The sequence below is a fragment of the Mycobacterium sp. 141 genome (assembly GCF_000382405.1).
Taxonomy (GTDB): domain Bacteria; phylum Actinomycetota; class Actinomycetes; order Mycobacteriales; family Mycobacteriaceae; genus Mycobacterium.
The window spans coordinates 173,015-288,357 of sequence record NZ_KB908258.1; the positions used below are offsets into that span (position 1 = coordinate 173,015).

General features: G+C 66.6%; 104 protein-coding genes, 1 tRNA gene and 3 pseudogenes (2 of these 108 running past the window's edge). 43 read left to right on the top strand and 65 right to left on the bottom strand.

Annotation, left to right across the window (positions count from 1 at the left end; translation table 11 throughout):
* The 13 genes from atpB to argS all read right to left on the bottom strand — a co-directional run.
* Window positions 1-538 carry the 5' portion of a F0F1 ATP synthase subunit A gene (atpB, locus tag H276_RS0108055; RefSeq protein ID WP_019970787.1) on the bottom strand. It extends 218 nt beyond the left edge of the window, so the window shows 538 of its 756 coding nt (coding positions 1-538); its start codon is at window positions 536-538; its stop codon lies beyond the left edge, outside the window.
* A gap of 11 nt (window positions 539-549) precedes the next feature.
* The gene (locus H276_RS0108060; protein ID WP_026356712.1) at window positions 550-1,005 is read right to left on the bottom strand and encodes an ATP synthase subunit I; all 456 of its coding nucleotides are present in this window, start codon (window positions 1,003-1,005) and stop codon (window positions 550-552) included.
* Between the two features lie 255 nt (window positions 1,006-1,260).
* On the bottom strand, window positions 1,261-2,469 hold the full coding sequence (gene rfe, locus H276_RS0108065; RefSeq protein ID WP_196807873.1) for a UDP-N-acetylglucosamine--decaprenyl-phosphate N-acetylglucosaminephosphotransferase: 1,209 nt from the start codon (window positions 2,467-2,469) through the stop codon (window positions 1,261-1,263).
* Window positions 2,470-2,503: 34 nt separating this feature from the next.
* Entirely contained in the window at window positions 2,504-3,166 is a 663-nt protein-coding gene (locus H276_RS0108070) for an L-threonylcarbamoyladenylate synthase (protein WP_026356713.1), read from the bottom strand.
* Between the two features lie 49 nt (window positions 3,167-3,215).
* Window positions 3,216-4,073 (bottom strand): peptide chain release factor N(5)-glutamine methyltransferase, encoded by an 858-nt coding sequence (gene prmC, locus H276_RS0108075; protein ID WP_026356714.1) that lies wholly within the window; start codon window positions 4,071-4,073, stop codon window positions 3,216-3,218.
* A gap of 20 nt (window positions 4,074-4,093) precedes the next feature.
* Window positions 4,094-5,194: a peptide chain release factor 1 gene (gene prfA / locus H276_RS0108080; RefSeq protein WP_019970792.1), complete on the bottom strand. Its 1,101-nt coding sequence runs from the start codon at window positions 5,192-5,194 to the stop codon at window positions 4,094-4,096.
* Between the two features lie 84 nt (window positions 5,195-5,278).
* Complete coding sequence (gene rpmE, locus H276_RS0108085) at window positions 5,279-5,518, bottom strand: 50S ribosomal protein L31 (protein ID WP_019970793.1); 240 nt, start codon at window positions 5,516-5,518, stop codon at window positions 5,279-5,281.
* 191 nt (window positions 5,519-5,709) lie between these two features.
* Window positions 5,710-7,626 (bottom strand): transcription termination factor Rho, encoded by a 1,917-nt coding sequence (rho, locus tag H276_RS0108090; RefSeq protein ID WP_026356716.1) that lies wholly within the window; start codon window positions 7,624-7,626, stop codon window positions 5,710-5,712.
* A 283-nt stretch (window positions 7,627-7,909) separates the two neighbouring features.
* Window positions 7,910-8,863 (bottom strand): homoserine kinase, encoded by a 954-nt coding sequence (thrB, locus tag H276_RS0108095; RefSeq protein WP_019970795.1) that lies wholly within the window; start codon window positions 8,861-8,863, stop codon window positions 7,910-7,912.
* A 6-nt stretch (window positions 8,864-8,869) separates the two neighbouring features.
* A complete protein-coding gene (gene thrC / locus H276_RS0108100; protein WP_026356717.1) occupies window positions 8,870-9,949 on the bottom strand; it encodes a threonine synthase in 1,080 nt (359 codons plus the stop codon).
* The gene (locus H276_RS0108105) at window positions 9,946-11,268 is read right to left on the bottom strand and encodes a homoserine dehydrogenase (protein WP_019970797.1); all 1,323 of its coding nucleotides are present in this window, start codon (window positions 11,266-11,268) and stop codon (window positions 9,946-9,948) included. The genes thrC and H276_RS0108105 overlap by 4 nt, the downstream gene beginning before the upstream one ends.
* Complete coding sequence (lysA, locus tag H276_RS0108110; protein ID WP_196807874.1) at window positions 11,265-12,650, bottom strand: diaminopimelate decarboxylase; 1,386 nt, start codon at window positions 12,648-12,650, stop codon at window positions 11,265-11,267. Before lysA ends, H276_RS0108105 begins: the two co-directional genes overlap by 4 nt.
* A 35-nt stretch (window positions 12,651-12,685) precedes the next feature.
* Window positions 12,686-14,335 carry an arginine--tRNA ligase gene (gene argS, locus H276_RS0108115; protein WP_019970799.1) on the bottom strand — a complete coding sequence of 550 codons (1,650 nt, stop codon included), beginning with the start codon at window positions 14,333-14,335 and terminating at the stop codon, window positions 12,686-12,688.
* A gap of 103 nt (window positions 14,336-14,438) precedes the next feature.
* On the opposite strand from argS, the gene H276_RS0108120 reads away from it, so the two are divergent.
* Window positions 14,439-14,514 (top strand) — tRNA-Arg (locus H276_RS0108120).
* A 36-nt stretch (window positions 14,515-14,550) separates the two neighbouring features.
* On the opposite strand, the gene H276_RS0108125 is transcribed toward H276_RS0108120, so the two are convergent.
* Complete coding sequence (locus H276_RS0108125) at window positions 14,551-14,802, bottom strand: hypothetical protein (RefSeq protein ID WP_155943000.1); 252 nt, start codon at window positions 14,800-14,802, stop codon at window positions 14,551-14,553.
* A 196-nt stretch (window positions 14,803-14,998) separates the two neighbouring features.
* Window positions 14,999-15,562 carry a PadR family transcriptional regulator gene (locus H276_RS0108130; protein WP_019970801.1) on the bottom strand — a complete coding sequence of 188 codons (564 nt, stop codon included), beginning with the start codon at window positions 15,560-15,562 and terminating at the stop codon, window positions 14,999-15,001.
* A 117-nt stretch (window positions 15,563-15,679) separates the two neighbouring features.
* Here H276_RS0108130 and H276_RS0108135 point away from each other — a divergent pair, with 117 nt between their 5' ends.
* The 6 genes and pseudogenes from H276_RS0108135 to H276_RS0108160 all read left to right on the top strand — a co-directional run bounded on the left by H276_RS0108135 (window position 15,680) and on the right by H276_RS0108160 (window position 20,588).
* Window positions 15,680-16,090, top strand: a complete 411-nt coding sequence (locus H276_RS0108135; protein ID WP_019970802.1) for a nuclear transport factor 2 family protein — start codon at window positions 15,680-15,682, stop codon at window positions 16,088-16,090.
* Window positions 16,091-16,115: 25 nt separating this feature from the next.
* Window positions 16,116-17,159 (top strand): LLM class F420-dependent oxidoreductase, encoded by a 1,044-nt coding sequence (locus H276_RS0108140; protein WP_019970803.1) that lies wholly within the window; start codon window positions 16,116-16,118, stop codon window positions 17,157-17,159.
* A 144-nt stretch (window positions 17,160-17,303) separates the two neighbouring features.
* Window positions 17,304-17,879: pseudogene (locus H276_RS22725) on the top strand (GlcNAc-transferase family protein); the annotation flags it as partial.
* A complete protein-coding gene (locus H276_RS23615) occupies window positions 17,876-18,496 on the top strand; it encodes a 2OG-Fe(II) oxygenase (RefSeq protein ID WP_019970805.1) in 621 nt (206 codons plus the stop codon). The pseudogene H276_RS22725 and the gene H276_RS23615, both read left to right, overlap by 4 nt.
* A gap of 85 nt (window positions 18,497-18,581) precedes the next feature.
* Window positions 18,582-20,009: an MFS transporter gene (locus tag H276_RS0108155; protein ID WP_019970806.1), complete on the top strand. Its 1,428-nt coding sequence runs from the start codon at window positions 18,582-18,584 to the stop codon at window positions 20,007-20,009.
* Between the two features lie 195 nt (window positions 20,010-20,204).
* Window positions 20,205-20,588 carry a VOC family protein gene (locus H276_RS0108160; protein ID WP_019970807.1) on the top strand — a complete coding sequence of 128 codons (384 nt, stop codon included), beginning with the start codon at window positions 20,205-20,207 and terminating at the stop codon, window positions 20,586-20,588.
* A gap of 76 nt (window positions 20,589-20,664) precedes the next feature.
* On the opposite strand, the gene H276_RS22735 is transcribed toward H276_RS0108160, so the two are convergent.
* Both H276_RS22735 and H276_RS0108170 read right to left on the bottom strand, forming a co-directional pair.
* Window positions 20,665-22,014: a glycosyltransferase family 2 protein gene (locus H276_RS22735; RefSeq protein ID WP_196807864.1), complete on the bottom strand. Its 1,350-nt coding sequence runs from the start codon at window positions 22,012-22,014 to the stop codon at window positions 20,665-20,667.
* Between the two features lie 846 nt (window positions 22,015-22,860).
* Window positions 22,861-23,331 (bottom strand): RrF2 family transcriptional regulator, encoded by a 471-nt coding sequence (locus H276_RS0108170; protein ID WP_019970809.1) that lies wholly within the window; start codon window positions 23,329-23,331, stop codon window positions 22,861-22,863.
* A 466-nt stretch (window positions 23,332-23,797) separates the two neighbouring features.
* On the opposite strand from H276_RS0108170, the gene H276_RS22740 reads away from it, so the two are divergent.
* Complete coding sequence (locus H276_RS22740) at window positions 23,798-24,496, top strand: type 1 glutamine amidotransferase (RefSeq protein WP_019970810.1); 699 nt, start codon at window positions 23,798-23,800, stop codon at window positions 24,494-24,496.
* Between the two features lie 133 nt (window positions 24,497-24,629).
* Here the strand turns inward: H276_RS22740 and H276_RS0108180 are convergent, their stop codons facing one another.
* From H276_RS0108180 to H276_RS0108215, 8 genes are all read right to left on the bottom strand, one after another.
* Entirely contained in the window at window positions 24,630-25,361 is a 732-nt protein-coding gene (locus H276_RS0108180) for a 3'(2'),5'-bisphosphate nucleotidase CysQ (RefSeq protein ID WP_019970811.1), read from the bottom strand.
* Window positions 25,358-27,202 (bottom strand): adenylyl-sulfate kinase, encoded by a 1,845-nt coding sequence (gene cysC / locus H276_RS0108185; RefSeq protein WP_019970812.1) that lies wholly within the window; start codon window positions 27,200-27,202, stop codon window positions 25,358-25,360. The genes H276_RS0108180 and cysC overlap by 4 nt, the downstream gene beginning before the upstream one ends.
* A 63-nt stretch (window positions 27,203-27,265) precedes the next feature.
* Window positions 27,266-28,195, bottom strand: coding sequence for a sulfate adenylyltransferase subunit CysD (cysD, locus tag H276_RS0108190; protein WP_019970813.1), 930 nt, complete (start codon window positions 28,193-28,195; stop codon window positions 27,266-27,268).
* A 227-nt stretch (window positions 28,196-28,422) separates the two neighbouring features.
* The gene (locus H276_RS0108195; RefSeq protein WP_026356718.1) at window positions 28,423-30,345 is read right to left on the bottom strand and encodes a glycosyltransferase family 39 protein; all 1,923 of its coding nucleotides are present in this window, start codon (window positions 30,343-30,345) and stop codon (window positions 28,423-28,425) included.
* A gap of 27 nt (window positions 30,346-30,372) precedes the next feature.
* A complete protein-coding gene (locus tag H276_RS0108200; RefSeq protein ID WP_019970815.1) occupies window positions 30,373-31,680 on the bottom strand; it encodes a bifunctional glycosyltransferase family 2/GtrA family protein in 1,308 nt (435 codons plus the stop codon).
* Window positions 31,681-31,735: 55 nt separating this feature from the next.
* Window positions 31,736-33,592, bottom strand: a complete 1,857-nt coding sequence (locus tag H276_RS0108205) for a glycosyltransferase family 39 protein (RefSeq protein WP_019970816.1) — start codon at window positions 33,590-33,592, stop codon at window positions 31,736-31,738.
* Window positions 33,593-33,596: 4 nt separating this feature from the next.
* A complete protein-coding gene (locus H276_RS0108210; RefSeq protein WP_019970817.1) occupies window positions 33,597-35,222 on the bottom strand; it encodes a cell wall metabolism sensor histidine kinase WalK in 1,626 nt (541 codons plus the stop codon).
* Window positions 35,200-35,904, bottom strand: a complete 705-nt coding sequence (locus tag H276_RS0108215; RefSeq protein WP_026356719.1) for a response regulator transcription factor — start codon at window positions 35,902-35,904, stop codon at window positions 35,200-35,202. The genes H276_RS0108210 and H276_RS0108215 overlap by 23 nt, the downstream gene beginning before the upstream one ends.
* 172 nt (window positions 35,905-36,076) lie before the next feature.
* Between H276_RS0108215 and H276_RS0108220 the strand changes: the two genes are divergently transcribed.
* Complete coding sequence (locus H276_RS0108220) at window positions 36,077-36,514, top strand: hypothetical protein (protein ID WP_019970819.1); 438 nt, start codon at window positions 36,077-36,079, stop codon at window positions 36,512-36,514.
* Here H276_RS0108220 and H276_RS0108225 read toward each other — a convergent pair.
* The gene (locus H276_RS0108225; RefSeq protein ID WP_019970820.1) at window positions 36,508-36,750 is read right to left on the bottom strand and encodes a hypothetical protein; all 243 of its coding nucleotides are present in this window, start codon (window positions 36,748-36,750) and stop codon (window positions 36,508-36,510) included. The genes H276_RS0108220 and H276_RS0108225 overlap by 7 nt on opposite strands.
* Window positions 36,751-36,951: 201 nt before the next feature.
* Here H276_RS0108225 and H276_RS0108230 point away from each other — a divergent pair, with 201 nt between their 5' ends.
* The 4 genes from H276_RS0108230 (at window position 36,952) to H276_RS0108245 (ending at window position 42,451) form a co-directional block, all read left to right on the top strand.
* On the top strand, window positions 36,952-37,929 hold the full coding sequence (locus H276_RS0108230; RefSeq protein ID WP_019970821.1) for an ABC transporter permease: 978 nt from the start codon (window positions 36,952-36,954) through the stop codon (window positions 37,927-37,929).
* Window positions 37,926-38,858: an ABC transporter permease gene (locus H276_RS0108235; RefSeq protein ID WP_019970822.1), complete on the top strand. Its 933-nt coding sequence runs from the start codon at window positions 37,926-37,928 to the stop codon at window positions 38,856-38,858. The genes H276_RS0108230 and H276_RS0108235 overlap by 4 nt, the downstream gene beginning before the upstream one ends.
* Window positions 38,855-40,711: an ABC transporter ATP-binding protein gene (locus H276_RS0108240; protein WP_019970823.1), complete on the top strand. Its 1,857-nt coding sequence runs from the start codon at window positions 38,855-38,857 to the stop codon at window positions 40,709-40,711. Before H276_RS0108235 ends, H276_RS0108240 begins: the two co-directional genes overlap by 4 nt.
* A 72-nt stretch (window positions 40,712-40,783) precedes the next feature.
* Window positions 40,784-42,451 (top strand): ABC transporter family substrate-binding protein, encoded by a 1,668-nt coding sequence (locus H276_RS0108245; RefSeq protein ID WP_019970824.1) that lies wholly within the window; start codon window positions 40,784-40,786, stop codon window positions 42,449-42,451.
* Here the strand turns inward: H276_RS0108245 and H276_RS0108250 are convergent.
* Genes H276_RS0108250 through H276_RS0108260 form a run of 3 tightly spaced genes read right to left on the bottom strand, consistent with a single transcriptional unit; the run spans window position 42,441 to window position 47,507 of the window.
* The gene (locus H276_RS0108250; protein WP_019970825.1) at window positions 42,441-43,679 is read right to left on the bottom strand and encodes an alpha/beta hydrolase; all 1,239 of its coding nucleotides are present in this window, start codon (window positions 43,677-43,679) and stop codon (window positions 42,441-42,443) included. The genes H276_RS0108245 and H276_RS0108250 overlap by 11 nt on opposite strands.
* A 52-nt stretch (window positions 43,680-43,731) precedes the next feature.
* Window positions 43,732-46,359 carry an AAA family ATPase gene (locus tag H276_RS0108255; protein ID WP_019970826.1) on the bottom strand — a complete coding sequence of 876 codons (2,628 nt, stop codon included), beginning with the start codon at window positions 46,357-46,359 and terminating at the stop codon, window positions 43,732-43,734.
* Complete coding sequence (locus H276_RS0108260; RefSeq protein WP_019970827.1) at window positions 46,356-47,507, bottom strand: exonuclease SbcCD subunit D; 1,152 nt, start codon at window positions 47,505-47,507, stop codon at window positions 46,356-46,358. Before H276_RS0108260 ends, H276_RS0108255 begins: the two co-directional genes overlap by 4 nt.
* 120 nt (window positions 47,508-47,627) lie before the next feature.
* Between H276_RS0108260 and H276_RS0108265 the strand changes: the two genes are divergently transcribed.
* Window positions 47,628-48,140 carry a histidine phosphatase family protein gene (locus H276_RS0108265; protein WP_019970828.1) on the top strand — a complete coding sequence of 171 codons (513 nt, stop codon included), beginning with the start codon at window positions 47,628-47,630 and terminating at the stop codon, window positions 48,138-48,140.
* Between the two features lie 12 nt (window positions 48,141-48,152).
* On the opposite strand, the gene H276_RS0108270 is transcribed toward H276_RS0108265, so the two are convergent.
* Window positions 48,153-48,710, bottom strand: coding sequence for a DUF3558 domain-containing protein (locus H276_RS0108270; protein WP_019970829.1), 558 nt, complete (start codon window positions 48,708-48,710; stop codon window positions 48,153-48,155).
* Window positions 48,707-49,240, bottom strand: a complete 534-nt coding sequence (locus tag H276_RS0108275) for a DUF3558 domain-containing protein (protein ID WP_019970830.1) — start codon at window positions 49,238-49,240, stop codon at window positions 48,707-48,709. Before H276_RS0108275 ends, H276_RS0108270 begins: the two co-directional genes overlap by 4 nt.
* 174 nt (window positions 49,241-49,414) lie before the next feature.
* On the opposite strand from H276_RS0108275, the gene H276_RS0108280 reads away from it, so the two are divergent.
* Entirely contained in the window at window positions 49,415-51,160 is a 1,746-nt protein-coding gene (locus H276_RS0108280; protein WP_026356721.1) for an ABC transporter ATP-binding protein, read from the top strand.
* A complete protein-coding gene (locus H276_RS0108285; RefSeq protein WP_019970832.1) occupies window positions 51,157-53,046 on the top strand; it encodes an ABC transporter ATP-binding protein in 1,890 nt (629 codons plus the stop codon). Before H276_RS0108280 ends, H276_RS0108285 begins: the two co-directional genes overlap by 4 nt.
* A gap of 74 nt (window positions 53,047-53,120) precedes the next feature.
* Here the strand turns inward: H276_RS0108285 and H276_RS0108290 are convergent, their stop codons facing one another.
* From H276_RS0108290 to H276_RS0108320, 7 genes are all read right to left on the bottom strand, one after another.
* Complete coding sequence (locus H276_RS0108290) at window positions 53,121-53,675, bottom strand: hypothetical protein (RefSeq protein ID WP_019970833.1); 555 nt, start codon at window positions 53,673-53,675, stop codon at window positions 53,121-53,123.
* Between the two features lie 66 nt (window positions 53,676-53,741).
* A complete protein-coding gene (locus H276_RS0108295) occupies window positions 53,742-53,945 on the bottom strand; it encodes a hypothetical protein (RefSeq protein WP_026356722.1) in 204 nt (67 codons plus the stop codon).
* Between the two features lie 32 nt (window positions 53,946-53,977).
* A complete protein-coding gene (locus H276_RS0108300; RefSeq protein WP_019970835.1) occupies window positions 53,978-54,559 on the bottom strand; it encodes a methylated-DNA--[protein]-cysteine S-methyltransferase in 582 nt (193 codons plus the stop codon).
* A complete protein-coding gene (locus H276_RS0108305) occupies window positions 54,556-55,032 on the bottom strand; it encodes an RNA polymerase sigma factor (protein WP_019970836.1) in 477 nt (158 codons plus the stop codon). Before H276_RS0108305 ends, H276_RS0108300 begins: the two co-directional genes overlap by 4 nt.
* 36 nt (window positions 55,033-55,068) lie before the next feature.
* Window positions 55,069-57,264 carry a cation-translocating P-type ATPase gene (locus H276_RS0108310; protein WP_019970837.1) on the bottom strand — a complete coding sequence of 732 codons (2,196 nt, stop codon included), beginning with the start codon at window positions 57,262-57,264 and terminating at the stop codon, window positions 55,069-55,071.
* A gap of 14 nt (window positions 57,265-57,278) precedes the next feature.
* Window positions 57,279-57,431 (bottom strand): hypothetical protein, encoded by a 153-nt coding sequence (locus tag H276_RS24555; RefSeq protein ID WP_019970838.1) that lies wholly within the window; start codon window positions 57,429-57,431, stop codon window positions 57,279-57,281.
* A gap of 4 nt (window positions 57,432-57,435) precedes the next feature.
* Window positions 57,436-57,642, bottom strand: coding sequence for a heavy-metal-associated domain-containing protein (locus H276_RS0108320; protein ID WP_026356723.1), 207 nt, complete (start codon window positions 57,640-57,642; stop codon window positions 57,436-57,438).
* Window positions 57,643-57,700: 58 nt separating this feature from the next.
* On the opposite strand from H276_RS0108320, the gene H276_RS0108325 reads away from it, so the two are divergent.
* Both H276_RS0108325 and H276_RS0108330 read left to right on the top strand, forming a co-directional pair.
* Window positions 57,701-58,405 (top strand): response regulator transcription factor, encoded by a 705-nt coding sequence (locus tag H276_RS0108325; RefSeq protein WP_019970840.1) that lies wholly within the window; start codon window positions 57,701-57,703, stop codon window positions 58,403-58,405.
* The gene (locus H276_RS0108330) at window positions 58,402-59,505 is read left to right on the top strand and encodes an ATP-binding protein (protein WP_019970841.1); all 1,104 of its coding nucleotides are present in this window, start codon (window positions 58,402-58,404) and stop codon (window positions 59,503-59,505) included. Before H276_RS0108325 ends, H276_RS0108330 begins: the two co-directional genes overlap by 4 nt.
* A 3-nt stretch (window positions 59,506-59,508) precedes the next feature.
* Here H276_RS0108330 and H276_RS0108335 read toward each other — a convergent pair whose 3' ends face one another.
* Both H276_RS0108335 and H276_RS0108340 read right to left on the bottom strand, forming a co-directional pair.
* Window positions 59,509-60,105, bottom strand: coding sequence for a DUF305 domain-containing protein (locus H276_RS0108335; RefSeq protein WP_019970842.1), 597 nt, complete (start codon window positions 60,103-60,105; stop codon window positions 59,509-59,511).
* 80 nt (window positions 60,106-60,185) lie between these two features.
* Complete coding sequence (locus H276_RS0108340) at window positions 60,186-61,283, bottom strand: adenylate/guanylate cyclase domain-containing protein (protein WP_019970843.1); 1,098 nt, start codon at window positions 61,281-61,283, stop codon at window positions 60,186-60,188.
* A gap of 84 nt (window positions 61,284-61,367) precedes the next feature.
* On the opposite strand from H276_RS0108340, the gene H276_RS0108345 reads away from it, so the two are divergent.
* Together H276_RS0108345 and H276_RS0108350 are read left to right on the top strand one after the other, a co-directional pair.
* Window positions 61,368-61,856, top strand: coding sequence for a DNA-deoxyinosine glycosylase (locus H276_RS0108345; protein WP_019970844.1), 489 nt, complete (start codon window positions 61,368-61,370; stop codon window positions 61,854-61,856).
* 66 nt (window positions 61,857-61,922) lie between these two features.
* Window positions 61,923-63,332 carry an HNH endonuclease signature motif containing protein gene (locus tag H276_RS0108350; protein ID WP_019970845.1) on the top strand — a complete coding sequence of 470 codons (1,410 nt, stop codon included), beginning with the start codon at window positions 61,923-61,925 and terminating at the stop codon, window positions 63,330-63,332.
* Window positions 63,333-63,351: 19 nt separating this feature from the next.
* Here the strand turns inward: H276_RS0108350 and H276_RS0108355 are convergent, their stop codons facing one another.
* Window positions 63,352-64,188, bottom strand: coding sequence for a helix-turn-helix domain-containing protein (locus H276_RS0108355; protein ID WP_026356724.1), 837 nt, complete (start codon window positions 64,186-64,188; stop codon window positions 63,352-63,354).
* Between the two features lie 27 nt (window positions 64,189-64,215).
* Here H276_RS0108355 and H276_RS0108360 point away from each other — a divergent pair, with 27 nt between their 5' ends.
* The gene (locus H276_RS0108360) at window positions 64,216-64,683 is read left to right on the top strand and encodes a glyoxalase/bleomycin resistance/extradiol dioxygenase family protein (protein WP_019970847.1); all 468 of its coding nucleotides are present in this window, start codon (window positions 64,216-64,218) and stop codon (window positions 64,681-64,683) included.
* A 6-nt stretch (window positions 64,684-64,689) separates the two neighbouring features.
* Here H276_RS0108360 and mbtM read toward each other — a convergent pair whose 3' ends face one another.
* The gene (gene mbtM, locus H276_RS0108365; RefSeq protein ID WP_019970848.1) at window positions 64,690-66,267 is read right to left on the bottom strand and encodes a long-chain-fatty acid--ACP ligase MbtM; all 1,578 of its coding nucleotides are present in this window, start codon (window positions 66,265-66,267) and stop codon (window positions 64,690-64,692) included.
* A 255-nt stretch (window positions 66,268-66,522) separates the two neighbouring features.
* Between mbtM and H276_RS0108370 the strand changes: the two genes are divergently transcribed.
* The gene (locus tag H276_RS0108370) at window positions 66,523-66,960 is read left to right on the top strand and encodes an HIT family protein (RefSeq protein WP_019970849.1); all 438 of its coding nucleotides are present in this window, start codon (window positions 66,523-66,525) and stop codon (window positions 66,958-66,960) included.
* Between the two features lie 2 nt (window positions 66,961-66,962).
* Here H276_RS0108370 and H276_RS0108375 read toward each other — a convergent pair whose 3' ends face one another.
* On the bottom strand, window positions 66,963-68,033 hold the full coding sequence (locus tag H276_RS0108375) for an LLM class flavin-dependent oxidoreductase (RefSeq protein ID WP_019970850.1): 1,071 nt from the start codon (window positions 68,031-68,033) through the stop codon (window positions 66,963-66,965).
* Window positions 68,034-68,046: 13 nt separating this feature from the next.
* On the bottom strand, window positions 68,047-68,952 hold the full coding sequence (locus H276_RS0108380; RefSeq protein ID WP_019970851.1) for a uracil-DNA glycosylase: 906 nt from the start codon (window positions 68,950-68,952) through the stop codon (window positions 68,047-68,049).
* Here H276_RS0108380 and H276_RS0108385 point away from each other — a divergent pair.
* Together H276_RS0108385 and H276_RS0108390 are read left to right on the top strand one after the other, a co-directional pair.
* Window positions 68,951-70,171 carry an MFS transporter gene (locus H276_RS0108385; protein WP_019970852.1) on the top strand — a complete coding sequence of 407 codons (1,221 nt, stop codon included), beginning with the start codon at window positions 68,951-68,953 and terminating at the stop codon, window positions 70,169-70,171. The genes H276_RS0108380 and H276_RS0108385 overlap by 2 nt on opposite strands.
* A gap of 9 nt (window positions 70,172-70,180) precedes the next feature.
* Window positions 70,181-71,536, top strand: coding sequence for an FAD-binding oxidoreductase (locus H276_RS0108390; RefSeq protein WP_019970853.1), 1,356 nt, complete (start codon window positions 70,181-70,183; stop codon window positions 71,534-71,536).
* Between the two features lie 7 nt (window positions 71,537-71,543).
* Here H276_RS0108390 and H276_RS0108395 read toward each other — a convergent pair whose 3' ends face one another.
* The 4 genes from H276_RS0108395 to H276_RS0108410 are packed head-to-tail and all read right to left on the bottom strand — an operon-like array spanning window position 71,544 to window position 76,121.
* The gene (locus tag H276_RS0108395; RefSeq protein WP_081625430.1) at window positions 71,544-72,416 is read right to left on the bottom strand and encodes a rhomboid family intramembrane serine protease; all 873 of its coding nucleotides are present in this window, start codon (window positions 72,414-72,416) and stop codon (window positions 71,544-71,546) included.
* 48 nt (window positions 72,417-72,464) lie between these two features.
* Window positions 72,465-73,175 (bottom strand): siderophore-interacting protein, encoded by a 711-nt coding sequence (locus H276_RS0108400; protein WP_019970855.1) that lies wholly within the window; start codon window positions 73,173-73,175, stop codon window positions 72,465-72,467.
* Window positions 73,176-73,221: 46 nt separating this feature from the next.
* Window positions 73,222-74,409 carry an acyltransferase gene (locus tag H276_RS0108405; RefSeq protein WP_019970856.1) on the bottom strand — a complete coding sequence of 396 codons (1,188 nt, stop codon included), beginning with the start codon at window positions 74,407-74,409 and terminating at the stop codon, window positions 73,222-73,224.
* Complete coding sequence (locus tag H276_RS0108410) at window positions 74,406-76,121, bottom strand: DEAD/DEAH box helicase (protein ID WP_019970857.1); 1,716 nt, start codon at window positions 76,119-76,121, stop codon at window positions 74,406-74,408. The genes H276_RS0108405 and H276_RS0108410 overlap by 4 nt, the downstream gene beginning before the upstream one ends.
* A 98-nt stretch (window positions 76,122-76,219) precedes the next feature.
* Here H276_RS0108410 and H276_RS0108415 point away from each other — a divergent pair, with 98 nt between their 5' ends.
* The 3 genes and pseudogenes from H276_RS0108415 to H276_RS0108425 all read left to right on the top strand — a co-directional run bounded on the left by H276_RS0108415 (window position 76,220) and on the right by H276_RS0108425 (window position 81,174).
* Window positions 76,220-76,744: an LppP/LprE family lipoprotein gene (locus tag H276_RS0108415; RefSeq protein WP_369758444.1), complete on the top strand. Its 525-nt coding sequence runs from the start codon at window positions 76,220-76,222 to the stop codon at window positions 76,742-76,744.
* 116 nt (window positions 76,745-76,860) lie between these two features.
* Window positions 76,861-77,730 (top strand): annotated as a pseudogene (locus H276_RS0108420) (hypothetical protein).
* A 60-nt stretch (window positions 77,731-77,790) separates the two neighbouring features.
* Window positions 77,791-81,174 (top strand): TM0106 family RecB-like putative nuclease, encoded by a 3,384-nt coding sequence (locus H276_RS0108425; protein WP_019970860.1) that lies wholly within the window; start codon window positions 77,791-77,793, stop codon window positions 81,172-81,174.
* On the opposite strand, the gene H276_RS0108430 is transcribed toward H276_RS0108425, so the two are convergent.
* A complete protein-coding gene (locus H276_RS0108430) occupies window positions 81,171-83,150 on the bottom strand; it encodes an MFS transporter (RefSeq protein ID WP_019970861.1) in 1,980 nt (659 codons plus the stop codon). The genes H276_RS0108425 and H276_RS0108430 overlap by 4 nt on opposite strands.
* A gap of 103 nt (window positions 83,151-83,253) precedes the next feature.
* Window positions 83,254-84,534 (bottom strand): multidrug effflux MFS transporter, encoded by a 1,281-nt coding sequence (locus H276_RS0108435; protein WP_036460736.1) that lies wholly within the window; start codon window positions 84,532-84,534, stop codon window positions 83,254-83,256.
* 172 nt (window positions 84,535-84,706) lie between these two features.
* Here H276_RS0108435 and H276_RS0108440 point away from each other — a divergent pair, with 172 nt between their 5' ends.
* Both H276_RS0108440 and H276_RS0108445 read left to right on the top strand, forming a co-directional pair.
* Entirely contained in the window at window positions 84,707-85,456 is a 750-nt protein-coding gene (locus H276_RS0108440; protein ID WP_019970863.1) for a hypothetical protein, read from the top strand.
* A gap of 156 nt (window positions 85,457-85,612) precedes the next feature.
* Window positions 85,613-89,314, top strand: a complete 3,702-nt coding sequence (locus H276_RS0108445; protein ID WP_019970864.1) for a multifunctional oxoglutarate decarboxylase/oxoglutarate dehydrogenase thiamine pyrophosphate-binding subunit/dihydrolipoyllysine-residue succinyltransferase subunit — start codon at window positions 85,613-85,615, stop codon at window positions 89,312-89,314.
* Between the two features lie 43 nt (window positions 89,315-89,357).
* Here H276_RS0108445 and map read toward each other — a convergent pair whose 3' ends face one another.
* Window positions 89,358-90,119, bottom strand: coding sequence for a type I methionyl aminopeptidase (gene map, locus H276_RS0108450; protein ID WP_019970865.1), 762 nt, complete (start codon window positions 90,117-90,119; stop codon window positions 89,358-89,360).
* A gap of 71 nt (window positions 90,120-90,190) precedes the next feature.
* Here map and H276_RS0108455 point away from each other — a divergent pair, with 71 nt between their 5' ends.
* From H276_RS0108455 to H276_RS0108465, 3 genes are read left to right on the top strand one after another with little or no spacing between them, the layout of a single operon-like run.
* Window positions 90,191-90,451 carry a helix-turn-helix domain-containing protein gene (locus tag H276_RS0108455; RefSeq protein ID WP_019970866.1) on the top strand — a complete coding sequence of 87 codons (261 nt, stop codon included), beginning with the start codon at window positions 90,191-90,193 and terminating at the stop codon, window positions 90,449-90,451.
* Between the two features lie 14 nt (window positions 90,452-90,465).
* Window positions 90,466-91,236, top strand: a complete 771-nt coding sequence (locus H276_RS0108460) for a class I SAM-dependent methyltransferase (protein WP_019970867.1) — start codon at window positions 90,466-90,468, stop codon at window positions 91,234-91,236.
* Between the two features lie 35 nt (window positions 91,237-91,271).
* Window positions 91,272-92,096, top strand: coding sequence for an SDR family oxidoreductase (locus tag H276_RS0108465; RefSeq protein ID WP_019970868.1), 825 nt, complete (start codon window positions 91,272-91,274; stop codon window positions 92,094-92,096).
* Here the strand turns inward: H276_RS0108465 and H276_RS0108470 are convergent.
* Together H276_RS0108470 and H276_RS0108475 are read right to left on the bottom strand one after the other, a co-directional pair.
* Entirely contained in the window at window positions 92,093-92,929 is an 837-nt protein-coding gene (locus H276_RS0108470; RefSeq protein WP_026356727.1) for a glycine betaine ABC transporter substrate-binding protein, read from the bottom strand. The genes H276_RS0108465 and H276_RS0108470 overlap by 4 nt on opposite strands.
* A 17-nt stretch (window positions 92,930-92,946) precedes the next feature.
* Window positions 92,947-94,149 (bottom strand): NADP-dependent malic enzyme, encoded by a 1,203-nt coding sequence (locus H276_RS0108475; protein ID WP_019970870.1) that lies wholly within the window; start codon window positions 94,147-94,149, stop codon window positions 92,947-92,949.
* Between the two features lie 135 nt (window positions 94,150-94,284).
* Between H276_RS0108475 and corA the strand changes: the two genes are divergently transcribed.
* Window positions 94,285-95,391 (top strand): magnesium/cobalt transporter CorA, encoded by a 1,107-nt coding sequence (gene corA / locus H276_RS0108480; RefSeq protein ID WP_019970871.1) that lies wholly within the window; start codon window positions 94,285-94,287, stop codon window positions 95,389-95,391.
* Between the two features lies 1 nt (window position 95,392).
* On the opposite strand, the gene H276_RS0108485 is transcribed toward corA, so the two are convergent.
* From H276_RS0108485 to H276_RS0108510, 6 genes are all read right to left on the bottom strand, one after another.
* Entirely contained in the window at window positions 95,393-95,992 is a 600-nt protein-coding gene (locus H276_RS0108485) for a suppressor of fused domain protein (protein WP_019970872.1), read from the bottom strand.
* Complete coding sequence (locus H276_RS0108490) at window positions 95,989-97,320, bottom strand: ABC transporter ATP-binding protein (protein WP_019970873.1); 1,332 nt, start codon at window positions 97,318-97,320, stop codon at window positions 95,989-95,991. Before H276_RS0108490 ends, H276_RS0108485 begins: the two co-directional genes overlap by 4 nt.
* A gap of 4 nt (window positions 97,321-97,324) precedes the next feature.
* On the bottom strand, window positions 97,325-98,161 hold the full coding sequence (locus H276_RS0108495) for a carbohydrate ABC transporter permease (protein WP_019970874.1): 837 nt from the start codon (window positions 98,159-98,161) through the stop codon (window positions 97,325-97,327).
* Between the two features lie 51 nt (window positions 98,162-98,212).
* Window positions 98,213-99,127 carry a carbohydrate ABC transporter permease gene (locus tag H276_RS0108500; RefSeq protein ID WP_019970875.1) on the bottom strand — a complete coding sequence of 305 codons (915 nt, stop codon included), beginning with the start codon at window positions 99,125-99,127 and terminating at the stop codon, window positions 98,213-98,215.
* Window positions 99,124-100,521, bottom strand: coding sequence for an ABC transporter substrate-binding protein (locus tag H276_RS0108505; protein ID WP_026356729.1), 1,398 nt, complete (start codon window positions 100,519-100,521; stop codon window positions 99,124-99,126). The genes H276_RS0108500 and H276_RS0108505 overlap by 4 nt, the downstream gene beginning before the upstream one ends.
* A gap of 175 nt (window positions 100,522-100,696) precedes the next feature.
* Entirely contained in the window at window positions 100,697-101,209 is a 513-nt protein-coding gene (locus tag H276_RS0108510; protein WP_019970877.1) for a general stress protein, read from the bottom strand.
* Window positions 101,210-101,341: 132 nt separating this feature from the next.
* Here H276_RS0108510 and H276_RS0108515 point away from each other — a divergent pair, with 132 nt between their 5' ends.
* Window positions 101,342-101,989: a DUF4190 domain-containing protein gene (locus tag H276_RS0108515; protein WP_019970878.1), complete on the top strand. Its 648-nt coding sequence runs from the start codon at window positions 101,342-101,344 to the stop codon at window positions 101,987-101,989.
* A gap of 1 nt (window position 101,990) precedes the next feature.
* On the opposite strand, the gene H276_RS0108520 is transcribed toward H276_RS0108515, so the two are convergent.
* Complete coding sequence (locus H276_RS0108520) at window positions 101,991-102,956, bottom strand: CoA ester lyase (RefSeq protein ID WP_155943001.1); 966 nt, start codon at window positions 102,954-102,956, stop codon at window positions 101,991-101,993.
* A gap of 25 nt (window positions 102,957-102,981) precedes the next feature.
* Here H276_RS0108520 and H276_RS0108525 point away from each other — a divergent pair, with 25 nt between their 5' ends.
* From H276_RS0108525 to H276_RS0108540, 4 genes are all read left to right on the top strand, one after another.
* Entirely contained in the window at window positions 102,982-104,268 is a 1,287-nt protein-coding gene (locus H276_RS0108525) for a magnesium transporter MgtE N-terminal domain-containing protein (protein ID WP_019970880.1), read from the top strand.
* The gene (locus H276_RS0108530) at window positions 104,265-104,849 is read left to right on the top strand and encodes a DUF1003 domain-containing protein (protein ID WP_019970881.1); all 585 of its coding nucleotides are present in this window, start codon (window positions 104,265-104,267) and stop codon (window positions 104,847-104,849) included. The genes H276_RS0108525 and H276_RS0108530 overlap by 4 nt, the downstream gene beginning before the upstream one ends.
* Window positions 104,850-104,996: 147 nt before the next feature.
* On the top strand, window positions 104,997-106,205 hold the full coding sequence (locus tag H276_RS0108535; RefSeq protein ID WP_019970882.1) for a lytic transglycosylase domain-containing protein: 1,209 nt from the start codon (window positions 104,997-104,999) through the stop codon (window positions 106,203-106,205).
* Window positions 106,206-106,249: 44 nt separating this feature from the next.
* Window positions 106,250-107,392 (top strand): Mrp/NBP35 family ATP-binding protein, encoded by a 1,143-nt coding sequence (locus H276_RS0108540; protein WP_019970883.1) that lies wholly within the window; start codon window positions 106,250-106,252, stop codon window positions 107,390-107,392.
* Window positions 107,393-107,420: 28 nt separating this feature from the next.
* Here H276_RS0108540 and tatB read toward each other — a convergent pair whose 3' ends face one another.
* From tatB to sigE, 4 genes are all read right to left on the bottom strand, one after another.
* Window positions 107,421-107,819, bottom strand: a complete 399-nt coding sequence (gene tatB / locus H276_RS0108545) for a Sec-independent protein translocase protein TatB (RefSeq protein WP_019970884.1) — start codon at window positions 107,817-107,819, stop codon at window positions 107,421-107,423.
* A 3-nt stretch (window positions 107,820-107,822) separates the two neighbouring features.
* A complete protein-coding gene (locus H276_RS0108550; RefSeq protein ID WP_026356730.1) occupies window positions 107,823-109,316 on the bottom strand; it encodes a S1C family serine protease in 1,494 nt (497 codons plus the stop codon).
* Between the two features lie 77 nt (window positions 109,317-109,393).
* Window positions 109,394-109,792, bottom strand: a complete 399-nt coding sequence (gene rseA, locus H276_RS0108555; RefSeq protein ID WP_026356731.1) for an anti-sigma E factor RseA — start codon at window positions 109,790-109,792, stop codon at window positions 109,394-109,396.
* Between the two features lie 78 nt (window positions 109,793-109,870).
* Window positions 109,871-110,635 carry an RNA polymerase sigma factor SigE gene (gene sigE / locus H276_RS0108560; protein ID WP_026356732.1) on the bottom strand — a complete coding sequence of 255 codons (765 nt, stop codon included), beginning with the start codon at window positions 110,633-110,635 and terminating at the stop codon, window positions 109,871-109,873.
* A gap of 175 nt (window positions 110,636-110,810) precedes the next feature.
* Between sigE and H276_RS0108565 the strand changes: the two genes are divergently transcribed.
* The 5 genes and pseudogenes from H276_RS0108565 to H276_RS23955 all read left to right on the top strand — a co-directional run.
* On the top strand, window positions 110,811-111,476 hold the full coding sequence (locus tag H276_RS0108565; protein WP_051111403.1) for an O-methyltransferase: 666 nt from the start codon (window positions 110,811-110,813) through the stop codon (window positions 111,474-111,476).
* Between the two features lie 158 nt (window positions 111,477-111,634).
* Window positions 111,635-112,315: a TetR/AcrR family transcriptional regulator gene (locus tag H276_RS0108570; protein ID WP_019970889.1), complete on the top strand. Its 681-nt coding sequence runs from the start codon at window positions 111,635-111,637 to the stop codon at window positions 112,313-112,315.
* Between the two features lies 1 nt (window position 112,316).
* Window positions 112,317-113,213, top strand: a complete 897-nt coding sequence (locus H276_RS0108575; protein ID WP_019970890.1) for an ABC transporter ATP-binding protein — start codon at window positions 112,317-112,319, stop codon at window positions 113,211-113,213.
* A complete protein-coding gene (locus H276_RS0108580; RefSeq protein ID WP_019970891.1) occupies window positions 113,210-114,802 on the top strand; it encodes an ABC transporter permease in 1,593 nt (530 codons plus the stop codon). The genes H276_RS0108575 and H276_RS0108580 overlap by 4 nt, the downstream gene beginning before the upstream one ends.
* 35 nt (window positions 114,803-114,837) lie before the next feature.
* Window positions 114,838-115,008: pseudogene (locus H276_RS23955) on the top strand (isoprenylcysteine carboxylmethyltransferase family protein); the annotation flags it as partial.
* Window positions 115,009-115,057: 49 nt separating this feature from the next.
* Here the strand turns inward: H276_RS23955 and glgC are convergent.
* Window positions 115,058-115,343, bottom strand: the final stretch of a protein-coding gene (gene glgC / locus H276_RS0108590; RefSeq protein ID WP_019970893.1) for a glucose-1-phosphate adenylyltransferase. Its footprint extends 929 nt past the window's final position; only the last 286 of its 1,215 coding nucleotides appear in the window; its start codon lies beyond the right edge, outside the window — the gene reads right to left on this strand; it ends in the stop codon at window positions 115,058-115,060.

The following is a 115,343-nucleotide window of genomic DNA, read 5'->3' on the forward strand; positions in this document are numbered from 1 at the left end:
GCTTGGCGATCTCCTCGACGATGTTGATCGGCGCCAGCACAGCGACATGGCCCTTGACCAACTTCTTCACGTGCCCAATCGGGCCTCGACGCCAGATGCCTGCCGCGTGATAGCAGAGGAAGACGAACAGGGCCAGCGCCAAGACGTAGTTGATGTCCGATGCCGGTGGAGCCAGAAGTTCAGATGCGGCACCATCCGGTCCGCCGAACTGCACGGGTAGCACGGACAGCCAGTTCGATACCAGGATGAAGACGAATATGGTGACCGCCAGCGGCAGTACGAACGGGGCGATCTTCATGCCGATCGCGCTCTCGATCTGCTGGCGCATCTGGATGGTGATGGCCTCGAAGAACAGCTGCACACCGCCCGGGACACCGGTCGAGGTGACCTTCGCCCGCAGGAAAAACGCCAGCCCGATGACGATGACAGCGGCAACCGCGGTGGCGATGATCGTGTCGATATTGAAGGTCCAGCCCAACCACTTCACTTCTTCGTGGTGGCCGACGTGGATCGCTGCGGCAAGAACAGTCTCGGTCATCTGGTGTCAGCTCAGCCCTTCGATTCCGTGCCAGAGGTGTCGACAGCATCGAGGCCGTCGGTGCGGATCTTCTTGAGCACCGGGAAGCTGGTGGACATCACCAGCAGTGCCTGGAAGATCGCCAACCCGAACAGCACCGCGACGCCGCCCGAGTTCTTGAAGAAGTATGCGATCGCGAGACCGATCGCGGTGATGATCAACAGCCGGGTGGCGGAATTCACCGCCATCTTCTTCTTGAGGGGGTGTTCCTCGGCGGTTATCGACTCCACCGCGTGGCGCACCAGTAATGCGTTGATCAGGCCAAGGCCAAGACCGACGCCGAAGAACACACCGAACAAGACGTGGCCGGTGAAGGCGGCGGCCGCGACGGCCACACCGGTCAGGGCCACGCAGATGACCAGCAGTCGCAGTGGCCGAAATGCCACCGATGGAAACACCAACGGCGCGTCTTGCGCTGGTGTCGTCACTGCTTCACCCCAATCCCACGGTCACGGAGCACATCTGCGTATACACGTACTACCTGGCAATGTCCTGATCGTGCCCGACGAGCGTAACGGAGGGCGGCGGGCGCGCTGGAATCACCCAAGGGGTAGCTCCCTTTGTCGGTCGTTATTCGGCGCCGATCGGCTTTTCGGAACCAATGGGCCGGGCCGGCAACCCGTGAGGTTTTTCGGGTTCTGCCAGCACCGTACCACATGGTAGGTGGCCCTAATTGAGGACTACTACTTTTCGTCGTACTGATCATCGAGCTGCGATTCCTGCCCATCGGGACCGCGACGCAACAGGGGTATCAGAGTGACCACGATCGCGACCAGAATGGCCGCCGCCATCACCGCGCCGGTGTAGCGCGGGTCGACGAAAATCGTGCTGGCCGCACCGAAGGCGACGATCCCCACCCATAGGTAGATAAGTAGCACCACGCGGCGGTGCGAATGGCCGATCTGCAATAACCGGTGATGCAAATGCATCTTGTCCGGACTGAACGGGCTGCGCCCCGCGCGGGTGCGCCGCACGATGGCCAACAACATGTCCAGCGCAGGCACAAACATCACGGCGACAACCAACAGGAACGGCGACAACAGCGCGAACACGTCGCGGGCGCCGTAAGCGTTCTGCGAGATCGGGCCCGCGGCAGTGGTCGCCGCGGCGCCGAGCATCAGACCGATCAGCATCGACCCCGAGTCGCCCATGAAGATTTTGGCGCGGTGGAAGTTGTGCGGCAGAAATCCGAGGCAGGCGCCGGCCAACACCACCGAGATCACCGCGGGCGGGTAGAACAGCACGTCGCCACCGTGGTCGCGCAGCAGCCCGACCGAGAAGACGCAGATGGCCAGCGCCGTGATCAACCCGAGGCCGGCCGCCAGTCCGTCGAGCCCGTCGACGAAGTTCATCGCATTGACGATCGAGACTGTCAACGCGAGCGTGAGCAGGATCGAGGAGACTTGATCGAGCACGATCGTGCCGACTCCCCCGATCGGGATATACAGCACGCTCCACGCCACACCCATGGTGACCAGCACACTCGCCGCGGTGATCTGCCCGGCGAATTTGGTCAGCGCGTCCAGACCCCACCGATCGTCGATCAGTCCGATAGCCATGATCAGGCCGCCGGCCACCACCACGGCCGGCATTCCGGTCGAATAGACGAATCCACGGGTCAATGCCGGAAGTTGGGACGCCAGCAGCACGGCCGCAGCGACACCGACATACATCGCCAGCCCACCCATCCTGGGAGTGGGCTGCACATGCACGTCGCGCTCACGCGGATAGGCGACTGCACCGAGCCGAATAGCCAGCACCCGCACCCAGCCGGTGGCGAAGTAGGTGATGATCGCGGCGGTCAGGCCGACAAGCATCAGCTCACGCAGAGGCACACCCGCCCCCTGGTCGGACAGCGCCAAGACCGCGGCATCGGTGTAGCTGCCGGCCATGATCACCGGTGCACCGTACTGCAGCAAGCTGAGATCACTCCGTGAGCGTTGTGGTCAGAGCTGCGGCTTCCATACCGAGAACCCGGGCGATGTCGTCGGCACTGATCGGCCCCTCGCGCAAGATGCGCGGGCGCTCACCAGTCAGATCGACAATGGTCGACGCCGCCTGCCGTTCAGCGGGACCGCCATCCAGATAAACCTCGACCAGATCGCCGAGCTGCTCGTGCGCCGCAGCGGCGGTCACCGCGGCTGGCCGGCCCGAGACGTTGGCGCTCGACACCGCCATCGGGCCGACCTCACGCAGCAGTTCGATGGCCACCGGGTGCAGCGGCATCCGCAGCATCACGCTGCCGTTGGCGTCGCCGAGGTCCCACTGCAGCGACGGCGCCTGGCGCACCACCAGGCTCAGCGCACCGGGCCAGAACGCCCGGATCAGTTCACGCGCGGTATCGGGAACCGAAAAGACCAGCCCGTCGATCGTGGTCCACGACCCTACGAGGACGCCGACCGGCATATTGCGGCCACGGCCCTTGGCCGCGAGCAGGCTGCCGACCGCGTCACCGTCGAAAGCGTCCGCGCCGATGCCGTAGACGGTGTCCGTCGGCATCACGACCAACCGCCCGCCCTTGATCGCGCTGATCGCCGAGGCGATGCCTTTCGCACGCTGATCGGGGTCGCTGCAGTCGAACATTGCCATGTCAGCTCCTCGCGCAAGCGCTCGTCGGTGTCATCTCGGCTCCATGAACTCAGCTTCTCCCAATGCGGGTCGCCGTGACAAAGCGGGGTCGCCCGGCCAAGTCACGGCGTGGCGTCACGGCGGCGAAACGTCCGTCGTCGATGAACATCCGGGCGGTGCGCCCAGAGGTGGTGTCGTCGTGCTCGACGGCGCAACCGGCGCCGTCACGCAGCCATCGTGCGGCAAGTCCCACGATCGGACCGATCACCTCCATGCCGTCGGCTCCCCCGAACAGTGCGTGCGCCGGATCGTGCTCGGCCACCTCGGGCTCCAGACGAGCCCCCGCCGGAATGTAGGGCGGGTTGGCAACCAGCAGGTCGACGCGGCCGTCGAGCTGAGGCAGCAATCCCGGCGTCGTGACGTCGGCGGCCAGCACCTCGACCGGCGTTCCGGCGGCATTGCGGCGCGTGTAACGCAGAGCCTCAGGCGAGTCGTCGATGGCCAGCACCCGGGCATCTGGCCGGTGCGCCGACAGCGCCAGGGCCAACGCCCCTGAACCCGTGCACAGATCCACGATCACCGGATTTGCCGGAAGCCGTTGCGCATCGATGAATTTCGTGGCCCACTCGAGCAGCGATTCGGTTTCCGGCCGGGGAATGAACACACCCGGGCCTACGGCCAGCGTCAGCGGACCGAACGCGGCGGTGCCTACCAGATGCTGCAGCGGTACCCGTCGTGAGCGTGCCGCGATCAGCTCGTCGAAAGCCCGCCGGAAGTCCGCGCCGGGGTCGTCGATCAGCATCAGGCGCCCGCGGTCCGTGCCCGCGACGTGCGCCGCCAGCAGTTCGGCGTCGGTGCGGGCCGATTCGATGCCGGCCGCGGCCAGCGCATGGGTGGCCGCCTGGAGGACGTACCGCAGGCCGGTCAAGCTTTTCCCGGCAGGCCGGGTCATGCCTGCTGCAGCCTCGACTGCTTGTCGGCGGCGGCCAGCGCGTCGAAGAGCGGATCCAGCTCCCCGTCGAGCACCTGGTCCAGGTTGTGCGCCTTGAAGTTGATCCGGTGATCGGCGATCCGGTTCTCCGGAAAGTTGTAGGTCCGGATGCGCTCGCTGCGGTCTACGGTGCGGATCTGGCTGGCCCGGTCCGCCGAGGCATCGGCGTCGGCCTGTTCCTCGGCCAGCGCTTGCAGCCGCGCGGCCAGCACCTGCATGGCGCGGGCCTTGTTCTGCAGCTGGGAGCGCTCGTTCTGGCAGGTCACCACGATGCCGGTGGGCAGATGCGTGATGCGGACCGCGGAGTCGGTGGTATTAACCCCTTGGCCGCCCTTGCCCGACGAACGATAGACGTCGATGCGCAGGTCCGACTCGTCGATCTGGACCTGCTCGACCTCTTCGGGCTCGGGGTAGACGAGCACGCCCGCAGCCGAGGTATGCACACGGCCCTGCGATTCGGTGACCGGGACACGTTGCACGCGGTGCACGCCGCCCTCGAACTTGAGCCGGGCCCACACGCCGTCAGCCGAATCGCCCTTGCTCCGGATGGACAGCGTGGCGTCCTTATATCCGCCCAGGTCTGAGCTGGTTTCGCCAAGCATCGTGACGGTCCAGCCGTGCCGCTCGGCGTAGCGGATGTACATGCGGGCCAGGTCGGCTGCAAACAGCGCCGATTCCTCGCCGCCCTCCCCTGATTTCACTTCGAGCACGATGTCGTCGGCGTCATGCGGGTCACGCGGCGCCAGCAGATCGGTGAGCTGGGTGTCGAGTTCGGCGACGCGTGCGGTCAGCTCGTCGACCTCAGCGGCGAAGCTGGCGTCGTCGGCCGCGAGTTCACGGGCCGCCTCGAGGTCGCCACGGGCGGCCTCCAGCTTGCGGTACGTGGCCACGACCGGAGAGATCTGCGCGAATCGGCGTCCGACCTTGCGAGCAGCCGACGCGTCCGCATGCAGGTTGGGATCGGCGAGTTGGAGTTCGAGGTCGGCGTGCTCGGCGAGGATCACCTCGATTGCGCCCCCCGGCTGAGCCGGGAATTCAGCAGAAGCTGTGTCCGTCACGTCAACCTCCTCCGATTCTGTCCTGAAACGAGAACGACGCCCGGATCTGACGCATATGCGACAGATCGGGCGTCGTTGACGCAGCTACTTGTCAGCCGCGGCCTTCTCGGCTGCAGCCTTGCGCTTGCCGTAGCGCGCCTCGAAGCGGGCGACGCGGCCGCCGCTGTCGAGGATCTTCTGCTTGCCGGTGTAGAAGGGGTGGCACTGCGAACAGACCTCGACGACGATCTGTCCACTGTTCTTGGTGCTCCGCGTGGTGAAGGTGTTGCCACAACCGCAGTGCACGGTGGTCTCGACATAATCAGGGTGAATGCCCGTTTTCATGGTTCCTCTTCAGTCGTTGGCCCGGGTCGCCCGCGTGTGGACGTGAACCGGGACCGAGGGTCGGCGGTCCATTATGCCAGTTCGGCCGCCAGCAGCCTAAACGTGTGTATACCTGACGGTATTCCTTGCCATCGGTCGAGAAACGCCACTGCCCCGACACGCTCGGCGTGCGGGGCAGTGTGCAGTTCCGGTCAGTCGACGTCCATCGAGCCCGGCGCGGTCTTGGAGACCTGGACCAGGAACTCGTAGTTCGTCTTCGTCTTGCGCAACTGGCTCATCAGCAGGTCAATGGCCTGGTGGCTGTCAAGCCCTGAGAGCACGCGACGCAGCTTGTGCACGATCGCGAACTCGTCCGGGGACAGCAGCAGCTCGTCCTTTCGGGTACCGGACGGGTTGACGTCGACAGCCGGGAACACCCGACGCTCGGCGATCTTGCGGTCCAGCTTGAGCTCGGCGTTACCGGTGCCCTTGAATTCCTCAAAGATCACCGTGTCACCGGTGGAGCCGGTCTCGACCATCGCCGTGGCGATGATGGTCAACGACCCACCGTGCTCGATGTTGCGAGCCGCGCCGAGGAACCGCTTGGGCGGGTACAGCGCGGTGGAATCCACACCACCGGACAGGATGCGGCCCGAGGCCGGCGACGCGTTGTTGTACGCGCGACCGAGCCGGGTGATCGAGTCCAGCAGCACGACGACATCCTTGCCCTGCTCGACCAGCCGCTTGGCCCGCTCGATGGCCAGCTCGGCGGCCTGCGTGTGATCTGACGGCGGTCGATCGAAGGTAGAGGCGATGACCTCGCCCTTCACCGAGCGCTGCATGTCGGTGACCTCCTCCGGGCGCTCGTCGACGAGCACGACCATGAGGTGACATTCCGGGTTGTTGCGGGTGATCGCGTTCGCGATGTCCTGCATGATCGTGGTCTTACCGGCCTTGGGCGGCGACACGATCAGGGCCCGCTGCCCCTTACCGATCGGCATGATCAGGTCGATGACGCGCGTGGTCAGACGCTCAGGCGTGGTCTCCAGGCGCAGCCGCTGGTTCGGGTACAGCGGGGTGAGCTTGCTGAACTCGGGGCGCTTCTTGGCGTCCTCCACCGAACCACCATTGACGGTGTCCAGGCGCACCAACGGATTGAACTTCTGCCGGGAATTCTGGCCGCTGTTCTCGCCCTCGCGGGGCACCCGAACCGCACCCGTCACGGCGTCACCGCGACGCAGCCCGTTCTTGCGGACCATGTTCATCGAGACGTAGACGTCGTTGGGACCGGCCAGGTAACCGGAGGTCCGGACGAACGCGTAGTTGTCGAGGACATCGAGGATGCCCGCGACGGGCTGTACGACGTCGTCCTCGCGCAGTTCGGCCTCGTTACCGCCGCCGCCTTCGCTGCCGCGCTCGCCACGCCGGCGACGGTCGCGGAACCGACGACCACGCCGGCCCTGACGACCGTCACCATCGTCCTCCCCGGCATTGCCGCCGCGGTTCTGCTGGTCACCCTGCTGGTCCGACTGATCGCCGGCCGACTTGGTGTCCGGCTTCTCCGGCGCATCCTGCTTATCGTTTCTGTCCTGCTTGGCCGGTTGGTCCTGCTTGGCAGGTTGCTCGGCAGCGGGCTTGGCGTCCGCCTCGGTGGCCTTCTGGTTCTCGCCGCGCTCGCGCTGGTTCTCACCGCGCTGCCTCGTGGGCTCGTCGGCCGCGGGCGCTCCCGCCTGGCGGGACGCGCCGCGACGCTCCCGGCGCGGCGACGCCTGCTCGACCGGTGCCTCGACGTCGGATTTGGTCTCGGCGGCGGACGTGGTCTCGGCGGGGGCGTTCGCGGCAGCGCCGCGGCCGTTGGCCTCGCCCCGGTGGGCACGGATCGCAGCGATCAACTCGCCCTTACGCAGGCCCGATGCGCCTTCGACTCCGATTTCCTTGGCCAGTGCGCGCAGCTCTGGCAGCACCATCGTCGACAACGAGGCAGGCCGCGGATTTGCGGCGCGCGTGTCGGAGGTGGGAGCGGAGGGCGCAGCAGCCGGTGTTTCGCCCGCATTTGCTGCCGTCACGACGTTCGACAGCTCTCCGGTGTCATTGCTGTTATCAGTCGTGAAGAGGTCCGTATCAGTCACGGATTTCCTTTCTTTCCCTCACTGTTGCGTTACGCGAGGGTTCCCCAAAGGTCGACGCGCATTCAGCTGTACCGCTGAACGCGTAGCTCGCACCGCCTATGTAACGGTGATCGCATGGGTTCGCTGTCGAACGGCGAACCGTTAGCCCAGGTGTAAAACACAAGAAGTTTGGGTGGTCGTCCTAGTGTCTGCGCAGGAAAAGCCGCTGCGATTGCTGGACGACAGCGAGAATAGCCCGCTTTCAGGCGGGAAGCAAGCAACCCTCATGTGGGGCGTGTTGTCATCAGTTGCGGACTGCAACGCCCGACATCCACCGGACTCCGTCGCCCACCGTCATCTCCTGCACCGCGAACCCGTTGGCAGTGCCGTAATGCAACGCCTCCGCGGGTAAACCGGCCCGAAAACTCAGACCGAGCACGGAAGGCCCGGCTCCTGACAGCACTGCTGCCACTTCCCAACGCCGCAGTATCTGCAGATATTCCGCCGAGGCCGGCATCGCCGCCGCACGCTGAGGCTGATGCAGCACATCCTCGGTAGCATCCATCAGCAAATCGGGCCGCTCGGTGAGCGCCACCACGAGCAACGCTGCCCTGCTGATGTTGAAGCGGGCATCGACGTGGCTGACCCGCTCCGGCAGTAAGACTCGAGTCTCGGCGGTCGACGACCGCTGCTGCGGCACCGCCGAGAACAACCGGATGTCGGGATGCAGCCCGATCTGCGCCGCCGCGTATCGCGGGGATTCGCCCACGCCGCCCGAAGTATCCGTCCAGGACACCACCGCGCCACCGAGCACCGCAGCCGCAGCGTTGTCCGGATGGCCCTCGAACTGGCTGGAGAGCTGAATCAGCTGACCCTCGCCCATAGGATTCGAACCCGCCTGTGTCACAAGGCCATTGACTGCGGCCAAACCGCCGACCACCGCGGCAGCAGAGGATCCCAATCCGCGGGAATGCGGAATATCGTTGCGGCAGCGCACAATCAGTCCGGAGGCGGTGTATCCGGTGGCACGCAGACCCGCTTCGATAGCGCGGACCACCAGATGCGTTGCATCCAGCGGCACTTGGCCTGCACCCTGCCCTTCAACCTCCACCTGAAGACCGGATTCTGCTGTCTCGACGACGATCTCGTCATAGAGACTAAGCGCCAGCCCCAGGCTGTCGAAGCCCGGGCCCAGGTTCGCACTCGATGCGGCGACTACGGCGGTGGCGGTGATCCCGACCGGCAGGACTTGACTCACGATGGATCAGACCAGTCCCAGTTCAGCTACGACGGCCATCGGGTCGACCGGCAACGGGGCGACCGGCGGCATGCCACGCAGCGCGGTGTCGGGGTCTTTGAGCCCGTTGCCGGTGACGGTGCACACCACGGTGGAACCACGCTTGATCCAGCCGTCCTCGATCGACTTCAGCAGGCCTGCGATGCTCGCCGCAGACGCCGGCTCCACGAACACGCCCTCGGAACGGGCGACCAGGTGGTAGGCGGCGAGGATCTCCTCGTCGGTGGCGGCCAGAAAACGGCCGTTGGACTGCTGCTGGGCCTCGACGGCCGAGTTCCACGAGGCCGGCGACCCGATCCGGATCGCGGTCGCGATGGTCTCGGGCTCCTTGACGGGCGCGCCCAGCACCAGCGGGGCCGCTCCCGCGGCCTGGGTCCCCAACATGCGGGGCAGCCGGTCCGACAATCCGTCGCGGTGGTACTCGGAGTAGCCCTTCCAGTACGCGGTGATGTTGCCCGCGTTACCGACCGGCAGCGAATGCACATCGGGGGCGGTGCCCAGTGCGTCGACGATCTCGAACGCGGCGGTCTTCTGTCCCTCGATGCGGTACGGGTTGACCGAGTTGACCAGCGCGATGGTCGGGAAGTCGGCGGTCATCTTGCGCGCCAGTTCCAGGCAGTCGTCGAAGTTGCCGTCGATCTGAATGATCTTGGCGCCGTGCATGACCGCCTGAGCGAGCTTGCCCATCGCGATCTTGCCCTGCGGGATGAGCACCGCGCAGGTGATGCCGGCCCGCGCGGCGTAGGCGGCCGCCGACGCCGACGTGTTGCCCGTCGAGGCACACAGCACGGCCTGCTGACCCCGCGCCACCGACTCGGTGACGGCAACGGTCATGCCACGGTCCTTGAACGACCCAGTCGGGTTGAGTCCCTCGACCTTGAGATGCACTGTGCAGCCGGTCTGCTCGGAGATCCGCTTCGCATGGATGAGCGGGGTACCACCCTCCAGCAGGGTGACCGGTGTCCAGTTGTCACCGATCGGCAGCCGGGCGCGGTACGCCTCGATCAGGCCCGGCCACGGCCGGTGCACTGGGGCTACTGCATTCATGCGTCTGTCCCTTCCATGCGGAGCACGCTGTTGATGGTCTGCACTACGTCGAGATCGGCGAGGGCTTCGACAGTCTCGGACAGTGCCGCGTCCGTCGCCTGGTGGGTCACCACGACGATTCGGGCGCCGCACGGCACGCCACCCTCGTCGACCATGCCCTCCTGCCGAACCTCGGCAATGCTGACCTCACGCTTGCTGAACTCGGCTGCGACCGCGGACAATACGCCCGGACGATCGGCGACGTTCATGTTCACGTAGTAGCGGGTCGGGATGAAACCGATGGGCGCGATCTTGAGCTTGGCGTACTTCGACTCGCGCGGCCCGCGACCACCCTGCACGCGGTTGCGCGCGGCCATCACCAGATCGCCCATCACTGCCGACGCGGTCGGAGCGCCGCCGGCTCCCTGGCCGTAGAACATCAGCCGGCCCGCAGCCTCGGCCTCGACCACCACGGCGTTGAACGCACCGTTGACCGCGGCCAGCGGATGCGTCAGCGGAACCAGGGCCGGATACACCCGAGCCGAAACCCGTTGCTTGCCTTCGTCGGTGGAAATCCGCTCGCAGATCGCCAGCAGCTTGATGGTGCAGCCGAGCGCCCGGGCGGATGCGAAGTCCTCGGCGCTGACCTTGGTGATGCCCTCGCGGTAGACGTCGTCGGCGGTCACCCGCGTGTGGAACGCGATGGAGGCGAGGATCGCGGCCTTAGCGGCGGCGTCATAGCCTTCGACGTCTGCGGTGGGATCAGCCTCGGCGTAGCCCAGTGCGCTGGCGTCAGCCAGTGCGCTCGCGTAATCCGCTCCGGTGCTGTCCATCTCGGACAGGATGTAGTTGGTGGTGCCGTTGACGATGCCCGCCACCCGCAGCACGCTGTCCCCGGCCAGCGACTGCGTCAGCGGACGGATCACCGGGATGGCGCCCGCCACCGCCGCCTCGAAATACAGGTCGACACGGGCGTTCTCGGCAGCCTGCGCCAACTCGCCGGTGGACTGTGCCATCAACGCCTTGTTCGCGGTGACCACCGACTTGCCCTGTTCGAGCGCCGACAGGATGGCCTTGCGGGCCGGCTCGACCGGGCCCATCACCTCGACGACGATGTCTACGTCATCGCGCGATACCAACGCGTCGATGTCGTCGGTGAGCAGATCGGCGGATATGCCACGGTCACCGGAGACCCGGCGCACACCGACGCCGCGCAACTCCAGGGGCGCACCGATCCGCGCCTCGAGGTCCGGAGCGCTCTCGTTGATAATGCGCACGACTTCGCTGCCGACGTTGCCCAAACCCAATACCGCTACGCCGATCGACTTCTTGCCGCTCATACGTCGCTGACCTCCAGACTCAACAGATCGGTGACGGTCTCCCGCCGCAACACCAGCCGCGCGCGGCCGTCCTTGACCGCCACCACCGCTGGACGACCGAGCAGGTTGTACCGGCTCGACATCGAATAGCAGTAGGCGCCGGTCGCAGCTACACCAAGCAGATCGCCCGGGGCGATATCGTCGGACACCCAGGTGTCGCGGACGACGATATCTCCTGTCTCGCAGTGCTTTCCGACGATTCGCGCCAGCGCCGCAGGCGCATCGCTGACCCGCGAGACCAGCCGGGCGTCGTACTCCGCGGCGTACAGAGAGGTTCGGATGTTGTCACTCATACCGCCGTCGACGCTGACGTAGCGTCGCTGTGCGGTCGGGCTGATGGCGACATCCTTGACGGTACCGACCTCGTAGAGCGTGACCGTCCCGGGACCGGCAATGGCCCGCCCGGGCTCCACCACCAGTTTGGGCGCAGGCAGGCCGACAGCGGCCGACTCGTTGCGCACGATGGCCTTGAGCTTGTCGGCCAACTCACCCATCGGCGGTGGATCGTCATCGGGCAGGTAGGAAATACCCAGTCCCCCACCGAGATCGACGATCGACATCTGCGCGGTCTTGTCGATTCCGAACTCTGCCACCACATCCCGCAGCAGCCCGATGACCCGGTGCGCGGCCAACTCGAAGCCGTCCACGTCGAAGATCTGCGAGCCGATGTGGCTGTGCAGGCCGACCAGCCGCAGGTTGTCGGTCGCGAACACGCGGCGCACAGCGTCCATCGCGGCGCCGCTGGCCAGCGACAGGCCGAACTTCTGGTCCTCGTGCGCCGTGGAGATGAACTCGTGGGTGTGCGCCTCGACCCCGACGGTCACCCGGACCAGGACATCCTGCACGATGCCCGCCGCTGCGGCGATGGCGTCCAGGCGCTCGATCTCGATCAGCGAATCCACCACCACATGGCCCACTCCGGCGCTCACCGCCGTGGTCAGCTCTTCGACAGATTTGTTGTTGCCGTGCATGGTGATTCGCGGTGCGGGAAAACCGGCGTGCAACGCGACAGCCAGTTCTCCGCCCGTCGCGACGTCCAACGAGAGACCTTCTTCATCGACCCACCGGGCGATCTCGCTGCACAGGAACGCCTTGGCCGCATAGTGCACGTATTCGCCGCCTCCGAATGCCGCGGCAATGTCACGACAGCGCGATCGGAAGTCGTCCTCGTCGATGACGAACAGCGGGGTGCCGAATTGGGCAGCCAGGTCACCGACGCTCACTCCGGCGATGGACACGACACCGTCGGCACGGCGAACGAGATTGCGGGGCCAGACATTCGGGGCGAGCAGCAGAATTTCGTCCGGGGTCTGTGGCCGCGCAGGCGCCCCGGGATGATGCATCTCCTCGGCATGGCGCGGCCCGGCGGGGTGGGCGTTCACATCCGCTCCGGTGCGGTCACGCCGAGGATCGCCAGACCGTTGGCGATCACCTGGCGGGTGGCCTGGCACAACGCCAGCCGCGCGGAGTGCAGCTCACCCGACTCCTCATCACCCTGCGGCAGCACCCGGCAAGCATCGTAGAACCGGTGGTAGTCCCCCGCCAGATCCTCCAGGTACCGGCACACGCGGTGCGGCTCGCGCAGCGCCGCGGCGGTTTTGAGCACGCGCGGGAACTCAGCCAGATTGCGGATCAGCGCGCCCTCCTTGTCGTGGGTCAGCAGATCCAGGTGCGCGGTGTCGGCCGTGACGCCGAGGTCGGCGGCGTTGCGGGCCAGCGCACACAGTCGCGCGTGCGCGTATTGCACGTAGTAGACCGGGTTTTCGTTGGATGCGCTCGACCACAGGGCCAGGTCGATGTCGATCGGGGTGTCGACCGAAGAGCGGATCAGCGAGTAGCGCGCGGCGTCCACGCCAATGGCCTCGACCAGGTCATCGAGCGTGATGACAGTGCCGGCCCGCTTGCTCATCCGCACGGGCTGCCCGTCGCGGACCAGGTTGACCATCTGGCCGATCAGCACCTCGACGGTGTCCGGGTCGTCGCCGAGCGCTGCGGCAGCGGCCTTGAGCCGGGCGATGTAGCCGTGATGGTCGGCGCCGAGCATGTAGATGCACAGATCGAAACCACGCTGGCGCTTGTCCAGGTAGTAGGCCAGATCGCCGGCGATGTAGGCCGGGTTGCCGTCGCTCTTGATGACGACGCGGTCCTTGTCGTCACCGAACTCAGTGGTGCGCAACCAGGTTGCGCCGTCCTTCTCATAGATGTTGCCGGTCTCACGCAGCTTGGCGATGGCCTGCTCGACACGGCCAGAGGTGTGCATCGAGTCTTCGTGCGTGTACACGTCGAAGTCGGTGCCGAACTCGTGCAGCGATTCCTTGATGTGGGTGAACATCAGGTCGACGCCGACCGCGCGGAATGCTTCCTGCTGCTGATCGGCGGGCAGGCTGAGCGCATCGGGGCGCTTGGCAAGCACGGCCGCCGCGATGTCGTTGATGTAGGTGCCCGCGTAGCCGTCCTCCGGCGTCGGCTCGCCCGTGGCCGCGGCGACCAGCGAACGCGCGAACCGGTCGATCTGTGCCCCGTGGTCGTTGAAGTAGTACTCGCGGGTGACGTCGGCGCCCTGCGTCGACAGCAGCCGACCCAGCGCGTCACCGACGGCGGCCCAGCGCGTGCCACCGATGTGAATCGGCCCCGTCGGGTTGGCCGAGACGAATTCGAGGTTGATCTTCTGTGCGAGCTCGCTGGAGTTGCCGTAACCACCGGCCGCGGTCAGCACGTCGGTGATGATGACGCCCTGCGCGGACGCCTCGATCCGCAGGTTGACGAATCCCGGGCCGGCAACCTCGGCTGCGGCGATACCGTCGGTGCTGCTCAGCGCAGTCGCCAGCCAACCGGCCAACTCCCGCGGATTGACACCGACCTTCTTACCCAACTGCAACGCGATGTTGGTGGCGTAGTCGCCGTGCTCAGGGTTGCGCGGGCGCTCGACCGTGACGGTGGCCGGCAGCGCGGCGGTGTCCAGGTCATGGTCGATCAACACTGCCGTGGCGGTGGCCTTGAGCAGCTCGGCAAGGTCGGCGGGGGTCACGGGGGTCCATCCTATGGGCTGGGCACTCGCGCCCCGAATCCGTGTTCGGCTTCTCATGCGCTACGCTAGCGGAGCCCAATGGCGCAGCTGTGCTCAGCACCGCGCCCCCGTAGCTCAGGGGATAGAGCGTCTGCCTCCGGAGCAGAAGGCCGCAGGTTCGAATCCTGCCGGGGGCACCACGTTTGACCTGCATTGCAACGCGGGTCGGCCGACAATCAGTGCGGTACCGCGAATCCTTCCGGCGTCGTGAAGGTAAATGGCGGCGTAGCCACCGACGTCTCCGGCGCTGCTCCGGCCGTCGTTTGCGTAACGGTCTCGCCGGTCGTCATCCCGGGCTCAGACCATATCTGTATACCGGCGGGCGCCTGGCTCGCCAGCACACCGACAGTGCCCATGGCGGCTGCGGCCGCCAGCCCGATACCGGCCGAAACCGTCCTGAGCCGTTTGCGATTCTTCTTCAATTCCACCTCGGACCACCCCACTCGGTCGCGGGTCAACCCGCCCCGGATTGAGCGGGCCCTACCGTTTGCAAGCAACGGTTCACAGCAGTTATTCCGGGATTCCCCAAATTTTTCGATCCGAAACCACAGCCTGCTGGCGCGAAATACTCAGCAAGAGGCCAATTTTCGCATGTCAGACGGTGTTTTGGCAGTCGGGGCCCCACTATCCGAGTGCGTCGATTCTCCGCTCGATGGCGGCCAGGGTGTGCTCAGCCCAACGAATGTTCTCCTGCTCGAAGGAGATTCCGCGCAGCAAGGTCAGATACGGGCCCACCCGCGGGACCTCATTCAAGAACTGCTCCTCGGTGCGCCCGTCGAGCACAACACTGCGGCTGCGTTCATAGCGGGCGAGTTTCGCCGTCGCGCGTTGCACGAGTTCGGCTACCCACGCCCGGACCGCGACCGCGTCCCCGGCGTCCATGGCCGCCACCTTGACCAACAGTTCATCGCGGATCATCGAGGGCTTGGGCGGTGTGGCGGTGAACTGGCGCAGCGCGGCACGGCCGGCCTCGGTCAGCGAGTACATCCGTTTGTTGGGCCGCCGGTCCTGGTGGATCACCCGGGCCTGGATCAATCCGTCCTCGGCCAATCGGTCTAGCTCGCGGTAGAGCTGCTGGGGCGTAGCCATCCAGAAATTGGCCACCGAGGCGTCGAACCCTTTGGCCAGGTCATACCCCGACGATTCGCCGTCGAGCAGGGCGGCGAGCACCGCGTCACGAAGTGCCACGCCCAAATCGTACAACTCAAGTACTCATAAAATTGATTAATCACATTATGGACAACCGGGGCTGACGCCGATACCGTTGCCATCAATACCCAACAAATTGACTATGCGAGGTGTGGGATGCATCCCTTCCGACAGGCCGTCGAAGCCCGCGACGAAGACGCCATGGCGGCGCTCCTGGCTGAAGACGTGGTGTTCACCAGCCCCGTGGCCTTCAAGCCGTACCCCGGCAAACCGATCACGGCCGCGATCCTGCGCGGGGTCATGCGGGTGTTCGAGGATTTTCACTACCTCCGCGAGATCGCCGATGCGGGTGGCCACGATCACGCCCTGGTGTTCGAGGCTGCCGTGGCCGGCAAGAAGATCACCGGGTGCGATTTCCTGCACCTGAACGCCGATGGCCTGATCGACGACTTCATGGTTATGGTGCGGCCGCTTTCGGGGGCTGCAGCGCTGTCCGAGGCGATGGCCGCACAATTCGGCCGTATCCAAGCCGAGGCGCTCGACGAAATCAACGCGCAGCAGGCGTAGGCGCGACGAGGCAAAGGACACGATCATGCGCATCGGTTTGGGCATCAACTATGCCGGCGGATTCAAGGAAGTCGCGGCCGAGGTTGCCGCCCTCGAACGGGCCGGCATCGACATCGTCTTTGTGCCCGAGGCATATTCGTTCGACGCAGTGAGCGCGCTGGGCTACCTGGCCGCCTGCACCGACCGCGTTCAGCTGGCTTCGGGCATTCTGCAGATCTACACCCGTACCCCGACCCTGACCGCGATGACCGCCGCTGGACTCGACTATGTATCCGACGGCCGGTTCATCCTGGGCCTCGGCGCGTCGGGACCACAGGTCATCGAAGGCTTCCACGGCGTGCCCTACGACGCCCCGATCGCGCGGACTCGCGAGATCGTCGAGATCTGCCGACGGGTGTGGCGTCGCGAAGTCCTCGAATTCTCCGGGGACCACTACACCATTCCGCTGCCGGCCGGTCAGGGTACCGGCCTCGGCAAAGCTCTCAAACTCATCAATCACCCGGTCCGCGAACGTATCCCGATCCTGCTCGCCGCACTCGGTCCCAAGAACGTCGAACTGGCCGCCGAAACCGCCGAGGGATGGCAGCCGATCTTCTATCTGCCCGAGAAGGCCGGTGACGTCTGGGGGGACGCGCTGGCGGCGGGTAAGGCCAAGCGTGATCCGAAGTTGGGGCCGCTCGACGTCTACGCCGGCCCCGCGCTCGCCATCGGCGATGACGTCGAGCCACTGCGCGAGTTCGTCAAACCCCATGTGGCGCTGTACATCGGTGGCATGGGCGCCAAGGAGAAGAACTTCTACCATCGCCTGGCGACTCGCTACGGCTACGGCGCACAAGCCGACCGGATCCAGGAGCTCTACCTGGCCGGCGACAAGGAAGCCGCGGCCAAAGCTGTTCCCGACGAACTCATTCGGGATATCTCGCTGATCGGCCCCGCCGGGTTCGTCAAGGAACGGGTCGAGGCCTTCCGCGAATCGGGAGTTACCGTCCTCAACGTCGTCCCGATCGCCGCGACGACGGCGGATCGGGTGCGGCTCATCGAACAACTGCGCAACCTCACAAACGAGTAGTCCACTACTCAAGGCACAGCGTCGATGGCGGCCTAGCGTTTCGCACATGCCTTCCGAACAGCACGTGATCGATCAGGTGATCGCGACCTACGGCCCCATCATCGATCTCACCGAGCGGCCCCGGGCACTCATCGAGGCTGGGACCTCGCGGCGACCGCGATGCCCCGGCAGCTGGCCGAGCAGGGTGTCCGTAAGCCGTTGCTGACGGCCTATCTACCGGCCTACGATCCTCGACGCGAACCGGGTGCCAGGCGCAAACGGCCGTATCGGATCATCCCCTACGGCAGGGACCACGGCATTCTCACCAAGCTGGCCAGCACCCCCATACCGTGGTGGACCAGCCTGACCGAGCCCGTGGCGGCTGACTTCGTGTCGCTGCACTTCATCTTCACCGCAGGCGAATTCAACCGCGATATCCGTTTCAGCCCACGCATCTACTTCTTCGGAGACGAAGTGGTCACCAGCGTCCGAGCCTTCACCCACGGATACGACCTGTATCACCCGCACCGGATCCTGGGGTGGCATTGCTTCGACCGCGCCGGGCGGGTCCCGCATTGGAATGACCACCCCGACTGGCACCACCAACACGAGCGGTCACTGTCGGTGATGCGGCGGTTCTTCGCCGGCGACTACATCGACGACGTGCTCGTCCTCGGCACCGAGCGCACCGTGGCAGAATTCGAAAACCACACTCTGACACCGCTGGTCGCGGCCGGGTGACGACGCTGGCGGAGCGTCTGGACCGCGACCGCATCGCGTGGGACGACCATTTCCTCACCCCGCAGCAGTGTGCGGCGTTCGTCGAAGGACTGGAATTTGCGTTGTGGCGTCGCAGTTCGGTGGTGTCACGGTCACCGACCGGGCACCTGAAATCCTTCGAATCCCCGCGCCGGACCAGCCAATCCACCACGCAATACTGGTTTCCCGACGACCTGCAGGCACGGCTGCTCGACCTCGAGTCGGCGGTCTGCACCGCGATCGGCGTCGACCCGACGCGCCTCGAATACTGGCAGGCGCTGCGTTACGGCTACCGCACAGGATTCAAACGCCACCATGACGCGGGGTTGTTCGCCGGGGAGCCGGGCGGTGAACGCTCGACAACTGTGCTGCTGTACCTGCACTCCCCTGACGAGGGTGGAAGCACCTGGTTTCCCAACCGTCATCTCAGCGTCGCCGCGCGCGCCGGGCGGCTGCTGGTCTGGAAGAACCTGACGCCGGACGGATCCCCCGATCCGGCAATGGACCACGTCGCGCGGCCGGTGCGTAAGGGCCGCAAGATCGCGCTGACAACCTGGGCCAGGGTGCACCACGGGGCACGATCCCAGCCTCGTCTCTGACCCGCGTCAATAACCCTGCACTCGCAAGTCATCACACCTACGATGCGATCACAGTTAATGAGGCGAACCGAGGAGTGCGATCGTCATGAACCAGCCGCCGGTCGCCACGTCGCCTGACACCGGCAGCACCGCGCTGTCCCAGCGCCAGATCGTGTTCATGGTTGCGGCGCTCGTCGCGTCCGTGATCTCGTTCCAACTCAACGCCACCATGGTGGCTCCGGCCTACCACGCCATCACCACCGAGCTGGGCCCCAATGCCTTCGTGGCGATGTCGACGTATTTCTATCTGGCCGGCGCCATCGCCAACGTGGTGCTGATCCGGTGGAGTGACTACGTCGGCCGCAAACGCGTTTTGTTGGCCATCATGATCGTGCTGTGCATCGGCACGGTGCTGTGCATCTTCTCCACGTCACTGCCGCTGTTCGTCCTCGGCCGCGCGCTGCAGGGCGGGTCCAATATCACCTTCGGCCTGGCGTTCCTCATCATGCGCGAACGGCTCAGCGGTCCGATGTTCGGCGTGTGCTGCGGTGTGATCTCGTCGATCAACGGTGGCGTGGCCGGTGGCGACGCACTGCTCGGCGGGCTGATGGTCGACCACCTCGGCTTCCGGTCGATCTTCGTGCTGATCCTGGTAGTTGGGCTGCTGGGACTCGGATTCGCCTGGAAGTCAGTGCCTTCCGACGAGCCCGTCAGTCGTTCATCGGGTCGAATGGACTGGATCGGTGCGGTGCTGATCTCGATGACGGTGGGCGGCATCAACCTGTTCTTCGGCGCCGGCGGGCACGAGGGCTGGACGTCGCGGCCCGCGCTCATCTGGATCACCGTCGCCGTGCTCGCGCTCGTCGCGCTCATCGTCGTGGACAGCCGAACGGCGCATCCACTGATGGCCATCAAGCACATGCGCTCACGCGAGGCGTGGCCGCTGATCATCGTGACGATCCTGGTGATGGGTTCGTTCATGGTGGTCACGGGTTTCCTGATACCTGCCCTGGCCGAGGACACCGACTCCGGTTTCGGCCACAACGCCACCATGACGGCGCTGTTGTTCCTCACCCCGGCCTCGATCGTGCAGGTGATCGCAGGTCCGTTCGTCGGCAGACTCGCGGTACGCATCGGCTTCGTCACCGTGCTGCGTGCGGGAATCGTTTCCTCCGTTGCGGTTACGGCATTGCTGGCGATGTTCGCCAAACAAGAACATCTGATCATCGGGCTGATGGTGCTCTACGGGCTGGCCTTCAACGCCGTGTTGTTGACGGCCATGAGCTCACTGGGCGTCCTGCAGGCCTCCGACGAGGAACCGGGTGCACTACCGGGTATCGCCAACGCCAGCTACGGTATCGGCGCATCACTCGGATTCGCCTGGGCCGGTCCCATTGTCGGGAGCGGCACCGATACGACGTTCCAGCACGCCTTCTGGACCTGCATGGCCATCGGGTTGGCTGCCCTGGTCTTCAGCATCATCCTCAAGCCCAAACCGGGCCCGTTGGTGGCCACGGCCGGGCTATCGCATTAGCGCTCAGGCCCGTTGGATTGCCCGTTGTGGCACCGAGATTCACACCAGGGACACCTTGAGCCGTATTTTTGTCCCTGGTGTGAATCTCGGTGAACAGCAGCCGATGCCTCAGGAGAGGGCGGGCGGGCGCCAGGCCAGATACCGCATACCCTGCACCATTGCCAACCCTGTCAGCCCAGGGGTTAACTCGATCTAATGGCCATCACTTTCAACCACACCATCGTCGCCTCGAGGGACCGGCAGCAGTCAGCGGACTTCTTCACCGATCTGTTCGGTCTCCCCAGCGCCGAAGAGTTCGGCCCCTTCCTCGCGGTGACGCTCAATCACGGTGTCAGCTTGGACTACGCCCAGGCGGGCCCCGATGAGACCATCCGGCCCCAGCACTACGCGTTCCTGGTGTCCGAGGACGAGTTCGACGCGATCTACGGTCGCATCCGCGACCGCGGACTGCAGTACTGGGCGGACCCGCGGGCTGCCCGGCCGGGCGAGATCAACCACAACGACGGCGGCCGCGGCGTGTACTTCGAGGATCCGTCCGGGCATCGCCTGGAGATCATCACCCGGCCGTACGGCGGCTGATACAGATCGACTGCGAAGACCCGTGACCGCAACCTCGCACACACAATGGGATCGGAAGCGTCGGCATGACAACCACTCACCGCGGCATTGCGCCCCGGCGAATTTTCCAGCGGCTCTTCGCGTAGAGGACAGGTCCGTATAGCAGTCCCAAATTCTCGCGACGCGCTAATCCTTTCGGAATACCGTCGTAGCGGTGCCGATTGCGTGCGGAAGTCGGGCTGAATCCATACTTCAGTCCACCAGGCAATCTGCGTAAGAGTTCTAACCACACCTTGGGCTCGTGCACCAGAACGCTCGCCACGAAAGCTCCGAAGCCGACGCCGTAGGAGACGGCTTGATTCGGTACCGCCGCCATGTCTCGATGGTGTCGATGCCACACGATCGCTGCGGGTTGATACGCCAGCTGATGCTTCAAGACAACGCGGAAAAACGCCAAGAGGTCATCGCCGCTACGGGTTACGGTTCCCGTGCCGAGGGCAGGGTCGAATCCGCCGATTCCGCGAAGGGTCTTCGTGTCGAACGCCATGTTCGCCCCCGACCCAAGTCGTCCCGTAGTGAATGGGAAAAGCGGATCATCCGGCCGATTCCGGCCCATGTCGAACAGCCGCAGCTCAAATCCCTTGTCGTAGCTGCCGTGCCGCTGAAGCAAGAGTTGAGCAGGTGTAGCCAGCTCTGCGGTCAGGATCAGTCCTGTGACACAGCGGACGTCGGTGCCCGCCGCGAACCCTTCGGCGATGCTGGTGAGCCAATACCGGTCGACAATGCAATCGTCGTCGACAAAAGCCACAATTTCTGTGTTGACCTCCGCCAAGCCCCGATTGTGCGCAGATGACAGACCCCGCCTCTTCTCACAGACGTATCGAACCTCGGGGAAACTGTTTGTGACGAGGGTCTCGGTATCGGTCGTCACCGGATCATTGTCCACGACCACGATCTCGTAATGTGGGTATTCGACCTGCCGCAATGCCTCAAGGCAGACCCGTAGATTGTCACATCGCTCCCGGGTTGCGATGACAACGGTAATTCTCGGCGGGTCGGCCAATACCACCGCGCGTCGCTGCATCCATTTCGGTGCATCTTGCGGGGTCCCGTTGATCGCATCAATGTCATCCACAGGCGGCAGACCATTGGTCTCCAGATGAGAATTGATGCGCTGCTGCATGGCCGCCCACACGACCGATGAATGCGTCTGCCAAGCAAGACCTTTGGTGCCATCCAGAACGACCACCCCAAGAGGTTGGGTGTATAAGCGCACCAACGTAATAATTTTCGTCGTCTGCTCTTCAGGACTGACAGGCTTGAGCATGCTCGGTGGAGCGCTCAACTCGATCTCTGCACGGGAGACGGGGAGGTCGTCCATTGTGATCAGGTCTTCTGCCCGAAGTTCCGACGGCAGTTGATCCAAGCTCTGACTGGCAGAATTCACGGACGGCACTCTCCTCATCGTGAATCGTCCCGAGTTTCATGGACCCTTGGGGTTCCGTGATTCGGCCGGTTGGCCGGTCATGCGAGGAGAATAGTAGCTGGCTTCGGCTTCGAGTGGTGGTCCTCAACCCGGGCGGTACGTCAAGGCGGTGATGCACTCGACGTCGCCCAGAGCGCTCGGCGTACGGCAACGAAACGGCAAGTCCGTCCGGGTGTACTCGTCTTGTACAAGCCGATCGTGGTCTTCGCCAACGCGGCGTCGTAGGCGTCTACGACACTGCTGACTGATGGCCGAAACATTGCCGGAATCAGCATTTCACTGAATATCACGCTCGTGTATTACGATCCGACGTAGCTATTATCGATGACTTCTTCGGCGGCCTTTCCGGGCCCGCAATTCGGCAGCCTTACGGAATCGACATAGATAAAGATTCCAGTCGCCAATTTCATACAAATATCCCACCCCAATGAGGTGTTAGGCCGCGGCGAGTTCTGACGATGTCGTGTACCGCGGGATAATGGCGCTCGCCCAGGCAGCGCGTCGGCCGGCTGTCAGTGCGGTACCGCAAAACCCTCCGGCGTGGTGAATGTGGCCTGGACAGAGGTGTGGCCACCAAGGTCTCCGGTGCGTTCTGTGCCGTCGTCCGGGACACCGTCTCACCGGTGGACATCACGGCCCCCACTCGCCGACACCCCGACAGCCGCCACAGCGGCTGCTCCAGCCCGCCCTTTGCAACCACTCGGTATTAAATGATTCTGGCTTTCAATCAAAAGTTCCCTGCGAATACTCCGCGGGCACCCAACATTTTCACAGCAAAGCTACAGTAAGGTCACATGAAACGGTCGGCTAACCGTGTCCCCGCTGCGCTTCCTGGCTGATATAAGCGCCGGCCAACTTCACGACGTGGGCGGGTAATCTGCCGCTGGCCACATCGGCCAAGGTGGTCTCCTCCAACACCGACCGCATGCTCGCACGCAGCGCGCGCCACACATCGGTGAGCGCAGCGGTCGGACCGGAGTAGGGCAAATCACCCAGGCCGATGTCGCGGACGCTGGCCAGCGGGCCGTCGATGCAGCGCAGCACGTCGGCGATGCTGATCGCGTCGGCCGGGCGGGCTAGCTCGTAGCCACCGTCGCGGCCGCGGTGGCTACGGACCAGGCGGTCGGTGCGTAGGTCGGAGAGGATGTCGACAAGGAACTGCGCCGGAATACCCTGCGCCTTTGCCAAATCGTCGGTTTTGAGCAGCTTCCCCTCGGCGAGGGTGGACAGTTCGACCATGGCACGGACGGCGTACTCTGCCTTCGCCGACATCCGCATGATGTGGATTCTGCCAGCGCTACCGCGGGGCCGTGTTACGCAGGTTGCGGATCACTCTATCTTCGGGTGCCACCGCACCTGCTCCCGTATGTGCTCGATGTCCGCGCAGCAATAGGGGCCACGGTCGGTGCGCGGTAGTCCTCGGTCAAGCCGTTGCCGTCGACCCCTGTCGAAAAGGCGAGTGTCAAGATTCGGTCAGGTGCACCCGTCGACGGTATCTGGACGGGACACGTACCAATGATCACCACTCTGCAAAGGACCTGTCCCCTAAGAATGCGTGACAGCACCCGAGGCGCCCTCATCAAGACCTACGATGACCTACGTCAACGACCTCGCCACGCGCCGCCCGCCCCCTGACACCAAAACGAAAGCGACAAGAGCGAACGTCCCCCGACGCGGGCATCTCGATGACTTTCGCGTCCTATGGACAACCGTGAAACCCACTACTGACAAATAAGGATTTTCCATGACCGTGGTAGTTCTCCGTCACATCGCCTGCGAACCTGCAGCTGGCTACGGCGAGGCGTTGGCTTCGCTGGCACCCGTGGTAACCGTCGACATGGGAGTCGACACGCTTCCCGACCTCGCTGAGGTGCAGGCGATTCTCAGTATGGGAGGGCCTATGGGGGTGGGTGATGTCGACCGGCTGCCGTGGATTCGCGAGGAGCTCGACTTCCTGAGACGCGCCGTCGAGTCGGATATCCCGGTGTGGGGTGTCTGCCTGGGAGCCCAAATGCTCGCTGCCGCCCTCGGAGCCAAGGTGTACACCGGTGAGGTTCCCGAGGTCGGTGTGAGTGAGGTAATCCTCAACGAGGAGGGGATGGGGGATCCGGTATGGGGCGGTTCAACCAGTACTCTCAATGTCCTGCAATGGCATTCGGATACGTTTGACGTTCCGGAAGGGGCTACACTTCTGGCCTCCTCTTCGCTCTATCCAAACCAGTTGTTCCGCTACGGAAAGTCTTACGCCGTGCAATTTCACGTGGAGGCCTCGCCCCAACTTGTCTCGGAGTGGGCTGAGGTGCCCGAGTACCGCGACTCGCTTTCTGCGGCACTCGGTTCCGAAGGTCAGCAGATTCTGGCGCGCGGAATGGAACGCGTCGGCCCTCAGCTGCACGATCACGCCACCAAGGCTATGGCCGCATGGTCGAAGCTTTGGCTCTAGCCAAAACGAGAGACTGGCAAGTTCGCGCAAAGTGGCGCGGGTCATTTTGGTGAGCGTAGTGGCTGGTCGCGGCGGTTAGGCAGCAGGCGATTAGGCAGCAATGGCGAGGCTGCCGAGCAGACTGTCGTGCGGATCAACCCGCGGTGACGGCCAGCACCCGCTCAGCGAGCTCGGGGCGGCACACCAGCAGGTCGGGCAGCTTCGGATCGGCCGAGTTGTACACCAGCGGAGATCCATCGATGCGCGACGTATGCAGCCCGGCGGCCCGTGCCACGGCGACGGGTGCTGCCGAATCCCATTCGTACTGCCCGCCGGCGTGCACGTACACGTCGGCGACCCCGCGAATGACGGATGCGACTTTGGCGCCCGCCGAACCCATTTCGATCAGGGTGCCGTTCAACGCGTCACGCACGGCCAGCGCCACTGCCGGCGGACGGGTCCGCGACACCACAACCCGCGGCGGACCGCCGAACGCGCGCGGCGCGGCCACCTCGGGGGTGCACAGCGTGGTGTTCTGTGCCGGCAGCGCCACCGCCCCCGCGACCAACTCCCCCGCCTGCCACAGCGCGACGTGCACGGCCCAGTCGTCGCGGCCGAGCTCGGCGAACTCGCGCGTGCCGTCGAGCGGGTCGACGATCCAGACGCGGTCGGCGCTCAGCCGGATCGGATCGTCCACCCCTTCTTCGGACAGGACCGCGTCACCGGGCCGTTGGGCCGCCAACTCCGCCATCAGGAAGTCGTGGGCCTGCTTGTCCCCGGCAGCCTTTCGCTCGTCGACCGTGGCGTCGGCGAAGTCGGCGCGGACGTCGAGCAGCAGGTCCCCGGCACGGGTGGCCAGCCGTTCGGCCAGTTCGTGATCGTTCATCGACCGTTCTCCAACAGGTCGACCACCATTTGCGCCAGGTCGTCCGGGCGACGGTCCGGCGTGAGCCGCAGGTCCGGGTTCTTCGGCCGCTGGTACGGGCTGTCGATTCCGGTGAAGTGCGTGATCTCACCAGCACGGGCTTTGGCGTAGAGCCCCTTGGGGTCTCGGCGTTCGCAGTCCTCCAGCGGGGTGTCACAGAACACCTCGAAGAACTCCAGACCCGCCTCCGTGACGAGCTTGCGCGCCAATGCGCGATGCTCCTCGAGCGGGCTGATCGCGGGCACCAGGACGACCTGACCGGAGTCGGCGAGGATGGCTGCGACGTGGGCGAGCCTGCGCTGGTTCTCGGCACGGTCGGCCATCGAGAAACCCAGGTCCGCGTTGAGCCCGTGGCGCAGGTTATCGCCGTCGAGAACGTAAGCGGGAACACCTCTTTCGAGGAGCTTCTGCTCCACCAGCATGGCCACTGACGACTTCCCCGACCCGGACAGGCCGGTGAACCACACGGTGCGGCCCATCGATAGCCGATCCTCCGCGGTGCACAGCGGCTGGTGCCGCACCGTGTTGTGGCTTGCGGTGTCGTTGCGGGTGTCACGCAGCACCATGCCTGCGGCGACGGTGCCGTTGGTGTTCGGGTCGATCAGGATGAACGATCCGGTGGCAGCGTTGCGGCTGTATTCATCGAGCAGCAGCGGCACCTGGGTGCGCAGCGAAATCCGGCCCAGCTCATTGAGTTTGAGCGCAGTGACGGTCTTGTCGCGGTGCAGGGTGTTGACGTCGAGTCGGTAGTCCAGGCCGACCACCTTAGCCCGCGTGGTGCGAGTGGTGTGCTTGACCAGGTACTCGCGGCCGGGCTCCAAGGACGCATCGTCTGCCATCCAGCACACCGTGGCGTCGAAATCCTGAACCACGCGCGGTTGGTTGTTCGGTCGGGCGATCATGTCGCCGCGGGATATGTCGATGTCGTCGGACAGGCTGATCGACACCGCCATCGGCGGGAAGGCCTCGTCAACGACCCCGGACGGCCCTTCGATCGCGGTGATCCGGGTCGACTTGCCCGCAGGCAGCACGACGACGTCATCGCCGGTGCGGAGCACGCCACTGGCGACCGTGCCCGCGTAGCTGCGGTGGTCAGCATGCTCGTGCGTCTGCGGCCGGATCACGTACTGCACCGGGAAACGTACGTCGACGAGGTTGCGGTCACCGGCGATGTAGACGTCTTCCAGATGGCTCAGCAGCGCGGGACCCTCGTACCAGGGCGTCACATCGGACTTGGTCACCACGTTGTCGCCGAGCAGCGCCGACAACGGGATCGTCGTCACGTCGTGGACGTCGAGCCGGGCGGCGAACGCGTGGAACTCGTCGCGGATTGCCTCGAAACGCTCTTGGTCCCAGTCGATCAGGTCCATCTTGTTGACCGCGAGCACGATGTGCTGGATGCCCAGCAGAGAAGCCAGAAACGCGTGCCGTCGGGACTGCTCGAGCAGGCCGTGGCGGGCATCGACCAGCACGATGGCCAACTGCGCGGTGGACGTTCCGGTCACCATGTTGCGCGTGTACTGCAAGTGCCCCGGGGTGTCGGCGATGATGAATTTTCGCTTGGCCGTGGCGAAGTAGCGGTATGCGACGTCGATGGTGATGCCCTGCTCCCGCTCGGCGCGCAGACCGTCGGTGACCAGTGCCAGGTCGGTGTAGTCGTGGCCGCGTTCCTTGGAGGTGCGCTCGACGGCGGCGAGCTGATCCTCCATGACAGCTTTCGAGTCATAGAGCAGCCGGCCGATCAGGGTCGACTTGCCGTCATCGACGGACCCCGCGGTGGCCAAGCGGAGAAGAGTCGCCATATTCAGATCCCCCGTCGCTTCGCTCGCCCCATATTCAGATCCCCCGTCGCTTCGCTCGCCCCATCAGAAGTACCCCTCGCGCTTACGGTCTTCCATACCCGCCTCCGAGATCCGGTCGTCGGCACGCGTCGCGCCGCGCTCGGTCAACCGCGACACCGCGGTCTCGGCGATGACCTCGGACACCGTGGCCGCCGTCGATTCGACGCAGCCGGTGCAGGTGACGTCGCCGACGGTGCGGAAGCGCACGGACTTCTCGATCACCGGCTCATCTTTGCGCGGCTGCAGGTGACGGTGTACGGCGAGCAGCATGCCGTCGCGCTCAAAAACCTTGCGCTGGTGCGCGTAATAGATCGTGGGCAGCTTGATCTTTTCCGCACCGATGTAGGACCAGATGTCGAACTCGGTCCAGTTGGAGATCGGAAAGGCACGGATGTGCTCGCCCTTGTGGTGGCGACCGTTGTACAGGTTCCACAGCTCGGGGCGCTGCGCCTTGGGGTCCCACTGGCCGAACTCATCGCGGAAGGAGAACACGCGCTCCTTGGCGCGCGCCTTCTCCTCGTCGCGACGGGCCCCGCCGAATGCGGCGTCAAACTTGTTCTCCCGGATGGCGCGCAGCAACGTGACCGTCTGCAGCGGGTTGCGGGACGGACCGTTGTCGACCGCGCGTCCCTCATCAACGTCGTCCTGCACCTTTGCCACCACGAGCCGCACGCCGTGTTCGGCGACCAGCTCGTCGCGCGTCTGCAGCACCTCGTCGAAGTTGTGCCCGGTGTCGACGTGCATCACCGGGAACGGCAGGCGGCCCGGCTTGAACGCCTTGATCGCCAGTTGCAGCATCACGATCGAGTCCTTGCCGCCCGAGAACAGCAGCACCGGCCGCTCGAACTCGGCCGCGACCTCGCGGATGATGTGGATGGCTTCGGCTTCCAGCGAGCGCAGATGGCTCAGCTCGTAGTGCCCCGCCTGTGTGTCGGACTTCAGCACGGTGGTCATAACTTCCCTATTAAGTTGGTAGAAATGACCGGGATTATGGGCATCGCTGGAATCTATCGAGCCGCCTGGGCATGTGTCAACGTCCGGCCGCTCCGTGGCAAGGGGCACAGCGGTGATCGCCATGCGGTAGAGCGACCCGCTCGCGAGTGTGAAATCGCCGAACAGACGCGGAGGCTCCTCAACACCGGCGTGTCGGGATACCTCCGCGTCTGCTCGCGGGAGAAAAGTTACGCGCGCGGGTGCTGCAGGTCGTAGACGGTGATCCCGCCGATGTCCTGCGGAGTGAAGTGCGCCTTGACCCAGTTGGTGATGTCACCGGCACTGCCGTGCGGGTCGTGCGGCGGACCACCACGGTCACCGGCGGGCCGGTCGAAGAAGTACCGCACCTCACCGTTGGCGACGTACTGCTGGAACTGGGCCAAGGTGGGCGAGTTGTCACCGCCGGTGAATCCACCGATCGCCATCAACGAAGCACCGGTCTTGAGCTCCAGGTCGCTGACCATCATCGAGCCGACACTTGCTGCGGCCCAACGGTTGTTGAGCCCCGTCATCAGCTCACCCAGCGCAGCGTCGTCGGTCTTGCCGAACCCGCCTGGCCCACCGGGCCCACCGGGCCCACCTGGCCCACCATGTCCGCCCGGACCGCCGAACCCCATGCCCTGCTTGGGCCCTGCCGTCGGCATCGGCCCACTGCTGTGACTGCTCACCACCGTCTCGATCGAGTAGGCCACAGTCGCACCGAGCCCGAACACCGTGGCCGCCAAGGCCACCACCGCAGTCGCGCGGCCCAGCCGGTGGCCGCCGACGGCCAGCACCACCGCGACCGCAACGGCACCGATGACGACGATCCATCGCAGCGCAGGCAGCCACTCCGGCGTGCGGTCGAGTAGGGCGAAGGCCCAGATTCCCGTGGCCGCCAACATCGTTGCGAGCACCAGCCGTGGCAGCAGCTGTGCACGCAGCGGCCAGAGTGCGGCCACCGACATACCCACCAGCGCGGCGATCGCCGGAGCCAACGCCACCGTGTAGTACGGGTGGATGATGCCGTCCATGAAGCTGAACACCGCACCGGTGACCAGCAGCCAACCACCCCACAGCAGTGCGCCGGCGCGGAGCTTGTCGGTGCGCGCGGCTCGCAGGGTCAGCCAGAGCAGGACCACCAGCCCGATCAGCGCCGCAGGCAGCAGCCAAGAGGCCTCGGTACCCATCGACTGCCCGAACATGCGGCTGATGCCGGCCTGACCGCCGAAGAACAGGTTCGGCCCACCACCGCCCGGACCGGGGCCGAACCCACCACCCGGCTGGTTCTGCCCGACAATGCGGTCAATCCCGTTGTAACCGAAGGCCAGCTGCAGCAGGCTGTTGTCGCTCGAGCCCGCGATGTACGGCCTGGAGTCGGCAGGCCACAGCGCCACCAGGGCGATGTACCAGCCGGCAGACACGATCATCGTCGCCACCCCGACGGCCAGCGCGCCGATGCGCTTCCACAGCGGGATGGGGGCGGCGACCAGAAACGCCAGCGCCAGGCCCGGCAGCGGCAGGAACGCCTGCAGCATCTTGGTCAGGAAGGCCAAGCCCACCACGACACCGGTCAGCGCGACCCAACGAGTGGCGCCGTTCTCGATCGCGCGCACCATGCAGTAGGCGGCCACGACCAGCAGCAGCACCAGCAGCGCATCGGGGTTGTTGTACCGGAACATCACGGTGGCCACCGGGGTCAGCGCGAGGACCGCACCCGCAATCAACGCCGCACCCGGACCGCTGCTGCGCCGCACGGTCGCGTAGAGCACGGCCACCGCGGCCACACCCATCAGCGCCTGCGGCAGCAGCATCGTGAACTCATTGAAGCCGAACAGCCTGCCGGACAAGCCCATTGCCCACATCGCCGCCGGAGGCTTGTCGACCGTGATGGCGTTACCGGGATCCAGCGATCCGAACAGCCAGGCCTTCCAGGACTGGGTGCCGGCCTGTGCGGAGGCGGCGTAGTAGCTGTTGGCCCAACCTGCCGAGCCGAGCCCCCACAAGTACAGCACCGCGGTGGCCGCGAGCAGTGCCCAGTAGGAGGGGCGCACCCAGCGGGGCTGCACCGGGGCCGCGGATTCATCGGGTACCGTCACGGCATCCAATTGTGAATCAGGGATAGTCAACATCTTCCGTCGTCTTTCTGCTCTGGCGGTTCAGCGTCGCGTCCGGGACGGGTGGAACACCCAGCCGCGTAACAGCACGAAGCGGACAACCGTCGCCACCAGGTTCGCTGCCACCAGCACGCCGAGTTCGACTGCGCGGTGCGGGACCGGAGTCAGCAAGTGCAGCAGACCCAGTGAGCCGCTGGTGATCGACAACGCTATGCCGAACACGATGAGGCCCTCGAGATGATGCCGCGTGACGTTTCCTGCACCGGCGATGCCGAAGGTGAACCTCCGGTTGGCGGCGGTGTTTCCGATCGCCGTCACCAACAGCGCGACCAAGTTTGCTGCCTGCGCACCCAGGCCCGCCCGCAGCGCCACGAACAGCAGCAGGTAGGCCAGCGTGGACACCACGCCGACGGCTCCGAAGCGCACCGTCTGACGCAGCAGGGATCTCGGCGGCGCCGATTTGCGCGACGAACCGATCTGGGCGGCAATGGCATTGACCGGAATCGAGCCGTTGGCGAACCCGCGCAACAGCCGGCCGATGCCCTTGAGGTCTGCGGTGGCGGTGGCGACGATATCGACCCGGCTGTCCGGATCGTCGACCCAATCCACGGGCACTTCGTGGATGCGCAGGCCGCTGCGCTCGGCCAGCACCAACAACTCGGTGTCGAAGAACCAGCCGGTGTCGGCAACGTACGGCAGCAGCTCGTGTGCGACGTCGGCGCGGATCGCCTTGAAACCGCACTGTGCGTCGGAGAACCGGGCCGACAACGTCGATTTCAGGATCAGGTTGTAGCAGCGCGAGATGAATTCGCGCTTGGCACCGCGGATCACCCGCGAGCCGCGGCTCAACCGAGTGCCGATCGCCAGATCCGAATGGCCGGAGATGAGCGGGGCCACCAGCGGTGCGAGTGCGGCCAGATCGGTGGACAGGTCGACGTCCATGTACGCCAGTACCGGAGCGTCCGACGTGGACCACACCGCGTGCAGGGCGCGCCCGCGGCCTTTTTGCTCCAGCCGTACCACGCGCACATCGCTGAGTTCGGCGGCCAGTTCGGCGGCGATCAGCGGGGTGTCGTCGACACTGGCATTGTCGGCAATGGTGATGCGGGTCGGCAGGGCGAAGTTTTCCCGCAGGTAGCGGTGCAGCCGGTGCACCGAATGCGCCAGCGCCGCTTGTTCGTTGTAGACCGGCACCACCACATCGAGTACCGGGACCCCCGCGGCGCGGGCGGCCACCGCGGCATTGGGCCGCGACGCGAAATGGAACCGGCCCGCGGGTACGTCGCCGTCATAAGCGGTGTCGTAATCAGCGTCGAAGTGGAAGTCCGACCGCGTGGCGATTTCTGTCATGTCTTCAGAATTCTCCGGTGGTGTGTGTTCCCCGTTGGGCGAAGCTATGCGCCGGCTATGTGTTCTGGCCACGTTGCGTCAGGTCGTAGATGGTCACGTCGTCGACGGTGACGGCGTTGAAGTGGTTCTCGACCCAGTCGGCGATGTCGGAGGCATCCTGGCTGCCACTGGTCGTACGTCCACCGAAGCCACCCATGATCCGGCTCTGGATGAAGTAGTGGATCCGGTGTTGATCGACATAGCCTATGAACTCGTCGAGAGTCGGCGCCGGATCCGTACCGTTGAAGCCGCCGACAGCCATAACCGGTGCGCCCGTGGCCAATTGGTATCCGGCCGCATTGCTCGAACCGACCACCGCCGCCGCCCAGGTGTAGTCCGCGGCGCCGGCCGAGAGCCTCGCTGTCAGAGCGGGACCGGGATCGGGCGCACCGAACATGCCACCGAATCCGCCGCCGCGCGACGGTCCTACTGAAGGAATGGCGCCGCTGTGCGGATTGGCCGCGGTCGCGACCGCATAGGCCGCGGGCCCGGCGAGACAGGACAGCAGCGCCAGGGTCGCCACGGCAGGCACCGCCCGGCGGTCCAGCCATCTATTCATCAGCAGCAGCGCGGCCGCTCCCACTCCGCCGACCGCGACCGCCCCGCGCAGCCACGGCATCGAGTCGCCGTTGCGGGCCAGCAGTATCGCGGCCAGTATCGCCGTGACCAGCACCGTGCCCGACATCGCGGTGGCCGCACGAATGTCGTTGCGCCGCTGCCACATCAAAGTCGCACCGATACCAATGAGCGCACCGACGGCAGGCGCCAGCGCCACCGTGTAGTACGGGTGCACGATTCCGCTCATGAAGCTGAACACCACCGCGGTGACCATCAGCCAGCCGCCCCACAGCAGCAGTGCAGCCCGGGTGCGATCGGTGCGGGGTGCACGCCGGGTGATGACAAGTCCAGCGACCAGGCAGATCAGTGCTGCCGGCAGCAGCCAGGCGATGTCGCCACCCATCTGCGAGCCGAACAGCCGCCCGGCGCCCGCGTCGAAGTTCATGTTGCCCAGCCCGCCGGTCTCGTCACCGGTGAGTCGGCCGAAACCGTTGTAGCCCAACACCAGTTCGACGATGCTGTCGTGTTGCGACCCGCCGATGTATGGCCGCGAGGACGCAGGCCACAGCTCGACCAGCAGCAGATACCACCCGCCGCTGACCACCATGACCGCACCGGCCACCAGGACATCACCCACCCGCCGGCGCATGGACCGATCACCCGCGATCAGCGTCGCAGCGGCCAATCCCGGCAACACCAGGAACGCCTGCAGCATCTTGGCCAGGAAGCCGAAGCCGACGGCCGCGCCCGCCCCGACGAACCACCACCGGGTCGCGTCTTTCTCGATGCCGCGCTGCACGCAGTAGGCCGCCACGACCAGCAGCAGCACCAGCAGCGCGTCGGGATTGTTGAACCGGAAGATCAACGCGGCCACCGGCGTCAGCGCCAGCACGGTGCCGGCCAGCAGTGCCGCGGCGGGCCCTGCGGCCCGGCGGACCGCCGCGTAGAGCACCGCGACGGCCGCGACACCCTCCAGTGCCTGGGGTACCAGGATGCTCCACGGGTTCAGCCCGAACAGCCGTACCGAGATGTCGACGATCCACAGGGCGGCCGGCGTCTTGTCGACGGTAATGGCGTTCGCGGCGTCGCTCGAGCCGAACAGCATCGCGGTCCAGTTGCTGCTGCCCGCCTGGGCGGCGGCGGAGTAGAACGCGTTGGCCCAACCGCTGATCGACAGGTTCCACAGGTACAACGCCGCGGTGGTCACCAACAGTGCCGCCAACGCCAGGCGTTCGCGGCCGGCCATGTGCAGTTTCAGGGGCTGTTCCTGTGCCCCAACCTCTTCCACGACAGGGTCGACAGCAACCAGGCTCACCCTTTCATCGTTGCGATGGCAACTTGGTGTCCGATTGGTCCGACCTGTGCGTCGACTGTGAGGGCTGAACACGGGGAAGGCGAACGGTGAACGCCGTCGCACCAGGGGCGCTGCGCACCTTGATGGTGCCGCCGTGCGCCTTGACGACGGCGGCGACGATCGCCAATCCGAGCCCGGTGCTGCCCTCCCGCCGTGACCGCGACGAGTCCCCGCGGGCGAACCGTTCGAACACCTCGGGCTGCAGCGATTGCGGTATGCCCGGCCCGTCGTCGGCGACGGTCAGTGCAACCGACCCGTCGTGATCGGGTTCGAGAGTCACGGTGACAGAGGTTCCCGGCGGGGTATGGGTCCGCGCGTTGGCCAGCAAATTGGCCAACACCTGATGCAACCGGGCCTCGTCACCGTCCACGACCACCGGGTCATCGGGCAACTCCAGCGACCACTGATGCTGCGGTCCGGCGACGTGTGCATCGCTGAGGGTGTCGACGACCAGCCGGGACAGGTCCACCGACTCGCGCTCCAACGGCCGCCCGGCATCGAGACGCGCCAGCAGCAGCATGTCCTCGACCAGCTGAGTCATGCGCACGGTCTCGGATTCGACGCGCTTCATCGCGTGAGCGACATCGACAGGCAGATCGTCGCGTTTACGCTGAGCAAGCTCGGTGTAACCCCTGATGGCAGCCAGCGGCGTCCGCAGTTCGTGGCTGGCGTCGGCGACGAACTGGCGCACGCGGGTTTCACTGGCATGCCGGGCGGAGAGGGCATTCGCGATCCGGTCGAGCATGCGGTTCAGCGACGTGCCCAGCTGTCCCACCTCGGTGTGCGCGCTGGCCGGGTCGACCTTGACGATCGGGGTGGGCAGCCGCACCTCGCCGCGGTCCAGTTCCAGATCGGCCACAGCCCGCGCTGCCGCGGAAACCCTTGACAGCGGGGCGAGTTGGCGCCTGATGATGAGGATCCCGCCGAGCGTCGCGGCGATCAGCGCGACGACGGCGAGCACCGCGAACATGCCGAGCACCCAAAGCAGGGTGTCGTCCACCACCGCGGTGGGCAACCCCGTGACGATGATCTGTCGGCCTCCGTGACGGGGATGCAGCCCGATCACCCGGTATCGCCCGAGCCCGTCCAGGTCGATGGTCCTCGGGGTGTGATCAGGCGCTACCTGGCCCAGTTGGTCGGCGGCCGCGGCGCTGACGAAGACACGATCCCCGTCGGAGGTGATCACCCCGGCGTCGATCGGCTGGTCGGGCGCGACGACCGCGCCGACCGTGCGGGCGGCCTGGCCCGGCGCGTTGAGAAATCCCGGCCCGGGGCCACGCTCGGGATCGAACAGGAGATGGTGCCGCTCCATCGTCGGAAACATCATCGGGGGCGGCGGCAGCTCGTAGATGGCGGCCGACCGGCGGCCGGCCTCCATCACCTGATCGTCCAGCTGGTTCATCAAGAACCGTTGCAGCGCAAACTCGGTCGCGACACCGATGCTGACGCACACCACAGCGAGCAGGGCCACCTGAGTCAGCACCAGGCGCCGGCGCAGCGACCAGGTCCGTGGTTGCCACCACTTGGTTCCCGACGGCCTTACGCCCGACGCCGACAACTCCGGGACCTCAGCGCGGGGGGCGGAGGACATAACCCGCGCCGCGCAGTGTGTGGATCATCGGTTCGCGGCCGCTGTCGATCTTCTTACGCAGATACGACACGTAGAGCTCGACGATGTTCGAGCGGCCACCGAAGTCGTAGCTCCACACCCGGTCGAGGATCTGGGCCTTACTCAGCACCCGCTTGGCATTGCGCATCATGAAGCGCAGCAGTTCGAATTCGGTCGCGGTCAGCGTGATGGGCTCACCGGCACGGGTCACCTCGTGACTGTCCTCGTCGAGAACCAGGTCGCCGACGACGATCTTTGCGCCGCCATCCTCACTGGTCACGCCGGTGCGCCGAAGCAAGGCACGCAATCGCAGCACGACCTCTTCGAGGCTGAAGGGTTTGGTGACGTAGTCGTCGCCGCCCGCGGTCAGACCGGCGATCCGGTCCTCCACCGAGTCCTTCGCGGTGAGCAGCAGCAGCGGCAGTCCTGGGATCTGCTCACGCAGCTTCTGCAACACCTCCAGCCCGCTCATATCGGGCAGCATCACGTCGAGTACCACCACGTCGGGCGGGCTTTCGCGGGCCGCGGCGATGGCGGTCGCACCGTCACCGGCGGTGGCGATATCCCAGCCCTCGTAGCGCAACGCCATCGACACCAGTTCGGCCAGCACCGGCTCGTCGTCGACGACGAGCACCTGGATCGGGTTGCCATCGGCGCGGCGCATCACGGCACGGGCAGGTTCGTTGTCGTTGACGGCTGCAGGCACACACCCATTATTCGGTGAAGTGATGAGCCATGACTGTGGGGCATCTATGCCCCAGCTGTGAGACTCGCGCTCATCTGCCGCTGACTTCATTCACAGCCGACGCACAGACGACACCTGCACGGTAGGTGCCATGAGCATGAGGCTAACGGTCGCCGCCGTCGGTATCGCCGCGGCGATAGCCGGACTCGGCGGCGCCGCGGTATACGCCGCGACCGATTCCCCGGGCATGGGTGAAGCCGGCCCACCCGGCCACCACGGCGACGGTCCCCCGCCCTGGGGTCGGCCCATGCGCGACAACGCCGACGCCGCAACGGTTCACAGCGAATCCGTCCGTCAGGACGGGCACGGTGGCTACACCACAGACCTCACCCAGGTCGGCGTGATCACGGCGTTGACGGCCGATTCGGTGACAGTTGCAAGCACCGACGGGTTCAGTCAGGCTTACACCCTGCCGTCGACGCTGAAACCGACGTGGGCGGTCAACGACCACGTGCTCGTCCGGGCGACACGCTCCGGCACGACAGCGACCGTGAGCAGCATCGGCGAGACCGAAGCCCCGGGTCAGTGAGTTGTCGCGAAGCCTTCTGGTGGCGTGTATCCCTTGATCCCGGGTACAGCCATCGAAGTGGCGGGCGCTGTGGGCGGGGTGGTCTCGGTAACGGTCGACCCGATGTTCATGGTGCTGGTCGCGACGGCGGATGGCTGCTGGTGGCTGATCAAGCCCAGCGCGCCGAGCGCGACGACTGCGGCGCCTCCGGCAATCGCAGCGACGAACTTCACGTTGTCAGGCTTTCCGTTGGTCATGACTCGCCCCTTGATTGATCTTTCAGTCAGCGTTGGCGAAATCGCCAGGTGGTATCCAGTCAACCCGCCACATCTTTGAAGACGCTGGGCGCGCGCTGAAAATTCCCAACCAGCCGGCTACGGGCGCGCCGGACCCGTACCTTGAGGGCAGTCGGGGCCAGCCTCTTCTACTGTGTGTCCCATGCAGCAGGGACCAACCGGATGACGCGCTTCCTGGCGCGCCGGCTGCTCAACTACATCGTGCTGCTGGCGCTGGCGTCGTTTCTGACGTTCACCTTGACCTCGTACGCCTTCGAACCCCTCGACAGCCTGCTGCAGCGCAATCCGCGCCCGCCGCAGTCCACCATCGATGCCAAGGCGGCTGAACTCGGCCTCGACAAGCCCATCCCGATCCGATACCTGGACTGGGCCGCGGGAGCGGTTCGCGGCGACTTCGGCACCACGGTGGCCGGACAACCGGTATCCGACGAACTGTGGCGCCGTATCGGTGTCAGCCTGCGGTTGCTGGTCATCGGTTCGGTACTGGGCACCGTGATCGGCGTCGTCGTCGGGGCCTGGGGCGCGATCCGCCAGTACCGGCTCTCCGACCGGGTCATCACCTTGCTGTCCCTGCTGGTGATCAGCACCCCGACCTTCGTCATCGCCAACCTGCTGATTCTGGCCGCGCTCGACGTCAATTCGATACTGGGCGTGCGACTGTTCGAATACACCGGGGAGACGTCCCCCGACGTCGTCGGCGGCAGCCTCGACCAGTTCGTCGACCGGTTGCAGCACCTCGCGCTGCCAACCTTCACGCTGGCCCTGTCGGCTATCGCGGGATACAGCCGCTACCAACGCAACGCCATGCTCGACGTGCTCGGCCAGGACTTCATCCGCACCGCGCGAGCCAAAGGGCTGACCCGGCGACAAGCGCTGTTCAAACACGGTCTGCGCACCGCGCTGATCCCGATGGCCACGCTGTTCGCCTACGGAATCGCGGGGCTGGTCACGGGCGCGGTGTTCGTCGAGAAGATCTTCGGCTGGCACGGTATGGGCGAGTGGGTGGTCCAGGGCATCGCGACGCAGGACACCAACATCATCGCCGCCATCACGGTTTTCACCGGGTCCGTCGTGCTGCTGGCCGGTCTGCTGTCCGACGTCATCTATGCGGCCCTTGATCCGAGAGTGCGGGTGACATGAGCGACGCTTCTGCCGCGAAGACCGCGACGTCGGCGCGCTCGGGCCTGCACACCGAGGAGTTCGCCACCCGGCGCACGCTCGTCTTCCGCCGGTTCATGCGGAACAAACCGGCGGTGGCGGCGCTGGTCGTGCTGGCGGTGATGTTCGTCGGCTGCTACGCCCTGCCCCCGCTGCTGCCGTACAACTACACCGACCTGGACTACTACGCGCTACAGACCCCGCCGTCGACCACGCACTGGTTCGGCACCAACGCACTGGGCCAGGACCTGTTGGCCCAAACCCTGCGCGGCATGCAGAAATCCATGCTGATCGGCGTCTGCGTGGCGCTCATCTCGACGGTCATCGCCGCCACGGTCGGTTCGATCGCAGGCTATTTCGGCGGCTGGCGCGACCGGGCACTGATGTGGGTGGTCGACGTGCTGCTGGTGGTGCCCAGCTTCATCCTGATCGCGATCGTCACTCCGCGACTGGGCCAGTCCGATCGCGTCTTCTGGCTGATCGTGCTGTTCTCACTGTTCAGCTGGATGATCAGCTCGCGCATCGTGCGCGGTATGACGATGACGTTGCGCGAGCGCGAATTCGTCGTCGCCGCACGGTATATGGGCGTGCGCAGCTGGCGGATCATCGTGCGCCACATCGTGCCGAATGTGGCGTCGCTGCTGATCATCGACGCCGCGCTCAATGTCGGCATCGCGATCCTGGCCGAAACCGGCTTGAGCTTCCTGGGTTTCGGCATCCAGCCGCCTGATGTGTCGCTGGGCACGCTGATCGCCGACGGCACCAAATCCGCTACCACTTTTCCGTGGGTGTTCCTCTTCCCCGCCGGTGTCCTGGTGCTGATCATCCTGTGCGCCAACCTCGCCGGTGACGGCCTGCGCGACGCGCTCGATCCGGGCAGCGGCCAGCTGCGGCGGAAGAAGCGCACATGAGCCTGCTCGAGGTCAGCGATCTGACGGTGACGTTTCCGACCGACGCTGATCCGGTGGCCGCCGTGCGCGGCGTGGACTTTCACGTCGCCGCCGGCGAGGTGGTGGCCCTCGTCGGCGAGTCCGGTGCCGGGAAATCGGCCATCGCCATGTCGGTGGTGGGCCTGCTGCCCGAGTTCGCCGAGGTGTCCGGATCGGTGCGGCTGCGCGGCGAAGAGCTACTGGGGAAATCGGACGCGGAGCTGTCACGCGTCAGGGGCAACGCCATCGGCACGGTGTTCCAGGATCCGATGTCGGCGTTGACCCCCGTCTATACGGTCGGCGATCAGATTGCCGAGGCACTTGAGGTGCACAACCGCGATCTCACGCGGCGGGCGGCTCGGGCCCGCGCGGTCGAACTGCTGGAGCTGGTCGGCATCGCACAACCGGAACGCCGGGCGCGGGCCTTCCCACACGAATTGTCCGGCGGCGAACGCCAGCGCGTGGTCATCGCCATCGCGATCGCCAACGATCCCGATCTGTTGATCTGCGACGAGCCTACGACGGCGCTGGACGTCACCGTGCAGGCCCAGATCCTCGACGTACTCAAGACTGCGCGAGATGTCACCGGTGCGGGCGTGCTGATCATCACCCACGATCTGGGGGTCGTCGCCGAGTTCGCCGACCGGGCCCTGGTGATGTATGCCGGGCGCGCCGTCGAGGACGCAACGGTCGGCGAGCTGTACCGCGACGCGCGAATGCCTTACACGATCGGCCTGCTCGGCTCGGTGCCGCGGCTGGACGCACCGCAGGGCACGCGGTTGGTGCCGATTCCCGGCGCTCCCCCGTCGCTCACCGCGACACCGCACGGCTGCCCGTTCGCACCGCGCTGCCCGCTGGCGATCGACGACTGCCGTGCGGCTGAGCCCGAATTGGTGACGGTGACCGGCGCCGCACGCGAGGAGGACCATCGGCTCATGGGCCACCGGGCGGCGTGCATCCGCACCGACAAGGTGCGCGGCCGCAGCGCCTCGGACATCTACCAGGTGCCGGCGGCCCGCACGCAGGTGCCGCCCACCGATGCGCCCGTGGTGCTGCGGGTGCGCGATCTGGAGAAGACCTACCGGCTCACCAAGGGCGTGGTGTTCCGCCGGCAGGTCGGCGAGGTCCGCGCGGTGGACAACGTCAGCTTCGAACTGCGGCAGGGCCGCACCTTGGGCATCGTCGGTGAATCCGGGTCCGGTAAATCCACCACGCTGCACCAGATTCTGAATCTGACTGCGCCGCAATCCGGTTCGATCGAGGTGCTGGGCACCGACGTGGCGGCCCTGGACCGTCACACCCGGCGTGAGATGCGCACCGACCTGCAGGTCGTCTTCCAGGACCCGGTGGCCTCGCTCGATCCCCGCCTGCCGGTTTTCGACGTGCTCGCCGAACCGTTGTCCGCCAACGGTTTCGACAAGCACCACACCGATGAGCGGGTGGCCGAGCTGCTCGAGGTGGTCGGGTTGCGGCGCGCCGACGCCAGCCGCTACCCGGCGGAGTTCTCCGGCGGGCAGAAACAACGCATCGGCATCGCCCGGGCGCTGGCGCTGCAGCCCAAGATCCTGGCGCTCGACGAACCCGTGTCGGCCCTCGACGTGTCGATCCAGGCCGGCATCATCAACCTGCTACTCGACCTGCAGGACGAGCTCGGCCTGTCCTATCTGTTCGTCTCCCACGACCTGTCGGTGGTCAAGCATCTCGCGCACGACGTGGCCGTCATGTATCAGGGCGCGATCGTCGAACAAGGCTCGGGTGACAAGATTTTCGCCGACCCTCAGCACGAATACACCCGGCGGCTGCTGTCGGCGGTGCCGCAGCCCCGGCCGAGCTGATTTCGGCGCCTGAGAATCGGGGTCACGCCGCGGCCCCGCGTTGCTACCTCTAGCATCGGCGGGGTGAACAGGATGAACCTGCGTCGCCTCGCCATCGCCGCCCTCGCCACCGCACTCACGCTGACCGCGTGCTCGGGTGGCGACCATGAGGTCCCTTCGGCCGGCGGTAATGCCGAGATCGGCACCACGAGCGACGTCAACCCTCAGGATGTGGCAAACCTCAGACAAGGTGGCAACCTGCGGCTGGCACTCACCGAGTTCCCGTCCAACTTCAACCCGCTGCAGCTCGACGGCAATACCGGTGATGTCGGCTCGCTGTCCAAGCCGACGCTGCCGCGGGCGTTCGTCGTCGCCGCCGACGGCACCACGAAGGTCTATACCGACTACTTCACCAACGTCGAACTGACCTCCACCAACCCGCAGGTGGTCACCTACACGATCAATCCGAAGGCCGTGTGGTCCGACGGCACCCCGATCACCTGGGAGGACATCAAGTCACAGGTCGACGCGACCAACGGGAAGAACCCGGCGTTCATCATCGCCGCACCCAACGGCAGCGAACGGGTCGCCTCGGTCACCCGCGGGGTCGACGACCGGCAGGCGATCATGACGTTCGCCGAGCCGTACGCGGATTGGCGGGGCATGTTCGCCGGCAACGGCCGGTTGCTGCCCAAGAGCATGACCGCCGACCCCGAGGTCTTCAACAAGGGCCAGCTCAACGGGCCCGGCCCGTCAGCAGGCCCGTTCATCGTGTCCAATATCGACCGAGGTGCACAACGAATCACCTTGACCCGCAACCCGAAGTGGTGGGGTACCCCGCCGCTGCTGGACAGTATGACGTTCTCGGTGCTCGACGACGCGGCGCGCATCCCGGCGCTGCAGAACAATGCGATCGATGCCACCGGGACGGCGTCACTGGACGAGCTGACCATCGCGCGCAACACCCCGGGGATCTCGATCCGCCGGGCCCCCAGCCCGAGCTGGTACCACTTCACGTTCAACGGCGCTCCCGGGTCCATCCTGGCCGATAAGGCGCTGCGCCAGGCCGTGGCCAAGGGCATCGACCGCCAAGCCATCGCCAACATCACCCAGCGCGGCCTCACGGACAATCCGGTGCCGTTGAACAACCACATCTACGTCGCCGGGCAGAAGGGCTATCAGGACAACAGCGCCGAGGTGGCGTTCGATCCCGAGAAGGCCAAGTCCGAACTGGACGCCCTGGGCTGGAAGCTCAACGGGCAGTTCCGGGAGAAGGACGGCAAGCCGCTGGTGGTCCGCGACGTGCTCTACGACGCGGGCACTACCCGCCAAGTCGCGCAGGTCGCGCAGAACACTCTTGCTCAGATCGGGGTGAAGCTCGTCATCGACACCAAACCCGGCAACGGGTTTTTCACCAACTACATCAACAAGGGCGACTTCGACATCGCGCAGTTCGGCTTCCTCGGTGACGCGTTCCCGCTGGGGTCGCTGACCCAGATCTATACCCAGAACGGCGCGAGCAACTTCGGCAAGATCGGCAGCCCGGAGATCGACGCGAAGATCGAACAGACGCTGCAAGAGCTCGATCCTGACAAGGCGCGGGCCCTGGCCAACGAACTGGACAAGATGCTCTTCGCCGAGGTGTTCAGCCTGCCGCTGTTCCAGTCACCCGGAAACGTCGCGGTACGCAGCAATCTGGCCAACTTCGGCGCCTTCGGGCTGGCCGACGCCGACTACACCAAGATCGGCTTCATGAAGTAGCCACGCGGTTCGGCAACACCGACTCGAGGGTGGCCCCCACCGCGATCACGGACGCGGCCAGCCGCAGGCCGGCCCGTACCGGCAGCGCGTCCAATTCCGGCGCGGCAGCCGAAAGTTGTTCGGCCGCACCATCGCGCACAGCGTCAATTACCGCGAGGGCGGCCCGTTCACGGGTGTCGAGGACGCTGTGCCCGGCGGTGGGCATCGGTACCAGCACGGCGTCGGGGACCAACTCGGCGATGCGCTGGGCGACTGCGGGCGGCGTGGTGAGATCGCGTCCGCCGGATACCACGACGGTGGGCCAGTGGAAGTTCGGCATCTCTGCCACCAGATCGTAGGGCTCGGCCTCGAATGGTTCGTAACGCTCGGCGTGCCCGCCGAGATGGAGGTCGAGCACCGGGTCCAGAGGCAGGCCGTCGGGGATGCCCGCAAAGTTCAACTCGTGGAATGCGATGCGACCGACCAGATCGGACTCGTTGCGGTACGGCACTTTTCGCGTGGACATACGGTCCAGTCGACGCAACACCGACCACACCATGGTGTGTCCGCCGAGCAGGAGGTCGAGCACCCGGTCGAGCAGGTCTGCACCGCCGTAGCCGTACAGCGCCCCGGCGAGTTGACCGCCGGCCGTTCTGAAGACCCCGGCATCGGCGAGCTCGCGGACCTTGGGCGCCAGCGCCGAGGTCTCAGGATCCGCACCGTGCCAGAGCAGATCGCGGATGGCCTTCCGCATGGCGTCGATGTCGCCGGTGGACAGCAGCGGCGAATCCAGGACCATCGCCTCGACTCGTTCCGGGTGGCGCACGCCGATGCCGGACGCGAGGTAGGTGCCGTACGACGTGCCGTAGAAAAATGCGGTGGACACCCCGGCGTCGTCGAGGACCGCGGCGATGTCGTCGACGGCCTGGTCGACGGTGATGGCCTCGGGCGGCAGATCCGCGCCCGCGTCGGTGTGGCGCGACATCCCCACACCCCGGTGCTCGACCATGATCACGTCGGCCCCGCGGGCCGCCGCGCGGTGCCGCAACCCGCGGTAGGACAGGATCGAGGCCACACCCGGACCACCCGGGATGATCACCACCGGATGACCGGATTCGCGGCCTGACCGGACGTAATAGAGGTTGAAGTGCTCGTCGCTGCCAGGTGTCAGCGGCCGCCGGACCGCGCGGACGCCGGGTTGCGCCGCAAGTTTGGCATGCCTGCGCCGACGCTTCGAGTTCATCGTCATCGCGCTCCATTGTGCCGCGTATGCCGGCCACCTGCGCGCCGGTTCCGGCCAGTTACAACTCGATGTGGTGGACGGCTCCAACTCCGGCGTAACGCTGCGGGCTGCAGGTCAGTACGATCACCTGGCCGTCACCACCGACCGCATCGAACACCGCGCCCATCTTCACCAGCCGCTCGGCATCGGTGTAACCGAGCGCATCGTCGATGATGACCGGCACGTTGTCTTCCTTGGCCACCAGCGCGGCCCCGGCCAGCCGGGACACGATGGCCAACTGCTCCTTGGCGCCTCCTGAAAGAGACTCGTACGGCACTGTGCGGCCCGATACCGTGCGGGTGCAGATCCGCAGATCACTGTCGACATCGACGTCGAAGTCCTCACCGAACACCAGCCGACCGAGTCGCTGCACCTCGAGCCGGAACGGGTCGGCGTAACGCTGCCGGGTGGCATCTCGGTGCCGGCTCATCACCGACCGCAACATCTCGGCCGCCCGGGCCCGGCGGTGCACCTGCCGGTACTGGGCCGTGGCATGCTCACGTTCGGTCTCGGCGGCGTCCAGATGTCCCTTGCGCCCCTCGGTGCCGTACACCTTCAGTTGGGCGGCGACCTCACGCAGTGCGTCGACCGCCGCGTCATGACGGACGCCGAGGCTCTCGGCGTTGCGCACCGCTGCTTCCAGTTCGGCCTTCACGAGATCCGGTGTGGTGCCTGCAAGTTCCCCTTGCAAGGCCGCGACGCTCGCCGCGGCCGCCGTGGCTCGATCGCCGTCGGCCTGCGCCGTCAGCGCCAACTCGTCGTCGGCGACGGCCGAGCGCTGCGCGGCGAGCCGCGCGGTGTCCACAGTCAGCTCGGCCTGTGCCGCGGTGAGCTTCTCGCGCAGCACTGTGACGGCGGTGGTCGACTCGGACAGCTTCCGGGTGGCCAAGGTCGCCACCTTGCGATGGGTGTCGGCGTCGACGACCGCCTGCCGATGGGCCGTGACGGCCGCCTCGAGTTCGGTTCTGGCCGTGGCGATGTCGGCCGGTCCCTCGAGGTCGAACAGCGCCGCTTCGGCCGGCTGGTCCGCGCCGAGGGCCTCCAGCCGAGCCCGCAACTCGGTCACCCGGTCATCACCGGTCAACGCGTCCACGGTGGCCCGCGCCCGGCCCCGGGCCCCGATGAGCTCGCGCCGACGCTCGTCGAGCGCCCGGGCGGAGGCAACATCCGTGACACCGGCCGCGGACAACGCGGTAGCCAGCACACCCTGCGCTGCGGCGAGTTTGGCCCTGGTCTTGGCCGCCGGCGTGCCCGGCACCACTGTCAGCTTCAGCGCGCCGGGCACCTCGACCTCGGTCTGCGCGGTGGTGCTCGTCGACCACCGGGCACCGGCGTCGAGCACCACGTCGGTGTCGCCCACGCGAACCGCGATGTCGGTGGCAGCGACGAGTTCGATACGCGCCGAAGCAAGTTCGTCCTGCCCGGCGGCCCGCTCGACGGCGACCGCAGCGGCTTCGATGGCCCGCATCGACGCGTCGTCGAGGGCAATGGAGTCGAGCTCGTGGTTGATCCGGTCGACGTCACGCGCAGCGGTGTCGATCCGGCCCAGCCGGACCGCCAGCCGCTCGACCTCTTCGTGCGCGGCGAGGCGATCGAGCATGGCGCGGGCAGCGTCGACGCGGTCCGCGCGATCGTGTACCGCGGCCTGAGCCAGGTCGGCGGCGTCTTCGGCTGCCTCGTGGACCTGGTGCGCCGTCTCAGCGGCGGCCTCCGCGGCGACGACGGCGGCGGTCAGTTCGGTGATCGTCGCGATGCGTTCGTCGATGTCGGCGCGCAGCCGACGGCGTTCGGTCAGCGCCGACATCGACGCGCCGTGGGTGGCTTGGGCCGCCGCGGCCACCACCTCGGCCTCCTTGAGCTGGGCCGTCAGCGTCGCAACCGCGTCAGCGGCCGTACGTGCCGCAGTCAGCCGCACCGTGGCCTGTGCCCGTTCATCGGCCAGGCGGTCCACCTCGGTGGTCAGCTCGGCATGCCGGCGTACCGCGTCGTCGACCTCGGCCACCGCGGCCGCGCAGTGGGCCACCTCCTGGTCCGCCTCGGCCAGCCGCTTGACCGCCGCCGCCCATTCACCGGTGGGCCGGCCCGTCGCGGTGAAATACCGCGCATATTCGGTGTCGATGCGCTCGACGAGCAGCGGCTCGTCGCCTGAGAGCGAAACAGTCTGGCCTGCAGCGACATCCAGTGCCCTGGCCAGCGCATCCGAGCCGGACAGGTCGACCGGCGCGGTCGGCGCCGACTGCAGCACCCGCTGCGCCTGCCACAGCGCGGTGTCCACGGTTTCGTTCAGGATGGCCAGGACCCGCTCATGGGCCTCGTCGCCGCTGAGCTGTTCGCGTTTCGGCGCCAGCACCGTCAGCTGCGTCTCAGCCCGCTTGTGGAACCGCTTGCGGTACACGAAACGGTAAGAGCCGGTGGATATTTCGGCAGTAACCTCGGCGCCGACATCGGCATGTGTGGGCTTGACCTGCTTGACGTCCTTCTTGGTCGAACGGTCCTTGGCCTCGATCAGCAGATCCAACGCCTCGATCATCGACGACTTGCCGATCTCGTTGGCGCCGCTGACCAGGACGACACCGTGATCGGGAAACTCGATCTCCCGGTGGGTGATCCCGCGATAATTGGTCAGGACGAGCCTGTGCAGTTTCATGCCGCTCCCCTACCGTCGACCAGACGCAGCAGCAGCCCGAGCGCGGCCCGCGCGTCCTCGGCACCATCGGTGTCGGAACGCGCGGTGGCGACCAGCTCGTCGACCGCCGCCGCGGCGAACCCGCCAAGGCCCAGATCATCGAACTCACCGTCGGCAGGCAGCACCGCGATGTCGGTGTGCCGCTCCCACAACGTCAGCGCCGCGAACAGCCGGGCGTACTTGTCGAGGCACGCGTCCAGCGCCGCCTTGGCGGTCACCGTCAGCGAGCCGGTCAGCGCGAGCCGCACGACGGTGCGTTCTTTGTCGCCCAACTGATCGAGGTTGATGTCGAGGTCTGCCACCTCGCGGTCGCTGTCCACGTCGCGGCGCAGAGTGACGAACCGCCATCGGCCCACCCGTTCCGATCCGACCTGCACCGCACGCTGCGGGTCGGTCTCATCGATGTCGACCAGAAGTACGTGGCCCGAATCGGATTCGATGTCGTCATAGTTTGTGACCTCGGGGGCCCCCGAGTACCACACCCGCCCGGTCGAGCCAACCTCGGTGCGGGAGTGCTTGTCCCCCAAGGCCACATAATGCACTGCACCGCGAGCCACCGCGGCCTCGAGGGCGGCCAGTCGGATCGATGAGGGCTTGTCCTTGTCCGGATCGAGCACATCGACCCCACCGTGGCCCACCGCGATGCGGGTCACGCCGTCGGCAGGCAGGCCGGCTAGCACGTCACCGGTCAGGTCGGTGGTCGGCGACTTCGATCGCCATGGTGCCGCGACGATCTCCAGGCCGGGCCGTACCGTGTGCACACCGACGCGGTCCAACACGACGACATTGTCCGGACGCTCGGCGAGGAACAGCGCGCTGGTGTACACCGATGACGCGTCGAGCGGATCGTGGTTGCCCGGAAGCAGGTACACCGGAACACCGACGGCACGCATGGCCTCCAGCGACTGACTGACCTCACGGGGAGCCAACTGGTTGTGCTCGAACACGTCGCCGGCCACCACCACGAACTCGGCTCCCGTGCGGGCCGCGAGCGCACCCAACGCGGCCACCGCGTCCCGGCGAGCGGCCGAATATCGTGGCTGCGCCTCACCGTTGAGAAAGTGCCGAGTCATACCGAGCTGCCAGTCGGCGGTGTGCAGAAAACGCATCGCAGCCCGTCCTTTCGGTCCGTTCATCGTCAGGCAAGGCGAGTGTAGGGCCGGGCGCCGACAAGTCCCGGTAGGTGCATCGGCATGGCCCAGCGCCGGATGCCCCGATAACCTCATCCGATGAGCACTCGGACCAACACCCTGCTGCTGTTGCGTCACGCCAAGTCGGACTATCCCGACGGAGTCACCGACCATGAGCGCCCGTTGGCGGCCCGGGGAAGCCGGGAGGCTGCGCTGGCCGGCGACTGGATCAGGGCCAATGTCCCGGTGATCGACGCGGTGCTGTGTTCGACGGCGGCCCGTACCCGGCAAACCTTGGCCCGCACCGGGCTCGACGCACCGGTGCGCTACGTCGACCGCCTCTACGACGCGACGCCGGGCACCTTGATCGATGTGGTCAACGGCGTCGAGTCACTGTTCGGTGCAGACGCGTCGACGGTCTTGCTGATCGGCCACGAGCCGGCCATCTCGGCGACAGCGCTCGGGCTGTCCGATGGCAGCAATACCGCAGCGGCCGAAGAGATTTCGCTGAAGTTCCCCACGTCGGCCATTGCGGTGCTGCAGACGCCCAGCCCGTGGCACGAACTGGGTTTGGGCGGAGCCGAACTGGTCGCCTTCCACATCCCGCGGTGAGAGCGGGAAAGCTCAGGAATTGGTGTTGAGCGTGAGCTCCATCAGCTTGATAGCCATCGAGCACGCATCGATACCCGGCGCCTGCGGGTTCACCCACCAACCCACCACGCCGGCGGCGTCACTGGCCACACCGCACGCACCGTTGGGATCGTTGGGCTTCATCACGATCGAATCGACCCCGTTGATCCGGCGGGATTCGATCGCATACTGCAGCTGCTGCGCCACCTTGCGTTCGTTGTCCAGGCTGCCCTGCTCGTACCAGAAGCGGGTGATGTCGATCAGGCCTGCCGGGTTGGCCGCCTGCCAACGGCACACCGCACCGACGAAGGTGCTCTGGATGTCCAGCGGATCCGCACCCACGGTCTTGGCCAGGATGTCCTGGGTCAGGACGTCACATTCCTTGAGCAGGTTCGGGTACTGCTTCTCGGACCTGTTGTTGCTGGGTCCGCCGCCGGAACCCTCCTTGGCGGCGACACCCTCGACCGTGCGGGTGCAGCCGGTCAGCCCGGCGAACACGGCCAGGCCGGCCACCATGACGGCGAGTCCCTTACGGACCCTGCTCACGCTCATTTCGAGTTCACAATCGACTGACGGGCGAGCTCCTTGGCCACGCCGCATGGTTCCGGAAACGGCTTCTGGTCGAAACTGACCGACCACTCGATGAAGTCGTCGTCGAACTGGATGCCGACCTCGCACAGGTTGGAGGTGTTCTGCAACGGGTCCTGGCCGATGGCCACGAAACCGCTGTGTCCCTCGATGTTGATGTCGTCCACACTGGTGCGCGACAACTCCTCGGTCTTGCGTTCCCGCCCGATCGGGCTGCCCCGGAACCAGGTGAACGAGAAGTGCGGGCCCAGGATGCTGCCGCTTTGCAGCCACTGACAGCCCGACGAGTTGACCGCGGTGTTGACCAGACCCTGCACCTGGGTCAGCTCCGCGACCGTCTGGTCGCTGATCCCGCCACACTGCGGAAAGAACGGCCCGTGCTTGGCGGCGGCAGTCGCCGAGGGCGACGCTGACGGCACCGACGGCCCCGTCGACTCGCCGGAACCCGAGCAGGCAGCGAACACCGGAACCACGGCAGCAGCCAGCACTGCCATCTGGATGGCGGTGCGGGTCCGTCGTATCGGCGTCGCGCGTCCAGTCACGCCATGCACTGTAGCTGCACCCCGTGTGGGCAACCACCGACATGCCGATTGACCTGGACTTCCGGTTCGTTTTTCCGTGAGCGGCCAAACAGGTTGGGTGCGGCCGCGGTGTGCGACAGTAGCTGGATGCTCTGGGCGGTGCTGCGGCGGTATGTGCGGCCGTACCGGTCTCTGCTGGCCGTGGTGGCCGGGCTTCAGGTGATCAGCACCCTGGCGTCGCTGTATCTGCCGACCGTCAACGCCGCGATCATCGACGACGGAGTGGCCAAGGGCGACACCGGCCGGATCATCGACCTGGGCGGGGTGATGCTCGGCGTGACCGGACTGCAGGTGCTGTGCGCGGTGGGCGCGGTGTTCTTCGGCTCGCGAGCGGCGATGAGCTTCGGGCGCGACCTGCGCTCGGCGATCTTCCAGCACGTCACGACGTTCTCCGCCGCCGAGACGGCACGGTTCGGCGCCCCGACGCTGCTGACCCGCACCACCAACGACGTCGGGCAGATCCAGCAGCTGCTGCAGCTGACCTGCACGATGCTGGTCACCGCACCGATCATGTCGATCGGCGGCATCGTCATGGCCGTGCACCAGGACGCCGGGTTGTCGTGGCTGTTGCTCATCAGCGTGCCGGTGCTGGCGCTGGCCAACTACACGATCATCAGGCGGTTGATGCCCGTCTACCGCCGGTTGCAGCGCGTCATCGACGGCATCAACCGGGTGATGCGCGACCAACTGTCGGGCATCCGGGTGATCCGGGCCTTCTCCCGCGAACCCTTCGAACGGGCGCGGTTCGCGGGAGCAAACGAGGCGCTGGCAGGTACCGCGATCGAGGGCGGGCGCTGGCAGGCGCTGATGCTGCCCGTCACCACGCTGGTGATCAACGTCTCCAGCGTTGCGCTGATCTGGTTCGGTGGCCTGCGGATCGACGCGGGCCATATGCAGGTGGGTTCCCTGATCGCGTTCCTGGCCTATTTCATGCAGATCCTGATGGCCGTGTTGATGGCGACGTTCCTGCTGGTGCTGTTTCCGCGGGCCTCGGTATGCGCCGAACGGGTCACCGAGGTGCTGGACACCGCGCCCGCGATCACCAGTCCCGCGCACCCGCAGCAGCCACGGGCTCACACCGGCGAAATCACCCTGCAGAACGCCACCTTCAGCTATCCGGGTGCGGATCGACCTGTGCTGCAAAATGTTTCCTTCACGGCACGACCCGGGACGACGACCGCGGTAGTCGGCTCGACGGGATCGGGCAAGTCGACGCTGCTGTCGCTGATCTGCCGGCTGTACGACGTCACCGCGGGTGCGGTCCGGGTCGACGGCGTCGATGTCCGCAATCAGGACATCGAGGAACTCTGGTCGATGATCGGCCTGGTGCCGCAGCGCGGCTACCTGTTCACCGGGACGGTCGCGGAGAACCTGGGCTACGGCGCGGCCCCGGGGCAGGTGCTGACCGACGACGACATGTGGGAGGCGCTTCGGGTCGCGGCCGCCGACGATTTCGTGCGCGCGCACCCCGAAGGCCTGCAGATGCCGGTGGCCCAGGGCGGCGTCAACTTCTCCGGCGGGCAACGCCAGCGGCTGGCCATCGCACGCGCCGTGATCCGCCGGCCCGCGATCTACCTTTTCGACGACGTATTCTCCACGCTGGACGTCCACACCGACGCCAAGGTGCGGGATTCGCTGCGTGCGGTGTCGAGCAAGGCGACGGTGCTCATCGTGTCGCAGCGGATCTCGACGGTGGTCGATGCCGATCAGATCGTGGTCGTCGACGATGGCCGCATCGTCGGCGTCGGCGACCACGAGACGCTGCTGGGCGACTGCCCCACGTATGCCGAATTCGTCGAGTCGCAGTCGGTGGGCGCAGGAGAGCCCTCATGAGCATCCCGTCCGCGCGCCGCGCGATGCTCGCCGCACCCGCAGAACGCACGCGCGACTTCCGTGGTTCGACGCTGAGGCTCGTCAAGCTGCTGGTGCCGCAACGCGGGCCGGCGATCGCGGTGATAGTGCTCGGTGTCGCCGGGGTCGCGATCGGTGTGATCGGCCCGCGCATTCTCGGCCACGCCACCGATCTGCTGTTCAACGGGGTGATCGGGCGTGAATTGCCTGCGGGCCTGACCAAGGAGCAGGCCATCGCGGCGGCCCGGGCTCGCGGCGACGGTGCATTCGCCGATCTGCTGTCCGGCATGAACGTGATCCCAGGACACGGCGTGGATTTCGCTGCGGTGGGCCGCACCCTGGCCCTGGCGCTGGGCCTGTATCTGCTTGCCGCGCTGTTCGTCTGGGTCCAGGCGCGGTTGCTCGTGGTGGTGGTACAGCGCACCATGGCCGCGCTACGCGCCGACGTCGAGAACAAGATCCACCGACTGCCGTTGTCCTACTTCGACTCCCGGCAGCGCGGCGAGCTGCTCAGCCGTGTCACCAACGACATCGACAACATCTCGTCGTCAGTGTCGATGACCATCAATCAGCTCATGAGTGCAGTCCTCACGGTGATTGCCGTGCTGGTGATGATGCTGACGATCTCGCCGTTGCTCACCGCGCTGACCGTGATGACGGTACCGCTCTCATTGTGGGTGACCCGCTGGATCGCCCGTCGGTCACAAAAACTGTTTGTCGCGCAATGGCGCAACACCGGGCGGCTCAACGCACACATCGAGGAGACTTACAGCGGTTTCACCATCGTCAAGACGTTCGGTCATCAGGCCGCAGCCCGACAACGGTTCGCCGAGCTCAACGGCGAGGTGTTCCAGTCGAGCTTCGCCGCGCAGTTCTTCTCCGGCCTGGTCGCACCCGCAACGATGTTCATCGGCAACCTCAGCTACGTTGCCGTCGCCGTGGTGGGCGGCCTGCAGGTGGCCACCGGCCAGATCACCCTCGGCAGCATCCAGGCCTTCGTCCAGTACGTGCGGCAGTTCAACCAACCACTCACCCAGCTCGCCGGGATGTACAACACCATGCAGTCCGGAGTAGCCAGCGCGGAGCGGGTTTTCGACCTGCTCGACACCGCCGAGGAGACCCCCGAGCCGCCCGATCGGCTCGACATCCGCGGCGGCCGCGTGGAATTCGACCGCGTCAGCTTCAGTTACCGGCCGGGCACCCCGGTGATCGAGGATCTGTCACTGGCCGCCGAACCGGGCAGCACGGTGGCCATCGTCGGGCCGACCGGAGCGGGTAAGACCACGCTGGTGAACCTGCTGATGCGGTTCTATGACGTTGATTCCGGACACATCCGCATCGACGGGGTGGACATCTCGACCGTCAGCCGCCAATCTCTGCGCTCGTCGATCGGCATGGTGCTGCAGGACACGTGGTTGTTCGGCGGCACGATCTACGACAACATCGCCTACGGCCGCCCGGATGCCGACGAGGGCGAGGTGATCGCGGCGGCAAAGGCCGCTCATGTGGACCGGTTCGTGCATACGCTGCCCGACGGCTACGCCACGCACGTCAGCGATGACGGCGGCAGTATCAGCGCCGGCGAGAAGCAACTGATCACGATCGCCCGAGCGTTTCTGGCCCGGCCCCGGCTGCTGGTCCTCGACGAGGCCACCAGCTCGGTGGACACCCGCACCGAGTTGCTGATCCAACACGCGATGAACGTATTGCGCCGGGACCGAACCAGTTTCATCATCGCGCATCGGCTCTCGACGATCCGCGACGCCGATCTGATCCTCGTGATGGATGCGGGCCGGATCGTCGAACGTGGCAGCCACGAAGACCTGATGGCAAGTCGCGGCAGGTACTGGGAGATGACCCAGGCCTGAGTCTCGCCGAGACTACGGGTTTTGGCGCGAAATCGCCGGAAACGCACGAGAAACCGTAGTCTCGGCGGGGAAGGCTAGAGTCCCGGGCCCTCGGCGCGCAGATCGTCGACGTTCTTCATGGCATCCCGCAGCTTGCCCAGCCACTCCTCGGTATGTTGACCGACCAACTTGACCGACCAGGCCAGCGCATCGGACCGGGACCGTGCCACACCGGCATCGACGAGGGTGTCCAGCACCTGCCGCTCAGGCTGCTTGAGCCGGGTCATCACCGGAACGGCGATGTGGGTGAACAGGACTCGTTCAGTGCCGTCTCCTGAACTGATTTCCACACCCCAGGAGACCTTGCGGCCGAACTGGTCCTGCGCCTCGTCGGCGATACGCATGCGCTCACCGCGCGTCTCTTCGCGGAACCGGGCGGCCCGGCCGGAGGCCCTGGCCTCACTCTCACCGTCGGCGGGATCCGGCAACCGTCCGATGACGGTGATCTCTTCGCGGTCGACGACGACCGTGGGGTCACCGGTGAACCAGCTATCGGGCAGTCGCCCGGCGAACCACTCGGCGGCATCGTGGGCGGCGGGCTGCTGAGCTTGCTGCCAGCCGCCGCGGCTGTGTTGATGGTGTTGCTTCATGTATTACATGATTACACTGTTACAGCACTGGTAGAGCGGCGTTCACCACCGGCGAACACCCACGGGTCAGTTGCGCTTGAGCAGCAGAGCCGCGCCGCCGGCCAGTACCAGCGCGACCAGCAGCAGCCCGGCCCAACCGGGGCCCATGAGCCACCACACCACGCCAAGCACGACGATGACCGGCGACAATGCGAACAGCACCATGCCCGGGTGCTGCTTGATGACCGCGAGGGCGCTCTGTGCCCGGACCCGGTCGATTTCCTTTGCCATGACACCAGGATGCCAGCGCACAGCGCCGACGTTCATGCCGCGGCCTCCAACTCCAACAGCAGCCGCTTGGCGTCGACCCCGCCGAGGTAGCCACCCATCGCGCCGTCGCTGCGGACCACCCGGTGACACGGCACCACGACCGGAAGCGGGTTGGTGGCACAGGCCGTCCCGACGGCGCGCACGGCCTTCGGGTTTCCGGCCAGGCGTGCCACGGCGGCGTAGCTTGCGGTCTGCCCGTAGCCGATCTCGGGTAGATGGTGCAACACCGTGCTGCGGAATCCCGCAGCCAGGCGCCAGTCGAGCGGAAAGTCGAATGTTTTTCGGGCACCGGCGAAGTACTCGTCGAGTTCGCGGGCCGCGATGTCGAGACGGCCCGGTGCGTTCAGGATGCGGGGGCTGATCCTGTCGGCGAGGGTCTGCAGCACCGCGTCGTGGTCCTCACTCGCATACGCGACCCGGACGAGGCCGTGGTCGGTGGCGGCCAGCAACAGCTGGCCGACGGGGCTGTCGACGACGCGGTAGGCGATGTCGAGGACACCGTCGCGCTGCGCATCGGCAGCCAGCCGGGCCTTCAGTACCGCCAGATCGTGAATCATCATGTCGTCGTTGATCATCGAAGCTCTCCCTTGAACGTGCGCCTGAGCGCGGCCACACCGTCTGCAGCCGCGCGGCGGGCGGCCGCCTCGCTGCCACCGAGGATTTCGGCGACATCGCGGTAGGGCAGGCCTGCCAGGTAGTGGTAGGCGACAGCGTGTCGCTGTTTGTCGGCGAGGCGATCCAGCGCCTCGATGAGGTCGTCGTGATGTTCGGGTGCCGGTGGTCGCGGCGGTTCCGGCACAACGTCGACCGGGACCGCCCGGCGTGACCGCGCACGGGTGATATCGACGGCCTTGCGGTGTGCGACAGTCACCAGCCAGGCCTCGACATTGGCGTCGGGGTCCAGGTCGGGATAGGCCTTCAGCGCCGACAGGAAGGTCTCCGACCAGGCGTCATCGGCGTCGATCGGCCCGACGACGGCGCGGCACACCCGCAACACCGTCGGGCCGTGCCGACACACCACTGTCTCGAAAGGCTGTTTGACTGGCACGCTCTGTAGACGCTCCGTCGACGAGTTTCGTGAGGTCTACCGAAAACGCCGCAACCTCAGGGAGTTACTGACCACGAACACCGACGAGAATGCCATGGCGGCCCCGGCCAGCATCGGGTTGAGCAACCCGGCCGCGGCCAGTGGCAGCGCTGCGACGTTGTAGGCGAACGCCCAGAACAGGTTTCCCTTGATGGTCGCGAGCGTGCGCCGGGACAGCCGGATGGCGTCCGGAGCCGCCCGCAGATCGCCGCGCACCAGCGTCAGATCACTGGCCTCGATGGCGACGTCGGTCCCGGTTCCCATCGCGAGCCCCAGATCGGCCTGCGCCAGTGCGGCGGCATCGTTGACCCCGTCGCCCACCATGGCGACCACGGCACCGTCGCTCTGCAACCGTCTGATCACGTCGACCTTGTCCTGCGGCAGCACCTCGGCGTAAACATCCTTGATACCAACCTGTTTGGCGATAGCACGGGCGGCGGCCTGGTTGTCGCCGGTCAGCATGATCGGAGTCAACCCGAGGGTACGCAGCTCGGCGATGGCCTCCGCGGAGGTGGGCTTGACCGCATCGGCCACCACGAGCACCGCCCGGGCCGCACCGTCCCAGCCCACCGCGACCGCCGTACGTCCCTGCGCCTCGGCATCGCGCACGGCCGCGTCGAGCGGCTCCGGCAGCGGCAGTGCCCAATCGGCCAGCAACCGGCGCCGGCCGACCACGACCGCATGGCCGTCGACGACCCCCTGCACACCGAGACCGGCCACATTGCCGAAGTTCTCCACCGCGGGCAGCTCACCGACCTTGGCGCGCGCGCTCGTCGCAATGGCCTTGGCGATCGGGTGTTCCGACGCATTTTCCAGGGCGCCGGCCAGGCGCAGCGCCTCGGCGTCGTCCACGCCGTCTGTGGTGATGACGTCAAGCAGCGTCATCGCGCCGGTGGTGACGGTCCCGGTCTTGTCGAGCACGATGGTGTCGACCTTGCGCGTTGACTCCAGCACCTCGGGTCCCTTGATGAGGATGCCCAGCTGCGCTCCGCGCCCGGTACCGACCAGCAGCGCGGTCGGGGTCGCAAGACCGAGTGCGCACGGGCAGGCGATGATCAACACGGCCACGGCCGCGGTGAACGCGGCGGCCACCGAACCACCGGTGCCGATCCAGAAGCCCAGCGTGGCGACCGCCAGTGCGATGACGATCGGCACGAAGACGCCCGAGATCCGGTCGGCCAGGCGTTGCGCCTGCGCCTTGCCGTTCTGCGCGTCCTCGACCAACCGTGCCATCTGTGCCAACTGGGTATCGGAGCCAATCCGGTTGGCGCGCACCACAAGCCGACCGCCCACGTTGACGGTGGCACCGACCACCTGATCGCCCGGGCCGACCTCGACCGGCACCGACTCGCCGGTGAGCATCGATGCGTCGACGGCCGATGAGCCTTCGGCCACCACACCGTCGGTCGCGATCTTCTCCCCCGGCCGGACGACGAATTCGTCGTCGACCCTCAGGTCGTCGATCGGAATCCGTTGTTCAACACCGTTTCTGCGCACCTCCACGTCCTTGGCGCCCAACTCGAGCAGCGCCCGCAGCGCGGCCCCCGCCCGCCGTTTGGACCTGGCCTCGAAGTAGCGTCCGGCCAGGATGAACGTGGTGACGCCGGCAGCCACCTCGAGGTAGATGTTTCCGGTGCCGTCGGTGCGGGAGATGGTCAGCTCGAACGGGTGCTTCATCCCCGCCACCCCGGCGCTGCCGAAGAACAGCGCGTAGAGCGACCAGCCGAACGCGGCGAGGGTACCCATCGAGATCAGCGTGTCCATGGTGGCCGTGCCGTGCCGCAGATTGGTCCATGCGGCACGGTGGAACGGCCAGGCACCCCACACCACAACGGGCGCGGCCAGCGTCAGCGACAACCACTGCCAGTTGGTGAATTGCAGTGCAGGCACCATGGCCATCGCGATGACCGGTACGGCCAGGGCGGCCGAGATCACCAGCCGGGTTCGCAGCGATGCCGTCGGATCATCCTGCACCGGAACCATTTCCGGCTCCGGCGTCGGCACATGTGCGGCATAGCCGGCGTCCTCGACAACCTTGATCAGCGTCTCGGCGGGAACATCGCCGTCAATGTGGGCCTTCTCGGTCGCATAGTTCACCGTGGCGGTGACGCCGTCGAGATGGTTCAGCTTCTTCTCGATGCGTGCGGCACACGAGGCGCACGTCATGCCGCCGATCTGCAGTTCCACGCTCATTTCGCCCTTCCTCATCAGTGCCGGTGCCCGCGCGGCACGGTCACGTGCAGGTACGCCAGCTCCTCGGCCGCGCCGAGCGTCAGGGGCTCCCGACCGGCCGGCACGAAGTCGGTGGACACCACCGCGAGCGCGGCGGCGAATGCGGCGATCTTCGTGCCAGCACTCATCGGATCAGTGCGCCACCTGATAGCCGGCCTCGGCCACGGCATCGTTGATGGCGGCGGCGTCGACGGGCGCGCCGCTCTCGATCGTTACCCGGCCGGTGGACAGGTCGACGTCGACGGCAGTGACCCCGGGGATGCTGCCGACCTGGTCACGCACCGAGGAAACGCAATGCCCGCAGGTCATACCAGTAACAGTGATGGTTTGAATGCTCATAGCGCCATACTATACCCCCCTAGGGTATGAAAGTGAGGCGCCCGTGCACCATAAAGTGGTGGACTCAACACCGGCCGGTTACCGCGCCCTGGTCGTCGACGACGAGACCGCACTGGCCGGCATCGTCGCCAGCTACCTGGACCGTGAACAGTTCGAGGTCAGCCTCGCCCACACGGGGCCCGACGCCCTGGCCGTGGCCCGCGAGGTCGATCCCGACGTCGTGGTGCTCGACCTGGGCCTGCCCGGAATCGACGGCATCGAGGTATGTCGCCGACTGCGCACCTTCTCCGACGCCTACGTGGTGATGCTGACCGCCCGCGACACCGAGCTCGACACCATCGTCGGACTGTCCGTCGGGGCCGATGACTACCTGACCAAGCCATTCAGTCCCCGCGAGCTGGTCGCCCGGGTCAAGGCGATGCTGCGCAGGCCGCGCAACACGACCGCGAGCACGGAGGGCGCCCGGGTGTTCGGACCGCTGCGCATCGACGTCGCAGGCCGGCAGGTATCCATCGACGACGAGCAGATCGTGCTGACCCGCACCGAATTCGATGTGCTCGCCGCACTCTCGGCACACCCCGGCGTGGTGCTCAGCAGACACCGTCTGATCGAAACAGTGTGGGAACAAAGCTATGTCGGCAACGAGCACCTGGTCGACGTCCATATCGGGCACCTGCGACGCAAACTTCGCGACGACCCGGCTGCTCCACGGTACGTGATGACGGTACGCGGCGTCGGGTACAAGATGGGCACCGGCCGATGACGCGCCGCCGGCACGCCGGGCTCGGCACCCGGCTCTTGCTTGCACAGGCCCTGGTGCTGGTCGCCGCAGCCGGAACCACCGGCGTGGTGGCCGCGGTCGTCGGTCCGCCGTTGTTCCGCGAACATCTGCACCGGGCCGGCGTTTCCGGCGATTCGGCCCAGCAGATGCATGCCGAGCAGGCATACGTCTATGCCACCGTCATCTCGGTGGGCGTCGCAATGTGTGTGGCCGCGCTGGCCGCCCTGGTAGTCACCTGGTACCTCAGCCGGCGGCTACAGCGGTCGGTCACCGATGTCGCCACAGCGGCCACCGCCATCGCCGACGGCCGCTACGACTCGCGGGTGCCGCCAGCCCATCTGGGCGACGAATTCGATGCTCTGGCAAAGTCTTTCAACGAGATGGCGAGCCGGCTGCAGGCGATCGACACCAGTCGGCGCAGGTTGTTCGGTGACCTGGCGCATGAGATCCGCACTCCTGTGGCAGTTTTGGATGCCTACGTCGAGGCGATCGAGGATGGTGTACGCACCCTCGACACCGAGACCATGGATGTCCTGCGACAGCACACCCGTCGACTGGTGCGGTTCTCCGACGATGCCGCCGCACTCGCGAAGGCCGAGGAGGGTCAGGCCACAATCGAACCGGCGGCGGTGTCGGTGGCGGATCTGGTGGCGGTCGCGGTGGCCGCTGCCGCTAACCGGTTCGACGCCAAAGGCGTCACCCTGCACGTCGACATCGACACCGCGCTGCCGCATCTATGGGTGGATCCGCACAGACTCGGCCAGGTGCTCGGCAACCTGCTGGACAACGCGCTACGCCACACCCCATCAGGCGGATCCGTCCAAATCGCCGCCAGCACAACCAAGAACATGGTCACACTCACGGTGAGCGACACCGGCGACGGCATCCCTGCCGAGCACCTGCCACACGTCTTCGAACGCTTCTACCGCACAGATACGGCCCGTGACCGCGACCGTGGCGGCTCCGGCATCGGCCTGTCCATCGTCAAGGCCCTCGTCGAAGCCCACCACGGTCGCATCAGCGTCAGCAGCTCCGGCACAGGCACCGGCGCAACGTTCATCGTGACCCTGCCCGCCGATTAGCGGTCAGAGCGTGCCGAGGATGGCACGCATGGTGTCGATCTCCTGCTGCTGCGTGGTGACGATCGAGTGCGCCATTTTCACCGCGTCCGGATACCGACCATCACTGATTTCCGTCTGCGCCATGGTGATCGCACCCTCGTGGTGCGCGATCATCTGGGTCAGGTAGAGCTTGGCGGCTTCGACGCCCTGCGCGTCACGCAGCACGTCCATATCGGCATCGGACATCATGCCCTGCATGTGACCCATTGCGGGCATGGGCGGGTTGCCCCATGCGGTGAGCCAGCCCTGCATCTGCTGGATCTCGGGGGCCTGCGCGGCCTTGATCTGGGTGGCCAGATCGGTCACGCGCTTGTCGATGCCCTGCTTGGCCAGCAGCATGTCGCTCATCTCGACGGCCTGCTGGTGATGCGGGATCATGTGCTGGGCGAACATGACATCGGCGTCGTTATGCGGCTGGCTGCTGGCCGGGGCAGCGGTCGAGGTGCTCGTGGTCGGCTGATCGGTCGGGCTGCTCGCGGGAGTGCCCGAAGAGTTGCTACAGCCCGCCGCGAGCGCAACGGTTGCGAGCGCGGCGGCTCCTGTCGCGATGGTTCTTTTCATGTCCACGGCTCGAGCCTGCCCAGGGTCGATATGGCTGGGCTAGTCGTTCTGTGAAGATTCGATAAAGCTCGTCCGCGCTGTCAGGCCCGCCGCGCGCGGAACAGCTTCACCTCACCCTTGATGCCCTTGAGGCGTCGCGCCCCGGCGAAGGACCACGTGAACCGGTCTGCGTCACCGATCGCCTCGCGCGTGGATTCGGCCACCAGCACGCTCCCCGGCCGCGCGGCCCCGGTGACCCGGCTGGCCAGGTTCACCGGACTGCCGAACCAGTCGCCGGCTCGGCTCACCGCCAGCCCCGTCGCCAGGCCCACCCGCAGCCGCGGGAAATCCTCCTCGGTCTCGGTGACGGCAACCAACGCCAGCGCGGCGTCCAGCAGGGCGCCCGGATCAGTACTGACGAACATGACCGCGTCACCGATGGTCTTGATCAACCGCACGGGCGCCACCGCGACGTCACGCGCCGCGTCGGCCAGCCGGTTGGCCAACCGCTCCAGATCCTCAGGAGGCACAACCTCCCCCAGACTCGTGAACCCCACCAGGTCCGCGAACGCCACGCTGACCAGCCGGGCACCGGGCAACGGCACCCCCTCCGCGCGTTCGGAGGCGTTGACCGCCTCGGTTTCCAGGGCGTGGCGCAGCTGGACGAACAGCATGTTCTGGATCATCGGCCCGATAAGCGGGGCCACCGCGGCCACCAATCGCTCGGACCCCTGCGCGATCTGCAGCTCGGTCGCCCCAGGGTTCGACACGGCCGCCAAGGCCGCGTACCGCATCACCTCTGCCGCCCGGCCCAGGCCCTCGGCCAGCACCCGTGTGATGAGCACGATCTGGTCAGGCTCGATCCCGAGTTCGATAAAACGCTGAGCGAGCGCGACGATCTCGGCATCGGCATGCGGCAGCACCGCAGCATCGGGATCAGTGACCGACTGCAGCCCCATCGCCCGCTGCAGGCGCTGCAACAGCTCGGGGTCGATGCCGACCTGCTCGCTGACCTCACGCGCCGACACGTACTGGCCGTCGTCCCCGAGGATTCGGCGCGGGGCCAGCAGTGCCGGGGCGATCTCGTGGCGGATCTGGTCGACGGTGATCCCCCGGTCCAGCAGCCACGGAATCAGCTCGGCGCGCTGTGCGCGTGCATCACCCTCCAGACCCTCGAGTAAACCGTCGTCAGACACCACCTCAACGTATCTCGTCAATGCGGCACCGAAGACTCGATCATCGTGGCCGCCGGCCCTGAAGATGAATGTGGTTGAGTGCCTCTGGTGAGCGAGGTACTGCGGGGGCTGGCGCCCATCGTCGGCGAACGGCCGCGGCTGCTCATCCTCGGCAACATGCCGAGTGTCACGTCGCTGGCCGCCCGGGAGTACTACGGCAACCCGCGCAATGCGTTCTGGCGGATCGCCGCCGACGTGGTCGGATTCGATGCGGCGAAGCCGTATTCCGAGCGGGTGGCCGCACTGCAGGAGCACGGGATCGCGGTATGGGACGTGCTGCGATCCTGCCGCCGGGTGGGCAGCCTCGATTCGGCAGTAGAGCGAGACAGCATGGTGCCCAACGACTTCAGGCAGTTCTTCGATGATCACCGTGAGATCGAACTGGTGGTGTTCAACGGCGCCGCCGCCGAGGCGAACTACCGCCGCCTTGTGCACATCGAGCCGTCACCGGCCCGGGTGCGGCTGCCGTCCACCAGTCCCGCGCACACCATGGCCTACGCCGACAAGCTGGATGCCTGGCGGGCTGCCATCGGTTGAGTGATCAGGCAATCCGCAGCACGAGGAATTGAGCCTGTTGTCGGGGGTGTGAGTAATATCGAACACATGTTCGACCACCTCGCTGACGCGGCCCTGATCGACGGGTTGGGGGATGCCGCGCGGGCGGAAGCGGCGGCCGTCGCGCGGCGGCTTGCGCTGATCGGTGAGTTGGATGCGCGTCGAGAGCGGGAGCTGGCCGAGACGATCTTCTGGCGCAGCGATCCATTCGAGGAGGTCGCCGCGGAGGTGTCGGCGGCGTTGACCATCAGCCGCACCCGCGCCGGTGGACAGATCCGCAGGGCGCGAGTCCTGCGTGACAAACTCCCGCAGGTAGCGGCGGTGTTCGCCGCCGGGACCATCGATTACCGGGTGGTATGCACCATCATCGCGCGCACCACCTTGGTCGAGGCGGCGGTGTGCCCGCAACTGGATGCCGCAGTGGCCCGCCACGCACCCAAGTGGATGCGCCTGTCGGATCAAAAACTGCAGGATCGGGTCGATCTGTGGGTGGCCAAATACGATCCCGCCGGGGTGCGGATACCTCCAAGTGTGGACGAGTCCCGCCACATCACGGTCGAACCAGCCGGCCCGGGTATGGCGTTGGTGTGGGCCATTGTGCATGCCGGCGACGGTGCGGGTTTCGATCAGCGCCTGGACGCCCTGGCCGCCACCGTGTGTCAGAACGATCCACGCACCCACCAGCAGCGCCGCTCGGATGCGCTCGGGCCGCTGTCGCGCCTGGAAGCACAGTTACCGTGCCGGTGCGGAACTCCGGACTGCCCAGCCACCGCGCAACGCGCAGCGGCTGATGCGGCGGTGGTTCATGTGCTGGCCGAGCAGGCCACCGTCGAAGGGACCTCGAACACGCCCGGGTATCTGCCCGGCTTCGGGATCCAGCCCGCCGAGACGGTACGTGAACTGGCCGCGACGGGCCGCACCACACCGGTCACCGTGCCCACCGAGACGCCGGGGTATCGCCCCTCGGCAGCGTTGCGAAAGTTCATCCGGTGGCGGGATCTGACCTGCAGGTTTCCCGGGTGTGACCGGCCCGCTGTCGCCGCTGACATCGACCACACCGCGCCGTACCCGTACGGGGCGACGCATCCTTCGAACCTCAAGTTGTATTGCCGGCATCATCATTTGGTGAAAACGTTCTGCCCTGGGTGGAGCGATCACCAATTACCCGACGGCACAGTCGTTATCACCTCACCGACCGGGCACGTCTACCGCACCGAACCCCACGGTGCCGCCCTGTTCCCCGCGCTGGCCCACCCGACCGGCGAGATCGTCGTGGCCACCCCGGCCGAGCCCACGCCGTACCGGGCACTGATGATGCCGACCCGCACCCAGACCCGCGAACAGGACCGCCGCGACCGCGTTGCCGCCGAACGCCGCCGCCGCATCGCACTCAACACCGAACAACAACGCCAACATCAAGCCTGGCTCGCCGCCAACTACCAACCACCACCCTTCTGAGCGCAGTGGTTGTCTAGCGTCAGCTGCCGTATCTGCTGGCGTACTCCCCGGGCGTGCAGCCCAGCATGGCGCGGAAGTCGTTGCTGAAATGCGCCTGGTCATACCAGCCGAGACGGACTGCCAGATCGGCGAAGTCGACACCGGGGGTGCTTTCGATCTCCAGTGCGGCCTGCTGCAGCCGATAACGGCAGAGCACCCATTTGACGGGCACCCCGACATAGTGCCGGAACACCCGCTGTGTCGTGCGGGTACTCCACGGCGCATGGATCATCACCTGTTCCACGCGATGCAGCGTCCCGTCTTCCCGCATCCGGTCGAGCAGCGGTGTCAGCGCACGGTATGTCGCATCCGGCTCGGCGGTGCAGGCTCCGACAGCTGCGTCAAGAGCAGCGCCGGCCGTCGCTATATCGTCGTCGAGAAGTATTGGTGCACCGAATAATTCGTCGTCCACCGGCACCACACGGCCGGTCAGCTCACCGGCGTCCCTGCCGAACCGGGCGGTGAAACCCCCGGGGTGAAAACGCGCACCCACCACGGCGCCTCGCCCACTGATCGTGGTGCGGAAGACTTTCGGCACCACGCCGTGCACCAAGGTGTTGGGCAGTGAAACCCCGTGGCGGACCACGTCGTCGCCCCATTCCCGGGTGATGTGTATGGCCGGGAAGGTGATGACGGCACTCTCGAACGGTCCGTCGGCACGCCGGTCCCAGCTCACCGACCAGAACTGCTCGACGAACCGCGCGGCGTCCGGCGACGGCGCCCAGCGGTGCAGATCGAACACCGAGCCCGTACCTGCCCGGCCCACGACACCGCGCACCGGCGCGTTCGGTTCTGGCGCGTTTCTCCAAGCAACCATCGAACCCAGGCTACGAAACTGGGCGCCATGAGTGTGAAACCGATTCCCGACGGCTACACGAGCCTCACCCCATTCCTGTGCCTGGACGGCGCGGCCGATGCGATCGACTTCTACGTATCGGTGTTCGGTGCCACGCTGGTGAGCAGGATGGACGGCCCCAACGGCACCGTCGCGCACGCCGAACTGGACTTCGGCGACGGGCGTCTGCAGCTGGGCGATCCGCAGGACGCCTACCAGCTTGCCGCACCCGACAAGGACGCTTACGCGACCGGTTCGATCGCGTTCTACTGCGCCGACGCCGACGCGGTGATCGACCGTGCCGTGGCGGCCGGGGCTGTCATCCGCGAGCCCATCCAGACCTTCGTCACGGGCGACCGGTTTGCTTCCATCATCGATCCGTTCGGTCAACGCTGGAGCGTCATGACCCGCGTCGAGGACGTCTCACCGGAGGAACAGGAACGCCGTCTGAACGAGTGGGCGGCGGCCAACACCTGAGGCCTGCTACACCCAGTCGCCGACCAGCGTGCGTTTGACCTCGAACCGACGCAGCTTGCCCGACGACGTGCGCGGCAGCGCACCAGGTTTGACGAATACGACATCGGCAGGCACCACGCCGCAGCCCGAGGCCACCTGCTGGATGACCTGGCTGCGAGCACCCGCCTCGTCGGGACCGCGGAACTCGGCGGCGATCACCAGGCCGGGCCGGATCGAGCCCTCCCCGACGCCGACGGCCACCACCGCTCCTTCACGAACCCCCGGCACCTGGGCGGCGACCTGCTCGACCTCGGCGGGAAACACGTTGCGCCCGGCAACGGTGATGATTTCCTTGGCCCGGCCGCACACGACCAGTCCGCCGTCGACGAAGTAGCCCAGATCGCCTGTGTGGAACCATTCGTCTGCGCCCCGCGGCTCTTCTCCGAGGTACCCCGACATCATCGACGAACCACGGATGACGACCTCTCCGACCTCGCGGTCGGTGACCTCGACCGCCGCTGCCTCGTGTGGCTCGATCCGCACTTCCATACCGGTCAACGGCTGGCCCAGCACGACATGCTTCCGCGGTGAGGTTCCCGCGTCGGTGCGAAACACCGTCTCGTCCACCAGCATTCCGACACCGGGTATGGGAACGGTTACCGCACAGGTTGATTCGGCCAAACCGTAGGACGGTGACAGCGCATTGGCAGAGAACCCGAACCGGGCCATCTCCACCGCAAACCGCTCGGTCAGCTCACTGTCGACAGGTTCGCCGCCGTTGAGGGCGAAGCGAAGCGCGGACAGATCGACATCGGTGACCCGGCTGGAGTACTTGCCGATCATCCCGTAGGCCATGTTCGGCGCGGCGGTGCAGGTGGACCCGCTCTCGGTCAGCCAGTTCAGCCAGCGGAACGGTGACGCCTGGAAAGCAGAGGTGGGCGCCTGCCAGACCTCCACGCCGGCCACGGCGCCGGACATCAGAAAACTCAGACCCATGTCGTGGTAGAGCGGCAACCACGAACATCCCACCGTGTCCGCTGTGACACCGGTCCGCTCGTTGATGCCGGTCAGGTTGGCCAACATCGCCGCAGGGGAAATCTGCACGGTCCGCGGCAAACCCGTCGAACCCGCGGTGCCCTGCAGAACCGCGACCGGGGCGTCCGCCTCCGGCGCGACGAACGACGTGGAGCGCTGGGCATGCGCCACCCCGACGAGATCGACGACCTGCGGGGTGTCGGCGGCCTCGGTCAACCGCTCCAGGTAGCTGCCCTGGCTCAGGACGCGTTGCACACCGATGCCACGGAACCGATCCAACGTGTTGTGCGCCCACTGTGCGGTTTCGGCCCCGCGCACCGGCCCCGGCAAGATCGACACCGCCGCCCCGGCCAGGAACGAGCCGATGATCGCCGACACCAACTCCGCGGTGGGTTCGCCGACCAGCCCGATGCGCGTCACACCGTCGTCGAGCAACCGCTCGGCCGCGTTCTCAGCGCGCGCCAGGATCTCGGGCCACGGATAGCGTGTCCACTCCCCGTCCTCGAGCAGCACTAGATGATCGGTGCTGGCACCGAGTCGGGCAGTCAGTGCCGCCGCCAGTGGGTTCATCGGGCAACCTCCGCGTGAGTCTCAGTTCCATTGCGATGTTCTCTGAATCGTATGTCCGTCAGACCCTGCATCAACTGTTGGCATGCAGATTTGCCGGATCCGAGAGCCATAGCGTGAAGGTACTCGTTATTTGCCGACATTTGACCGGTCTCGGTACCGGCAACTGTGCTGCATTCCGTCCCCGGCCGACAGGACCCTACGGGCCGTAGAGCAGACATCTTCGGCTGCCCCTTCGGCCCCGGATAACGTGGCGGTATGTCATGCGTGTTCTGTGCCGTCGTCGCCGGTGAGGCGCCCGCCATCCGCATCCACGAGGACGACGACTACCTCGGCATCCTCGACATCCGGCCGTTCACCCGCGGCCACACCTTGGTGATCCCGAAGAAGCACACCGTCGACCTCACCGACACACCACCGGAAACTCTGGCCGGGATGGCCGTCGTCGGGCAGCGCATAGCCCGCGCCGCCCGCGAATCCGGACTCCACGCCGACGGCAACAACATCGTCATCAACGACGGCAAGGCCGCGTTCCAGACTGTGTTCCACATCCACCTGCACGTGGTGCCGCGGCACAACGGCGACAAGCTGTCCTTCGCCAAGGGAGTGCTGGTGCGCCGGGACCCGGATCGCGAGGAGTCCGGCCGGTTGTTACGCGCGGCGTTGGAGGACCTCGACCGATCCACGCGGGATTGAGCCTAGAAAAGCTCTTTCACCAGCAGCTCCAGGGTGGTGTCGCGGGCCGTCGCGGTAGCCGGATCGGTGCCTCGGTGCGCCGAGGCGACCGGGTTGATCATCACCTCATCGACCCCGAACTCCTCGGCCAGCGCCCGTACCTGATCTGCAGCCTCCGTTGGGGATCCGACCACGGCGCGGCGCAGACCCGACACCACCACGGCCTCGGCCTGCGGGGTCAGCGTGGCGGCTTCGGCGTCCTCGACCAGATCGAGTGGCGCCAGCGGCTGCCCGGTGCGCAACCGGCCCATCATCTGCAGCTGGGGTAAGAGCAAAGCCTTTGCCTCATCGGTGGTTTCTGCGACCACGGCTTTGACGGTCAGGAAGGTCACCGGTTCGGCCGCGAGCTCGCTGGGCCGGAATTCGTCGCGGTAGATCTCGAGGGCCTCGGCGGTGCCCTGGCCGGAGAAGTGGTGGGCGAACACGTACGGCAGTCCCTTGGCCGCAGCCAGGTGCGCGGAGTACATCGAGGAACCCAGCAGCCACACCCGAGGCTCGCTGGCTGCGGCCGGCGTCGCCTTGAGCACGTAGTCTTCTTGGTTCTCCCGCAGCAGATCCCGCGACAACGGCACCCGCACCCCGCGGGCGCCCATCAGAGCCACCACGTCGTCGAGGTATTGAGGGAACGCCTCGATATCTTGGAAATCAGCAGCGCCGTCACGTCTGTTGAATCCGCGCAGGGCCAGCGAGGTGACCGGATCCGAACCCGGCGCGCGGCCGATGCCGAGATCGATGCGGCCGGGATGGGCGGCCTCGAGCAGTGCGAACTGTTCGGCGACGGCCAGCGGCGCGTGGTTGGGCAGCATCACTCCGCCCGAACCCAGCCGCAGCTGTGACGTGTGGGCAGCCAGGTGCGCGATCAGCACCGGCGGACTGGTGGCCGCCACCGCCGGCATGTTGTGGTGTTCGGCGACCCAATAGCGGGTGTAGCCCAGCCGGTCGGCGGTCTGCGCGAGGTGCGTCGTGGCCGTCAGCGCATCGGCGGTGGTCTGATCGGTGCGCACCGGGACGAGGTCGAGGACGGAAAGCCGCATGACAGCGTCAACGTCACGGCCGGCCGGGTTCGTTCCCCGGCTCGGTCCCGAGCGCAATGCGCCGGGCGGTGACGAAGATGTCGTCCAGCATGGCCGCGGTGAGCCGGCCGGTGAATGTGTTCTGTTGGCTGGGGTGGAAACAGCCCAGTAACGTCACCTCGCCGAAGGCACTGGTCAGCGGGGCGGTGGCGCCGTGGCCGAATTTGGGCGCCGGCCGCGCCACGGAGCCGACCATGTCCAACGCCGAGCGCCATGCGAAGCCGCCCAGTGCGACGATCACGCGCACGCTGTCGCCGACCATTCGCCACTCGGCGTCCAGCCAGGGCGCGCAGGTGGCCCGCTCGGCGGGCGTGGGCGCGTTGCCGGGTGGCGCGCAGCGCACCGCTGCGGCCATCCGGGTATCGATCAACCGCATGCCGTCGGCGGCGTCGACGGCATGCGCCTGGCTGGCCAGACCGGCCCGGTGCAACGCGGCGAACAGGAAGTCACCGGAGCGGTCTCCGGTGAAGACGCGTCCGGTCCGGTTGGCGCCGTGCGCGGCCGGAGCCAGCCCCACGATCAGGATGCGCGGCCGCGGCGAGCCCAACCCGGTCGCGGGCCGACCCCAGTAGGGCTGATCGGCAAAGGATTTCCGTTTGATCATCGCGACCTCTTCGCGCCACGCCACCAACCGCGGGCAGGCCCGGCACACCGACACCAGCGCGTCGAGTTCGGCAAGGGATCCGGCACCGGCAGCCAGTCGTCGCACCCGCGCCGCCGTCCGCGCCACCGGCGTGTCGGGGCCGGCGGGGTCGCCGGGCCAGCCCGAACCGGGCGGCACCGGGGAGTCGAACAAATCTCCGGTGCTCGGATGAGGCAGTTGAGCCGGTTGCACCCGTCCACTGTGCCGCACGCTGTTACATTCGGCCGCGATAGCCATGACTGACATCAAGCGCGGCCCGCTGCTGTTGATCCTGTCCGCCGCCTTGACCGCAGGCGCCGGCAACGGCATCTCGATGGTGGCATTCCCCTGGTTGGTGTTGCAGCGCAATGGATCCGCGTTCGACGCCGCGATCGTCGCGATGGCCGCGACGCTGCCGCTGCTGGCCGCCACGCTGATCGCCGGCGCAGCCGTGGACTACCTGGGTCGGCGGCGGGTCTCGATGCTCTCGGATGTGCTCTCAGCGCTCTCGGTCGCGACGGTCCCGGTGTTGGCGCTGCTGTTCGGCGTCCAGGTGATCAACGTCGTGGTGCTGGCGGTGCTGGCGGCGTTCGGCGCGTTCTTCGACCCGGCCGGGATGACCGCGCGGCAGACCATGCTGCCCGAGGCGGCCGAGCAGGCGGGCTGGACCCTGGACCACGCCAACAGTGTGTACGAGGCCGTGTTCAACCTCGCCTACATCGTCGGTCCGGGCATCGGCGGCCTGCTCATCGCCGCCGTCGGCGGCATCAACACCATGTGGGTGACGGCCGCGACATTCGCCTGCTCGCTGGCCGCCATCGCGGCGCTGCGCCTGGAGGGCGCCGGCACGCCCGATCGGCAAGCGCTGCCCGACGGCGTGTGGTCGGGCATCGTCGAAGGGCTGCGATTCGTGTGGCACACGCCGGTGTTGCGCACCCTGGCGATCATCGATCTGGTGGCCACCGGGCTGTACATGCCGATGGAGAGCGTGCTGTTCCCCAAGTACTTCACCGACCGCAACCAACCCGCCGAACTCGGCTGGGTGCTGATGGCCATGAGCATCGGCGGGCTGGTGGGTGCCCTCGGCTACGCCGTGGTGTCGAAGTATGTGAGCCGGCGCGCCACCATGCTCACCGCTGTGCTCACTCTCGGGGTGGCGATGACAGTGGTCGCTTTCCTGCCGCCGCTGCCGTTGATCCTGACGATGTGCGCGATCGTGGGCCTGGTCTACGGGCCGATCGCCCCGATCGCCAACTACGTGATGCAGACCCGGGCGCCCCAGCATCTGCGGGGCCGGGTGGTCGGCGTGATGGGCTCGCTCGCATACGCCGCGGGACCGTTGGGCCTCGTGGTGGCCGGCCCGCTGGCCGACGCCTCCGGCCTGCACGCGACGTTCCTGGCGCTGTCACTGCCGATGCTGGTGCTCGGCGTGGTCGCGATCTTCCTGCCCGCGCTGCGGCAATTGGATCGCTCGTAGGATCGCCATGTGCTGTCTGAGCTGATCGCTGCTCTTCCCGCAGGCGTCGTCGTCACCGACCCGGACATCCTGGCCTCCTATCGGCAGGATCGCGCCGCCGATCCGCGCGCGGGCACGCCGCTGGCCGTGGTCCGTCCGACCCGCACCGAGGAGGTCCAGCAGGTGCTGCGGTGGGCCACCGAACACAAGGTGGCGGTGGTGCCGCGCGGTGCGGGCACCGGCCTGTCGGGCGGGGCGACCGCGCTGGACGGCGGCATCGTCTTGTCGACCGAGAAGATGCGCGACATCACCGTCGACACGGCCACCCGGACGGCGGTGGTGCAACCGGGCCTGCTCAACGCCGAGGTGAAGAAAGTCGTTGCAGCCCATGGGTTGTGGTATCCGCCAGATCCGTCGTCGTTCGAGATCTGCAGCATCGGCGGCAATGTCGCCACCAACGCCGGCGGGCTGTGTTGCGTCAAGTACGGCGTCACCACCGACTACGTGCTGGGCCTGCAGGTGGTCCTGGCCGACGGCACCGCGGTGCGACTCGGCGGGCCGCGTCTGAAAGACGTTGCGGGCCTGAGCCTGACGAAGCTGTTCGTGGGCAGCGAGGGCACGCTCGGGGTGGTCACCGAGGTGACGCTGCGGCTGCTGCCGCAGCAACACTCGCCGTGCACGGTGGTGGCCACCTTCGACTCGGTGCAGGCCGCCACAAATTCGGTGGTGGCGGTCACTGCCCGCATCCGGCCGTCGATGCTGGAGTTCATGGATTCGGTGGCCATCAACGCCGTCGAGGACAAGCTGAAGATGGGGCTGGACCGCACGGCGGCGGCCATGATGGTGGCCGCCTCCGACGACCGGGGCGCAGCGGGTGCCGACGACGTCGCGTTCATGGCCGAGGTGTTCACCGAATGCGGTGCCACCGAGGTGTTTTCGACGGCTGATCCCGACGAGGGCGAGGCATTCGTGGCGGCCCGCCGGTTCGCCATCCCGGCCGTGGAAGCCAAGGGCTCACTGCTGCTGGAGGATGTCGGGGTGCCGCTGCCCGCGCTGGCCGAACTGGTGGGCGGCGTGGCGAAAATTGCCGAGGAGCGTGATCTGCTGATCTCGGTGATCGCGCACGCCGGTGACGGCAACACCCATCCGCTGATCGTGTTCGACCCCGCCGATCCCGACATGACGCGTCGGGCCGAGCTGGCGTTCGGCGAGATCATGGAGCTTGCAATCGGATTGGGCGGCACCATCACCGGCGAGCACGGCGTCGGCCGGCTCAAGCAGCCGTGGCTGGCCGGTCAGATCGGCCCCGACGCGATCGCACTCAACCACCGCATCAAGCAGGCGCTGGACCCGGACAACATCCTCAATCCGGGTGCGGCCATCTGAGCAGGTCTCAGGCCAGCCCGAAAGACTCCAGCAGATAGTTGGTGCGCACCGCGATCAGCGCGACGAACAGCACCAAGATGGCCACCGATACGCCGGCTTGAATCGCGTTGCGGTGCTGCTGCGGAGCACGCACGTAGGCCGCGGCCACCGCGGCGCCGGTGACCAGCCCACCGACGTGGCCTTGCCAACTGATCGAACCGGTCCCCAGCGCTGGGCCGACAAACGTGAATACGAGGTTGATGACGATGACCGCGGCTACCCAGCGCACGTCGAGCCGCAGGCGCTTGGCCACCACGAAGATCGCGCCGAACAGCCCGAAGATCGCACCCGACGCACCGGCGGTCGCGGACCCCAGCGGGGACAGCAGATACACGAGCACCGAGCCGCCCAGTCCGCTGAGCGCGTACAGCGCACCGAAGCGCAGCCTGCCGAGCCACGCCTCCAGCGGGGGGCCCACCACGTAGAGCGCCCACATATTGAACAGCAGATGCGCTGCTCCGTAGTGCAGGAATGCCGAGGTGACCAGCCGGTAGTACTGGTCGTGGATGGCGACGCCCGGCGTCCACAGCGTCAGTTCGCTCTCGAGATTCTTCGACGCCATCTGTAGCACGAACATCAGCACGTTGACAGCGATGAGCCCGTAGGTGACCACGGGAGTCCCGGTGCGGGCCTTCCCACCGAACTGGGTGCGCGGCGCACGCACGGACTTGGCCCCTTCCTTGACACAGTCCACGCACTGGTGGCCTACGGCGGCCGAGCGCATGCACTCCGGGCAGATGTGCCGCTGGCAACGCGTGCACCGCACGTAGGTCTGACGGTCGGGGTGCCGGTAGCACGTCGGCGTCGCGGCAGGTGACTGCGGCGTGTCGGGGATGCTCACGGCGCCGAGCCTAGTCGGCGCCGGCACGCGCCCGTGCCAGCCGCCTGATCAGGCCGCCCAGTACGCCTGAGCCTTGATGTTCTTGCGCGGGATGCGGTATTCGTCGCGGAACACCCGCGCCACCGCGCGCGTCATGCGGTTGTTGCACGCGACCCAGCCGAAGTGATCGGCGGCGTCGAACGCCGAGGAGCTGACCGCTTCCAGCAGGTCCTCGCCCTCGCGGACCACCCAGGTGACGTCGGCCGCTCCGGTGATCGGCAGTTCGGGGTCGTCGTCGTACCCCGCTTCGAGGAACACCCGGGCCGGGGCATCGCCGATGGCGTCGAGCAACGAGTTGATGGCGGGCAGCGACGCGGTGTCACCGACGATGACGTAGCCGGCCGGCTGTGGTTCCGGCAGCGCGAAGTTGCTGCCGAGTACCGTCACCTCGAGAACATCGCCGGCGACGGCGTCCCTGGCCCACCGGGTGGCGATCCCGTCATGCATGGCGAAGTCGATGTCGAGAGTGCCCGCCTCGGGATCCGGGTTGACCAATGTGTAGCCACGCTGGTGGGCCTTGGTGCCGTTGGGAAACCAGCCCCGCACCCACATGGTCGGGTGCAGGCGCTGCTCGGCGAGCAGGCGCTCGGCGGTGAAATGCAGCCGCAGGTAGTTCGACGTCAGCTCGGTGCGTCCGGTGACCGTCAGCTCGTAGTCACCGCCCCCGCACAGCCGCACCAACGTGCCTTCCAAGCCACGTGAGGCTTGCTTGCCCCTCATGCTCGCCACCTTTCACCACGACACCACATCGCCGTCGTATATTAGGTTAGCTTACCCTAACTCGAGTGAACCGGTGCAGCAGCCAGGCGGCGGGGATGGTGAGCATCATGGTGACTACGAACAGGTCGATCATCGATCCGGTGTAGACCGGATGCTCCAGCACCTCGACCATGACCAGTTCCATGATGATCAGGTGGATCAGGAAGATCTCGTAGGAGATCTCGCCGAGAAAGACCATCGGGCGGCTGGCCAGAAATCGCACGTACCAACCGCGGTCGCCCAGTGCCGGCGGCGCCACCAGCAGCGCCGCGATCACCGCGTAGAACACGGTCTTGGCCAGTGCCTCGCCCAGTCCCGCCGGTGACGTCGTCGGCGCACCACCGATCGGCGTGGACACGATGAAGTAGCTCACCACCGCCAGCGGCAGGCACGCCATGGCGTAGGCCCGCACCTTCAGCTGCCTCAGCACCGTCAGCGCCATGCCCGCCACGAACCACGCCAGATACGTCGGCAGCCACAACCGAGCGCCGTCGGGCAACCCCGTGGTGTGGTGCACGATGGTCAGCCACACCGGCGACACCGCGGCCAGCGCAGCCAAGCCGACCAGCAGCAGGCCCGGCCGCCACTGCCGCCGGCACAACACCACCAGCAGCAGATATGCCAGCAGCGGCAGCGCCACGTAGAACGCGGCCTCAACCGCGAGGCTCCACATCTGGGTCAGGCCCTGGTGCAGAAACGAGAACAGATAGTTGTCGGTGTAGATCTGAGTCAACGTCAGGTTCCGGAACAACCCCACCCAGGTGTGGCCGGGATTCGGCCCGGCCGTGCGGAAGTGATACAGGAAATAGGCGATGAGCACCGTGACCACATACGCCGGCATGATGCGTCGCACCCGGTGCCAGGCGTAGCGCCGCACGGACGGCCACTCGGCGTCTTCGGAGTCGGACCGCCGACGACCATCGGAGTCGGCAGCCGCCTTCACCCACGGCCGGAAGAGCAGAAAACCACTCAGCACAAAGAAGATCGGCACGCCGATCTCGGCCCGCGAGTACACCAGCCCTAGGTAGCCCTGCCCGTACTTGCCCGTGGTGTACGCCGCGTGGGTGAGCACCACCAGCATCGCGGCGACCGCACGGATACCGGTCAGCGAGGCCACGCGATCGGTGGTGGAAACCGAAACCGATTCCAGCCCACCCTGGTCGGGTAGCCCCTTGACGCCCTTCGACAGCGTCACTTGGCCTTCCGGTGGGGTCTGGATGCACCGCCTTGACGGTCGCGGTCCCGACGCTGGGGACGGTCCGGCTGGAGATCGATCAGCACACCCTGGATGCGGGTGTTCTCCAACGCCTTGAACACGCTGTGCGGCAGCTTCGCGGGCAGTTCGACGAGCGAATGGTCGACCCGGATCGAGATGTGCCCGAAGTCGCTGCGGTGCAGGCCGCCTTCGTTGGCGATGGCGCCGACGATGGCCCCGGGAGCGACCTTGTGCCGCTTGCCCACCGCGATGCGGTATGTCGCGAGATCGCTGCGAGTCTCGTGTCGTTTGCGGGGCGGGCCGTCCTCACGCGACGGCCGGTCGTCGCGCTCACGGCGCTTCTCCGGTGGCGGCTCGACCATCAGGAACGCCTCGCCGTCACGCGATTGCAGTGCCAGCGCCGCGGCGATGTCGGCGAGCGGCACGTTGTTGTCGCGCTCGTAGTCCTCGATCAGCCGGCGGAACAGCTCGATGCCGGGCGCGCTGAGCCCGTCGGTGATGGAATCGCGGAACTTCACAACCCGCTGTGCGTTGACGTCGTCGACGCTGGGCAGCTCGGACTCGACGAGTTTGGACCGGGTGTGCTTCTCGATCGACTTGAGCAGATGCCGTTCCCGCGGCGTCACGAACAGCAGTGCGGCACCCGAACGCCCGGCCCGTCCGGTGCGGCCGATCCGGTGCACGTAGGACTCGACGTCGTGTGGGATGTCGTAGTTGACCACGTGGCTGATGCGCTCCACGTCCAGCCCGCGGGCGGCCACGTCCGTCGCGATCAGGATGTCGAGCTTGCCGTCCTTGAGCGAGGCGATGGTGCGTTCGCGCTGAGCCTGAGCGATGTCGCCGTTGATGGCTGCCGCCGAGAAACCACGCGCCTTGAGCCGCTCGGCGACCTCCTCGGTGGCCTGCTTGGTGCGGACGAAAACGATCATCGCGTCGAACGGTTCGACCTCAAGGACGCGGGTGAGCGCATCGAGCTTGCGCGGGCCGGCCACCTGGATGAAGCGCTGCGAGATGTTCTCGGCCGTGGCGGTTTTCGCCTTGACCGTGACCTCGACCGGATCATGCAGGTACTTGCTGGTGATCTTGCGGATAGCCGGCGGCATGGTCGCCGAGAACAACGCGACCTGCTTGTACTCGGGGGTGTCGGCGAGGATGCGTTCGACATCCTCGGCGAAGCCCATCTGGAGCATCTCGTCGGCCTCGTCGAGCACGAGGTAGTCCAGGTGGGACAGGTCCAGCCGGCCCTTCTCCAGGTGATCGATCACCCGGCCCGGGGTGCCCACGACCACCTGCGCACCGCGCTTGAGCCCCGCGAGCTGCGGCCCGTACGACGAGCCTCCGTAGATCGCCAGCACGTTCACGTCGGGCAGATGCGCACCGTAGCGGCCGAACGCCTCGGCCACCTGCAGTGCCAACTCGCGCGTCGGCGCCAGTACCAGAGCCTGGGTGGCCCTGCTGGAAGTGTCCAACTTGGACAGGATCGGGATGGCGAAGGCCGCTGTCTTGCCGGTGCCGGTCTGCGCCAGGCCGACGACGTCGGAGCCGGCCAGCATCGGTGGAATGGTGGCGGCCTGGATCGCCGAAGGCGACTCGTAACCGACGTCGGCGACAGCCTGCAGCACCGCTGGGTGAATCTGCAGGTCGGCAAAGGTCGGTTCGGTGTCTGCGGTATCCGAATCTGGCGAGGTCATCGGGACAGAGTCTAGTGCCAGTCGGCGGCCGAGCCGCCGCGCCTGCCCGATCCGCCGCAACGATCAGGGTAGGTTGCCCAACTGTGAAAGAGATCTTGATGATCTCGGCGGCTGTGCTCGTGGTGGCGGGATGCGGTTCGGGGGATTCCACCGTCTCCAAAACACCGGAACCGTCCGCGAATCCGGCCCCGACAACCGCCCCGGCGACCACGACTGAAGCACCGTCGACGCCGACGGTCGCAGCCCCGGATCCGTGCGCGGTCAACCTCGCCGCCCCCGAGATCGCCAGGGCGGTATCCGAACTCCCCCGCGATCCGCGCAGCAATCAGGCCTGGAGCCCGGAGCCGATGGCCGGCAACTACAACGAATGCGCGCAGTTGTCGGCCGTCATCGTGCGGGCCAACACCAACGCACCCAATCCGAACACCCGCGCCGTGCTGTTCCACCTCGGCAAGTTCATCCCGACCGGGGTTCCCGACACCTACGGATTCAACGGGATCGACAAGACCACGAGCACCGGCGACACCGTGGCCCTGCAGTACTCGGGTGGCCTCCACGGGCTGGCCAGCGTCGTGAAGTTCCGGTGGAACGGCAACGGCGTGGAGCTCATGGGCAATACCTGAGTACGGACTTTCTCTCTTTCTCCGCGAAATAGCCTTGATGGTCGCTTAAGCCACGCCTGCGCAGCCATGGCTTCATTTTGACGCGGCTTGTCGGATCCCGTGACCACGATCGCGGCATGGGGACGATATTCGTAGGCAGCCAAGCGGTAGCACGAGGCGAACTGACCAGGGGCCGCTTGAGGGCTGCGTAACGGTCGATATATCCCGACATTTACCAACCGCGGATGGCCGAGCCATCGCTCTATGCCAATACAGTCGGCGCCTGGCTGTGGTCGGGTCAGCGTGCCGTGATCACCGGTCGAGCCGCGGCCGCGCTACACGGCGCCGAATATGTCGACAAGGACTCCCCCATCGAACTCATCTGGCGAAACAACCGTCCGCCGCGCGGCATCGTCACGCACAACGACCGGCTCAGCGACCACGAGGTGGTCGAGATCAACGGAATGGCAGTCACCGCCATCCCGCGAACTGCACTGGACCTCGGCCGTTATCTGCCACGGGAGGCGGCGGTGGCTCATCTCGACGCGCTGGCACGAACCACCGGTCTGGGCTCTGAACACGTGCAACCGCTCGTCGAGCACTATCGAGGTGCGCGTGGAGTACGCCGTGCGCGGGAGGCACTCACCCTGCTGGACGCCGGCGCCCAATCACCGAAAGAAACCTGGCTCCGCCTGCTGGTGATGGATGCCGGATATCCGCGGCCACAGACCCAGATTCCGGTGCTCGAGCCCGACGGCTTCCCGTTCGCCTACCTCGACATGGGCTGGGAGGACATGATGATCGGGTTGGAGTACGACGGAGAGCAGCATCAGGCCGAACGGGGCCGCTATGTGTGGGACGAAAAGCGGTTACGGAGGGTGCGGCGCCAGGGGTGGCTACACATTCGCGTGATCAAGGAGGACCGTCCGCGCGACATCCTCAGTCGGGTGCGTGAAGCATGGACTCGCCGCGAGCGTGAAGCCATGGCCGCTTCGACGGCGGCGTAACAACCCTCCACGCTGTTTCGCGCCAACACGACTGTCGGACCACCCACCTACAGTGACAACGTGTTCGTCACCGAGGGCCGCCGGGAAGGTCGGACGGTCATCTACAGCGCCTCGGACCTCGCAGCGGCCGCGCGTTGCGAATACGCGTTGCTGCGCTCGTTCGACGCCCGGCTCGGGTGGGGTCCGGCGCTTTCCGGTGATGACGAATTGCTGGCTCGCACCGCCCAACTCGGCGACGAGCACGAGCAGCGTCACCTCGACGAGCTGCGCTCCGACACTTCTGTGACGGTGATCGGCAGGCCCGCCTACACAGTTGCGGGGCTGACTGCCGCCGCCGAACAGACCCTCGATGCCGTACGTCGCCGCGCTCCCGTGATCTATCAGGCCGCGATGTTCGACGGCCGATTCGCCGGCTTCGCCGACTTCTTGGTGTTGACCGGATCTGGGGCCGACGAACGCTACAAGTTGCGCGACACCAAACTGGCCCGCTCGGTGAAGGTCGAGGCGCTGCTGCAACTCGCGGCCTATCACCAGAGCCTGACCGCCGCGGGTGTGCCGGTCGACGACGAGGTCGAGCTGGTGCTGGGAGACAGCGCCGTCGCGTCCTACCCGGTCGACGAACTGCTCGGTGTGTACCGACCGCGCCGCGCTGCCCTGCAGCGCCTGCTCGACGAGCACCTGGCTGCCGGCCGGCCGGTCAGTTGGGACGACGATGTCCGGGCATGCTTCCGCTGCCCGGAGTGCGCTGAGCAGGTCGGCGCACACGACGATCTGTTGCTGGTCGCGGGCATGAGGGTGAGCCAGCGGGCCCGGCTGATCGACGCCGGCATCACCACGGTGGCCGGACTCGCCCGCCACGAGGGCCCCGTCGCCGGTCTGCATCCCCGCATCCTGACCAATCTGACGGCGCAGGCGCGGTTGCAGCGCGCCGAGCAGGTCGACGGCAAGCCGCCGTTCCAGGTGATCGACGCCCAGCCGCTGATGCAACTGCCCGACCCTGACAAGGGTGATCTGTTCTTCGATTTCGAGGGCGACCCGCTGTGGACCGACGACGGCAAGCAGTGGGGCCTGGAGTACATGTTCGGCGTGCTTGGCACCAAGGCCGAGGACTTTCACCCGCTATGGGCACACAACCGCGCCGAGGAACGCCAGGCGCTGCGCGATTTCCTCAAACTCGTGCGCCAGCGACGCAAGCGCTACCCGAACATGCACATCTACCACTACGCGGCCTACGAGAAGACGGCCCTGCTGCGGCTGGCCGGACGCTACGGCGAAGGCGAGGACGCCGTCGACGAGTTGCTCCGCAACGGCGTACTGGTCGACCTGTATCCATTGGTGCGCAAGAGCATTCGCATCGGGACGAAGAACTACAGCCTGAAATCGCTTGAACCGCTGTACATGGGAGCGCAGCTGCGCGACGGGGACGTCACCACGGCCACCGACTCCATCACCCAGTACGCAAAGTACTGCGCTCTGCGCGCCGACGAGCGCCACGATGACGCCGCGCTCGTACTCAAGGAGATCGAGGACTACAACCGGTATGACTGCGTCTCTACTCGCAACCTGCGTGACTGGCTGATCAATCGGGCCATCGAGTCGGCCGTGCCTCCTCTGGGCGCCCAACCCGTGGCCGACGGAGGCCCGACCGAGCCCGAGGACAAGCTGGCGCGCACTCTGAAACGGTTTGTCGGGTACGGCGAACGCCGCCCCGAGCAGCAGGCGGTGGCGATGATCTCGGCTGCCCGCGGCTACCACCGCCGTGAAGACAAGCCGTACTGGTGGGGGCATTTCGATCGGCTGAACCATCCGGTCGACGAATGGGCCGACAGCACCGGGGTTTTCGTCGCCGAGACGGCGACCGTCGTCACGGACTGGCACACCCCGCCCCGGGCCCGCAAACCGCAACGGCAGGTGCTGCTGCGCGGCATGCTGGCCAACGGCGAGCTGGGCCGGGAGATGTATGCGCTCTACGATCTGCAGCGCAGGGCGTTCGGATCGGTGCAGGTGCTGGACTGCGACGACCCGGCCGCGCCGACCGAGGTGCTGGTTATTGAGCGGAAACCTCAGGGCGGCCCCGTATTCGGTGAAACCCCGTTCGCATTGACGCCGGGGCCGCCGATCCGCACCACGGCGCTGCGTGAATCGATCGAAACCACGGCGACCCAGATCGCTGCGGGTCTGCCTCGGTTGCCGGCCACCGGCGTCGTCGATGTACTGCTGCGCCGGCCGCCCCGGACCCGCAGCGGCGCACCCATCCCCCACGATGACCGACGCGTCGAGGAGCAGATCACCGCGGCGCTGTTGGATCTGGACTCGTCGTACCTGGCCGTGCACGGGCCGCCCGGCACCGGCAAGACCTACACGGCCGCTGCGGTGATCGCCCGGTTGGTCAACGAACACCGCTGGCGCGTCGGCGTGGTGGCCCAATCACATGCGGTGGTGGAGAATCTCTTTCGCGATATCGTCAAGGCCGGCGTGGATGCGGCGCGCGTCGCCAAGAAAGGCCGCAGCGACGATCCGTGCTGGACCGAGCTCGACGAGAAAGACTACCCGGCGTTCATCTCTGATCACCAGGGATGCGTCATCGGCGGCACCGCATGGGATTTCGCCAACGCGGCGCGGGTGCCCCCGGGCAGCCTGGATCTGCTCGTCGTCGAAGAGGCCGGCCAATACAGCCTCGCCAACACCATCGCCGTAGCACCGGCCGCAGCCAATCTGCTGTTGCTGGGCGACCCGCAGCAGCTGCCGCAAGTCAGTGCAGGCACGCACCCCGAGCCGGTCGACACCTCGGCGCTGGGCTGGCTGGTGGGCGATCACCACACTCTGCCCGCGGAACTGGGCTACTTCCTGGACCGCTCGTATCGCATGCATCCCGCGGTGTGTGCAGCCGTGTCGCGGTTGTCCTATGCCGATCGGCTGTATTCGGTGGACACGCTGACCGGGGCCCGCCGGCTCGACGGCTATGAGCCCGGGGTGCGGCTGCTGACCGTCGAGCACGACGGCGATGCCACCGAAAGCCCGGAAGAGGCCGGTGCCATAGTCGCCGAGATCGGCCGGCTGCTCGGCTCGACATGGACCGACGAGAACGGCAGCGGTCCGCTGACGCAAGAGCAGGTGCTGGTCGTGACGCCGTACAACGCCCAGGTGGTGATGCTGCGCCGGCAGCTGGATGCCGCCGGGCTGACCGAGGTGCGGGCCGGCACAGTGGACAAGTTCCAGGGCCAGCAGGCGCCGGTGGTGTTCATCTCCATGGTTGCGTCGTCGATCGACGATGTTCCACGCGGAATCTCGTTCCTGCTCAACCGCAATCGGCTCAACGTAGCGGTGAGCCGGGCCAAGTACACCGCTGTGATCGTGCGATCCGCGGCGCTCACCGACTATCTGCCGGCCACCCCGGCAGGCGTCGTAGAGCTGGGAGCGTTCCTGGCGCTCGGCGAGCGCTAATCCCCCGGGCGCGAGTGCCTGCCGTAGGACCGGTTGTCGTCGGGGTCCCCGCCATAGTCGTTGCCGTTGACCCGCCGGTGTGCCCCGCCCGGCGGTTCCATCCGCCGGAAATGCTGCTCGGAATCGACATGAGACCCGTTGTGCGCGTAGCCGATCAGCTCATCAGACGAATTCGCCGGCATATCGGCCATGAGCTGGTCGAGAATGGCCTGCCACGGATCGTCGGCCTCGGGGCCGGCAGCGGGCGGTACCGAGGACGTCAGCGGGTCGACCGGCCGGACAACCGGCGCAGGCAGCGGCTCGGTCACCGGATCCGGTGCGGGCTCGACCACCGGCTCTTCCCACGCCACGGTGTACTCGATGTACTCGTCGTCGTCGGGGTCTTCGGGCAGGTGGTGGTTGGCCAGGCCCACCACGCGCAGGACGTCGGTCGGCTCGTCACCGAGGTCATCAATGTCACCGACGTCATCGATGTCGGCATCGTCTTCGGCATCGTCGTAGACCGCGCGGGAAACCTCACCGAAGCCGCGCAGGAACAACGCCGCAACCACCCCGAAGAGCGCGACGAACGCCGGCAGCAGCATGGACTGCGCCATCGCCGTGGCGAACGGCTCGTGCAGAAATCCCGGCAGGACCGTCGCGGCCGTCTCGGCCCGCGGCACCACCGGGGCGGGCCCCGGCATCTGCCGTGCGATCTCCCATGTCATGAAGGCCGCGATGCCGGCGCTGCCCAGTACCGACCCGACCTGCCGGGTGGCGTTGTACACACCCGAGCCGGCACCGGCGAGGCGCAGCGACAGGTTGCGGGTCGCGGTGGCGGCCAGCGGCGACCAGATGAACGCCATCCCCACGCCCACCAACACCTGCGGCAACACCAGTCGCCAGATCGGCGTGGTCGGAGTCATCTCGATCGACAGCCAGGTCAGGCCGATCGCCGTGGCGGCAAAGCCGAAACCGACCACCGGCCGCGGATGCGAGCGATCGACGATGCGGCCCACCAACGGGGCCAGCGATCCGCTGGCGATTGCCGTCGGGGCGGTCAGCAGCGCTGACTCGATCGGAGACAGCCCGCACACCGACTGCGCATAGAACATCAGCGGCAGGATCATCGCGGTCACGGCGAACCCGATGGTCGCAACCCCGACATTGGCCAGGCTGAAATCCCGATCGGTGAAGATATGCAACGGGATCAGCGGTTCGGCGGTGTTGACCGACTGCCAGTAAACGAAGCCGGCCATCGCCACGACGCCGGCGGCCAGCGTGCCCCACACCCAGGGCGCCCAGTGGTGGGAATGCCCCTCCTGCAGGGCGAACACGATGAGGAACATGCCGATGCCGGACAACGCCACGCCGAGCAGGTCGAACCGGTGCGGGGCAGTCGGCAACACCGGCACCAGCCAGATCGCCAGACCGAATCCGATGATCCCGATCGGCACGTTCACGAAGAAGATCCACTGCCAGCCCAGCCCGCCGACCAGGATGCCGCCCGCCAGCGGACCGACCAGCGTGGCCACGCCGGCCGTCGCGCCCCACACACTCATCGCCACGCCGCGCCGCGCGGGCGGGAAGATCCGGGTGATGGTCGAGAGGGTCTGGGGTGTCAGCAAAGCTGCACCGATGCCCTGCACGACCCGCGCGGCGACCAGCATCCCGATGCTGCCGGCGAGCCCGCACCACAGCGACGCCGCGGTGAAAACCGCCAGCCCCACAAGGTAGAGGTTCTTCGGACCGTACACGTCGCCGAGACGCCCCGACACCAGCAGCGGCACGGCGTAGGCCAGCAGGTAGGCGCTCGTGACCCAAATCACGCCGTCGTAGCCGGCCCCCAGGCGCTGCATGATGGTCGGGTTGGCGACGGCCACGATGGTGGCGTCGAGCAAGATCATGAAGAAGCCGACCATCATCGCCCACAACGCGTTCCACGGGTTGTGGCTGGCAGTGGGGCCCGTGAAGCGGGCGTTCAATGTCTCGGACATGTGATCAGCAAGTGCGGGCAATCGGCTCAGCGGGTGGTGATGCCCCAGCCGACGCTACGGACCCACCATCCTCCCGACAAGTCGAGGTGACGGGGGCCATCGGTCAGGCCGGTTCGATGACGGATGCCGGGATGATCCCGCCTGCCGTGTCCTCCCGCCGCGCGCCGACCATCAGCAGCGCCGACAGGGCAATCACCACGCCTGCGGTCATCACCACCGACAGTGCCAGCGCACCGTTGCCGAGCGCGCCGACCACCGGCGCGACTGCTGCGCCGAGTCCGAATTGGGCCGCGCCCAGCAGCGCCGCGGCAGTCCCGGCGGCGTCCGGATGCCGCGACAACGCGACCGCGGGAGCGTTCGGGATCACCAGTCCCATGGCCGCCAGGATGGCCAGCACCGGCAGCAGGAAGCCGGCCAGCCCGCCGATCTGTCCCACCGCGAGCCCGATGAACAACAGACCGGCCACCGACGCCGCGCTCAACGCGCTCACGGTGATCGCCACAGGGGTGAACCGCCGCAGCAGCACCACGTTGAACTGCGTCGACCCGATGAGTGCCACCGCACCCGCGGCGAACACCAGCGCAAACGCTTGCTGGTCCAGGCCGTAACGCCCCTGCAGCACGAACGGCGCGGCCGAGATGTAGGCGAACAAACCGGACATGCCGAGGGCGGCAACAAGCACCAGGATGACGAATCGGGAGTCCCGCAACAGTTCGGCGTAGGTGCCGAGGATGCTGCGGACGTGCAATGACCGCCGGTGCGCGGCCGGCAGGGTCTCGGGCAGCGCCAGCGCAGCCGTCAACAACAGGGCACCCGCCAGCACCACCAGAGCGACGAACACCCAGTGCCACGAACCCTTCAACAGCACCGCCGCGCCGAGCGAAGGCGCAAGTACCGGTGCCACACCGAGCACCAGCATGAGCCGGGACATCACAGTGGCAGCAGCCGAATCCTTGTATAGGTCACCGACGACGGCGACGGCCACCACCGACGCTGCCGCAGCACCCATGCCCTGCAGGCCTCGTGCCAAGCCGAGGGTCGTGACGTTAGGGGCGAAGACACAGAGCAGTGATGCCGCCATGTGCAGCACGATGCCCGCCATCAACGGACGCCGACGGCCCAGCGAATCCGACAGCGGGCCGACGATGAGCTGGCCCAGAGCCAGCCCGGCCAGCGTTCCCGTGAGCGTGAGTTGCGCGACCGAAGACGACACCGTGAGCTCGTCGGCGATCTTCGGCAACGCCGGCAGATACATGTCGATGGTGAGCGGACCGAGGGCAACGAGAGCGCCGAGCACCAGAATCATCCGAGTGCGGCCGGGCGGACGCGAGGAGTGATCGAACTGGCTGGCTGTCGTCTCGTCCACGTGGGGCGATGATGCCATGAAGCAGGTCAGCTACGCATTCCAATTTTTTATTCCGCCGAGCGGGTCCCCTGCTCAGCAACCGTGACCGCTGTCACTGCCGGAAACCCGACACCCGGCACTGCTCGTTCCGTAAGCGTTAGCCTGGACAGTCAGCCGATGTTTGTCGGCCCGCATGTGGGGAGGCCCCGAAGTGAGCGCTCGGTCCACCAAGAAACAGCTGCCGGCAGTCCGTGACGGCGCGGACGAGGATCCCCGTGCCGCCGCGAAGGTGCTCTCGGCGATCATCGAACGCAGCTCCCGCGTGCAGGCGCCGGCGGTGAAGGCCTACGTCGACCGGCTGCGCAGCCAGCGGCCCGACGCCGCCCCGGCCGAGATCGTCACGCGGCTGGAGAAGCACTACGTCGCCGCCGTGATGGCCAGCGGTGCCGCAGTCGGCTCGGCCGCGGCGTTTCCCGGTATCGGCACCTTGACCGCTCTTTCGGCGGTCGCCGGCGAGACCGTGGTGTTCCTCGAGGCGACGGCGGTGTTCGTCCTCGCCACCGCCGAGGTCCACGGCATTCCCGCCGACCATAAGGAGCGCCGGCGCGCGCTGGTGCTCGCGGTCCTCGTCGGTGACGACAGCAAGCATGCGATAGCCGATCTGCTGGGCTCTGGAAGAACCAGCGGCGCCTGGTTGTCCGATGGTGCGGCGACGCTGCCGCTGCCCGCGGTGACCCAACTCAATTCCAGGTTGATGCGGTTCTTCGTCAAGAAGTACACCCTCAAGCGTGGTGCCATGGCATTGGGCAAGATGCTGCCGGTCGGTGTCGGCGCCGTCGTCGGCGGCGTCGGCAATCGGCTGATGGGTAAGAAGATCATCGGCAACGCGCAGAAGGCGTTCGGCCCGCCCCCGCCACGGTGGCCCACGACTCTCCGCGTGCTGCCATCGGCCCGATCCTGAAAGCACAGACATCTGGTGGTGCCGTGGTCGCTGTCGGCTCGGAGGCGCTAGCCTTTAGACGGCGGTCAAGTAGGTCACCGCGGATAAACGAGAAGACGAGCGGCGAGCCTCCTTGCCACGGCTTGCCGAGACCAAGAATCGAGGCGAACAGCTGCCGTGACCAGTTCACCTTCACCATTCGGGCAGAACGAGTGGTTGGTCGAGGAGATGTATCGCAAGTTCCGCGAGGATCCGTCGTCTGTGGATCCGAGTTGGCACGAGTTTCTCGTCGACTACTCACCTGAGCCCACCGACACCGCACCCGCCAACGGCCAGTCCGCACCACCAACCCCCCCGGTGGCGGCATCCCCGCAAGCCGCTCCGGCCGCCCCGACTGCGCCGGTCACCTCGGCAGCGCCGGCCGCCCCGGTGACCCCGGTTCCGGCAGCCGCTGCGCCGCCGGCGGTGTCGGTGTCTGGGGCGGTCGATGGCCAGTCGCAGGTGTTGCGTGGTGCGGCGGCTGCGGTGGTGAAGAACATGAACGCCTCGCTGACGGTGCCGACGGCGACCAGTGTGCGCGCGATCCCGGCGAAGTTGATGATCGACAACCGGGTCGTGATCAACAATCACCTCAAGCGCACCCGCGGCGGCAAGATCAGCTTCACCCACCTGTTGGGCTATGCGATCGTGCAAGCCGTCAAAGCGTTCCCGAACATGAACCGGCACTTCGCCGAAATCGACGGCAAACCGAATTCGGTCACACCAGCTCACACGAATCTGGGTTTGGCCATTGATCTGCCCGGCAAAGACGGCAACCGCCAATTGGTGGTCGCGGCGATCAAGCGGTGCGAAACCATGGCGTTCGGCCAGTTCATCGCGGCCTATGAGGACATCGTGCGCCGAGCTCGCGACGGCAAGCTGACCGCCGAGGACTTCTCCGGGGTGACCATCTCGCTGACCAACCCGGGCACCATCGGCACCGTGCACTCGGTGCCACGGCTGATGGCCGGCCAGGGCGCGATCATCGGCGCCGGGGCCATGGAGTACCCGGCAGAGTTCCAGGGCGCCAGCGCCGAACGCATCAACGAGGTCGGCGTCGGCAAGCTGATCACCCTGACCTCGACCTACGACCACCGCATCATCCAGGGCGCGGAATCCGGGGATTTCCTGCGCGCCATCCACCGATTGCTGCTCGACGACGAGTTCTACGACGAGATCTTCCTCGAGCTGAGCATCCCGTATGAACCGGTGCGGTGGCGCACCGACAACCCTGACTCGATCGTCGACAAGAACGCCCGCATCATCGAGCTGATCGCCGACTACCGCAACCGCGGTCATCTCATGGCCGACATCGATCCGCTGCGGTTGGACAAGACCCGCTTCCGCTCCCACCCCGACCTCGACGTGCTGACTCACGGCCTGACCCTGTGGGATCTGGACCGGGTGTTCAAGGTCGACGGATTCGCCGGCAAGCAGTACATGAAACTGCGCGACATCCTGGGCCAGCTGCGTGACGCCTACTGCCGTCACATCGGGGTGGAGTACACCCACATCCTCGAGCCCGAGCAGCAGCGCTGGCTGCAGGAACGCATCGAGATCAAACACCCCAAGCCGACGGTCGCCGAGCAGAAATACATCCTGTCCAAACTCAACGCCGCCGAAGCGTTCGAAACCTTCCTGCAAACCAAATACGTCGGGCAGAAACGCTTCTCACTCGAAGGGGCCGAAACCGTCATCCCGATGATGGACGCCGCGATCGATCAGGCCGCAGAACACGGCCTCGACGAGGTGGTCATCGGCATGCCGCACCGCGGCCGGCTCAACGTGCTGGCCAACATCGTCGGCAAGCCCTACTCGCAGATCTTCACCGAGTTCGAAGGCAACCTCAACCCCTCTCAAGCCCACGGCTCCGGCGACGTGAAATACCACCTCGGCGCCTCCGGAAACTACATCCAGATGTTCGGCGAAAACGACATCCAGGTGTCGCTGACCGCCAACCCCAGCCATCTGGAAGCCGTCGACCCAGTACTCGAAGGGCTGGTCCGCGCCAAACAAGACCTCCTCGACGACGCCAAAGACGCCGACGGCTCCGGGCAGTACCCCGTTGTCCCGCTGATGTTGCACGGCGACGCCGCGTTCGCCGGGCAGGGCGTGGTCGCCGAAACACTCAACCTGGCCCTGCTCGACGGCTACCGCACCGGCGGCACGATCCACATCGTGGTGAACAATCAGATCGGCTTCACCACGGCGCCATCGGATTCCCGCTCCAGCGAATACTGCACCGACGTGGCGAAGATGATCGGCGCCCCGATCTTCCACGTCAACGGCGACGACCCCGAAGCCTGCGCCTGGGTCGCCCGCCTGGCGATCGACTTCCGTCAAGCGTTCGGCAAAGACGTCGTCATCGACATGCTGTGCTACCGCCGCCGCGGCCACAACGAAGGTGACGACCCGTCGATGACCCAACCGACCATGTACGACATCATCGACACCAAACGCGGCTCCCGCAAGGTCTACACCGAAGCCCTCATCGGCCGTGGCGACATCTCCATGAAAGAAGCCGAAGACGCCCTACGCGACTACCAAGGCCAGCTCGAACGCGTCTTCAACGAAGTCCGCGAACTAGAGAAACACGCCGCCGAACCCAGCGAATCCGTCGAAGCCGACCAACAAATCCCGCAACGCCTCGCCACCGCCGTGGACAAAGCACTGCTGGCCCGCATCGGCGACGCGCATCTGGCCCTGCCCGACGGGTTCACCGTGCACCCCCGCGTCAAACCCGTCCTGGAAAAACGCCGGGAAATGGCCTACGAGGGCAAAATCGACTGGGCGTTCGCCGAACTGCTCGCCCTCGGATCCCTCATCGCCGAAGGCAAACTGGTGCGCCTGTCCGGCCAGGACACCCAACGCGGCACCTTCACCCAACGCCACGCCGTCATCGTCGACCGCAAAACCGGCGAAGAATTCACCCCGCTACAACTGCTGGCCACCAACACCGACGGCACCCCCACCGGCGGCAAACTCCTGGTCTACAACTCCGCACTGTCGGAATACGCCGCCGTCGGCTTCGAGTACGGCTACTCCGTGGGCAACCCCGACGCGATGGTGTTGTGGGAGGCCCAGTTCGGCGACTTCGTCAACGGCGCCCAATCGATCATCGACGAGTTCATCTCGTCCGGCGAAGCCAAATGGGGTCAACTCTCCGACGTCGTCCTGCTCCTGCCCCACGGCCACGAAGGCCAGGGCCCCGACCACACCTCCGGGCGCATCGAACGATTCCTCCAGCTCTGGGCCGAGGGATCGATGACCATCGCGGTGCCCTCCACCCCCGCCAACTACTTCCACCTGCTGCGCCGCCACGGCCTCGACGGCATCCAACGCCCTCTGATCGTGTTCACCCCGAAGTCGATGCTGCGCAACAAGGCCGCGGTCAGCGATATCCGCGACTTCACCGAGAGCAAGTTCCGGTCGGTGCTGGAAGAACCCACCTACACCGACGGGGACGGCGACCGCGACAAGGTCCGGCGCATCGTGATGTGCAGCGGCAAGATCTACTACGACCTGGCCGCCCGCAAAGCCAAGGACCACCGTGACGACATCGCCATCGTGCGCCTCGAACAACTCGCACCATTGCCCAAACACCGCCTGGCCGAAACGCTGGACCGCTACCCCAACGCCACCGAAAAATTCTGGGTCCAAGAAGAACCCGCCAACCAAGGCGCCTGGCCCACCCTCGGCCTGACCCTCCCCGAAGTACTCCCGCAGTATTTCACCGGCATCAAACGGATCTCCCGACGCGCCATGAGCGCACCGTCATCGGGATCCACCAAGGTGCATGCCGTCGAGCAGCAGGAGATCATCGACCTCGCATTCGGATAGTCCGCGAGATCGTGGTCGCGACGCTGTTGCCGCGTCCGCGGTACTAGCAGGTGAGCACCACCGGGCCGGCGGCGGTGATCGCGACGGTGTTCTCGGTGTGGGCGGTGCGGGATCCGTCGGCCGACCGGATGGTCCAGCCGTCCCGGTCGTAAACGATGCGGTTGGTGGTGCGGGCGAGCCACGGCTCCAGCGCCAGCGTCATGCCGGCCCGCAGCCGCATGCCGCGCCCGGGTTTACCGCTGTTCGGTACGTGCGGATCTTCGTGCATGGTCCGGCCGATACCGTGGCCGCCGAATTGGAGATTGACGGAGTAGCCGTATGCCTCGACGACGGCGCCGATCGCGGCGGAGACGTCGCCGAGTCGCCCGCCGGGCCGTGCCGCAGCGGTGCCCGCCGCGAGCGCCTCCTCGGTCGCGCGGATCAGCCGCACGTCCTCATCGGCGGACGTGCCGACGATCACGGTCCGCGCCGCGTCGGCGACCCAGCCGTCGATGGACACGGCGAAATCCATGCTCACCACGTCGCCGTCGCGCAGTGTGTAGTCGAAGGGCAGTCCATGCAGTACAGCGTCGTTCACCGACAGGCAGATCACGTTGCGGAACGGACCCGACCCGAATGACGGGTCGTAGTCCCAGTAGCAGGACTGCGCACCACGACGCTTGACCATGTCACGGGCGTGGTGCTCGAGGTCGAGCAGATTCACCCCCACTTCGGCCAGCCCGGCGAGTTCGGTGAGCACCTGAGCCACGAACCGTCCGGTGGTCCGCATCTTCTCGATCTCGGCGTCAGTCTTGAGTTCGATCACATCACTACTCCTTGCTCGGTATTTAAATACCAACACTAGCGGTATACAAATACCGGCGCTACCGTGGTGACGTGGTCCGTACGCCGCTTAGCCCCGAGCAAGTCGCCGCAGGCCGCCGACTCGGCGCCGCATTGCGCGCCGCCCGGGGCGCCCGCACCCTCGAAGACATCGCGCGCGGCGCAGGAATATCCCCCGAGACACTGCGCAAGATCGAAACCGGTCGTCTGCCCTCCCCCGCATTCGGCACCATCGTCGGGCTCAGCGACGTCCTCGATCTGCCATTGGAGACCCTCGCCGAGGTGTGGCGGCCGGTGAGCGCTGCGGCTTCGTAGCTACCGTGGGAGAAATGGACTCCCCGGACTACGGATTCGACGGTGACTTCAACACGGTGTCGGCGCGCGACCAGGTCGCGATTCTCGGCGGGGTGTTTACCGCCCTGCTGGGTGCCACGGCTTTCAACCTGTCTCACGGCAGGCGCGGAACAGCTTGTCTCACAGGCGGTTCCGCCGCGCTGCTGGCAGCCACGGCGGCGTCGTTCGTGCACACCACCCGGCGCGGGAAGTTCGCGGTGTGGCGGGAGATCCTCGACGAACTGCAACTGCGCGGCGACGAGACGCTGCTCGATCTCGGGTGCGGCCGGGGAGCGGTGCTGCTCGCCGCTGCCAAACGACTGCCGAACGGTCGTGCGATCGGCGTGGACCTGTGGCGCGCCGACCAAACCGGCAACTCGCCGCAGCAGACCCACGCCAATGCTGTGCTCGAAGGGGTTGCCGAGCGGGTCGAGGTCCGTACCGGCGACATGACCGACCTTCCGTTCGATGACGCCAGCGTCGACGTCGTCGTCAGCAGCCTGGCCATTCACAACATCCCCGACCGAGTCGGCCGAGCCCGAGCGCTCGACGAAGCGATCCGGGTACTGCGCCCGGGCGGGCGGCTGGCGATCGTCGATATCTGGGACACCCGACGCCACACCGAACGGTTACGCAGCCGCGGCTGGCACGACGCGCAGCGGCGCAACCTCGGTTGGCGCATGTGGTGGGGCGGCCCGCACGTGGGAACTCACCTGGTGACCGCGACCAAGCCGGCCGACTTAGCCGGAACCGCGGGTACCGGCTAATCTCGACACCAGTCAACCGACATGAGGGAGTGGGTATGGAGGGCTTCGCCGGAAAGGTCGCCGTCGTGACGGGCGCGGGATCGGGTATCGGACAGGCACTGGCCATCGAGCTGGGCCGTTCTGGCGCCAAGCTGGCCATCAGCGACGTCGATACCGAAGGCCTGGCCGTCACCGAGGAACGGCTCAAGGCCATCGGTGCACCGGTGAAGGCAGACCGGCTCGACGTCACCGAGCGCGAAGCGTTCGAGCACTACGCCACTGCGGTCGTCGAGCATTTCGGCACGGTCAACCAGATCTACAACAACGCGGGCATCGCCTTCACCGGCGACGTCGAAGTCAGCAGCTACAAGGACATCGAGCGCGTGATGGACGTCGACTTCTGGGGCGTCGTCAACGGCACCAAGGCGTTCCTGCCGCACCTGATCGCCTCGGGCGACGGTCACATCGTCAACGTCTCCAGCCTGTTCGGGCTGTTCGCGGTGCCGGGTCAGGCCGCCTACAACTCGGCGAAGTTCGCGGTGCGCGGGTTCACCGAAGCACTGCGTCAGGAGATGGTGTTGGCCAAGCACCCGGTCAAGGTCACCGCGGTGCATCCTGGCGGCATCAAGACCGCCATCGCCCGCAACGCCACCGCGGCCGAGGGACTCGATCCCGAGGAGCTGGCGCAGTTCTTCGACAAGCGGTTGGCCAGCACGACGCCGCAGAAGGCCGCCAAGATCATCCTCGAGGCGGTCCGCAAGAATCGGGCCCGGGTGCTGGTCGGAGCCGACGCCAAGGTGCTCGACGTGATCGTCCGGATCACCGGTTCCGGCTACCAGCGGCTGTTCTCCACGGCCATGCGCCGCGTGCTGCCCTATTAGTGGCCCAGCGGATTGGCCTGCAGGAAGGCGTCGGCGACCGCGCGGGGGTCGGCACCTTCGGCCACCTGGCGGCGCATATCGGCCAGTGAGCCGGTGTCGAGGACTCCCGCGACCTCGTTGATCGCCAGGATCTGGCGTTCGGTCAGCGCATTGCGGCGGTAGAGCGGCACCAGGTTCTCGGCACGGATCATCGCCGTGCGGTCCGCGAGGACCACCACCGCGGACGGGTTGGCCGGGTCGGCCGTGGTGGTCCATGCCGCGTTGATCTTCCCGGCCGCAAGTGCGGCGAAAAGACCTGCGCGGTCGGCGAACTCGACAGGTTTCGGCATGCGGCAGGTACCGACCACGGCGGGCACGGCCGAACCTCTGACGGCGCCGGGCACCACCTTGGCGCAATTGCGGCGCAGCGCGGACAGATCTTTGCCACCCCAGGCGGCCGCGGTTGCCTCCGTCACCGCAACGGCTGGTTTGTCCTGTGCCGACATGGTGTAGTCGCCGGCGGCGACGCCCTCCGGCAGTGCCGCGAGCAGGTCACGGTAGACCTGCTCGTCGGAATGCGCCGGGGCCCCGGGCGCGAACGTCTCCAACAGCTGCCCGGTGAACCCGGGTAGGACGGTCACCGAGCCGGAGTCCAGCGCGCTCAGTGCATTCTCGGCCGGGGTCACCTCGGCGGGGCTGCCGTAATAACGCAGCGCGGCGGCGTAAAGCTGGCCGACGAGTGTCGACTCGGGCGTGGCGCCCGTCCCAACCCCGATCGGAGCCGGCGCGGGGCGGGCACTACAGCCGGCGACCACCAGGACGACCGCCAGAGCCAGCACCAATCGACGACGCACGATGGAAATCAGCCTGCTCAGGCTTTCGATGCGGCCGCCACCGCCGCAGCAACCGCCGGCCCAACCCGCGGATCGAGCGCACTGGGCACGATGTGGTCGACGGTCACGTCGTCACCGACCACCGAGAAGATCGCTTCGGCGGCGGCCACCTTCATCTTCTCGGTGATCCGCCGGGCGCCGGCGTCGAGCGCACCCCGGAACACACCCGGGAAGGCCAGCACGTTGTTGATCTGGTTGGGAAAGTCACTGCGGCCCGTCGCCACGACCGCGGCATGCTTGCGGGCGGCGTCGGGATGGATCTCCGGATCCGGATTGGACAGGGCGAACACGATGCTGCCGGGGGCCATCGTCGCGACGAGTTCCTCGGGCACGACACCCGCGGACACCCCGAGGAGCACCTCGGCGCCGTTCAGCGCCTCGGCGACGCCGCCGGTGAGCCCGCGCGGGTTGGTGCGCCCGGCCAACTCGGTCTTGAAGGAGTTCATGTCTTCCCGCCCGGAATGCACGATGCCCTGAGAATCCAGCACCGTGATATCGGTGATGCCCTTGGCCAGCATGATGTTGGTGCAGGCCACACCGGCCGCACCGGCACCCAGGACGACGACCCGCAGGGTACGCATGTCACGCTGGAGCGCCTTGGTGGCGCCCAGCAGGGCCGCGAGCACCACGATGGCGGTGCCGTGCTGGTCGTCGTGCATGACGGGGCAGTCCAGGGCCTCGACGACGCGGCGCTCGATCTCGAAACAGCGCGGCGCCGAGATGTCTTCCAGGTTGACCGCGCCGAAGGTGGGACGCAGCCGAATCAGGGTCTCCACGATCTCGTCGGGGTCCTTGGTGTCCAGCACGATCGGGATGGAGTCCAGCCCGCCGAACGACTTGAACAGCGCACTCTTGCCTTCCATGACCGGCAGTGAGGCTGCCGCGCCGATGTCGCCGAGGCCGAGCACCGCACTGCCGTCACTGACCACGGCAACCAGCCGGTTGGCCCAGGTGTACTTCGCGGCCAGGGTGCGATCCGTGGCGATAGCCCGACTGACCTGGGCCACGCCCGGGGTATAGGCGATCGACAAGGCCCGCTGGGTGTCCAGCGGCGATTTCAGCTCCACCGACAGCTTGCCGCCTTCGTGGGCGGCGAAGATCTCTGCGTCTTCGATGACGACTTGGGGAGTGCGCGTAACCGCGGAGCCCTCAGACGACGACGCGTCAGTACTTTCCGGCACCGCGCAAGGGTACTTCACAGACCAAACTCGAAGGGTCGGGTTTTCTCCTCGCGTGAGCGGCCGGTGGCAGGTTGTGCGCGTACGATTCAACCGGCCCGATCGGGTGCGGGTCACAGCTGATGGGAGGCCCAGCGAATGCCCTCGTTCCGCGCGCTACCGCCGTCACTGCTGCGTCCCGCGGCTCGGGCCAAACCCCTCGCCGCCGATGCCAAATCGATCCATGTCCCGGTCGCCAGAGCCATGGTGGACTGCGGTGTGTACTGCGACGGGGAGAGGCTGCCCGGTAAGTACACCCATGCGGCCGCCCTGGCCAAGGTGCGCGAGCTGGAGAGCGCCGGCAAGAAGGCGTTCGCGTGGGTCGGTCTGTATGAACCCGACGAGCACCAGATGCAGTCGGTCGCAGATGTTTTCGGGCTGCACGAGCTCGCGGTCGAGGATGCGGTGCACGCGCATCAGCGCCCCAAGCTGGAGCGCTACGACAAAACGTTGTTCCTCGTAATCAAGACCGTCAACTACGTGGAACACGCCTCGGTGGCCAACGCCCGCGAAATCGTCGAGACCGGCGAGATCATGATCTTCGTCGGCCCGGATTTCGTGGTGACCGTGCGCCACGGCGAGCACGGCGGGCTGGCCGACGTGCGTAAACGGCTGGACTCCTCACCGGCGATCCTGACGCTGGGCCCGTTCGCGGTGATGCACGCGATCGCCGACCACGTGGTGGACCACTACCTGCACGTTACCGATCTGATGGAAACCGACATCGACGTCATGGAGGAGAACGTCTTCTCCCCCGACACCCCGACCAACATCGAGAGCATCTACCTGCTCAAGCGAGAGGTCGTCGACCTGCGTCGCGCCGTCGGCCCGCTGACGCTGGCATTGCAGCGGCTGCTCACCGACCACAACGACCTCATCTCCGTCGAAGTGCGCCGCTACATGCGCGATGTCAACGACCACACCATCCAGGCCGCGGAACGGATCTCCAGCTACGACGAGATGCTGAGCTCGCTGGTGCAGGCGGCGCTCGGCAAGGTGGCGATGCAGCAGAACGTCGACATGCGCAAGATCTCGGCCTGGGTGGCCATCGCGGCGGTACCGACCGCGATGGCAGGGATATACGGCATGAACTTCGACAACATGCCCGAATTACATTGGGTCTGGGGCTATCCCGGCGTCCTCACCCTGATGCTGACGGTATGCCTGGTCTTGCATCGCACGTTCCGCCGGAACGACTGGCTCTGACTCAGGCCGGATTGGCCGCCCTGCGGGCCGGATTCAACACATCCACACCGTCAGCCTGCCACGCCTCACGCATGGCATCGGCACCCTTGAGCCGGACCCATGCCGCCTCGGTCGCGGTGATCGGTGTCGCCGCAAAGACATTCACGGCCGCCAGCGGGTCGGGAAGCACAATCTCGCCGATATCGCTGGGCCCCAACAGAAAAGCCGTGAACGGCGCCGCGGCGAACAACGGGGTCTCCAGATCGACCAGGGCATCGGCCTCCAGCACCAGCCCCTCGACCGCGGGCGCCGCGGCGAGTATCGCCATCGACCGGGCCAGTCCGGTCGGTGTCGGTCCGCGTAGGGAGACCATCACCTCGGCTCGCGGACCGTGGACGGGGTCGGCGACAAATTCGGTGGGGTCGAGCATCGGGTGACGCGAACAGCCCAGCGTCACATAGTGATACACCCCGTCGCGCTGAAGGTCCGGGCCGAAGCGCAGCACCTCGATACGTTCGGTGCCCAAGAAGGTGACGCTCGCGCCGACAGCGTCGGCCGTGATACCCGCGGCCGCGAAGTGCTCCTCCAACCGCGCGCGTACAACCGCCAGGACGTCGGTCACTCGTTCTTCGGCTCGGACTCTGCGGCCGGGGTCACCTCGGCGTCGTCGGCCACCTCGGTCTCAGTTTCCGGCTCCGTCTCCGGTTCGGCCACCGACTCGACTTCTGCTTCTACTTCTGCTTCCGCGGCAAGTGCAGGCGTCGCCTCGGGCTCAGCCGCGCGGGTGAGGTTCAGGCCTGAGTCGACGTCGAAGATGACCAACTTGGAGGTGTCGAACGCCAGCTCGAACTGCTCACCCGCCGTCACCTTGGAATCAGCGGAAACCCTTGCCACGAACTCGTTTTCGCCCATGCCGGAATCGGCCGTCAACTCGGCCAGCTGGGCCGCGCGGGCACCGGCGCCCTCGGTGGTGAAGTGCACGTACTTCTCCGAGCCCAGCGATTCGACGATGTCGGCACGCACCGTGAAGCTCAGTGCCCGGATCCTGGCGTACCCGTCCAGCAGCGACGCGTCTTCGAGGTGCTCGGGCCGGATACCGACAATGATGTTGTCCGGCTTGGGCGCTCGGGCCAGCAACTCGTGCACCTGCGGACTCAGCGTCACCTCACCGAACGGCAACCGCACTCCCACATCGGTGAACGTCGCCGGGAAGAAGTTCATCGCAGGTGATCCGATGAAACCCGCCACGAACAGGTTGACCGGGTTCCGGTAGAGCTCGTCGGGGGTACCGATCTGTTGCACCACGCCGGCGAGCATCACCACCACGCGGTCCCCCAGCGTCATCGCCTCGGTCTGATCGTGGGTGACGTACACCGTCGTGGTGCCCAGCCGGCTCTGCAACCGCGAGATCTCCGCGCGCATCTGAACCCGTAGTTTGGCATCCAGGTTGGAGAGCGGCTCGTCCATCAGGAATGCCTTGGGGCTACGGACAATTGCCCGCCCCATCGCTACCCGCTGACGTTGACCGCCGGACAGCTGGGCCGGTCTGCGATCCAACAGCTCGGTCAGGTCGAGGATCTTGGCGGTGTCCTCGACCTTGGCCGCAATCTCGTCCTTCTTCATCTTGGCCAGCGTGAGGGGGAAGGCGATGTTCTGGCGCACCGTCATGTGCGGGTACAGCGCGTAGGACTGGAACACCATGGCGATGTCGCGGTCCTTCGGGGCTTTCTCGTTGACCCGCTCACCGCCGATACGCAGCTCGCCCGACGAGATGTCCTCCAGACCCGCGATCATGTTCAGCGTGGTGGATTTACCGCATCCGGACGGCCCCACCAGGATGATGAATTCGCCGTCGGCGATGGTCATGGACAGTTCCTTGACGGCCTCCCGGACCCCGCCTGCGCCGTCGGGGTAACTCTTGGTCACCCGGTCCAACACAATCTCGGCCATCCAACTACCCCTTCACCGCACCGGAGGTCAGTCCAGCGACGATGCGCCGCTGGAAAATCAGGACAAAGACAATTATCGGGATGGTGATGACCATGGCGCCCGCCGCGATCGATCCGGTCGGCTCCTCGAATTGCGAACTACCGGTGAAATTCGCAATGGCCACCGGCGCCGTGATGGCCCGCTGGGTCGCGGTCAGCGAAAGAGCCAGCAGCAGGTCGTTCCACGCGAAGATGAACACCAGGATGGCCGCGGTGACGATGCCGGGCGCCGCCAGCGGGGCGATGACCCGGCGGAATGCCTGTGCCGGCGTGGCCCCGTCCATCTTCGCGGCTTTTTCCAGATCCCACGGGATCTCCCGGAAGAACGCCGAGAGCGTGTAAATGGCCAGCGGCAGCGCGAAAGTGATGTAGGGGATGATCAGGCCGGGCCAGGTGTCGAACAGGCCGAGCCGGCGTTCGATGTTGAAAAGCGGTGTCACCAAAGAGATCTGCGGGAACATCGCGATCAGCAGGGCGACACCGACCAGCAGCCGTTTACCCGGGAACACGAGCCGGGCCACCGCGTATGCCGCCATGGCGCCGACCACCACCGCGATCACTGTGGTGATCAGCCCGATACCGATCGAGTTGACCAGCGCCGAGCTGAAGATGTCGCCCGTGAAGATGCCCTTGTAGTTGGCGAAGGTGATCTGAGTGGGGATCAGCTTGCCATCCTTGACCGTTGACGTCGGCTTCAGCGACAGCGACAGGATCCACAGCACCGGAAACAGCGCGTAGAGAATCACCAGCGCATCGACGACGACCCAGCCGGTCGCGCGCCGTGCACCTACCCGTTCAGGCATTATGCTCGCTTCCTCCTCGGGCCCGGGGGCCCGCATCGTCAGCTTCGGCCATCAGCGACCCCCCGCATCCGACCCCGGGGCCGACGCCCCGAAGATCTTGATGTAGATGAACGCGATGACGGCGACCGAGGCGAAGATCAACACGCTGATAGCCGAACCCAACCCGAGGTTGAAGGCCTTGAACAGGTTGTCGTAACCCAGGATCGACACCGAACCGGTGTTGTTCGCCCCACCGGTCAGCACATAGATGTTGTCGAAGATCCGGAATGCGTCGAGGGTACGGAACAACAACGCCACCAGGATGGCCGGTTTCATCAGGGGCAGAGTCACTTTGACCAGCCGCTGCCACGCACCCGCGCCGTCGACCTGGGCAGCGTTGAGCAGTTCCTGCGGCACCAGAGCCAGTCCGGCCAACAGCAGTAGCGCCATGAACGGTGTGGTCTTCCAGACCTCGGCCAGCACCACGATGGCCAGCGACGGCAGCTGTTCGGTCAACGGTGCGCTGCCGTCGGGCAGCAGGTTGGCCAGGTATCCGGTGCCCGGGGTCCACGCGTAGTACCAGCTGTAGGACGCCGCCACGGTGACTATGCCGTACGGGACCAGCACCGCGGTGCGCACCACGCCCTTGCCAAAAAGGGTGCGGTGCATGACGAGTGCCAGCGCCATGCCGAGCACGAACTCGATCGCCACCGATACCACCGTGATCCCCAGCGTCACGGCGAACGCCGTCCACCAGTACCGGTCGGTGAGGATGGTCAGGTAATTCTCCAACCCGACGAACGCGGTGTCGCCGGGAGCGGCCAGGTTGTACCGCTGCAGGCTCAGCCACACCGCGTACCCGATCGGATAGGCCGTGACCGCAAGCATCAGGATCACCGCGGGCGCGATGAGCGCGAAGGCCAGCCGGCTTTCCGATCGGCGGTCGTCGGTGCGGGCCACCGATGCGGTTGCGGTCGCCCGGGTCACGGGATCAGCCCCTTACCGTCGATAGCCTTCTGCACCTGCGTGGTCAACTCGTCGGCGGTCCGCTCCGGGTCGATCGCGGTGACCGGGGCCAGTGTCGCCGACATCCGTGTCGACACCGCCTGGTACACCGGGGTGGCCGGACGCACCGCGGCATCACGGAGCTGTTCCCGGATCACGGCGTACTGCGGGTACTTGGCCTGGAAGGCCGGGTCATCGTAAAGGGATTCCCGCACCGCGGGCAGCCCACCCTCGACCGACGTGTAACGCTGATTGTCGATGTTGCGCAAGCAGCGGATGGCTTCGAAAGCTTCGGCTTTGTGCTGGCTGGTGGCGGCCACTGCGAGGTTGAGGCCGCCGATGGTCACCTTCGCCGGTTCACCGTCGCGGACGGCCGGGTAGTTGGCGAAGCCGAAGACCTTCTTGCTGGCGTCGTAGGCCGCCTCGAATTGTTCGTCGTCGGGCGAGAAGGTGCCGAGGTCGTTGATGGCGCGTCTGAGGTCGGCCCGCTCGTCGAGCGGCAGGAACTTCACCCCGCCCTTGACCGCGTTCTCCAACAACGAAGGCAGGACGAACGGCCAGTTCACCTCGAGGGCGGCCTTGCCCTGCTCGAGCGCCAACCGGGCGGTGCCCTCGTCGGTCTGAGTCACCGACGGATCCGCACCGGGCGCAGTGGCGACGGACTTCATGATCTGCAACGCCTTCACAGTCGCAGCGCGATGCTCAGGGGTATCGGTGAGGGTCACGGTCTTACCGTCGTCGGAGAGCACCTGCCCGCCCGCGCTCGCGAGCAGCGTGTTGAACCACACCACCAAGCCCTCGTATTGCTTGGCTTGCACCGCGATCCAGCTCGGTTTCCCGGCTGCGTGCAGGCGCGTAGCCTCTGCCACCATGCCGTTCCAGGTGCTCGGCGGTTTGTCCATCAAATCGGCTCGGTACCACAGCAATTGGGTGTTGGTGGTGATCGGTGCGGCGTACAGCTTGCCCTGCCAGCGAGCGGTCTGCAGCGGGCCGGCCAGGGTGTTCTCGGTGGCATCCGACTCCGCCTTGCCCGCCGGATCGTCGGACAGCGGTACCGCCCAACCGGCTTCGGCGAATTCTGCGGTCCACACCACGTCGAGCGCCATCACGTCGAGCGACTTGTCGTTGCCCGTGAGCCGCCGGGCCAGCTGCAGCCGTTGGTCGTCAGCACCTTTCGGCAGGCTGACCTGTTTGATGGTGAACCGGCCGCCGAGTTCGGAGTTGCAGCGCTTGGCAACGGCCGTGAACGTGGCCATCTCGTTCGCCGGTGTGTAGTAGTTGATGACCACGCCGCCGCCGGACGTTCCACAGGCAGATACGGTCGTGGCCGCCGTCAACGCGGCAACTGCCGCAGCACACAGCCGCCGAGCGCGCACCGCTGGGCCTCCCGTCCAACTCCAGATCGCCGCCGGGGCGACTTCGGGCGGGAACCGCCCGCGCGCAAACCGTAGAGCCAATTACGCACGATGTGCAACACTTTCGACACACGCGCGTCGCAATCGTGATCTGGGAACTTTGCCACACTGCACGTCAGCGATGGCGCAGGGGGGCTCAGATCTTCAAGCGCGCCAGCAAATCCCGGCCTTGTTCGGCGCTCTGCGGATCGCACAACACGTCGTAGCGGCCGGCGACCAGCTGCATGGTCGAACTGAAATCTCTTGTGCCGCGAGCCATCGCGTACGGTATCGCCGACGTGATCAAGCCGAAGAACACACCGGCGACCAGACCCGTCAGCAATGCGCTCCACGGGTTGGGGCTGAAAAAGCCCAGGATCAGGCCGATGAACAGGCCCAACCAGGCGCCCGAAAGCACACCGCCGCCGAGCACCTTGGGCCAGCTCAACCGCCCGGTCACCCGTTCGACCTGCATGAGGTCGACGCCGACCAGAGTCACCTGCTGAACCGGGAACTGTTGGTCGGACAGATAGTCCACCGCGCGCTGCGCCTCGGCATAGGTCGGGTAGGAGCCGATCGGCCACCCCTTGGGCGGAGTGGGCAACGCACCGCGCAGCGGTGCGCCTGGTGTCGCACCGGCTGCCTGCCCGGATTGGAATGGGCTCGTCATCGATCTTCACTCTCCTGTCGTGCAGCGGCCGATCTGCCGACTGCTCTTGTTACAGCAACGTTCCCCGCCTGCAAAAGGTGCCTCGCAATGACGTGACCTCCGCCTTCTCAGCCGTGCGCTAGGTTGATCAGCATGACAAACCCGGACGGCTATGCAGGCGAAACGCCTCCACCGGAGCCCAGTGCCGTGCCGTCAGAACCGTCGTCGAGCGGCTATGAACCACCTCCGATCGAGCAATCCAAGGATCTGCCGCGGGCCGCCGAAGCGCAACCGTCTTATGAGGCGCCGCCGATCGATTACCCGTCGAGTTATCCCTCATATCCTGCACCTCCATATCCCACACCTCCGGAGCAACCGGCCGGCTACGGAGCGCCGTACCCGCCACCGCAGCCCTACGGGGCTGTACCCGGATATCCGCCGCCGAGCTATCCGCCGCCCGCCCCGTACGGCGCACCGGGGTTCGCGGGAGCGAACGGTTATCCGATCGCGGGTTACGGCGGCTACGGCGGACCCGCCCCGGGCACCAACAACAGCCTGGCCATCGGATCCCTGGTGGCCTCCGTGCTCGCGGTGCCGCTGATGTTCTTCTGCTTTAGCGGGTTCGCGGCGTCGATCGCGGGCGTCGTCATGGGCATCATCGCGCTCAACCAGATCAAGCAGTCCGGCCAGGGCGGCCGCAGCCTTGCCATCGCCGGAATCGCAGTGGGAATAGTGGTGCCGCTGCTGGCCATCGTGGTCTTCGTCATCATCGTCGCGGCCTCGCCAAGCTCCACCTATTGATTCAACTCGGCGGCTGAAACGGCTGGGCCTGCCGCGTCATCCCGGCCGCCCGGCCCTTACCCGCGACCACCAGCGCCATCTTGCGGCTGGCCTCGTCGATCATCTCGTCGCCGAGCATCACTGCTCCCCGCCCACCACCGGCCCCTGAGGTGTGCCACTCGTAGGCCTCGAGGATCAACTCGGCGTGATCGTAATCGGCCTGGCGCGGGCTGAAGATCTCGTTGCCCGCGTAGATCTGGTCCGGATGCAACACCCACTTGCCGTCATACCCCAGCGCCGCCGAACGGCCGGCGACCCGCCGGAACCCCTCGACATCACGCACCTTCACGTACGGTCCGTCGATTGCGTTCACACCCCGGGTGCGCGCGGCGATCAGGATCCGCATCATGACGTGGTGGTGGGCGTCGCCGATGTCGTAACCCTCCGGCTGCCCGCCGACCTCCAGGGTGCGCATGTTGAGGCTGGCCGCCATGTCACCGGGACCCAACACGAGTGCCTGCACCCGCGGGCCCGCCGCGATGGCGTCGACGTTGGTCAGGCCCTGCGCATTCTCTATTTGCGGTTCGATTCCGATGCGGCCGATGGGCAGGCCGTGCGTCTTCTCCAGCTGGGTCAGCAACAGATCCAGCCCTTGGACGTGTGCCACCTCGGTCACCTTGGGCAGCACGATCAGATCGAGAACGGCACCCGCGCGGGCCACCTCGGTGACCACCTCGATGACGTCGGCATGCGTCCACGGTGTCGTCCAGTCGTTGACCCGCACCCCCCGCAACTGTCCGGCCCAGCCGTCCTCGGCCAACGCCGCGGCCACCTGGGTGCGCGCCTGCACCTTGGCGTCGGGCGCGACGGCGTCCTCCAGGTCGAGGAACACCTCGTCGGCGGGCAGGCTTTTGGCCTTCTCGATCATCCTCGGGCTGCTGCCGGGAACGGACAGGCAGGTTCGACGGGGCCGATACAGGTTGTCCACGACCTCACTCTCTACCCTTTGACCCATGGCGGCGGTGAACAGGGTCTACGCAGCCCGGCTCGCGGGCATGGTCGTGCTGGGCCCCGACGGGGAGTCCATCGGCCGTGTCCGTGATGTGGTGATCAGCATCAGTATTGTGCGCCAGCAGCCCCGCGTTCTCGGGCTGGTGGTCGAATTGCTCACGCGGCGAAGAATTTTCGTGCCGATCCTGCGGGTGACCGCGATCGAGCCCGGCTCGGTGACCCTGGCCACGGGCAGCGTGTCGGTGCGGCGCTTCGCCCAGCGGCCCGGTGAGGTGCTGGTGCTCGGCCAGGTGCTGGACACCCGCGTCCGGGTGGACGATCCCGACCTCCCGCAGCTGGCCGGTATCGACGTCGTGGTAACCGATCTCGGCATTGAGCAGACTCGCACCAGAGACTGGATGGTCACCCGGGTCGCAGTGCGTCAGCAACGTCGACTGGGCCGGCGCAGCAACATTCACGTGGTGGACTGGCAGAACGTCCAAGGGCTCACCCCGTCCGGACTGGCGATGCCGGACCAGGGTGTCGCGTCGTTGCTGGAGCAGTTCGAGGGGCAGCGGCCCGTGGAGGTGGCCGAGGCGTTGCGCGAGCTACCCGCCAAGCGCCGCTACGAGCTGTTCCGCGCACTCGACGACGAACGTCTGGCGGACGTGCTGCAAGAGCTGCCCGAGGACGAACAGGCCCAGGTGCTGGGGCAACTCAACACCGAACGGGCGGCCGACGTACTCGAGGCGATGGACCCCGACGACGCCGCGGACCTCCTGGGCACGTTGACCCCGGCCGACGCCGAGGTGCTGCTGGGTCGCATGGACCCCGAGGACTCGGAGGATGTGCGACGGCTGCTGTCACACTCGCCGGACACCGCGGGCGGTTTGATGACCTCCGAACCGATCGTGCTGGCACCGGACACCACCGTGGCCGAGGCCCTGGCCCGAGTGCGCGACCCGGACCTGACGCCCGCGCTGGCGTCGCTGGTATTCGTCACCCGGCCGCCGACCGCCACCCCGACGGGCCACTACCTGGGCTGTGTACATCTGCAGCGGCTGCTGCGCGAGCCGCCGGCCGCGCTGGTCAGCGGCATCGTCGACACCGATCTGCCCAATCTCGGTCCCGAGGATCCGTTGGCCGTGGTCACCCGCTACTTCGCCGCGTACAACCTTGTGTGCGGTCCGGTCGTCGACGAGGAGAACCATCTGCTCGGCGCGGTATCGGTCGATGACGTGCTGGATCACCTGCTTCCTGACGACTGGCGTGAGAGCGAAGAACTCACCCTGCCGGTGACGGGCTCATGAGCGACCTGTCGGCGCGTCAGCGGCTGGACACACCGCGCACCACCCGCGGCTTCCGATTCCACGTCGACATCGAGGCGGTGGGCCGGTTCAGCGAGTCCATCGCACGTTTCCTGGGCACCGGGCGCTATCTGACCATCCAGACGATCATCGTCGTGGTCTGGATCGCGCTGAACCTGGTATCCATCAAGCTGCAGTGGGACCCGTACCCGTTCATCCTGCTCAACCTGGCATTTTCCACCCAAGCCGCCTATGCGGCCCCACTGATCCTGTTGGCGCAGAACCGGCAGGAGAACCGTGACCGGGTGGCGCTGGAAGAAGACCGGCGGCGAGCCGAACAGACCAAGGCCGACACCGAGTTCCTGGCCCGTGAGCTGGCGGCATTGCGCCTTGCGGTCGGCGAAGTGGCCACCCGCGACTATCTGCGTCGCGAATTGGAGGAACTTCACGAGGCGATCAACGGGTTGCAAAAGCGGGCTAAACGGAGCGGTCGATCCGGCAAAGCCGACGACTCGGAACAGGCCGCCAAATCGAGCGACGCCGATGTCAGTAAACGATTGTCACAACAGGAACAAAGAGACTAGGTATGGTGACCTGGTTCACATCTGTTTGTCGGCTGAAAACGACGTCAGGACGGGTTAGTGCGCATAGGGGGAGGTGCGGCTTTCATAGTCGCCGCTCGACGCCGACTTGATCGGCTGGCGCCTTCCGCTGCATCTTCCAGCCCTCGCATGCGCGCCATCCTGGGCGTTGCGGCACTGTCCCCCGTCATCCTCGCCGGCGTGGTCGGCGCGTCCGGGCCGATACCGGTCAGCAACGTCCTTGACGCCGCGGTCACCCCGCTCGCTGCCGTCGAACCCTCGCCCGACCAATCCGGCCCCGCGGTGATTGCCGCGGCGAAGGCGCCGACGATGTTCCACATCGCCGCCGCGACAACATCCGCTCCCCCACCTGCAATCGTGGTGAATTCCCCAGGAGCCCTTGGTATTCCGTCGATCGCACTGGCGGCGTACCGCAACGCCGATCGGATGATGGCAGCGGCTGTGCCCGGCTGCGGAGTCAGTTGGAACCTGTTGGCCGGTATCGGGCGGATCGAGTCCGGGCACGCCAACGGCGGTGCCACCGATGTCCGCGGAACCGCGGTGCGCCCGATCTACGGTCCCGCGCTGGACGGCACGCTGCCCGGCAACGAGATCATCGTGCAGAGCGCCCAGGCCGGCCGGATCACCTATGCCAGAGCCATGGGCCCCATGCAGTTCCTGCCCGGAACCTGGGCCAGGTTCGCCTCTGACGGAGACGGCGACGGCAAGGCCGATGTGCAGAACGTTTTCGACGCGTCGCTGGCCGCGGCGCGGTACCTGTGCGCCGGTGGGCTCAACCTGCGGAATTCATCACAGGTGATGACTGCGATCCTGCGTTACAACAACTCGGTCGCCTACGCCCAGAACGTCATGGGCTGGGCGGCGGCTTACGCCACCGGCGTGGTGCCGCTGAACCTGCCCCCGATCACCGGGACCATTCCGCCCATCGGCGACGCACATCTGGACAATCCCGAGGGTCTCGGCCCCGGGCTGCCGGTCAATGCCACAGGCCTGCCACCCGGCGATCCGATGGCGCTCATCCCGGTTCTCGGCGGCGGTGACACCGCGGCACGGTTGACAGGCGCTGACGTGCCCGGCTTCGCGCCAGGGCAGGTGCTCGGCCCGCTGCCCGGGCCTGCGCAGGCCCTCCCCGCTCCCACGCCGGCAGCCCCGCCGCCGTGGATACCGCCGTGGGAGCAGCCCCCGCCTCAGCCCACCTGCATGGTGTTCTGCCTGACCGACCACCAGCCGCCGCCACCGGCAGCCGCTCCGTCGCATGGACCCAGCGCTCCCCTGCCTGCCGCACCGCCGGGCGGTCCGATGCCGCCTGTGCTCGGTCCCGCGCCGGGGCCGGCCTGACGCCGGGATCGGCGCGTTTTAGGGCAGCCGTAGACTCAGCAGTGATGTCTGAATCTGCCACTGAGCTGCACACGGCGATCCGCGCTGCCTTGGCCAAGGTGATCGACCCCGAGCTGCGTCGTCCCATCACCGAAGTCGGCATGGTCAAGAACGTCACGGTCGAGCCCGACCATGGGGTGCACGTCGAGATCTACCTGACCACCGCGGCCTGCCCGAAGAAGACCGAGATCACCGATCGGGTCGCCAAGGCCGTCAGCGACGTTCCCGGCACCGGCGCGGTCAAAGTGAGTCTCGACGTCATGAACGACGAGCAGCGCGCCGAACTGCGCAAGCAACTCCGCGGCGATTCCCGCGAGCCGGTGATCCCGTTCGCCCAGTCCAGCTCGTTGACGCGCGTGTATGCCGTGGCCTCCGGTAAGGGTGGAGTCGGCAAGTCCAGTGTGACCGTCAATCTCGCCGCGGCAATGGCTGCCCGCGGCCTGTCGGTGGGGCTGCTCGACGCCGACATCTACGGGCACTCGGTACCCCGGATGATGGGCACCGCCGACCGGCCCACCCAGGTCGACTCGATGATCCTGCCGCCGGTTGCCCACGACGTGAAAGTCATCTCGATCGCGATGTTCACGCGGGGCAACACCCCCGTGGTGTGGCGTGGTCCCATGCTGCATCGCGCGCTGCAGCAGTTCCTGGCCGACGTGTACTGGGGCGATCTCGACGTGCTGCTGCTGGACCTGCCGCCCGGCACCGGCGATGTCGCGATCTCTGTGGCGCAGCTGATTCCCAGCGCGGAGATCCTCGTGGTGACCACACCCCAGGCGGCTGCGGCTGAGGTTGCCGAACGCGCCGGCGCGATCGCCGTGCAGACCCGTCAGCGCATCGCCGGCGTCGTGGAGAACATGGCCGGAATGGCACTGCCCGACGGCACCACCCTGCAGTTGTTCGGTGAGGGCGGGGGGCGTCAGGTGGCCGATTCGCTCACACGCACCGTGGGTGCCGACGTCCCGCTGCTGGGTCAGGTTCCCATCGATCCACTGCTGGTGTCCGCGGGCGACGACGGTGTCCCGCTGGTGTTGTCCGCGCCTGACTCACCGGCAGCGCAGGAACTGCGCAAAGTCGCCGATGCCCTCTCCAGCCGCAAACGCGGTCTGGCTGGCATGTCGCTCGGCCTGGATCCGGCCGGTCGCTGACCAGCGAGAACTTAGGTTCGGCCCTCGCTCAGGTGGCGTCGGGGTCGAACACCGTCCCGCTCGGCTTCTGCCGGGCCGGCACCTGCGGTGCGGGGGGCGATGCCGGCGGCAACGGCTCGTGTGCCTGCTTGTCGTCGAACTTCCCGGTGAGGAACGAGTCGTCACCGTCGAGCAGGTGTTTGGCGATGGCTGCGCGCGGCGTCATGCCCCGTAACTTCTGCAGTTCAGCCAAAGGTTGACGCAGGTCTTCGAACTCCGGGCCGAGGTCTTCACGCAGTTGGCTGGTGGCACCGCTGACGTAGTCACGGGCCTGGCGCAGCGCGCCTGAGGTCCAGCGAATCGCACCGGGGAGACGTTCCGGGCCGAGGATCACCAGGCCGGCGATCACCAGCACGAGCATCTCGCCCCACCCGATGTTGGCGAACACGATCTACTGCTTTTTCTGGTCGTCGCCGATAGGCGTGATCATGAGGGTGAGCGGACGACCTTCGCGGAGCACCTCGATGGGAACTTCCTGGCCGACGGTCAACTGGCGCACCGCGACCACGAACTCGTCACCGTCGGCAACCTTGCGGTCGCCGATCTTGACCACGACGTCGTTCTCCAGGATTCCGGCCTTCTCAGCGGGGCTGCCCGGGCTCACGTCGCTGACCTTGGCTCCCGACGCCACGCTGTTGCTCACCGAAACCGCGGTCAGCCCCAGCGACGGGTGCACGATCTTGCCGTCCTCGATCAGCTTCTCGGCGACCCGCTTGACCTCGTTGACCGGGATCGCGAAGCCGAGCCCACTGGCACTGTCGGACAAGGACTTTCCTGCGGTGTTGATCCCGATGACCTCGGAGTCCATGTTGATCAGCGGGCCACCGGAGTTGCCGTGGTTGATCGACGCGTCGGTCTGCACACCGTCGATCACGGTGTCGGTGTCAGAACCCTCGCCGGACAGCGGCACCGGCCGGTGCAACGCGCTGATGATGCCGTGCGTGACGGTGCTGCGCAGCCCGAGCGGGGCGCCTGCGGCGATCACTTCCTGACCGACCTGCAGCTTCTCCGAATCGCCCATGCGGGCCACGGTCAGGTGGTCGACATTGTCGACCTTGAGCACGGCGATGTCTGATTTGGGATCGCGGCCGATCAGCCGGGCGGGTACGACGGTGCCGTCATTGAACACGACGCTGAGCTGGTATTCGGCGGGTTTGGCGGCGGCGTCGGAGATCACGTGGTTGTTGGTGACGATGAAACCGGACTTGTCGATCACCACGCCGGAACCCTGGGAGCCGTCTGTCTTGCCCTTGGCCTCGATGGTGACCACCGAATCGGCCACCGCGGCGGCGACGGTCGCGAACCGGCCGGCGGGCTGCTCGGGGTTGTTGCCGGTCTCCAGCGTCACCTTCGAGGTGGTGAACGCCTGCACCGTCTCGGCCGTCATCCGGCCCACCACGCCGCCGAGCACGCCGACCAGCAGGGCGATCAGCCCGAGGGTCGCCAGTGCGATTATCGAGACCCGGCGGCCGAACAGCACATCGCGTAGGCCCAGCTTGGTGATCGGCTCGGCGCTGACGACCTGTGGCGTCGGTGGCCGCGCCGGGATGCCGAGGGCTACCGCGGCAGCCGGATCCCGCCAGGGGTCATCCGTCTCGTCGTCGCCGTCGGCGTCCCGCTCGGCCTCCAACGCGCCGGCGTCGGCAGGGTGGCGTTGCAGTGAGTATTCACCGGTGCGCCCGAACGCTTCGGCCAACACGGGATCGGGCGGCTGGTCTTTCGGTGTGTATTCGCCTTGGTCCTGATACTTCTCGGCGCCGAGAAAGGATCCGTCGACACCGACCGGTCGCCCGAATGCACGTTGCGATGCCGGGTCGACGGGCGGCCGCTGGACGGCACGGGGCGCCAAGCGGTCATTTTGGCCGGGCTGATCCTGGTTGGCCAACGGTGTACCACTCTCTAATCGGAGCGCCGCCGCGGCCAGATAGCCGGCGCGGGACACTAATCGCGTCTTGGTCTAGCCTACCGGCGCTTGCGCCGAGCCCGAGTCGGGTCGTCAGCAAACTCCCCTTGATCCGGCCACTCGGCGGATTGCTGCGGCGCATGGTGCGGTATCTGCGACAACATGCCCAACAACGTATGAGGAATAGAGATCGGACAGGAGTCCCGCAATGCCGCACGAGCCTGCCACTGAGCGTCCACCTCGGCCGCGCACTCGGGGCACAGGGAAATATGGTGCGCCGCCCGAAGGTGCGCAGTCATGCGAAGCTCGCCGTCCGCGAATGCCGCAATGGCCTCGGTCGACAGGTGCTCAGTGGACCCGAACTGGCGCGGCGCGCCCACCGGCGCATCGCTCTGGGAGGCAAACTGCGCAGGTAGCCAGGAGAATGCACGACGGAACACATGTCCCGGGTCGACCATCACCCAGCTCCTCTCGGGCACATTTAAACCTCACTAGTGAATGTAGCGCGAGACCCGGCCCGAGGCACTCCTGACTGGTCAGGCGGAGCGAGCAGTTTCCGGAGAGTGTTTGGCGAGGTAGTCGCGCAACGCCTGGCGTCCGCGGTGAATGCGGCTGCGGACAGTGCCCAGCTTGACGCCGAGCGTCGCGCCGATCTCCTCGTAAGACAGGCCTTCGATGTCGCACAACACCACGGCGGCACGGAACTCAGGAGCCAGCGAGTCCAGCGCGGCTTGCAAGTCGGCGCCCAGCCGCGAGTCGTGGTACATCTGCTCGGGGTTGGGGTCGTCGGCGGGCACGCGGTCGTAGTCCTCAGGCAGCGCTTCCATCCGGATCCGGCCGCGTCGCCGCACCATGTCCAGGAACAGGTTCGTGGTGATGCGGTGCAGCCAGCCTTCGAAGGTGCCGGGCTGATAATTCTGCAGCGACCGGAACACTCGAATGAAGGTTTCCTGAGTCAGATCCTCGGCATCGTGCTGATTGCCGGACAAGCGGTAGGCCAGCCGGTAGACCCGGTCGGCGTGTTGGCGCACCAACTCGTCCCAGGACGGCATGGCCGCCTGGTCACCGGTCGCGTCGAAGACGGCGGTGCCCGTCAGCTCGTCGGACGGCTGCACCCATTCCCCGTCGGTGAATTGCTCCAGATGGGACATCGACACCGGGGCGGGCTGAGATGTGGTGATCGACTGAGATGCGATGGTCGTCAGTTCCTCCTGCTCACAGACTTCAATGTCGCTAACACGCCGGGCGACGTCATTATTCCAAGCCTGCTCCGCTGAGTGCGGGGGGCGGCCGTGTTCCATGCGAGATACCGTTCCCCATGCCGGTGAGGTGGGTATATGAGCAAACTTAACTTTCCCTGAGAATCATTGCGATATGCGTCACAACCTGGGCAAACCAGTCGATTTTCGAGTGGAATCCCCCGACGCCGCGGGCGTGTCGCGACTGCCGCGATCGCGACTGGCCTACGCTGCGGGCATGGTCAGCTCCGACGAGACTCCGGGTCAGCCGCACCCCAGCCACGCCGAGGCGATCGTCACGCACGCCGAACGGTCGATTTCCGAGGACGCGATCGTGGCGGCCGCGCGCGAACGCGCGGTAGACATCGGCGCCGGGGCGGTCACACCGGCGGTCGGCGCGCTGTTGAGCGTGCTGGCGCGACTCACCGGCGGCCGAGCCGTGGTCGAGGTGGGCACCGGCGCCGGGGTCAGCGGCCTATGGCTGCTCTCGGGCATGCGTGACGACGGTGTGCTCACCACGATCGACGTCGAACCCGAGCATCTGCGGATCGCCAAGCAGGGATTCAGCGAGTCCGGCGTCGGGCCGGGCCGCACGCGCCTGATCAGCGGGCGTGCCCAGGACGTGCTGACGCGGCTCGCCGACGAGTCCTACGACCTGGTGTTCATCGACGCCGAGCCGGTCGACCAACCACAGTTCGTGACCGAAGGGGTCCGCCTGCTGCGTCCCGGCGGGGCCATCGTGGTGCACCGGGCCGCGCTCGGCGGACGTGCGGGCGACGCGACCGCTCGCGATGCCGAGGTGACGGCGGTACGCGAAGCGGCCCGGCTCATCGCCGAGGACGAGCGGCTCACCCCGGTGCTGATCCCGCTCGGCGACGGCCTGCTCGCCGCCGTGCGCGACTGAGTGTTCCCCGCACCCCTTTTCGCGAGCAGACAGCCAGGTACCGGACACGCCGCGTTTGGCGTACCGCCGTGTCTGCTCGCCATGGTTTGGCGACCTTGACGAATTCCTGACGTGCCACCCCTTGACGCTGCACTGAACGCGCGTTTAGCCTACTAAACATGCGTTCAGTACACGAAGATCGAACGACCACGGCGCGGATCCGCGACGCCGCGATCGACCAGTTCGGCCAACACGGCTTCAGTGTCGGCCTGCGCACCATCGCCGAGGCCGCCGGAGTCAGTGCAGCCTTGGTGATTCACCACTTCGGCTCCAAGGACGGCCTGCGCAAGTCCTGCGACGCCTACGTGACCGAGGTCATCCGCGACGCCAAGTCGGAGTCGATGCAGACCTCTGACCCGGCGAGTTGGCTTGCCCAGATGGCCGAGATCGAATCGTTCGCGCCCCTGGTCGCATATCTGGTGCGCAGCATGCAGTCCGGTAGCGACCTGGCGAAATCGTTCTGGCTGAAGATGGTCGAGAACGCCGAGCAGTATCTCGAGGAGGGCGTGCGCACCGGTGTCCTCAAGCCGAGCAGGGACCCCCGCGCACGCGCTCGCTACCTGGCGATCTGCGGCGGCGGCGCGTTCCTGCTCTACATCCAGATGCACGACAACCCAACCGATCTGCGCACAGTCCTGCACGACTACGGCGAGGAGATGGTGCTGCCGGCGCTGGAGATCTACACCAACGGACTGATGGCCGATTCCACCATGTACGACGCGTTCCTGGCCCAGCGCGAAAAGGGCATCCCGTTCAGCGGCGCCCAGACACCGGTGCCCCCAGAACCCCAAGGAGTGTGAGATGCACGCCGCCGCAATCGAAATCCAGGGCCTGTCAAAGTCTTTCGGCCGAACCAAAGCGCTCGATGGACTCAATCTGAGCGTGGCGCCCGGCGCCGTCACCGGATTCCTCGGCCCCAACGGCGCAGGCAAGTCCACCACGATCCGGGTACTGCTCGGCCTGCTCCGCGCCGACGGCGGAACCGTGCGACTGCTCGGCGGCGACCCGTGGCACGACGCCGTGGCGTTGCACCGCAGGATCGCCTATGTGCCCGGCGATGTCACGTTGTGGCCCAACCTCACCGGCATGCAGGTGATCGACTTTCTGACCGGTCTGCGCGGCAACAACATCGACACCCGCAGGCGCGATCAACTCATCGAGCGCTTCGAGCTGGATCCGCACAAGAAAGCCAGGACCTACTCCAAGGGCAACCGGCAGAAGGTGGCGATCGTTGCGGCCTTCAGCACCAACGCCGAACTCTACATCCTCGATGAACCCACCTCCGGTCTGGACCCGTTGATGGAGAAGGCTTTTCAGCAGTGCGTCAGCGAGGTCTCGGCTCTCGGCGCCGCGGTGCTGCTGTCGAGCCACATCCTCGCCGAGGTGGAGAAGCTGTGCGACAACGTGACCATCATCCGCGGCGGCCGCACAGTGCGGTCCGGCACGCTGAGCCAGCTGCGTCACCTCATGCAGACCACGGTCCAGGTGCGCACCAACACCGATGGCCAGGTACTGCAGCGCATACCGTACGTGCACGATTTCGCCGTCGCCGACGGCCATTACCGGTTCTCGGTCGACCGCTCCGATCTCGACAGAACCATGGTCGAACTGGCTGAGCTCGGCATCCGGGATCTCTCGGTGACACCGGCATCGCTGGAGGATCTGTTCCTGCGTGAGTACCAACGGGTGTCGTCATGACCACAGTGGTGCTCGACGAGCGGTCGTCGTTCGCCGGTACCGCCGAGCTGCTGCGGCTGGGGGTCCGCCGCGACCGCGTTCGCCTCAGCGTCTGGGTCGCCGTCCTGACGCTGATGATGGTGTACGCGCCCAACACCATCAAGTTCGCCTATCCCGAAGAGCAGCAGCGCTTGTCGCGCGTGGAACTGCTCAAGACGCCCGCCGGCACCATGTTCGGCGGACCGATGTTCGGTCACAACGAGACCGACCTCGGCGTGATGATGGCCAACGAGCTGATGCTCACGCTGATCATCGCGACCTCGATACTGGCCATCTCCACCGTGATTCGCCACACCCGGGCCGAGGAGGAAAGCGGCGCAGCCGAACTCGTAGCGTCCTCGGTGGTCGGCAGGCACGCCCGGACCTGCGCCGCGCTGGCGCTGATCGGCGCGGTCAACGCGGTGCTCGCGGTCACCATGACCGTGGCCATGGCCTCGACCGGTTTTGCTGTCGCCGACACCGCCGCGATGTGCGTGGGCATCACCGGGGTGGCGATGGTGTTCGGCGCGATCGCCGCCGTCACAGCACAGCTGTGGCGAGCCGCGCGTACCGCCACCGGGGCCGCAATGGGCACGTTGGCCCTGGCCGCACTGGTGCGCGGCGTCGGCGACGTCATCGACAACTCCGGCAGCGCACTGAGCTGGTTCTCCCCGATCGCGTGGGCCCAGCAGATGCGAGCATTCGTGGACCTGCGTTGGTGGCCGCTGGGCATGCTGGTGACGCTGACGGTAGCGCTCATGCTGCTGGCCGCGACGTTGGAGACCAGAAGGCAGTACGACGACGGCAATCTGCCGTCTACCGGCGAACATGCAGACGCACATCGGATTTCGGGACCGTTCCAACTGCACATGACCCTGCAGCGGGGTCCGACCGTCGGCTGGGGTATCGGGCTGTTCCTGGCCGGTTTGGCGTTCGGTTCGATGACGAAATCACTGCTGGACGCTGCGCGGACCAACGAGTTCATCGCCCGGGTACTGGCCGCCCAGGGCAACGACGGCGTCTACACCACCATGACGCAGTTCCTGGCCGCCGCGACATCGGCCTACGTGGTCTCGACCGTGCTGCGGATCTACGGGGACGAGCAGGCCGGCCTCGGTGAGGCGGTGCTGGCCGGCGCCGTGTCGCGATGGCGTTGGCTACTCGAGGCGGTGGCGTCAGCCGTGCTTGGCTCGGCCGTTTTGCTGCTGCTGGCCGGATTGGGCAACGGCCTGGGTGCCGGCATCGCGCTAGGTGAGCCCGCCACGATCGCCCGGTTGACGTTGGCCGGGTTGGGATTCGTGCCGGCCATGGCGGTGCTCGCCGCCGTCGCGGCCCTCGCAGTCGCTCTGCGTCGGCCCTGGATCGGTTGGCTGGCGGTCACTTTCGTCGTTGTCGCGCTCTACCTCGGGGCGCTGCTGCGGCTGCCCCGTTGGCTGCTCGATTTGTCCCCGGTCAGCCGGACGACCATACCCAGCCATGCTCCGCTTGCCGGGCTGGCTGTGATGATCATCGCCGCAACAACATTGGCTCTGCTAGCGGGCTGGATCTACCGCCGCCGCGACGCCGTGTAGCCGGGAGGACACCCCATGTACGTCGGCAACGTGATGGCATGCCGCTGGCGCTGGGTTCGTATTGGGCGCTGTTGGCGGTGTTCGTGACGTTGCCTGCGCTGGCGGCACGCATCACCGACGAGGAGAAGATGCTGCGCGCCGAACTCGACGGGTACGCCGCCTACACCGAGAAGGTGCGGTACCGGCTGATGCCTTACGTGTGGTGACGACGCGACAATGGCCCTTGACCAAGGCGCACCCCGCAGATGGCCGGGATCAGATCCAGACACCCTTGCCGACGGTGACTACCCCGCCGGCACTGACCGCGAAGCGCTCGCGGTCCTTCTCCAGGTCGATCCCCACCATCTCGCCCGGCCCCACGACAACGTTCTTGTCCAGGATCGCCTTGCGCACCACGGCGCCGCGCCCCAAGCGGGTTCCTGGCATCAGCACGCTGCCCTCGACGATCGCCCCGTCGTCGATCACCACGTTTGACGACACCACCGAATTGCGCACGGAGGCTGCAGAAATAATGCTCCCTGCACCGACCACCGACTCCTGC

Excerpts from the sequence above, each read along its gene's own strand:
- H276_RS0108155 (WP_019970806.1), top strand. The coding sequence starts at position 18,582 with ATGAACCAGCCGCCGGTCGCCACGTCGCCTGACACCGGCAGCACCGCG.
- H276_RS0108375 (WP_019970850.1), bottom strand. The coding sequence starts at position 68,033 with ATGCGGCTTTCCGTCCTCGACCTCGTCCCGGTGCGCACCGATCAGACC.
- H276_RS0108235 (WP_019970822.1), top strand. The coding sequence starts at position 37,926 with ATGAGCGACGCTTCTGCCGCGAAGACCGCGACGTCGGCGCGCTCGGGC.
- H276_RS0108360 (WP_019970847.1), top strand. The coding sequence starts at position 64,216 with ATGAGTGTGAAACCGATTCCCGACGGCTACACGAGCCTCACCCCATTC.
- H276_RS0108435 (WP_036460736.1), bottom strand. The coding sequence starts at position 84,534 with ATGGCATCATCGCCCCACGTGGACGAGACGACAGCCAGCCAGTTCGAT.
- H276_RS0108575 (WP_019970890.1), top strand. The coding sequence starts at position 112,317 with ATGCACGCCGCCGCAATCGAAATCCAGGGCCTGTCAAAGTCTTTCGGC.
- H276_RS0108250 (WP_019970825.1), bottom strand. The coding sequence starts at position 43,679 with ATGACGATGAACTCGAAGCGTCGGCGCAGGCATGCCAAACTTGCGGCG.
- H276_RS0108515 (WP_019970878.1), top strand. The coding sequence starts at position 101,342 with ATGACAAACCCGGACGGCTATGCAGGCGAAACGCCTCCACCGGAGCCC.
- H276_RS0108220 (WP_019970819.1), top strand. The coding sequence starts at position 36,077 with ATGAGCATGAGGCTAACGGTCGCCGCCGTCGGTATCGCCGCGGCGATA.
- H276_RS0108285 (WP_019970832.1), top strand. The coding sequence starts at position 51,157 with ATGAGCATCCCGTCCGCGCGCCGCGCGATGCTCGCCGCACCCGCAGAA.
- H276_RS0108135 (WP_019970802.1), top strand. The coding sequence starts at position 15,680 with ATGCATCCCTTCCGACAGGCCGTCGAAGCCCGCGACGAAGACGCCATG.
- H276_RS0108530 (WP_019970881.1), top strand. The coding sequence starts at position 104,265 with ATGAGCGACCTGTCGGCGCGTCAGCGGCTGGACACACCGCGCACCACC.
- H276_RS0108180 (WP_019970811.1), bottom strand. The coding sequence starts at position 25,361 with ATGAACGATCACGAACTGGCCGAACGGCTGGCCACCCGTGCCGGGGAC.
- cysD (WP_019970813.1), bottom strand. The coding sequence starts at position 28,195 with ATGACCACCGTGCTGAAGTCCGACACACAGGCGGGGCACTACGAGCTG.
- H276_RS0108240 (WP_019970823.1), top strand. The coding sequence starts at position 38,855 with ATGAGCCTGCTCGAGGTCAGCGATCTGACGGTGACGTTTCCGACCGAC.
- H276_RS0108370 (WP_019970849.1), top strand. The coding sequence starts at position 66,523 with ATGTCATGCGTGTTCTGTGCCGTCGTCGCCGGTGAGGCGCCCGCCATC.
- H276_RS0108460 (WP_019970867.1), top strand. The coding sequence starts at position 90,466 with ATGGACTCCCCGGACTACGGATTCGACGGTGACTTCAACACGGTGTCG.
- H276_RS0108265 (WP_019970828.1), top strand. The coding sequence starts at position 47,628 with ATGAGCACTCGGACCAACACCCTGCTGCTGTTGCGTCACGCCAAGTCG.
- H276_RS0108280 (WP_026356721.1), top strand. The coding sequence starts at position 49,415 with ATGCTCTGGGCGGTGCTGCGGCGGTATGTGCGGCCGTACCGGTCTCTG.
- H276_RS0108170 (WP_019970809.1), bottom strand. The coding sequence starts at position 23,331 with ATGCGGATGTCGGCGAAGGCAGAGTACGCCGTCCGTGCCATGGTCGAA.
- H276_RS0108200 (WP_019970815.1), bottom strand. The coding sequence starts at position 31,680 with ATGACAGAAATCGCCACGCGGTCGGACTTCCACTTCGACGCTGATTAC.
- H276_RS0108275 (WP_019970830.1), bottom strand. The coding sequence starts at position 49,240 with ATGGCAGTGCTGGCTGCTGCCGTGGTTCCGGTGTTCGCTGCCTGCTCG.
- H276_RS0108350 (WP_019970845.1), top strand. The coding sequence starts at position 61,923 with ATGTTCGACCACCTCGCTGACGCGGCCCTGATCGACGGGTTGGGGGAT.
- H276_RS22740 (WP_019970810.1), top strand. The coding sequence starts at position 23,798 with ATGACCGTGGTAGTTCTCCGTCACATCGCCTGCGAACCTGCAGCTGGC.
- cysC (WP_019970812.1), bottom strand. The coding sequence starts at position 27,202 with ATGGCGACTCTTCTCCGCTTGGCCACCGCGGGGTCCGTCGATGACGGC.
- H276_RS0108210 (WP_019970817.1), bottom strand. The coding sequence starts at position 35,222 with ATGTCCTCCGCCCCCCGCGCTGAGGTCCCGGAGTTGTCGGCGTCGGGC.
- H276_RS0108430 (WP_019970861.1), bottom strand. The coding sequence starts at position 83,150 with ATGTCCGAGACATTGAACGCCCGCTTCACGGGCCCCACTGCCAGCCAC.
- rfe (WP_196807873.1), bottom strand. The coding sequence starts at position 2,469 with ATGGCCGGCAGCTACACCGATGCCGCGGTCTTGGCGCTGTCCGACCAG.
- H276_RS0108260 (WP_019970827.1), bottom strand. The coding sequence starts at position 47,507 with ATGCGTTTTCTGCACACCGCCGACTGGCAGCTCGGTATGACTCGGCAC.
- H276_RS0108380 (WP_019970851.1), bottom strand. The coding sequence starts at position 68,952 with ATGGCTATCGCGGCCGAATGTAACAGCGTGCGGCACAGTGGACGGGTG.
- H276_RS0108415 (WP_369758444.1), top strand. The coding sequence starts at position 76,220 with ATGATCTCGGCGGCTGTGCTCGTGGTGGCGGGATGCGGTTCGGGGGAT.
- H276_RS0108160 (WP_019970807.1), top strand. The coding sequence starts at position 20,205 with ATGGCCATCACTTTCAACCACACCATCGTCGCCTCGAGGGACCGGCAG.
- H276_RS0108490 (WP_019970873.1), bottom strand. The coding sequence starts at position 97,320 with ATGGCCGAGATTGTGTTGGACCGGGTGACCAAGAGTTACCCCGACGGC.
- H276_RS0108295 (WP_026356722.1), bottom strand. The coding sequence starts at position 53,945 with ATGGCAAAGGAAATCGACCGGGTCCGGGCACAGAGCGCCCTCGCGGTC.
- H276_RS0108570 (WP_019970889.1), top strand. The coding sequence starts at position 111,635 with ATGCGTTCAGTACACGAAGATCGAACGACCACGGCGCGGATCCGCGAC.
- H276_RS0108290 (WP_019970833.1), bottom strand. The coding sequence starts at position 53,675 with ATGAAGCAACACCATCAACACAGCCGCGGCGGCTGGCAGCAAGCTCAG.
- H276_RS0108580 (WP_019970891.1), top strand. The coding sequence starts at position 113,210 with ATGACCACAGTGGTGCTCGACGAGCGGTCGTCGTTCGCCGGTACCGCC.
- H276_RS0108320 (WP_026356723.1), bottom strand. The coding sequence starts at position 57,642 with ATGAGCATTCAAACCATCACTGTTACTGGTATGACCTGCGGGCATTGC.
- H276_RS0108215 (WP_026356719.1), bottom strand. The coding sequence starts at position 35,904 with ATGCGCCGCGCCGATGGCAACCCGATCCAGGTGCTCGTCGTCGACGAC.
- H276_RS0108070 (WP_026356713.1), bottom strand. The coding sequence starts at position 3,166 with ATGGCAATGTTCGACTGCAGCGACCCCGATCAGCGTGCGAAAGGCATC.
- H276_RS0108310 (WP_019970837.1), bottom strand. The coding sequence starts at position 57,264 with ATGAGCGTGGAACTGCAGATCGGCGGCATGACGTGCGCCTCGTGTGCC.
- H276_RS0108410 (WP_019970857.1), bottom strand. The coding sequence starts at position 76,121 with ATGACCTCGCCAGATTCGGATACCGCAGACACCGAACCGACCTTTGCC.
- H276_RS0108225 (WP_019970820.1), bottom strand. The coding sequence starts at position 36,750 with ATGACCAACGGAAAGCCTGACAACGTGAAGTTCGTCGCTGCGATTGCC.
- rpmE (WP_019970793.1), bottom strand. The coding sequence starts at position 5,518 with ATGAAAACGGGCATTCACCCTGATTATGTCGAGACCACCGTGCACTGC.
- H276_RS0108105 (WP_019970797.1), bottom strand. The coding sequence starts at position 11,268 with ATGAGCGGCAAGAAGTCGATCGGCGTAGCGGTATTGGGTTTGGGCAAC.
- thrC (WP_026356717.1), bottom strand. The coding sequence starts at position 9,949 with ATGAATGCAGTAGCCCCAGTGCACCGGCCGTGGCCGGGCCTGATCGAG.
- H276_RS0108335 (WP_019970842.1), bottom strand. The coding sequence starts at position 60,105 with ATGAAAAGAACCATCGCGACAGGAGCCGCCGCGCTCGCAACCGTTGCG.
- H276_RS0108355 (WP_026356724.1), bottom strand. The coding sequence starts at position 64,188 with ATGGTTGCTTGGAGAAACGCGCCAGAACCGAACGCGCCGGTGCGCGGT.
- H276_RS0108330 (WP_019970841.1), top strand. The coding sequence starts at position 58,402 with ATGACGCGCCGCCGGCACGCCGGGCTCGGCACCCGGCTCTTGCTTGCA.
- H276_RS0108535 (WP_019970882.1), top strand. The coding sequence starts at position 104,997 with ATGCGCGCCATCCTGGGCGTTGCGGCACTGTCCCCCGTCATCCTCGCC.
- H276_RS0108270 (WP_019970829.1), bottom strand. The coding sequence starts at position 48,710 with ATGAGCGTGAGCAGGGTCCGTAAGGGACTCGCCGTCATGGTGGCCGGC.
- H276_RS0108230 (WP_019970821.1), top strand. The coding sequence starts at position 36,952 with ATGACGCGCTTCCTGGCGCGCCGGCTGCTCAACTACATCGTGCTGCTG.
- H276_RS0108385 (WP_019970852.1), top strand. The coding sequence starts at position 68,951 with ATGACTGACATCAAGCGCGGCCCGCTGCTGTTGATCCTGTCCGCCGCC.
- rseA (WP_026356731.1), bottom strand. The coding sequence starts at position 109,792 with ATGGTCGACCCGGGACATGTGTTCCGTCGTGCATTCTCCTGGCTACCT.
- H276_RS24555 (WP_019970838.1), bottom strand. The coding sequence starts at position 57,431 with ATGAGTGCTGGCACGAAGATCGCCGCATTCGCCGCCGCGCTCGCGGTG.
- H276_RS0108300 (WP_019970835.1), bottom strand. The coding sequence starts at position 54,559 with ATGATCAACGACGACATGATGATTCACGATCTGGCGGTACTGAAGGCC.
- lysA (WP_196807874.1), bottom strand. The coding sequence starts at position 12,650 with ATGCATCATCCCGGGGCGCCTGCGCGGCCACAGACCCCGGACGAAATT.
- H276_RS0108255 (WP_019970826.1), bottom strand. The coding sequence starts at position 46,359 with ATGAAACTGCACAGGCTCGTCCTGACCAATTATCGCGGGATCACCCAC.
- H276_RS0108195 (WP_026356718.1), bottom strand. The coding sequence starts at position 30,345 with ATGTTGACTATCCCTGATTCACAATTGGATGCCGTGACGGTACCCGAT.
- H276_RS0108245 (WP_019970824.1), top strand. The coding sequence starts at position 40,784 with ATGAACCTGCGTCGCCTCGCCATCGCCGCCCTCGCCACCGCACTCACG.
- mbtM (WP_019970848.1), bottom strand. The coding sequence starts at position 66,267 with ATGAACCCACTGGCGGCGGCACTGACTGCCCGACTCGGTGCCAGCACC.
- sigE (WP_026356732.1), bottom strand. The coding sequence starts at position 110,635 with ATGGAACACGGCCGCCCCCCGCACTCAGCGGAGCAGGCTTGGAATAAT.
- H276_RS0108525 (WP_019970880.1), top strand. The coding sequence starts at position 102,982 with ATGGCGGCGGTGAACAGGGTCTACGCAGCCCGGCTCGCGGGCATGGTC.
- H276_RS0108510 (WP_019970877.1), bottom strand. The coding sequence starts at position 101,209 with ATGACGAGCCCATTCCAATCCGGGCAGGCAGCCGGTGCGACACCAGGC.
- H276_RS0108540 (WP_019970883.1), top strand. The coding sequence starts at position 106,250 with ATGTCTGAATCTGCCACTGAGCTGCACACGGCGATCCGCGCTGCCTTG.
- H276_RS0108465 (WP_019970868.1), top strand. The coding sequence starts at position 91,272 with ATGGAGGGCTTCGCCGGAAAGGTCGCCGTCGTGACGGGCGCGGGATCG.
- H276_RS0108140 (WP_019970803.1), top strand. The coding sequence starts at position 16,116 with ATGCGCATCGGTTTGGGCATCAACTATGCCGGCGGATTCAAGGAAGTC.
- H276_RS0108495 (WP_019970874.1), bottom strand. The coding sequence starts at position 98,161 with ATGCCTGAACGGGTAGGTGCACGGCGCGCGACCGGCTGGGTCGTCGTC.
- H276_RS0108565 (WP_051111403.1), top strand. The coding sequence starts at position 110,811 with ATGGTCAGCTCCGACGAGACTCCGGGTCAGCCGCACCCCAGCCACGCC.
- H276_RS0108400 (WP_019970855.1), bottom strand. The coding sequence starts at position 73,175 with ATGAGGGGCAAGCAAGCCTCACGTGGCTTGGAAGGCACGTTGGTGCGG.
- corA (WP_019970871.1), top strand. The coding sequence starts at position 94,285 with ATGCCCTCGTTCCGCGCGCTACCGCCGTCACTGCTGCGTCCCGCGGCT.